Annotated in this window: 114 protein-coding genes (1 of these 114 cut by a window edge); 48 read left to right on the top strand and 66 right to left on the bottom strand. The window is 70.4% G+C overall.

Annotated features, from left to right (window positions below; genetic code table 11):
- Window positions 1–1589 carry the 5' portion of a bifunctional 3'-5' exonuclease/DNA polymerase gene (locus H7A69_RS00580; protein ID WP_182045289.1) on the bottom strand. Its footprint begins 97 nt before the window's first position, so 1589 of the gene's 1686 nt are visible here — the first part of the coding sequence; it begins with the start codon at window positions 1587–1589; the stop codon falls past the left edge of the window.
- A 43-nt stretch (window positions 1590–1632) separates the two neighbouring features.
- Window positions 1633–1914 carry a hypothetical protein gene (locus H7A69_RS00575; RefSeq protein WP_259346006.1) on the bottom strand — a complete coding sequence of 94 codons (282 nt, stop codon included), beginning with the start codon at window positions 1912–1914 and terminating at the stop codon, window positions 1633–1635.
- Between the two features lie 101 nt (window positions 1915–2015).
- Here H7A69_RS00575 and H7A69_RS00570 point away from each other — a divergent pair, with 101 nt between their 5' ends.
- Window positions 2016–2237 (top strand): hypothetical protein, encoded by a 222-nt coding sequence (locus H7A69_RS00570; protein WP_069713188.1) that lies wholly within the window; start codon window positions 2016–2018, stop codon window positions 2235–2237.
- Window positions 2238–2241: 4 nt separating this feature from the next.
- On the opposite strand, the gene H7A69_RS00565 is transcribed toward H7A69_RS00570, so the two are convergent.
- Window positions 2242–3615 carry an L-serine ammonia-lyase gene (locus H7A69_RS00565; RefSeq protein ID WP_182045288.1) on the bottom strand — a complete coding sequence of 458 codons (1374 nt, stop codon included), beginning with the start codon at window positions 3613–3615 and terminating at the stop codon, window positions 2242–2244.
- An 88-nt stretch (window positions 3616–3703) separates the two neighbouring features.
- Here H7A69_RS00565 and H7A69_RS00560 point away from each other — a divergent pair, with 88 nt between their 5' ends.
- On the top strand, window positions 3704–4522 hold the full coding sequence (locus tag H7A69_RS00560) for a shikimate 5-dehydrogenase (RefSeq protein ID WP_182045287.1): 819 nt from the start codon (window positions 3704–3706) through the stop codon (window positions 4520–4522).
- On the opposite strand, the gene H7A69_RS00555 is transcribed toward H7A69_RS00560, so the two are convergent.
- The 3 genes from H7A69_RS00555 to H7A69_RS00545 form a co-directional block, all read right to left on the bottom strand.
- Entirely contained in the window at window positions 4506–4958 is a 453-nt protein-coding gene (locus H7A69_RS00555; protein WP_182045286.1) for an SRPBCC family protein, read from the bottom strand. The two genes, H7A69_RS00560 and H7A69_RS00555, sit on opposite strands and share 17 nt — an antisense overlap.
- 3 nt (window positions 4959–4961) lie before the next feature.
- Window positions 4962–6407, bottom strand: coding sequence for a phytoene desaturase family protein (locus H7A69_RS00550; RefSeq protein WP_182045285.1), 1446 nt, complete (start codon window positions 6405–6407; stop codon window positions 4962–4964).
- A gap of 221 nt (window positions 6408–6628) precedes the next feature.
- Complete coding sequence (locus H7A69_RS00545; RefSeq protein ID WP_182045284.1) at window positions 6629–7315, bottom strand: hypothetical protein; 687 nt, start codon at window positions 7313–7315, stop codon at window positions 6629–6631.
- 100 nt (window positions 7316–7415) lie between these two features.
- Here H7A69_RS00545 and H7A69_RS00540 point away from each other — a divergent pair, with 100 nt between their 5' ends.
- A complete protein-coding gene (locus H7A69_RS00540) occupies window positions 7416–7691 on the top strand; it encodes a hypothetical protein (RefSeq protein WP_182045283.1) in 276 nt (91 codons plus the stop codon).
- 64 nt (window positions 7692–7755) lie between these two features.
- Here H7A69_RS00540 and H7A69_RS00535 read toward each other — a convergent pair whose 3' ends face one another.
- Window positions 7756–8283 (bottom strand): GNAT family N-acetyltransferase, encoded by a 528-nt coding sequence (locus H7A69_RS00535; protein ID WP_182045282.1) that lies wholly within the window; start codon window positions 8281–8283, stop codon window positions 7756–7758.
- Window positions 8284–8381: 98 nt separating this feature from the next.
- Here H7A69_RS00535 and H7A69_RS00530 point away from each other — a divergent pair, with 98 nt between their 5' ends.
- Window positions 8382–9017: a TetR/AcrR family transcriptional regulator gene (locus H7A69_RS00530; protein WP_083263980.1), complete on the top strand. Its 636-nt coding sequence runs from the start codon at window positions 8382–8384 to the stop codon at window positions 9015–9017.
- A 151-nt stretch (window positions 9018–9168) separates the two neighbouring features.
- Here H7A69_RS00530 and H7A69_RS00525 read toward each other — a convergent pair whose 3' ends face one another.
- The 8 genes from H7A69_RS00525 to H7A69_RS00490 form a co-directional block, all read right to left on the bottom strand.
- Window positions 9169–10287 (bottom strand): glycine betaine ABC transporter substrate-binding protein, encoded by a 1119-nt coding sequence (locus H7A69_RS00525; protein ID WP_182045281.1) that lies wholly within the window; start codon window positions 10285–10287, stop codon window positions 9169–9171.
- A complete protein-coding gene (locus tag H7A69_RS00520) occupies window positions 10284–11048 on the bottom strand; it encodes an ABC transporter permease (RefSeq protein ID WP_182045280.1) in 765 nt (254 codons plus the stop codon). The genes H7A69_RS00525 and H7A69_RS00520 overlap by 4 nt, the downstream gene beginning before the upstream one ends.
- Complete coding sequence (locus tag H7A69_RS00515; protein WP_182045279.1) at window positions 11045–12349, bottom strand: ABC transporter ATP-binding protein; 1305 nt, start codon at window positions 12347–12349, stop codon at window positions 11045–11047. The genes H7A69_RS00520 and H7A69_RS00515 overlap by 4 nt, the downstream gene beginning before the upstream one ends.
- Window positions 12336–12983: an ABC transporter permease gene (locus H7A69_RS00510; RefSeq protein ID WP_069713178.1), complete on the bottom strand. Its 648-nt coding sequence runs from the start codon at window positions 12981–12983 to the stop codon at window positions 12336–12338. Before H7A69_RS00510 ends, H7A69_RS00515 begins: the two co-directional genes overlap by 14 nt.
- Before the next feature lie 205 nt (window positions 12984–13188).
- A complete protein-coding gene (locus H7A69_RS00505; protein WP_259346005.1) occupies window positions 13189–13878 on the bottom strand; it encodes a DinB family protein in 690 nt (229 codons plus the stop codon).
- Entirely contained in the window at window positions 13875–14513 is a 639-nt protein-coding gene (locus H7A69_RS00500; protein WP_182045278.1) for a hypothetical protein, read from the bottom strand. Before H7A69_RS00500 ends, H7A69_RS00505 begins: the two co-directional genes overlap by 4 nt.
- Before the next feature lie 58 nt (window positions 14514–14571).
- Window positions 14572–15450 (bottom strand): aminoglycoside phosphotransferase family protein, encoded by an 879-nt coding sequence (locus H7A69_RS00495; protein WP_182045277.1) that lies wholly within the window; start codon window positions 15448–15450, stop codon window positions 14572–14574.
- 130 nt (window positions 15451–15580) lie between these two features.
- Window positions 15581–16243: a ScbR family autoregulator-binding transcription factor gene (locus H7A69_RS00490; protein WP_182045276.1), complete on the bottom strand. Its 663-nt coding sequence runs from the start codon at window positions 16241–16243 to the stop codon at window positions 15581–15583.
- A 116-nt stretch (window positions 16244–16359) separates the two neighbouring features.
- Between H7A69_RS00490 and H7A69_RS00485 the strand changes: the two genes are divergently transcribed.
- The gene (locus H7A69_RS00485) at window positions 16360–16791 is read left to right on the top strand and encodes a hypothetical protein (protein ID WP_141718994.1); all 432 of its coding nucleotides are present in this window, start codon (window positions 16360–16362) and stop codon (window positions 16789–16791) included.
- A 47-nt stretch (window positions 16792–16838) separates the two neighbouring features.
- On the opposite strand, the gene H7A69_RS00480 is transcribed toward H7A69_RS00485, so the two are convergent.
- Window positions 16839–17996, bottom strand: coding sequence for a PP2C family protein-serine/threonine phosphatase (locus tag H7A69_RS00480; protein WP_182045275.1), 1158 nt, complete (start codon window positions 17994–17996; stop codon window positions 16839–16841).
- Window positions 17993–18769: a ThuA domain-containing protein gene (locus H7A69_RS00475; protein ID WP_182045274.1), complete on the bottom strand. Its 777-nt coding sequence runs from the start codon at window positions 18767–18769 to the stop codon at window positions 17993–17995. Before H7A69_RS00475 ends, H7A69_RS00480 begins: the two co-directional genes overlap by 4 nt.
- A gap of 88 nt (window positions 18770–18857) precedes the next feature.
- On the opposite strand from H7A69_RS00475, the gene H7A69_RS00470 reads away from it, so the two are divergent.
- Window positions 18858–19310 (top strand): DUF3817 domain-containing protein, encoded by a 453-nt coding sequence (locus H7A69_RS00470; protein WP_182045273.1) that lies wholly within the window; start codon window positions 18858–18860, stop codon window positions 19308–19310.
- Window positions 19311–19533: 223 nt separating this feature from the next.
- On the opposite strand, the gene H7A69_RS00465 is transcribed toward H7A69_RS00470, so the two are convergent.
- Window positions 19534–21744 (bottom strand): NADP-dependent isocitrate dehydrogenase, encoded by a 2211-nt coding sequence (locus H7A69_RS00465; RefSeq protein ID WP_182045272.1) that lies wholly within the window; start codon window positions 21742–21744, stop codon window positions 19534–19536.
- Between the two features lie 175 nt (window positions 21745–21919).
- Entirely contained in the window at window positions 21920–22408 is a 489-nt protein-coding gene (locus H7A69_RS00460; protein ID WP_069713170.1) for a hypothetical protein, read from the bottom strand.
- A 162-nt stretch (window positions 22409–22570) separates the two neighbouring features.
- Here H7A69_RS00460 and H7A69_RS17585 point away from each other — a divergent pair, with 162 nt between their 5' ends.
- The 6 genes from H7A69_RS17585 to uraD all read left to right on the top strand — a co-directional run bounded on the left by H7A69_RS17585 (window position 22571) and on the right by uraD (window position 28407).
- A complete protein-coding gene (locus H7A69_RS17585) occupies window positions 22571–23680 on the top strand; it encodes a M23 family metallopeptidase (RefSeq protein WP_182045271.1) in 1110 nt (369 codons plus the stop codon).
- A 139-nt stretch (window positions 23681–23819) separates the two neighbouring features.
- Window positions 23820–25118 carry a hemolysin family protein gene (locus tag H7A69_RS00450; protein ID WP_182045270.1) on the top strand — a complete coding sequence of 433 codons (1299 nt, stop codon included), beginning with the start codon at window positions 23820–23822 and terminating at the stop codon, window positions 25116–25118.
- Window positions 25119–25266: 148 nt separating this feature from the next.
- Window positions 25267–26172 (top strand): helix-turn-helix transcriptional regulator, encoded by a 906-nt coding sequence (locus tag H7A69_RS00445; RefSeq protein WP_182045269.1) that lies wholly within the window; start codon window positions 25267–25269, stop codon window positions 26170–26172.
- A 40-nt stretch (window positions 26173–26212) separates the two neighbouring features.
- Window positions 26213–26860 (top strand): SAM-dependent methyltransferase, encoded by a 648-nt coding sequence (locus H7A69_RS00440; protein WP_182045268.1) that lies wholly within the window; start codon window positions 26213–26215, stop codon window positions 26858–26860.
- 214 nt (window positions 26861–27074) lie between these two features.
- Window positions 27075–27557, top strand: a complete 483-nt coding sequence (locus H7A69_RS00435) for an FBP domain-containing protein (protein ID WP_182045267.1) — start codon at window positions 27075–27077, stop codon at window positions 27555–27557.
- Window positions 27558–27609: 52 nt separating this feature from the next.
- A complete protein-coding gene (gene uraD, locus H7A69_RS17580; protein ID WP_310648873.1) occupies window positions 27610–28407 on the top strand; it encodes a 2-oxo-4-hydroxy-4-carboxy-5-ureidoimidazoline decarboxylase in 798 nt (265 codons plus the stop codon).
- A 166-nt stretch (window positions 28408–28573) separates the two neighbouring features.
- Here uraD and H7A69_RS00420 read toward each other — a convergent pair whose 3' ends face one another.
- A complete protein-coding gene (locus tag H7A69_RS00420; protein ID WP_182045266.1) occupies window positions 28574–29560 on the bottom strand; it encodes an aldo/keto reductase in 987 nt (328 codons plus the stop codon).
- Between the two features lie 95 nt (window positions 29561–29655).
- Between H7A69_RS00420 and H7A69_RS00415 the strand changes: the two genes are divergently transcribed.
- The 9 genes from H7A69_RS00415 (at window position 29656) to H7A69_RS00375 (ending at window position 38987) form a co-directional block, all read left to right on the top strand.
- Window positions 29656–29889: a hypothetical protein gene (locus tag H7A69_RS00415; protein ID WP_182045265.1), complete on the top strand. Its 234-nt coding sequence runs from the start codon at window positions 29656–29658 to the stop codon at window positions 29887–29889.
- Between the two features lie 110 nt (window positions 29890–29999).
- Window positions 30000–30545 carry an acyl-CoA thioesterase gene (locus tag H7A69_RS00410; protein ID WP_182045264.1) on the top strand — a complete coding sequence of 182 codons (546 nt, stop codon included), beginning with the start codon at window positions 30000–30002 and terminating at the stop codon, window positions 30543–30545.
- A 68-nt stretch (window positions 30546–30613) separates the two neighbouring features.
- Entirely contained in the window at window positions 30614–32224 is a 1611-nt protein-coding gene (locus H7A69_RS00405) for an FAD-binding oxidoreductase (protein WP_182045263.1), read from the top strand.
- Between the two features lie 27 nt (window positions 32225–32251).
- A complete protein-coding gene (locus H7A69_RS00400) occupies window positions 32252–32836 on the top strand; it encodes a YdeI/OmpD-associated family protein (RefSeq protein WP_182045262.1) in 585 nt (194 codons plus the stop codon).
- A gap of 85 nt (window positions 32837–32921) precedes the next feature.
- Entirely contained in the window at window positions 32922–33803 is an 882-nt protein-coding gene (locus H7A69_RS00395; RefSeq protein WP_182045261.1) for an aldo/keto reductase, read from the top strand.
- Window positions 33804–33957: 154 nt separating this feature from the next.
- On the top strand, window positions 33958–34527 hold the full coding sequence (locus tag H7A69_RS00390; protein ID WP_182045260.1) for a PadR family transcriptional regulator: 570 nt from the start codon (window positions 33958–33960) through the stop codon (window positions 34525–34527).
- Window positions 34524–35246 carry an ABC transporter ATP-binding protein gene (locus H7A69_RS00385; protein WP_182045259.1) on the top strand — a complete coding sequence of 241 codons (723 nt, stop codon included), beginning with the start codon at window positions 34524–34526 and terminating at the stop codon, window positions 35244–35246. The genes H7A69_RS00390 and H7A69_RS00385 overlap by 4 nt, the downstream gene beginning before the upstream one ends.
- Window positions 35247–35305: 59 nt before the next feature.
- Complete coding sequence (locus tag H7A69_RS00380) at window positions 35306–38125, top strand: hypothetical protein (protein ID WP_182045258.1); 2820 nt, start codon at window positions 35306–35308, stop codon at window positions 38123–38125.
- Between the two features lie 100 nt (window positions 38126–38225).
- Window positions 38226–38987, top strand: coding sequence for an SGNH/GDSL hydrolase family protein (locus H7A69_RS00375; RefSeq protein WP_182045257.1), 762 nt, complete (start codon window positions 38226–38228; stop codon window positions 38985–38987).
- Between the two features lie 64 nt (window positions 38988–39051).
- Here the strand turns inward: H7A69_RS00375 and H7A69_RS00370 are convergent, their stop codons facing one another.
- Window positions 39052–39717: an SDR family NAD(P)-dependent oxidoreductase gene (locus tag H7A69_RS00370; protein ID WP_182045256.1), complete on the bottom strand. Its 666-nt coding sequence runs from the start codon at window positions 39715–39717 to the stop codon at window positions 39052–39054.
- A 138-nt stretch (window positions 39718–39855) separates the two neighbouring features.
- On the opposite strand from H7A69_RS00370, the gene H7A69_RS00365 reads away from it, so the two are divergent.
- The 4 genes from H7A69_RS00365 to H7A69_RS00350 all read left to right on the top strand — a co-directional run bounded on the left by H7A69_RS00365 (window position 39856) and on the right by H7A69_RS00350 (window position 43408).
- Entirely contained in the window at window positions 39856–41016 is a 1161-nt protein-coding gene (locus tag H7A69_RS00365) for a PQQ-dependent sugar dehydrogenase (protein ID WP_259346004.1), read from the top strand.
- 69 nt (window positions 41017–41085) lie between these two features.
- A complete protein-coding gene (locus H7A69_RS00360) occupies window positions 41086–42003 on the top strand; it encodes a helix-turn-helix transcriptional regulator (protein ID WP_182045255.1) in 918 nt (305 codons plus the stop codon).
- Window positions 42000–42218 (top strand): hypothetical protein, encoded by a 219-nt coding sequence (locus H7A69_RS00355; protein WP_069713153.1) that lies wholly within the window; start codon window positions 42000–42002, stop codon window positions 42216–42218. Before H7A69_RS00360 ends, H7A69_RS00355 begins: the two co-directional genes overlap by 4 nt.
- Window positions 42215–43408, top strand: coding sequence for an MFS transporter (locus tag H7A69_RS00350; RefSeq protein WP_259346003.1), 1194 nt, complete (start codon window positions 42215–42217; stop codon window positions 43406–43408). The genes H7A69_RS00355 and H7A69_RS00350 overlap by 4 nt, the downstream gene beginning before the upstream one ends.
- Before the next feature lie 63 nt (window positions 43409–43471).
- Here the strand turns inward: H7A69_RS00350 and H7A69_RS00345 are convergent, their stop codons facing one another.
- Both H7A69_RS00345 and H7A69_RS00340 read right to left on the bottom strand, forming a co-directional pair.
- Complete coding sequence (locus tag H7A69_RS00345; RefSeq protein WP_182045254.1) at window positions 43472–44443, bottom strand: NAD-dependent epimerase/dehydratase family protein; 972 nt, start codon at window positions 44441–44443, stop codon at window positions 43472–43474.
- A gap of 117 nt (window positions 44444–44560) precedes the next feature.
- Window positions 44561–45046 carry a DUF4126 family protein gene (locus tag H7A69_RS00340; RefSeq protein WP_069713151.1) on the bottom strand — a complete coding sequence of 162 codons (486 nt, stop codon included), beginning with the start codon at window positions 45044–45046 and terminating at the stop codon, window positions 44561–44563.
- A 97-nt stretch (window positions 45047–45143) separates the two neighbouring features.
- Here H7A69_RS00340 and H7A69_RS00335 point away from each other — a divergent pair, with 97 nt between their 5' ends.
- Both H7A69_RS00335 and H7A69_RS00330 read left to right on the top strand, forming a co-directional pair.
- Window positions 45144–45785: an SDR family oxidoreductase gene (locus H7A69_RS00335; protein ID WP_182045253.1), complete on the top strand. Its 642-nt coding sequence runs from the start codon at window positions 45144–45146 to the stop codon at window positions 45783–45785.
- 114 nt (window positions 45786–45899) lie between these two features.
- Window positions 45900–46613 carry an alpha/beta fold hydrolase gene (locus H7A69_RS00330; RefSeq protein WP_182045252.1) on the top strand — a complete coding sequence of 238 codons (714 nt, stop codon included), beginning with the start codon at window positions 45900–45902 and terminating at the stop codon, window positions 46611–46613.
- Window positions 46614–46619: 6 nt separating this feature from the next.
- On the opposite strand, the gene H7A69_RS00325 is transcribed toward H7A69_RS00330, so the two are convergent.
- Entirely contained in the window at window positions 46620–47321 is a 702-nt protein-coding gene (locus H7A69_RS00325; protein WP_182045251.1) for an SDR family oxidoreductase, read from the bottom strand.
- A gap of 93 nt (window positions 47322–47414) precedes the next feature.
- Here H7A69_RS00325 and H7A69_RS00320 point away from each other — a divergent pair, with 93 nt between their 5' ends.
- From H7A69_RS00320 to H7A69_RS00310, 3 genes are all read left to right on the top strand, one after another.
- Window positions 47415–47804 (top strand): MerR family transcriptional regulator, encoded by a 390-nt coding sequence (locus tag H7A69_RS00320; RefSeq protein ID WP_182045250.1) that lies wholly within the window; start codon window positions 47415–47417, stop codon window positions 47802–47804.
- A gap of 51 nt (window positions 47805–47855) precedes the next feature.
- Window positions 47856–48656 (top strand): DNA-formamidopyrimidine glycosylase family protein, encoded by an 801-nt coding sequence (locus tag H7A69_RS00315; RefSeq protein WP_182045249.1) that lies wholly within the window; start codon window positions 47856–47858, stop codon window positions 48654–48656.
- A gap of 131 nt (window positions 48657–48787) precedes the next feature.
- Entirely contained in the window at window positions 48788–49189 is a 402-nt protein-coding gene (locus tag H7A69_RS00310) for an arsenate reductase ArsC (protein WP_069713236.1), read from the top strand.
- 16 nt (window positions 49190–49205) lie between these two features.
- Here the strand turns inward: H7A69_RS00310 and H7A69_RS00305 are convergent, their stop codons facing one another.
- The 7 genes from H7A69_RS00305 to H7A69_RS00275 form a co-directional block, all read right to left on the bottom strand.
- On the bottom strand, window positions 49206–49679 hold the full coding sequence (locus H7A69_RS00305) for a VanZ family protein (RefSeq protein WP_182045248.1): 474 nt from the start codon (window positions 49677–49679) through the stop codon (window positions 49206–49208).
- Window positions 49680–49705: 26 nt separating this feature from the next.
- Window positions 49706–50440: an NUDIX hydrolase gene (locus H7A69_RS00300; protein ID WP_411469341.1), complete on the bottom strand. Its 735-nt coding sequence runs from the start codon at window positions 50438–50440 to the stop codon at window positions 49706–49708.
- On the bottom strand, window positions 50437–51168 hold the full coding sequence (locus H7A69_RS00295) for a copper resistance protein CopC (RefSeq protein ID WP_182045247.1): 732 nt from the start codon (window positions 51166–51168) through the stop codon (window positions 50437–50439). The genes H7A69_RS00300 and H7A69_RS00295 overlap by 4 nt, the downstream gene beginning before the upstream one ends.
- 81 nt (window positions 51169–51249) lie before the next feature.
- Entirely contained in the window at window positions 51250–51687 is a 438-nt protein-coding gene (locus H7A69_RS00290) for an ester cyclase (protein ID WP_182045246.1), read from the bottom strand.
- A gap of 171 nt (window positions 51688–51858) precedes the next feature.
- Window positions 51859–52713: a LamG domain-containing protein gene (locus tag H7A69_RS00285; RefSeq protein ID WP_182045245.1), complete on the bottom strand. Its 855-nt coding sequence runs from the start codon at window positions 52711–52713 to the stop codon at window positions 51859–51861.
- Window positions 52710–53594, bottom strand: a complete 885-nt coding sequence (locus H7A69_RS00280; protein ID WP_182045244.1) for a S26 family signal peptidase — start codon at window positions 53592–53594, stop codon at window positions 52710–52712. Before H7A69_RS00280 ends, H7A69_RS00285 begins: the two co-directional genes overlap by 4 nt.
- 240 nt (window positions 53595–53834) lie before the next feature.
- On the bottom strand, window positions 53835–54488 hold the full coding sequence (locus tag H7A69_RS00275; RefSeq protein WP_182045243.1) for a hypothetical protein: 654 nt from the start codon (window positions 54486–54488) through the stop codon (window positions 53835–53837).
- 165 nt (window positions 54489–54653) lie between these two features.
- On the opposite strand from H7A69_RS00275, the gene H7A69_RS00270 reads away from it, so the two are divergent.
- The 3 genes from H7A69_RS00270 to H7A69_RS00260 all read left to right on the top strand — a co-directional run bounded on the left by H7A69_RS00270 (window position 54654) and on the right by H7A69_RS00260 (window position 57233).
- Complete coding sequence (locus tag H7A69_RS00270; protein WP_289458095.1) at window positions 54654–55100, top strand: MarR family winged helix-turn-helix transcriptional regulator; 447 nt, start codon at window positions 54654–54656, stop codon at window positions 55098–55100.
- 152 nt (window positions 55101–55252) lie between these two features.
- On the top strand, window positions 55253–56182 hold the full coding sequence (locus H7A69_RS00265; protein WP_182045242.1) for an NADP-dependent oxidoreductase: 930 nt from the start codon (window positions 55253–55255) through the stop codon (window positions 56180–56182).
- A 67-nt stretch (window positions 56183–56249) separates the two neighbouring features.
- Window positions 56250–57233 carry a TerC family protein gene (locus H7A69_RS00260; protein WP_069712603.1) on the top strand — a complete coding sequence of 328 codons (984 nt, stop codon included), beginning with the start codon at window positions 56250–56252 and terminating at the stop codon, window positions 57231–57233.
- Here H7A69_RS00260 and H7A69_RS00255 read toward each other — a convergent pair.
- Window positions 57220–57828 (bottom strand): TetR/AcrR family transcriptional regulator, encoded by a 609-nt coding sequence (locus H7A69_RS00255; RefSeq protein ID WP_182045241.1) that lies wholly within the window; start codon window positions 57826–57828, stop codon window positions 57220–57222. The two genes, H7A69_RS00260 and H7A69_RS00255, sit on opposite strands and share 14 nt — an antisense overlap.
- Window positions 57829–57889: 61 nt before the next feature.
- On the opposite strand from H7A69_RS00255, the gene H7A69_RS00250 reads away from it, so the two are divergent.
- Window positions 57890–58543, top strand: a complete 654-nt coding sequence (locus tag H7A69_RS00250) for an NAD(P)-dependent oxidoreductase (protein WP_182045240.1) — start codon at window positions 57890–57892, stop codon at window positions 58541–58543.
- A gap of 42 nt (window positions 58544–58585) precedes the next feature.
- Here H7A69_RS00250 and H7A69_RS00245 read toward each other — a convergent pair whose 3' ends face one another.
- Window positions 58586–58948, bottom strand: a complete 363-nt coding sequence (locus H7A69_RS00245; protein WP_069712607.1) for a hypothetical protein — start codon at window positions 58946–58948, stop codon at window positions 58586–58588.
- Window positions 58949–59049: 101 nt separating this feature from the next.
- On the bottom strand, window positions 59050–59751 hold the full coding sequence (locus tag H7A69_RS00240; protein WP_182045239.1) for a hypothetical protein: 702 nt from the start codon (window positions 59749–59751) through the stop codon (window positions 59050–59052).
- Between the two features lie 205 nt (window positions 59752–59956).
- Between H7A69_RS00240 and H7A69_RS00235 the strand changes: the two genes are divergently transcribed.
- Window positions 59957–60226, top strand: a complete 270-nt coding sequence (locus H7A69_RS00235) for a GlsB/YeaQ/YmgE family stress response membrane protein (RefSeq protein ID WP_069712609.1) — start codon at window positions 59957–59959, stop codon at window positions 60224–60226.
- Window positions 60227–60311: 85 nt separating this feature from the next.
- Here the strand turns inward: H7A69_RS00235 and H7A69_RS00230 are convergent, their stop codons facing one another.
- Window positions 60312–60662, bottom strand: coding sequence for a VOC family protein (locus tag H7A69_RS00230; RefSeq protein ID WP_182045238.1), 351 nt, complete (start codon window positions 60660–60662; stop codon window positions 60312–60314).
- Window positions 60663–60745: 83 nt separating this feature from the next.
- Here H7A69_RS00230 and H7A69_RS00225 point away from each other — a divergent pair, with 83 nt between their 5' ends.
- A complete protein-coding gene (locus tag H7A69_RS00225; RefSeq protein WP_182045237.1) occupies window positions 60746–61714 on the top strand; it encodes an AraC family transcriptional regulator in 969 nt (322 codons plus the stop codon).
- Window positions 61715–61821: 107 nt separating this feature from the next.
- Here H7A69_RS00225 and H7A69_RS00220 read toward each other — a convergent pair whose 3' ends face one another.
- Complete coding sequence (locus H7A69_RS00220; protein WP_182045236.1) at window positions 61822–62580, bottom strand: SDR family NAD(P)-dependent oxidoreductase; 759 nt, start codon at window positions 62578–62580, stop codon at window positions 61822–61824.
- A 26-nt stretch (window positions 62581–62606) separates the two neighbouring features.
- Entirely contained in the window at window positions 62607–63386 is a 780-nt protein-coding gene (locus tag H7A69_RS00215; protein ID WP_182045235.1) for an oxidoreductase, read from the bottom strand.
- Between the two features lie 55 nt (window positions 63387–63441).
- Between H7A69_RS00215 and H7A69_RS00210 the strand changes: the two genes are divergently transcribed.
- Window positions 63442–64014 (top strand): TetR/AcrR family transcriptional regulator, encoded by a 573-nt coding sequence (locus H7A69_RS00210; protein WP_182045234.1) that lies wholly within the window; start codon window positions 63442–63444, stop codon window positions 64012–64014.
- A gap of 202 nt (window positions 64015–64216) precedes the next feature.
- Here H7A69_RS00210 and H7A69_RS00205 read toward each other — a convergent pair whose 3' ends face one another.
- Window positions 64217–64591 (bottom strand): hypothetical protein, encoded by a 375-nt coding sequence (locus H7A69_RS00205; protein ID WP_182045233.1) that lies wholly within the window; start codon window positions 64589–64591, stop codon window positions 64217–64219.
- 79 nt (window positions 64592–64670) lie between these two features.
- On the opposite strand from H7A69_RS00205, the gene H7A69_RS00200 reads away from it, so the two are divergent.
- The gene (locus tag H7A69_RS00200) at window positions 64671–65837 is read left to right on the top strand and encodes an MFS transporter (RefSeq protein ID WP_182045232.1); all 1167 of its coding nucleotides are present in this window, start codon (window positions 64671–64673) and stop codon (window positions 65835–65837) included.
- A 568-nt stretch (window positions 65838–66405) separates the two neighbouring features.
- Here the strand turns inward: H7A69_RS00200 and H7A69_RS00195 are convergent.
- Window positions 66406–67545, bottom strand: coding sequence for a glutathione-independent formaldehyde dehydrogenase (locus tag H7A69_RS00195; protein ID WP_182045231.1), 1140 nt, complete (start codon window positions 67543–67545; stop codon window positions 66406–66408).
- A gap of 532 nt (window positions 67546–68077) precedes the next feature.
- On the opposite strand from H7A69_RS00195, the gene H7A69_RS00190 reads away from it, so the two are divergent.
- The 3 genes from H7A69_RS00190 (at window position 68078) to H7A69_RS00180 (ending at window position 71294) form a co-directional block, all read left to right on the top strand.
- The gene (locus tag H7A69_RS00190) at window positions 68078–69739 is read left to right on the top strand and encodes a putative Ig domain-containing protein (protein ID WP_182045230.1); all 1662 of its coding nucleotides are present in this window, start codon (window positions 68078–68080) and stop codon (window positions 69737–69739) included.
- Between the two features lie 296 nt (window positions 69740–70035).
- Window positions 70036–70380 carry a hypothetical protein gene (locus tag H7A69_RS17575; RefSeq protein WP_220456162.1) on the top strand — a complete coding sequence of 115 codons (345 nt, stop codon included), beginning with the start codon at window positions 70036–70038 and terminating at the stop codon, window positions 70378–70380.
- A 620-nt stretch (window positions 70381–71000) separates the two neighbouring features.
- Window positions 71001–71294, top strand: coding sequence for a hypothetical protein (locus tag H7A69_RS00180; protein ID WP_182045229.1), 294 nt, complete (start codon window positions 71001–71003; stop codon window positions 71292–71294).
- Window positions 71295–71533: 239 nt separating this feature from the next.
- Here the strand turns inward: H7A69_RS00180 and H7A69_RS00175 are convergent, their stop codons facing one another.
- Window positions 71534–71803: a hypothetical protein gene (locus tag H7A69_RS00175; RefSeq protein WP_182045228.1), complete on the bottom strand. Its 270-nt coding sequence runs from the start codon at window positions 71801–71803 to the stop codon at window positions 71534–71536.
- 115 nt (window positions 71804–71918) lie between these two features.
- Here H7A69_RS00175 and H7A69_RS00170 point away from each other — a divergent pair, with 115 nt between their 5' ends.
- Complete coding sequence (locus tag H7A69_RS00170) at window positions 71919–72245, top strand: hypothetical protein (RefSeq protein WP_182045227.1); 327 nt, start codon at window positions 71919–71921, stop codon at window positions 72243–72245.
- Between the two features lie 59 nt (window positions 72246–72304).
- On the opposite strand, the gene H7A69_RS00165 is transcribed toward H7A69_RS00170, so the two are convergent.
- The gene (locus H7A69_RS00165) at window positions 72305–72577 is read right to left on the bottom strand and encodes a hypothetical protein (protein WP_182045226.1); all 273 of its coding nucleotides are present in this window, start codon (window positions 72575–72577) and stop codon (window positions 72305–72307) included.
- Between the two features lie 102 nt (window positions 72578–72679).
- Between H7A69_RS00165 and H7A69_RS00160 the strand changes: the two genes are divergently transcribed.
- The 4 genes from H7A69_RS00160 to H7A69_RS00145 all read left to right on the top strand — a co-directional run bounded on the left by H7A69_RS00160 (window position 72680) and on the right by H7A69_RS00145 (window position 76340).
- Window positions 72680–73174, top strand: a complete 495-nt coding sequence (locus H7A69_RS00160; protein WP_182045225.1) for a GNAT family N-acetyltransferase — start codon at window positions 72680–72682, stop codon at window positions 73172–73174.
- A 988-nt stretch (window positions 73175–74162) separates the two neighbouring features.
- Entirely contained in the window at window positions 74163–75113 is a 951-nt protein-coding gene (locus H7A69_RS00155; protein ID WP_182045224.1) for an alpha/beta hydrolase, read from the top strand.
- Window positions 75110–75577 (top strand): MerR family transcriptional regulator, encoded by a 468-nt coding sequence (locus H7A69_RS00150; RefSeq protein WP_182045223.1) that lies wholly within the window; start codon window positions 75110–75112, stop codon window positions 75575–75577. The genes H7A69_RS00155 and H7A69_RS00150 overlap by 4 nt, the downstream gene beginning before the upstream one ends.
- 244 nt (window positions 75578–75821) lie before the next feature.
- Window positions 75822–76340 carry a DUF6578 domain-containing protein gene (locus H7A69_RS00145; RefSeq protein WP_310648874.1) on the top strand — a complete coding sequence of 173 codons (519 nt, stop codon included), beginning with the start codon at window positions 75822–75824 and terminating at the stop codon, window positions 76338–76340.
- A 140-nt stretch (window positions 76341–76480) separates the two neighbouring features.
- Here the strand turns inward: H7A69_RS00145 and H7A69_RS00140 are convergent, their stop codons facing one another.
- The 11 genes from H7A69_RS00140 to H7A69_RS00090 form a co-directional block, all read right to left on the bottom strand.
- Window positions 76481–76807, bottom strand: coding sequence for a hypothetical protein (locus H7A69_RS00140; protein ID WP_182045221.1), 327 nt, complete (start codon window positions 76805–76807; stop codon window positions 76481–76483).
- A gap of 80 nt (window positions 76808–76887) precedes the next feature.
- Entirely contained in the window at window positions 76888–77409 is a 522-nt protein-coding gene (locus tag H7A69_RS00135) for a hypothetical protein (RefSeq protein ID WP_182045220.1), read from the bottom strand.
- Window positions 77410–78218: 809 nt separating this feature from the next.
- On the bottom strand, window positions 78219–79586 hold the full coding sequence (locus tag H7A69_RS00130; protein ID WP_182045219.1) for an RNA-directed DNA polymerase: 1368 nt from the start codon (window positions 79584–79586) through the stop codon (window positions 78219–78221).
- Complete coding sequence (locus H7A69_RS17640) at window positions 79583–80218, bottom strand: SLATT domain-containing protein (protein ID WP_182045218.1); 636 nt, start codon at window positions 80216–80218, stop codon at window positions 79583–79585. Before H7A69_RS17640 ends, H7A69_RS00130 begins: the two co-directional genes overlap by 4 nt.
- Before the next feature lie 460 nt (window positions 80219–80678).
- Entirely contained in the window at window positions 80679–81863 is a 1185-nt protein-coding gene (locus tag H7A69_RS00120; protein WP_182045217.1) for a hypothetical protein, read from the bottom strand.
- Between the two features lie 4 nt (window positions 81864–81867).
- Complete coding sequence (locus H7A69_RS00115; RefSeq protein WP_182045216.1) at window positions 81868–82734, bottom strand: OST-HTH/LOTUS domain-containing protein; 867 nt, start codon at window positions 82732–82734, stop codon at window positions 81868–81870.
- Window positions 82735–83706: 972 nt separating this feature from the next.
- Window positions 83707–85824 carry a TniQ family protein gene (locus H7A69_RS00110; protein ID WP_182045215.1) on the bottom strand — a complete coding sequence of 706 codons (2118 nt, stop codon included), beginning with the start codon at window positions 85822–85824 and terminating at the stop codon, window positions 83707–83709.
- Window positions 85773–86930 (bottom strand): ATP-binding protein, encoded by a 1158-nt coding sequence (locus H7A69_RS00105; protein WP_182045214.1) that lies wholly within the window; start codon window positions 86928–86930, stop codon window positions 85773–85775. The genes H7A69_RS00110 and H7A69_RS00105 overlap by 52 nt, the downstream gene beginning before the upstream one ends.
- Window positions 86930–88936 (bottom strand): Mu transposase C-terminal domain-containing protein, encoded by a 2007-nt coding sequence (locus H7A69_RS00100; RefSeq protein ID WP_182045213.1) that lies wholly within the window; start codon window positions 88934–88936, stop codon window positions 86930–86932. The genes H7A69_RS00105 and H7A69_RS00100 overlap by 1 nt, the downstream gene beginning before the upstream one ends.
- 52 nt (window positions 88937–88988) lie before the next feature.
- Complete coding sequence (locus tag H7A69_RS00095; RefSeq protein ID WP_182045212.1) at window positions 88989–89900, bottom strand: hypothetical protein; 912 nt, start codon at window positions 89898–89900, stop codon at window positions 88989–88991.
- Between the two features lie 176 nt (window positions 89901–90076).
- The gene (locus tag H7A69_RS00090) at window positions 90077–90340 is read right to left on the bottom strand and encodes a hypothetical protein (protein ID WP_182045211.1); all 264 of its coding nucleotides are present in this window, start codon (window positions 90338–90340) and stop codon (window positions 90077–90079) included.
- Between the two features lie 290 nt (window positions 90341–90630).
- On the opposite strand from H7A69_RS00090, the gene H7A69_RS00085 reads away from it, so the two are divergent.
- Together H7A69_RS00085 and H7A69_RS00080 are read left to right on the top strand one after the other, a co-directional pair.
- Window positions 90631–91227, top strand: coding sequence for a hypothetical protein (locus tag H7A69_RS00085; RefSeq protein WP_182045210.1), 597 nt, complete (start codon window positions 90631–90633; stop codon window positions 91225–91227).
- A gap of 215 nt (window positions 91228–91442) precedes the next feature.
- A complete protein-coding gene (locus tag H7A69_RS00080) occupies window positions 91443–92087 on the top strand; it encodes a hypothetical protein (RefSeq protein WP_182045209.1) in 645 nt (214 codons plus the stop codon).
- 117 nt (window positions 92088–92204) lie between these two features.
- Here H7A69_RS00080 and H7A69_RS00075 read toward each other — a convergent pair whose 3' ends face one another.
- The 14 genes from H7A69_RS00075 to H7A69_RS00010 all read right to left on the bottom strand — a co-directional run bounded on the left by H7A69_RS00075 (window position 92205) and on the right by H7A69_RS00010 (window position 113311).
- Window positions 92205–92609 (bottom strand): hypothetical protein, encoded by a 405-nt coding sequence (locus H7A69_RS00075; RefSeq protein WP_182045208.1) that lies wholly within the window; start codon window positions 92607–92609, stop codon window positions 92205–92207.
- A 67-nt stretch (window positions 92610–92676) separates the two neighbouring features.
- Window positions 92677–95787, bottom strand: coding sequence for a type I restriction endonuclease subunit R (locus tag H7A69_RS00070; RefSeq protein WP_182045207.1), 3111 nt, complete (start codon window positions 95785–95787; stop codon window positions 92677–92679).
- Window positions 95784–96905 carry a hypothetical protein gene (locus H7A69_RS00065; protein ID WP_182045206.1) on the bottom strand — a complete coding sequence of 374 codons (1122 nt, stop codon included), beginning with the start codon at window positions 96903–96905 and terminating at the stop codon, window positions 95784–95786. Before H7A69_RS00065 ends, H7A69_RS00070 begins: the two co-directional genes overlap by 4 nt.
- Before the next feature lie 98 nt (window positions 96906–97003).
- Window positions 97004–98950 carry a class I SAM-dependent DNA methyltransferase gene (locus H7A69_RS00060; RefSeq protein WP_259346002.1) on the bottom strand — a complete coding sequence of 649 codons (1947 nt, stop codon included), beginning with the start codon at window positions 98948–98950 and terminating at the stop codon, window positions 97004–97006.
- Between the two features lie 1558 nt (window positions 98951–100508).
- Entirely contained in the window at window positions 100509–101873 is a 1365-nt protein-coding gene (gene dnaB / locus H7A69_RS00055; RefSeq protein WP_069712620.1) for a replicative DNA helicase, read from the bottom strand.
- A 474-nt stretch (window positions 101874–102347) separates the two neighbouring features.
- A complete protein-coding gene (locus tag H7A69_RS00050) occupies window positions 102348–106784 on the bottom strand; it encodes an FtsK/SpoIIIE domain-containing protein (RefSeq protein ID WP_182045204.1) in 4437 nt (1478 codons plus the stop codon).
- On the bottom strand, window positions 106784–107704 hold the full coding sequence (locus H7A69_RS00045; protein WP_182045203.1) for a hypothetical protein: 921 nt from the start codon (window positions 107702–107704) through the stop codon (window positions 106784–106786). Before H7A69_RS00045 ends, H7A69_RS00050 begins: the two co-directional genes overlap by 1 nt.
- On the bottom strand, window positions 107701–108429 hold the full coding sequence (locus H7A69_RS00040; protein WP_182045202.1) for a hypothetical protein: 729 nt from the start codon (window positions 108427–108429) through the stop codon (window positions 107701–107703). The genes H7A69_RS00045 and H7A69_RS00040 overlap by 4 nt, the downstream gene beginning before the upstream one ends.
- Window positions 108426–109013, bottom strand: a complete 588-nt coding sequence (locus H7A69_RS00035) for a hypothetical protein (RefSeq protein WP_182045201.1) — start codon at window positions 109011–109013, stop codon at window positions 108426–108428. Before H7A69_RS00035 ends, H7A69_RS00040 begins: the two co-directional genes overlap by 4 nt.
- An 18-nt stretch (window positions 109014–109031) precedes the next feature.
- Window positions 109032–110606: a hypothetical protein gene (locus tag H7A69_RS00030; RefSeq protein WP_182045200.1), complete on the bottom strand. Its 1575-nt coding sequence runs from the start codon at window positions 110604–110606 to the stop codon at window positions 109032–109034.
- Complete coding sequence (locus H7A69_RS00025) at window positions 110606–110899, bottom strand: hypothetical protein (RefSeq protein ID WP_069712626.1); 294 nt, start codon at window positions 110897–110899, stop codon at window positions 110606–110608. Before H7A69_RS00025 ends, H7A69_RS00030 begins: the two co-directional genes overlap by 1 nt.
- Window positions 110900–110986: 87 nt before the next feature.
- Window positions 110987–111280 carry a WXG100 family type VII secretion target gene (locus H7A69_RS00020; RefSeq protein ID WP_058748771.1) on the bottom strand — a complete coding sequence of 98 codons (294 nt, stop codon included), beginning with the start codon at window positions 111278–111280 and terminating at the stop codon, window positions 110987–110989.
- 280 nt (window positions 111281–111560) lie between these two features.
- Window positions 111561–113000, bottom strand: coding sequence for a WXG100 family type VII secretion target (locus tag H7A69_RS00015; protein WP_182045199.1), 1440 nt, complete (start codon window positions 112998–113000; stop codon window positions 111561–111563).
- The gene (locus tag H7A69_RS00010; RefSeq protein WP_182045198.1) at window positions 113000–113311 is read right to left on the bottom strand and encodes a hypothetical protein; all 312 of its coding nucleotides are present in this window, start codon (window positions 113309–113311) and stop codon (window positions 113000–113002) included. The genes H7A69_RS00015 and H7A69_RS00010 overlap by 1 nt, the downstream gene beginning before the upstream one ends.
- Window positions 113312–113605 lie beyond the last annotated feature (294 nt).

The following is a 113605-nucleotide window of genomic DNA, read 5'->3' as shown; positions in this document are numbered from 1 at the left end:
GCCGCCCGGACCTGCTCGGCGACGAACGCGGCGTGCTCGACCGGCGTGTGCACCACGATCTCGTCGTGCACGAAGAACACCAGGTGCGGCCCGGCCGTCACCGGGCCCGGGAACCGCGCCGCGAGCCGGGTCCGCAGCGACCCCATCCACGCGAGCGCCCACTCGGCCGCGGTCCCCTGCACCACGAAGTTCCGCGTGAACCGGCCCCAGCTCCGGGCACGGGACTCGACCGTCCGCTGCTGGGCGGTCGTCCCGTCCACCGACCACGCGCGGTTGCGGGCGGCGAACCAGGCCTCGTCCGGCACCGGCGAGGTCCGACCGAGCAGCGTCGTGACGGGCTCCCCGCGTTCCCCCGCCCGGGCGGCCCGGTCGACCAGGCCGAGCGCGGCCGGGAACGCGCGCGCGAGCCGGGGCACGAGTCGGCCGGCGTCGCCCTGGGTCGCGCCGTACATCGCGCCGAGCATCGCGCCCTTCGCCTGCTGCCGGGTCTCCACCGCGCCCGAGGCCACCACGCCGTCGTACAGGTCGCGCCCGTCGCCCGCCGTCGCCATCGCCCGGTCCCCCGCCATCGCGGCGAGCACCCGCGGCTCGAGCTGCGCGGCGTCCGCGACGACGAAGGCCCAGCCGTCGTCGGCCACCACGGCGCCGCGGACCGTCTTCGGCAGCTGCATCGCACCGCCACCGTCCGCCGCCCAGCGCCCGGTGACGACCCCGCCGACGACGTACTTCGGGTGGAAGCGGCCGTCCTGCACCCACTCGTCGAGCCAGGCCCAGCCGTTCGCCGTGAGCAGGCGCGACAGGCGCTTGTACTCGAGCAGCGGGGCGATCACCGGGTGCTCGAGCTCCTGCAGCTCCCACTTCCGCGTGCTCGCCACCATCAGCCCCGCGGCCCGGAGCGACCGGAGGACGTCGGTCGGCGAGTCCGGGTTGAGCCCCGGGTCGCCGAGGTGTCCGCGGATCACGACCGCGAGCTCCTCGAGCCGACGCGGGCGCACCCCGGCGGGCACCCGCGGCCCGAGTGCGTCCTCGAGCAGGCGCTCGTGCACGTCCGCCCGCCACGGCAGGCCCGCGTGCAGGATCTCGGCGGCGACGAGTGCGCCGGCGGACTCCGCGGTGGTGAGCAGGCGCAGCGCGCCGGGCGTGGTCGAGGTGGCGACCGCGTCGAGCTGGCGGCGGAGCTCGGCGACCGGGTCGGCCGCGTCGTCGGCGGGCGCGACGGTGAAGAGCGCGTCGTCGAAGAGCGACGCCTGCGTCGCCCGGGTGGGACGGGCCTCCTGGCCGGGGGCGTCCCACGTGTCGGACGGGAGCCGCGCGAGGGCCGTGTCCCGCGCGGCGAGCGCACCGCGCAGGATGCGGCGGCACAGCCGCAGGTCGGTGCAGCGGGCGACGCGGCCGCCGGCTGCGAGGACGGCCGGGTACCAGCGGGCCGTGTCGTCCCAGACCCAGCGGACGTCCGGTCCGTCGTGCGCGGCGACGAAGGCCGGGAGGCGCGGGTCGTCCAGTCGGGTCGGCTCGCCCGCCGACTCCCCCGCGTCGGTCAGGGGTGTCGCCGTGACGCCGCCGTCGACGCGGTGGAGGACGAGGTGCACCCGTCGATCTTCCCCCGGACCACCGTCCCCGCCGGACCGCGGGTCAGTCGGCGTGGTGCGGGTCCTGCGCCGCGTCCGTGCGGGGGTCGGTGCCGGCGGCGTCGCCCGGGCGGATCGCCGCGGTGTCGGCGACGTCGATGCGGACGTCGCCGTCCTCGGCGCGCGAGACCTCGACCCGCGGGTCCGCGTCGTGCTCGTCCGAGCCGGACATGCGCCGGAAGGTGTCCTGCCGCCGTTCCTCGAAGGACATGTCGACCCCGTCGTCGAGCTCGTCGTGGTCGGGCTGGTCGGGCTGGTCGGGGTGGTCGTGGCCGGTCGCGCTCATGGTGCCGACCGTACGCGCGCGCGACCCGGAGGACCGTCCGCAGGAGTCGAGGAGCACTCGTCGATTGTGTGCGTGATCTGGACAACCGGCAGGATGTCGGCATGCAGATCGACGCCACAGGAACGATGCCCTGGCGTCCGGTGACCCCGGACGACGTCCCGATGCACGCCGTGGTGCGCTACGAGGACCGCGGCCGGTCGGTCCTCGGCACCGCCGTCGACGTCCTCGACGCGCACGGCCGCCCCTCGCTCATCGTGCTCGACGACGACGGGCAGCGGCACGTGGCGCCGTGCGACGTCACGCTCGAGATGCGGGTCGACTGACCGCTCAGCAGAGCGGGACGTTCACCGCCAGACCGCCCATCGCGGTCTCCTTGTACTTCGTCGACATGTCGGCACCCGTCTGCCGCATCGTCTCGACCACCTGGTCGAGCGAGACGTGGTGCACCCCGTCGCCGCGCATCGCCATCCGCGCCGCGTTGATCGCCTTGTTCGCCGCGATCGCGTTCCGCTCGATGCACGGGATCTGCACGAGCCCGCCGATCGGGTCGCAGGTCAGGCCGAGGTTGTGCTCCATCGCGATCTCGGCGGCGTTCTCCACCTGCTCGGGACTGCCGCCGAGGACCTCGGCGAGCCCGGCGGCGGCCATCGACGCCGCGGACCCGACCTCGCCCTGGCAGCCGACCTCGGCGCCGGAGATCGACGCCCGCTCCTTGTAGATCGAACCGACCGCCCCCGCCGTGAGCAGGAACCGGACCACGGCGTCGTCGCGGTCCTCCGGTGCGATCTCGGAGACGTAGGTGAGCGCGTAGGACAGCACCGCCGGGATGATCCCCGCGGCACCGTTCGTCGGCGCGGTCACGACCCGGCCGCCCGTGGCGTTCTCCTCGTTGACCGCCATCGCCGTGAGGTTCACCCACTCCATCGCGAAGAGCGGGTCGTGGTGCGGGTCGTCCCGGGTGAGCTGCTCGTACCAGTTCGCGGCACGCCGACGCACGGCGAGGCCGCCCGGCAGGGTCCCGGTCCGGCGGATGCTCCGGTCGACGCTCTCGCGCATGACGTCGTGCACGTGCAGGAGCCACGCACGCACGTCCTCCGCGCCGCGGGTCACGGTCTCGTTCGCCAGTGCGATCCCGCTCACGGGCAGGCCCGTCGCTGCGCAGGCGGCGAGGAGCTCCGCGCCGCTCGAGAACGGGTACGGCACGGCGTCGTCGACGGGGATCGCGGCCTCGGCCACGGCTCCCTCGGTGTCGCTCGTGACGAAGCCGCCGCCGATCGAGTAGTAGGTCTCCTCGGCGAGCACGGAACCGGCGGCGTCGGTGGCGGTCAGCCGCATCGCGTTCGGGTGCCGCGGCAGCATGGTCAGGGGGTGCAGCACGATGTCGGCCTGGCGGAACGGCACCGTCGCGCCACCGGCCAGTCGCAGTGACCCGGTGCGCTCGAGGTCCTCGAGCGCCGCGACCATCTCGTCGGGGTCGACCGTCTCGGGAGCGGACCCCATCAAGCCGGCGAGCACCGCGCCGAGGGTGCCGTGCCCCTGCCCGGTCGAGGCGAGCGAGCCGTACAGGTGGACGTCGATCCCGGCGACCGGTGCGTCGACGACCGCGGCGGCGAAGGCGGCCCCGGCTCGCATCGGCCCGACGGTGTGGGAACTCGACGGGCCGATCCCGACGCTGAACAGATCGAACACGGAGACCGGCACCCCTGCACACTAACCCGTCCGGACGGGCGGCCTCCGAGTCGGTCGGGCATGGACCGCTCCATCGGCGGCCGCGTGGGACACTCCTTCCATGCCCATCCTCAACAAGGACATGCAGGTCTGCATCTCGCTCGCGGCCCGCCCGAGCAACATCGGCACGCGCTTCCACAACTTCCTCTACGACGAGCTCGGGCTGAACTTCGCCTACAAGGCCTTCACGACGACCGACCTGCCCGGCGCGGTCGCCGGCATCCGCGCGCTCGGCATCCGCGGTTGTTCGGTGTCGATGCCCTTCAAGGAGGCGGTCATCCCCCTCGTCGACGTGGTCGAGGACTCCGCCGAGGCGATCCGGTCGGTCAACACCGTGGTGAACGACGACGGCGTGCTCACCGCGTCGAACACCGACTACGAGGCCGTCGCCGCCCTGCTCCGCACGCACGAGGTCGACCCCGCCGCCCGCGTGGTCCTGCGGGGTTCCGGTGGCATGGCGAAGGCGGTCACCGCGGCGTTCCGCGGCGCGGGCTTCGACCACCTCACGGTCGTCGCGCGGAACACGACCGCCGGCCCCGCCCTCGCCGAGCAGTACGGCTTCGACTGGGTCCCCGTCGAGCAGCAGGCGCCGGAGGCCGACGTGCTCGTGAACGTCACGCCGCTCGGCATGCGCGGTGTCGACGAGGACGCGCTGGCCTTCGAGCAGGACCGCATCGACGCCGCGTCCACGGTCTTCGACGTCGTGGCCTTCCCCGCCGAGACCCCGCTGGTCCGCGCCGGACGCGCGTCCGGCGCCCGGGTCGTCACCGGCGCCGAGGTCATCGCGCTCCAGGCGGCGCGCCAGTTCGAGCGCTACACGGGCGTCGCCCTGACGGACGACCAGGTGCAGCGCGCGAGCGCGTTCAGCCGCGCGGAGTGACGGCGGCGCGGCCCTCCGCGATCCAGCGCAGCCTGCGGATGCCCTCGTGGTTGCGGATCCAGATGCCCGGCTGGGCGAGGAACCCGGGGACGAGCGACACCGCTCCGCGCACGAACTCCTCGCGCAGGGTCACCCGGCAGCCGCGCGGGTGGGATTCGACGTCGACCTCGACACGGGCCTCGCCGAACGGCCAGCCCCGTGCCTCGATGACCAGGCGCCGTGGTTCGTCCACCTCGAGCACCGTGGTGGTGTCGTCGATGACGAACGGCCAGATGCCGAACGAGTGGTGCAGCTCGCTGCCGACGGCGGGCCACGCAGGGTCCTGGCCGCGCATGCGCGAGGCGCCGACCACCCAGGTCGGGTAGAGCCAGCCGTCGCGGAGCACGTCGAAGACCTGCTCCGGGGTGCAGTGCATGATGCGGACGTTCTTGGCCACGGTTCAGTCCTCCGGTTCGAGGTCGACGTGCTCGGACAGCCCGAAGGTGTGCGTGAGGGCACTGCGGGCGGCGTGCCACCCCGCCATGCCGTGCACCCCCGGGCCGGGTGCTGACGCCTCCGAGCACAGGTACATGCCGCCGCCCATGCGCCAGGGATCGGACGACAGGACGGGCCGCTTGACGAGCTGCCAGAAGCTCGCAGCCCCGGCGGCGATGTCACCGCCGACGTAGTTGGGGTTGTACTCACCCATCTGCACGGCCGTGCGGCTGGCCGACTGCAGGATCGTGTCGCGGAAGCCCGGGGCGAACCGCTCGACCTGCCGGACGATCGCGTCCGTGGGGTCGACGTCGGAACCGGCCGGCACGTGCGCGTACGCCCAGAAGACGTGCTTGCCGCGCGGCGCGCGACCCGGGTCGACGACCGTCGGCTCCGACCCGAGCACGTACGGCCGCTCGGCGTGCTGCCCGTTCGCGACCGCACGCTCCGCCGCGGCGATCTCCGCCCGGGTGCCGCCGATGTGGACCGTCCCCGCCCGGCGCAGCTCCGTGTTCGTCCACGGCACCGGGTCGGACAGCGCGAAGTCGACCTTCGCCGCCGCGTTGCCGAACCGGAAGCGTCGGAGGGCGCCGCGCTTCGGGGTCGGGATCTGCTTCCCCGCGATGCCGAGCATCCCCGGCACGCTCGTGTCGAAGAGCACGGCCTTCGCCGGGGTGAGGTCGGCGAGCGACCGGACCTCGCGACCGGTCTCGATCGTGCCGCCGTGGGCGACGAGGTCCGCGGCGAGCGCATCGACGATCGCCTGGCTGCCGCCGATCGGCACCGGCCACCCGCGGCCGTGCGCGTACGAGCCGAGCGACAGCGCAGCGGCGGCCGTGGACAGCGACGGCATGTGCTGGATGGAGTGCGCCGCGACGCCGGACACCATCGCCGGTGCCACCTCGTCGCGGAAGCGCAGGTTCCACGCGGCGCTCCCCTGCTCCAGCGCGCGCAGGCCGAAGCGCGCCACGGTCAGCGGGTGCCGCGGCACGTGCAGGAGCGCGTCGGTGGCGAAGTCGGCGACCTGGTCGGCGTTGCCGGACAGCGGCGCCATGAGGTTGCGGAACGCGGGACCGTCGACGCCCAGCGCCTCGGCCGTGCGCTCGAGGTCCCGGTAGGCGATGCCGGCACGGCCGCCGTCGAGGGGGTGGCCGTACTGCACGTCGGGCAGCCGGAGCTCGATGCGGTCCTCCATCCGGAAGCGCCGGAAGAACTCGGACTGCAGCGCCATCGGGTGCACGGCCGAGCAGACGTCGTGGTGGAAGCCCGGCAGCGTGAGCTCCGCCGTGCGGGCGCCGCCACCGATCGTGTCGTTCCGTTCGACGACCTCGACCGACAGACCGGCCCGCGCGAGCGTCACCGCTGCCGCGAGCCCGTTCGGTCCGGCACCGACGACCACCGCATCAACCATGGCCCGAGCCTAGGGTCCCGTGCTTCCGTGCTCGGTCAGACGACCGTTCCGCCGCGGGACGCCCGACCGCGCTGGCTGCCCGTTCCTTCCCAGAACGCCTGTGATGGCTGGTGGAACCGGGCATGCCTGGTGGAACGGAAGGACCAGGTACGCCCGAGAGGACCAGGTACGCCCGGAACGACCAGGGCCACGCGCCGCTCCCGGGCGGGGGCCGGTGAGGGTCAGGGGCGCGCGCTGTCCGCGTCCGCGGGGTCGGTGCCGTCCTCGGCCCCGTCCCCCTCGTCCGGCTCGTCGGCGTCCGCCGGCGTGTTCGCGGGCGACCCCGCGCCGGTCGGGTGCTCGGCGAGCAGTGTCGCGAAGTCCTCGTCGAGCATCTGCTGCAGGCGCTCGTCGCGGCCGACCTCGTAGTCGTCGGCGGGACGCTGCGCCCACCCGAGCCGTCCGACCACCGTCGTGCCGATGTCGTCCCAGGCCCGTGCCCGGGCGTGCAGGACGATGCCGTCGACGAAGCCCTGGTCGTCGCGACGCCGGTCGAGCATGGTGGCGAGCTGCTCGTAGGTGGCCTCGCGCGTCCGGAGCTTCAGGTCGTCGCCCCGCTTGTAGTCGTGCTGGTGGCGCGAGCGGCCCTTCTGCTTGCTCGAGGTCGCACGGATCTCCCGCATGCGGGCGGCGTCGCCGCGCTGCTCCTCGGCCATCCGGTGCAGTTCCTCGCGGGTCGCCTCGGCGATGAGCGCGTGGTCGAAGTACCCCTGGTCGCGGAGTGCGTTCGTGATGATCCGGTTCGCCACCGCGACGGTCACGGCCGCCCGGGCGATGAGGAAGCCCTCGTCCACGGCCCGCTTGAGCTCGACCTGGCTCACGGGTCGGTCGCGGACATCGTGCTTGGTGCGTCGTCCGAACAGGGCCATGCTCCGACGATACCGGCGTGCGGCCGTCCGTCCGCAGGCTGACCCCGGATCCCGCCGCGGACGGACGCGGCTCGCTCGCCCGGCCCGTAGCGTCGAGTGCATGACCACCACGCAGACCCTCCCCCGTACCGGCCTCGGCACCGCGAGCCTCGTGCTCGGCATCTGCTCGCTGCTCGCCGGGTGGACCTTCTTCGCACCGGTCGTCGGCCTCTGCCTCGGCATCGCCTCACGGAGCCGCGAGCCGATGGCCCGCAGCCGTGCGGGCTGGGGCATCCTCCTCAACCTCGTCGCGCTGGCCGTGTGGATCCTCGCCCTCGTGCTGGTCGTCGCCTTCGGGGGCCTGGCGGTGTTCGCGAGCTTCGCCCAGACCCACTGAGCTGAGCAGACCCACTGCGCCGCTCAGACCCGCTGCGCCGAGCAGATCCGCTGCGCCGCGCCGGTCAGAGCACCAGGCCGTAGACCGCGACGTCGACCCGGCGGTCACCGAGCGGCAGCGCGCTGCGGAGCGTCCCCTCGTGCGCGAACCCGAGGCGCTCCGCGAGACGCCGGCTGCGCTCGTTGTCCACCCCGGTCCGGATCTCGACCCGGGCACTCCCCCGCTCGCGGGCGACCTCGACGAGCGCGGCGGCAGCCCGGTGCGCGATCCCCCGCCCCTCCGACCCGGCGTCGACCCAGTACCCGAGCGACGCCTGGCCGAGGTACGGGTCGAGCGCGAGCGAGGCGGACCCGACGATCCGTCCCGCGGAGCGGACGACGCACGGCACCGCCCGGTCCATCGCGTACCGGCCGAGCAGCTGCTCGGTGTGCAGCACCAGGGCCTCGCGGGTCACCGGTCCCCACGCCCACGGCTCGGCCGCGCGGAGCCGCTCGAGGTTCGCCGCGACGAGGTCGTGCACGGCGTCGACGGTGCTGAGGTCGCGCAGCGTGAGCGCGCACCCGTCGCCGAGGTCCCGTCCTGAAGCCGCCACGCTCCCGACACTAGGCACCGGCACGCCCGCACGTCCGGTGCACCCCTGCAAGCTTGCGCACCCTGCAGATCCGGGCCTCCGACGGCTACAGTGACGCCATGTCCGACACCGCGTCCGCACCGGCTCCCGCGCTGGGCCTGCGCGACCGCAAGCGCCTCGAGACGCGTCGCCGCATCGCCCGCGCCGCCCGGTCCCTCGTCCTCGAGCAGGACCTCGAGCGCACGACCATCGAGCAGATCGCCGCGCGCGCGGACGTCTCCCCGCGGACGTTCTTCAACTACTTCGCCAGCAAGGAGGACGCCGTCCTCGGGCACACCGAGGTCGACCTCTCGCCCGAGGCGCTCGACGCCCACCTCGCCGCGGTGTCCGGCCGGCCCGTCGTCGAGGCCGTGGTCGACCTGGCGTTCCTGGTGTTCGGCGAGTCCTTCGGCGACGAGCGCGAGCGCACGGACCGCAAGGAGGTCATCGTGCGCTTCCCGCAGCTCGTGCGCCGGCAGGTGGCCCGGATGACGACGGTGGCCGAGGCGATGACCGGCGCTGTCCGGACGATCCTGGCGCGCGATCCGGCGTGGGGGCCCGAGGCGGCGACGCCCGAGGCGGCCGAGATGCTCCTGGGCATGTGCATGACCGGGCTGCGCAGCGCGGCCCGCCACGAGGGCTCGGACCCCGTCGAGGTGCGCGCCCGACTCGTCGCGACCATCCGCGACACCGCCACCCGCCTCGACGCGGCCTGACGCGGACCGGCCCCGCGCAGACCGGCGCACCCGGCGACCGCGACGCGACCCCGTGGACGGCGGGAGGCGCGCCACCCACCGGCACCGCGCCTCCCGTCCGGACCTGCAGGAGGTCCCGACCACCCGACGATCCGACCACCCGACCACCCGGTCAGGGCGCCGTGATGAAGCCCTCGTCGACCATCCAGTCGAACGCGACGTCCGCCGGCTCACGCCCCTCGACGTCCACCTGCCGGTTGAGCTCCTGCAGCACCTCGTCGGTCAACGCGGGCGAGATCTGGTCGTACACGTCGCGGAGTTGCGGGTACTCCTCGAGCGTGGCCGAGTCGATCACCGGCGCGACGTTGTAGGCCGGGAAGAAGCCACGGTCGTCCTCGAGGACGGTGAGCCCGAGCGACTTGATGCGCCCGTCGGTGGTGAAGACCTCGCCGAAGTTGCACTTGCCGCGGTCCGTGGCCGTGTACACCGTCCCGGTGTCGAGGATGCTGACGTTGCTCGTCGGCACGCCGTCCTCCCCCGAGCCACCGAGCTCCAGGCCGTACTTCTCGAGCATCGGCTTGAAGCCGTCCGCACGCGAGTTGAACTCCGACTCGACGCAGAACGTGCGCTGGTCGACCGGGAGCTTCGTGATGTCCGACAGCGTCTGCACGTCGTCGAGCTCGGGGACGGCCTCGTCGCGCACGGCGAAGGCGTACGTGTTGTTCATCGGCGCGGGTTCGAGCCAGGTCAGACCGTTGCCGGCGTCCTCGTCCTTCACCGCCTGCCACTGCTCGGTCTTGTCCGGGATCCCCTGGTCGTGCGCCATGAACGTCAGCCAGGCGGTGCCCGTGTACTCGTACGTCACGTCGGCGCTGTGCGAGGTCATCAGCTCGCGGACGGCGACGGAGCCGGGCACGTTGGTCTCGTCGGTCACGTCGAACCCGGCGGCCTTCGCGGCGAGCACGGCGATCTTCCCGAGCACGAGCTGCTCGGTGAAGTTCTTCGACGTGACGGTCAGGTGGACGTCGTCCGGCAGGTCGTCGATCCGCTGGATCGAGCCGGGTGCGGCGCCCGGTACGAAGGACGCGGCCGGCTGCAGGCCGCAGCCGGTCAGGACGAGGGCGCTCGCCCCCGCCACGGCGGCTGCGGCGAGCGCGCGGCGACGGACGGACGGACGGGAGGCACGGCTCACGCCCGGCACGTCGGTGCGGCCCGCGGGGCGGTGCGGCCGAACGGCGTGCGGCTGGGCGTCGTGCGGCTGGACGGCGTGCGGCTGGTCGTCGTACGTCATCGGAGTCCCTTCGGTCGTGCGACGGTCTCGACCACGCGGCCGATCCAGTCGATGGTCAGGGCGAGGAGCGCGACGAGGAGCGCCCCGGAGACGAGCACCGCGGGCAGGAACAGGTTCACGCCCGTGGTGATGAGCAGCCCGAGGCCACCCGCACCGACGAAGGTCGCCAGGCTGGCGGTGCCGACGAGCAGGACCAGGGCGGTCCGGATGCCCGAGAGCATGACCGGCACGGCGAGCGGCAGCTCCACCTTGAGCAGGACGGCGAACGCGCTCATGCCCATGCCGCGACCGGCCTCGACGAGCCGGTCGTCGACGCTCTGCACGCCGAGCATGGTGTTCCGCAGCACCGGCAGGATCGCGTAGAGCACGAGGGCGACCACGGCCGACCAGCTGTTCAGCCCGAGCCAGGCGGCGAGCAGCACGATGAGCCCGACCGCCGGGGCGGCCTGCCCGAAGTTGGCGACCGCGATGACGGCGGTGCTCGCCCGGCGGAACGGCCCGCGGGTGAGCAGGATGCCGAGCGGGATGCCGATGACGAGCACGAGCACGGTCGCCTGCAGCGTGAGCACGAGGTGCTGCCCGGTCAGGTCGAGGATGCTCGACGGGTTGAGCGTGCTGCGCTCGGTGGCGGAGAGGTCGGCTGTGGCCAGCCACACCGCGAACCCGGCGAGGACGACGAGGATCGCGATCGGCTGGACGAGCAGGCCCTTCCAGGGGGTCCGCTCGCCCGTGGCGGGCCCGGCGACGGCGGCGGTGCTCACCGGTCGTCCTCGGCGGCACCGGTGCGGGCCGCGTGCTCGTCGTTCCGCTCCTCGATCGTGACGGGCGACGACGGCAGCGTCTCGATCGGGTTCGTGTTCGTGCCGACCGGGGCGTACGCCTGGTCGGACGCGGCGGCGGCCCGGGACCGGGTGATCGCGTCCATGACGGTCTCGACGGTGATGACGCCGCGGAACGCCTCACCGCGACCGGTGACCAGCGCGGCACCGGCACTCGAGACGAGCATGGTGTCGAGCGCGTCGTTGAGCGTCGCGGCCTCGCCGACCACGGGCAGGTCGGGCTCGACGCCCTCGGGCACCCGGGTCAGGCGCTCGAGCTGGCGGCGGCTCGGCCAGCCGACGGGGCGCTGGCGGCGGTCGACGACGACGGCGTGCTGGTGGCCGCCGGCCTCGTCCATGCGCTGCAGCACGGCGCGGGTCTCCTCGCCGGCCGAGCACGTGACGGCCGAGGCGAGCTCGACGTCACGCACGCGGTTGAGCGTCAGCTGCTTCAGCCCGGCGCCGGAGCCGATGAAGTTCTCGACGAACTCGTTCGCCGGCTCGGCCAGGATCCGCTCCGGGGTGTCGTACTGCACGATGTGCGCACCCTCGGTGAAGATCACGATCCAGTCGCCGAGCTTCACGGCCTCGTCGAAGTCGTGCGTGACGATGACGATGGTCTTGTGCAGCTCCTCCTGGATCCGGAGGAGCTCGTCCTGCAGGCGCTGCCGGGTGATCGGGTCGACGGCACCGAAGGGCTCGTCCATGAGCAGCACGGGCGGGTCGGCGGCGAGCGCGCGGGCCACGCCGACACGCTGCTGCTGACCGCCGGACAGCTCCCGCGGGAACCGGTCGCGGTAGGTGTCGGGGTCGAGGGACACCAGGTCGAGGAGCTCGTCGACGCGGGCGGCGATCTTCTCCTTCGACCAGCCGAGCATCTTCGGCACGATCGCGATGTTCGCCGCGACGGTCATGTGCGGGAAGAGCCCGCCCGCCTGGATGACGTAGCCCATGCGGCGACGGAGCTCGTCGCCGTCGATGCTCGTGACGTCCTCGTCGCCGACGACGATGCGGCCCTCGGTGGGCTCGATGAGCCGGTTGATCATCTTCAGCGTGGTGGTCTTGCCGCAGCCGGAGGGACCGACGAGCATGACGACCTTGCCGGCCGGGATCTCGAGCGTGATGCCGTCGACGGCGGGCTTCTGCTGCCCCGGGTAGCGCTTGGTGACCTCGTCGAGCAGGATGCTGCGACCGGTGACGTCGCCCTCGGGTGCGGTGGTGGTGGCGGGGTCAGTGCTGGACACGGATACCTCTCGGGGTGGTCAGGCGGCCGAGGCCGATGAGGAGCAGGTCGAGGACGAGGGCGAGCAGGACGACGCCGACCACGCCGATGACGACGGAGTTCAGGGCGTTCGCGCCGCCGAGCCGGGAGAGCCCGGAGAAGATGAAGCCGCCGAGGCCGGGGCCGAGCGCGTAGGCGGCGATCGCGGCGATGCCCATCACCATCTGCGCCGACACCCGGACGCCGCTGAGGATGATCGGCCACGCCATCGGCAGCTCGACCTGCAGCAGGGTGCGCATCCGGCTCATGCCGATCCCCCGCGCCGACTCGACGACGGTCGGCGGGATCTCGGCGAGGCCGACGACGGCGTTCCGCAGGATCGGCAGCGTCGCGAAGAACACGACCGTGACGACCGACGGCACGACGCCGAAGCCGAGCGGCACGATGAGCAGCCCGATGACCGCGAAGGACGGCAGCGTCAGCCCGATGGCCGACACCCCGTTCGCGATCGACGTGAGCTGCGGACTGCGGTAGACGAGCGTGGCGAGCACCACGGCGATGAGCGTGGCGAGCACGGTGCACTGGACGACCAGCGAGAAGTGCTGCCACGACGAGAACCAGATCTGGTCCCATCGCTCCACGACGTACTGGAGCACGGGTGGGCCCCTTCCTGGTGGGCTGGACGCCCCACAGGACGGGGCACGGACCCGACCGACCGTACGCAGGGCGACCCCCGCTTGTACAACGACAAGGACGCCGAAGCTGCGGATCCTGCGATTCCGCCCAGGAGGAAAGCCCAGGTCACGAGGGCAGCGCCCCGCACTGCCTGGGAGAACGGTAACGATGTCGAGCGGCGGTCGACTACCGGTCGTGCTCGGCCAGCCCCGCCCGCTCGGCGATGTCGACCAGGTGCGCGCGCCAGTCGGCCCACTCGGCGGCGGTCTTGTCGGCGAGGTTGCCGTCCCCGTCGCCGGCCAGACCGTCGAGCATCTCGCGCACGACGTCGGCGTGCCCCGCGTGCCGCGCGGTCTCGTACGCCAGGTGCACGAGGATCCGGTGCAGCGTCACGTCGCGACGGTCCTCGGGCCACCACGGGACGACCCCGCGGGCGTCGAGGTCGAGCGCCTCGATGGTCGCGTCGGCGTGCGCGGCGCTGCGGTGGTGGAACGCGACGACGTCCGCGGTGGTCTCTTCGAGCGAGGCGTACATGTCCTCGCCGTCCCACGACTCGAGCCACGCGGGCGGGTCGGGCAGCGGACGGTCGAACACGAGCCCGAGGTAGCCCGCCTGCACCCCGGCGACGTGCTTGACGAGCCCGAGCACGTTGGTGCCGGTCGGGGTGAGCGGCCACCGGGCCTGCCGCTCCGCCAGGCCGTCGAGCTTGGCGAGCAGCGCGGCCCGGTGCTTCCGCAGGTAGCGGTGCAGCGTGTCCTTCACCATCGCCGCGTCCGTCGTCGGGGCGGAGCCCTCGTCGGACAGCGCCGACAGGCCACTCGCCGCGATCGACGGCGACGGTGCGGCCGGGGTCACCTGCGGGACGGCGTCGGTCACGTCGTCGGGACCGCCGTCCGCCGCGCCTGGACGCGCGCGGCCTCGTGCACGGCGACGCGCTCCGCGGTGAGGAGCAGCGAGGCCACCTCGGTCGCGGTGCGGTCCGTGCCGTCGTTCCAGCTCGTCAGGTCGCGGACGCGGGCCATCCGGATGTCCGGCGCCGGGCACCAGGCGACTGCCTGCCCCTCGTCGGCCGCGAGGGCGTGCCAGACCAGGTCGAGCGCCCGCTGCACCTGCTGCGAGTGCACGACCTGCGGACCGCCGGCGGCCGAGACCACGGCGCCGACCAGGCACGCTGCCACGAGCGGACGGCCCTGGGCGTCCATCGTCGCGGCGCTCGCGGCCTTCCGCACGCGACCGTGCTCGTCGAGGTAGGCGAACCAGGAGTGCTGGATCCACCCGCGCTCGACCACGCCGCGCGCGTCGGTCAGGAGCCGCTGGAGGTCGTCGAGCTCGTGCAGGTGCGCGACCAGTCGACGGTCGCGGGCGACGGCCCGACGGGCGGCGAGGCGGTCGAGCAGGCCGCGGACGCCGGCACGCCCGGGAGCGTTCGGACCCCGGCGGTCGGACCGGGTGGACGGGGCGGGGGTGGCGTCGGTGTCGACGTCGTGCGGGGCGTGGAACTCGAGGGTCATCAGGCCCCTCCGATCTCCGGTGCACGGTCAGGTGAGGGAACGATAAGCCCCGGTGCCCTCAGTCGTCCAGCACCGCGTCGATCGCGGCGGCCGCGGTCGTCCGGAACGCGTCGTCGTCGGTGACGGCGAGCGCCGACGCGAGCGACACCGCCCAGCCGCGGGCGCGTGTCCAGGTGGCCGCGTCGGCGGGGACGAGCGCGGCGAACGCGCGCCGTCCCGCACGGTCGAAGGTCAGCCACCGCGTCGCGAGGTCGACCGCCGGGTCGCCCGAGGTCACGTCCCCGAAGTCGACCACGGCGGACAGGTGCTCGTCGCCGAGCGGCTGCCGCTGGACGAGCAGGTTGAAGGGGTGCAGGTCGCCGTGCACCCAGACGGGAGGCCCGGTGTGCGTCGGCTCGCCGGCCGCGGTCCGCCAGAGCGCCGCCAGCTCGGCCGCCCGGGGCACGTCGGCCGTCGCCAGTCGCGTCAGCACCGCGTCCGTGCGGGTCGCCAGCGGGACCGCGCGGACCGGGTTCACGGGGGCGTCGGCGGGGGCGGGCACGTGCAGCCGGTCGAGGAACGCCGCGAGCGTCCGCGCCACCGCCTTCCCCTGCGGGCGCTCCCCGGCGGGACGGCCCGGCAGCCAGGGCACGACGCTCCAGGTCCACGGGTACCCGAGCGCCGGTCGGCCGGTGCGGACCGGCTCGGGGACCGCCACCACCCCGCCGACCCGGGCGGCGATGTCCGGCAGCCAGCGCTGTTCGTGGGCGACGAGCCGTGCGGCCGCCGCGCGCCGGGGCAGCCGCACGGCCAGGTCGTCGCCGGCACGGACCACCACGTTGTCCCAGCCGCTCGCGACGACCCGCAGTGGTCGGTCGGCCAGGTCGGGGTGCTGGTCGCGGAGCAGGGCGGCGACGAGGGCCACGTCGATGCGGTGCTCGGCTGCCGGGGTCGCCACGGGCCCAGGGTAGCGGGGTCGCCGGTCCGGGCCGGGCGGTCCCGCGAACTGGGGCTGCTCGCGGAAACGTACTCCGCGGTATCCTCGTGGCACAGCGACGTGGGTGTCCCTGGGGGGACCCGCGTCGCCCTCAGTCGACCGGGTCCCCGGCACCGTCCGCACACGCGGCCGGTCCCGGTGGGTCCGGCGCGATGATCGCCACCAGCCGTGGCACCTCGGCCCGTGTCCGTTCCGTCCCGATCGCGCTGAGCAGGACCGTCCAGAGCTCCCGAAGGCGCTCGTACAGGTCGGCGCGGTCGTGCAGCACGTCCGAGATCATCTGGACGCCCGCGACCGCGGGGTTCACCACGCGTCCGACGAGCTCGGGGTCCCACGACGGGTCGACCTCACCCGCGTCCACTGCGCGGCGGACGAGGTCGGCGGTGTGCCCGACCCAGTGGTCGTACGGGTGCTCCCGCGGGATCGCCCGCGCGTTCGGGTCGGCGGTCAGGCGCAGACCGGCGCGCACGACGACCTCGCTGGTCATCTGCGCGGCGACGCCCTGCGACATCCACATGAGCGACTCGAGCGGCGACGCCACCCGGGCGGCGGCCGCCGCGGCGTACCGGCGCGAGACCTCGTCCTGCGCCGCGATCACCGCGCTCGCCGTGTCGGCCTTCGACCGGAAGTGGAAGTAGAGCGCGCCCTTGGTCATCCCGGCCCGCTCGGCGACCCCGTCCATCGACGCCCCGGCGTAGCCGCGCTCGTCGAACTCCGCGGCGGCGGCCTCGATGAGGGCCGCCCGCGTCGCCACCGCCCGATCCTGCCTGCCCCGGCCGTCCTGCGCCATGCCGTCGATGGTAACCAGCGGAGCCGGTCGGAAGGAGGCCCTCAGGGGACCCCCCGGCGCGCTGTCGTACCGTGACCGGCATGGACGGATGGCGGAACCCGCGACGCTGGGCCCGGACGGGACGGTGGCTGCTGCTGCCGATCGCGGTGCTCGACTGGGTGGCGCTCACCCCGCAGCCCGTGGTGGTCGTCGCCTTCCTGCTCGCGGTGCTCGGGTTCGCCGGGCTCGCCGCGGCCCTGGTCGTCCGGATGCTGCACGGCCCGCGCGGGGCGATGGCCGGGCTCGGCGTGGTGCTGCTGCTCGGCGGTCTCGTCGTGCTCGGGACCGACCCGTTCCCCGGCACGGTCCCGTTCCTCGACCCGTGGTGGCCGGCGGCGATCACGCAGCCGCAGGTGGTCGGCAGCGCGTACTGGAAGACCGCGGGGCTCGGCGTCGAGCTCGCCGGTGTGGCGCTCCTGGCGACCCTGCTCGTGGCGGCGGCCACCGGACGACCGGCACCGCGCGCCCGCTAGCCCGCTGCGTCCGTCAGTCCACAGCGTTCGTCAGTCCGCAGCGCCCGTCAGTCCGCAGCGGGCCGGGTGAGCACGACGACGGTGACGTCCGCGGTCGTCCGGTCGGTGGGGACCAGTGCCCGGACGTGGTCGACCAGGTCGTCGGGGTGCGCCGCGGCGACGGTCGCGAGGCCGTGCGCGTCCCCGACGCCGTCGAGCCCGAGGGTGCCGTCCGTGACGAACACGACGCGGTCGCCGGGCGCGAGGTCGAGGGAGGACACGCTCCGCTGGACCCCGCCGGACCGCAGGCCGAACGGCAGGTCCGTGGACCGCAGCGGGGTGACGGTGCCGCCGGACAGGTGCAGCGCCTCCCCGTGGCCGGCGTCCACCCACTCGGCGTGACCCGACGTCGGGTCGAACCGCAGGTGCAGGAGCGAGCCGACGGCGCCGGCGGTCGACAGGTCGGGGGTGAGCTGTGCCTCCAGGCCGGCGACCGCGTCGCGGAGCGGCAGGTCCGTCCGGGCGACCACGGCCGCGCGGACCGAGGCGGCGAGGAGCGCCGAGGCGCGACCGGCTGCGGTCACCGTGCCGACGGTGACGTGCACCGAGCCGTCGGCGGCGGTGCGCCAGTCGGCGAGGTCGCCGCCGTCCTCGTCCGCCACGACGAGCCCCGTGACCGACGCACCGGGGACGGTGACCGGGTCCGGCACGAGCCCGGCGAGCACCCGCTGGACGCGGCCGCGCTCGATCGAGTACCCGAGCTCCCGCTCCGCCCAGCGGGCGAGGTCGCCGAGGAGCGCGAGGTCCTCGTCGGAGAAGACCCGCGGCTCGGCGTCCATCACGCAGAGGGTGCCCACGCGCGTGCCGTCCGGCATGGTCAGCGGGGCGCCCGCGTAGAACCGGATGCCGTACTCGGTCACCGCTCGCGACTGCGCGAACCGCATGTCGAGCGCGGCGTCCGGGATCACCATCGGCTCGGGGCTCAGCACGGTCGTCGCGCAGAACTGCTCGCTCGCGGGGACGCTCGTGCCCTGCTGGAACCCGAACGTCGACTGCGTGGTGACGAGGTCGTGGTGGACGAGGTTGAGGAAGGTGAGCGGGACGCCGAAGGCCTCGTGGGTCATGCGGGTGATGCGGTCGAAGCGCTCCTCCGGGCCGGAGCCCAGGACCTCGAGCGCCTCGATCACCGCGGTGCGCCTGTCCGCACCGGCGAGATGGTTGGTCACGCCTCCTGTGTACCCGACCCACCGCTGAGGAACCAGTCCCGCGGGTGGGGGTCGGCCGTCAGCTGCCGGCGCTCGGACGTGGGAGCGGCCCAGGCTGCGGCGTTGGCGAGCACCCGCTGGACGTCCGCGTGGTGGTACACCGGGTACTCCTGGTCGCCGGGCGAGAAGTAGAACACCCGGCCGAGACCCCGGCGGTAGGCGACCCCGGAGCGGAAGACCTCGCCGCCGGCGAACGTCGACAGGAAGACCTCCTCGTCCGGGCGCGGGATGTCGAAGTACTCGCCGTACATCTCCTGACGGTCGATGACGATCGGGTGCGGGACGCCCGCGGCGATCGGGTGCTCGGGTGCGATCGTCCAGACGAGCTCCCGCTCGCCGTCGTTGCGCCACTTCAGGGAGCACGTGGTGCCCATCAGCCGGGTGAACGGCTTCGAGTAGTGCCCGGAGTGCAGGACGACGAGCCCCATGCCGGCGTGGACGGCCTCGACCACGCGGGTGACCACCTCGTCGGACACGTCCTGGTGCGCCACGTGGCCCCACCAGAACAGCACGTCGGTCGTGGCGAGCCGCTCGGCGGTCAGGCCGTGCTCGGGCTCCTGCAGCGTGGCCGTGGACACGGACGCCCCGGGGTGTTGCTCGCGGAGGGCGGCGGCGATCACGGTGTGCATGCCGTCGGGGTAGTGCCCGAGCACGGTCGCGTCGCCGCGGCTCTCGTGCACGTTCTCGTTCCAGACGACGATGTTCAGGGGACGGCTCTCGGTCGGCGCTGACATGACGACGACGCTACCCGGTGTCGGGTCGAATCGATACGACCGGCCGTGTGTCGGGAGTCTCCCCGGCAGGGTGCGCGACCATGTCGGCATGACTCCCCGATCCCTGTTCCGCGCCGCCGCCGTGGCCGAACTCGTGACCTGGACGCTGCTCATCGCCGGGATGGTGCTGAAGTACGCGCTCGACGCCGGCGACTGGGGCGTGCGCATCGGCGGGAGCATCCACGGCTTCGTGTTCCTGGCCTACCTCGTGGTGACGACGGTCGTCGCGGTGAACCAGCGCTGGTCCGTCGGGGCGCTCGTGCTCGGCTGGGCGAGTGCCGTCGTGCCGTACGCCACGGTGCCGTTCGAGGTCGCGGTCGCCCGGCGCGGCATGCTCGAGGGGCCCTGGCGACGGACCGCCGACGAGCGGTCCGGGGTCTGGGACCGCCTGCTCTTCTTCGTGGTGCGTCGGCCCGGGGTGTCGGCGGCGATCGGGGTCGTGGCGGTCGCGCTGGTGTTCTCGGCGCTGCTGGTCGTCGGTCCGCCGGTCCCGAAGGGCTGACCCGGCGGCCTCGCGCGCGCGGCGCGCGGCCTCCGACCGCCGAGGTTCACGACTTGCCGCTCAGGTTCGTCGAGGTTCCGCTCGAGCGCTGGATCTGCCTCGAGAGTGCAGAATTCGGGAACCTCGAGTGCGCGGCGGCGGCGGGGCAGGGCGGCGGCACGACGACGGACGGGAGGCGCGGTGCCAGCCGGCACCGCGCCTCCCGTCCGTCGTCGGTGCGCGTCTACAGGGTGGCGAGCGCCTCGTTGAACGTGGCGGACGGCCGCATCACGGCGTTCGTCTTGGCGCTGTCGGGGCGGTAGTAGCCGCCGATGTCGGCGGGCTTCCCCTGCACGGCGACGAGCTCCTGGACGATCGTCTCGCCCTGCTCGTCCAGCGTCGACGCCAGGCTGCGGAAGGCCGTTGCGAGCTCGGCGTCCTCGGTCTGTCGGGCGAGCTCGTCGGCCCAGTACTTCGCCAGCCAGAAGTGACTGCCGCGGTTGTCGATCGAGCCGAGCTTGCGACCCGGGGACTTGTCCTCGTCGAGGAACGTGCCCGTGGCGCGGTCGAGCGTGTCCGCGAGGACCTTCGCCCGGGCGTTCCCGGTCACGCCGGCGAGGTGCTCGAACGACACCGCGAGCGCGAGGAACTCACCGAGGGAGTCCCAGCGCAGGTAGTCCTGCTCGACGAGCTGCTGCACGTGCTTCGGGGCCGAACCGCCGGCACCGGTCTCGAACAGGCCGCCGCCGCCGAGGAGCGGGACGACGGAGAGCATCTTCGCCGAGGTGCCGAGCTCCATGATCGGGAACAGGTCGGTGAGGTAGTCGCGGAGCACGTTGCCCGTGACCGAGATGGTGTCCTCGCCGCGGCGGATGCGCTCGAGCGAGAAGCGCATGGCGTCCTCGGGCGCCATGACCTCGATCTGCAGGCCGTCGGTGTCGTGGTCGCCGAGGTACGTGCGGACGAGCCCGATGAGGTTCGCGTCGTGGGCACGGGTCTCGTCGAGCCAGAACACGGCGGGCGAGCCGGTGGCACGGGCACGGGTGACGGCGAGCTTCACCCAGTCGCGGATCGCGATGTCCTTGGTCTGGCAGGCGCGCCAGATGTCGCCCTGCTCGACGTCGTGCTCGATGACGGTCTCGCCCGAGCTCGTGACGACGCGGACCTTGCCGGCGGCCGGCAGCTCGAACGTCTTGTCGTGCGAGCCGTACTCCTCGGCCTTCTGCGCCATGAGTCCGACGTTGGGCACCGAGCCCATGGTCGACGGGTCGAAGGCGCCGTTGGCACGGCAGTCCTCGATGACGGCCTGGTAGATGCCGGCGTAGCTCGAGTCCGGGATGACCGCGAGGGTGTCGTGCTCCTCGCCGTCCGGGCCCCACATGTGGCCGGAGGTGCGGATCATCGCGGGCATCGAGGCGTCGACGATGACGTCGCTCGGCACGTGCAGGTTCGTGATGCCCTTGTCCGAGTCGACCATCGCGAGCTCGGGGCCGGCGTCGATGCCGTCGGCGAAGGCCTGCTTGATCTCCGCGCCGTTCGGCACGGCGTCGAGCCCGGCGAGGATCGAGCCGAGGCCGTCGTTCGGGTTCAGACCGGCGGCGGCGAGGTCGGCGCCGAAGCGCTCGAAGACGCTCGGGAAGAACGCGCGGATGACGTGGCCGAAGATGATCGGGTCGGAGACCTTCATCATCGTGGCCTTGAGGTGCACCGAGAACAGCACGCCCTGCTCCTGCGCGGCGGCGATCTGGTCGCGGAGGAACGCCTCGAGCGCGCGGACGTGCAGGACGGTGCCGTCGACGACCTCGCCCGCCAGGACGGGGATCGACTGCTTGAGCACGGTGGTCTCGCCGTCGGCCGCCACGAACTCGATCGTCAGGGTGTCGTCGGCGGGCGCGATCCACGACTGCTCGTTCGACCGGAAGTCGTCCTTGCCCATCGTCACGACGTTCGTCCCCGAGTCGTGGCTCCAGGCACCCATGCGGTGCGGGTGCTTCTTCGCGTAGTTCTTCACGGAGAGCGGTGCGCGGCGGTCCGAGTTGCCCTCGCGGAGCACCGGGTTCACGGCGCTGCCCTTGGTGCGGTCGTAGCGGGCGCGGACGTCGCGCTCCTCGTCCGTGGTGGGCTCGTCGGGGTAGGCGGGCAGGTCGTAGCCCTGCGCCTGGAGCTCCTTGATCGCGGCCTTGAGCTGCGGGATCGACGCCGAGATGTTCGGCAGCTTGATGATGTTCGCCTCGGGCTGCTTCGCGAGCTCGCCGAGTTCGGCCAGGGCGTCGTCCAGGCGCTGCTCGTCACTGAGCCGCTCCGGGAACTGCGCGATGATCCGGCCGGAGAGCGAGATGTCGCGGGTCTCGACGTCGACCCCCGCGGTGCGTGCGAACGCCTCGACGACCGGCAGGAACGAGTGGGTGGCGAGGAACGGTGCCTCGTCCGTGAGGGTGTAGATGATCTTGGCCATGCTGGCGGGTACTCCCTTGTTCGACCGTCGGTACGTCCACGCTACTCGCGGCGCGGGATGTCTCGACATCAAGATACATGGGCTCTCCGACGACGGCCAGGCTGCCGGCGACGCCTCAGACGGTGACGCGTCAGACGGTGACGCCTCAGACGGTGACGCGTCGAACGGCGGCGCGTCAGACGGTGATGCGGAAGACGCGCACGCCGGCGGCACGGAGTCCCGCCGTGCCGAGCCGCGTGCGCATGCTCCGGAACGGACGCTTGAACCCGGACGTGGCGGACGCGATCCCGATCTGGTGCAGGACCTCGGACGTGAGCGTGCGCTCGACCTTCGGCGCGAGGCGGGTCACACCGGACACGGTGACGACGATCCGGACGGCGTGCGGCGCGAGCAGCGGCGCGATGAGCTCGGCCGTCTCCTGCGCGCGGTGGAACGCCGGGTCCTCGCCCGGGCGACGGATGGCGATGACCGCGAGGTCCGCGTCCGCGTGGTCGGCGACCTCGTGCACGTCGTCGACCCCGACGACCCGCATCCGCGACGCGTCGACGCCGGCCCGCACGGCGGACGTCCGGAGCACCGGCAACAGGTCCTGCGTCCCGGCGAGCACGACCTCGGCGGTCGCGAGGTCGATGGGTTCGTGCCGTTCCCGCGGCGTTCGGGCCATGGCGCAGGTCCTTCCGGTCGCTGGACCCAGACACTACCGATCCGTCGCCCAGCGGGTCCGCAGGCGGGGTGACGCGTCAGCTGACTGTCAGCCGTTGTGTAACGAGGAGATCACGGAAAGGCCTGTACAAAGCGACAGACTCGTGCAGAATGGTCTGCGGCCATGACGACGACACACGACACCGACCAGCAGCAGCCGGAGACCCCGGTCGTGCACCTGTCCCGTCGCGCTGCCCTCGAGGCCGAGCGCGCAGCAGCCAGGAAGCCCGCCCGACGCGCCCGCGCTCCCCGCTCCCCGCGCAGCACAGCGGTCCTGCCCGCCACCGCCGCGGCGGCCGCTCCGGACACCGCGGCGACCACCGCAGCCGAGCCGGCACCGGCACCAGCCGAGGCAGCCGCAGCGCCGCAGGTGCTCCCCACGGAGAGCCGGCCCGGCCGACGAGCGACCACGGCGCGCGTGGCCACCGAGCACGTCGACGCCCGCATCACGAAGGTCGTCCGCCGCCGCCCCGCCGCGATCACGACCGCCACCACCGCCCGCGCGCCCCGCCCGTCCCGCTCGCACCGCGCGAGCCGCATCACCCTGACGAGCGCCGCCGCCGCCCTGGCCATGTTCGCCGCGTCCGCGATGCCCGCGCACGCCAGCGCCGGCACGTCGACCGCGACGTCCACCCTCGCGCCGCAGGTCCGCACCCAGGACTACGCCGTCACCCAGGCGGTCACGGCGAGCGCCCTCGACCGCGACGACTTCACCGTCAACGAGGCCCAGAAGGTCGTCGTCGCGGCCACCGGCGGCTCGGCCGACAGCGCTGCGGCCGACGGCTCCGTCTCCGCCGGCGGCGAGGTCCGCTCGCCGTTCCCGGGTCCGGTCCGGATGAGCTCCGGCTTCGGCTACCGCGCGGCCCCGTGCGGCGCGTGCTCCTCGCTCCACCAGGGACTCGACTTCAACCCCGGCATGGGCGCCCCCATCGGCGCCGTGGCGGCGGGGACCGTCCGGGTCTCGGGCACGTACTTCTCGTACGGCAACACGGTGATCATCGACCACGTGATCGACGGCCGCCGGGTCTCGACCCTGTACGGCCACATGATCCCCGGGTCGTCGCCCCTCCGGGCCGGCGACACCGTGGCGGCCGGGCAGTTCATCGGCAGCGTCGGCTCCTCGGGCGTCTCGACGGGTGCGCACCTGCACCTCGAGGTCCTGATGGACGGCGTGACGCCCATCGACCCCGAGGCGTGGCTCGAAGCGCGGATCGGCCGCTCGCTCACCACCTGACCCGGTCAGACGCTCGCCGGATGCCCAGCGCCCGCGCAGCGCCGACGCGGCTGGATCCCAGCTGACCTGTGCACAATCACAGCATGGACGATCACCACAGACCGCCCGCCCGTCGTCGACCCTCGGTGGTGTCCCGCTGATGGACGCCGACACCTGGATCGCCTTCGGGCTCGTCATCCTCTTCGTGCTCGTCGGTGGCGTGTTCGCCGCCGCCGAGATCGCCCTCGTGTCGCTCCGCGAGTCGCAGCTCCAGCAGCTCGAACGCCGTGGCAGTCGCGGGGCCCGGGTCGCCGCCCTCGGTCGTGACCCGAACCGCTTCCTGTCCGCCGTGCAGATCGGTGTGACGGTCGCCGGGTTCTTCTCCGCCGCCTACGGTGCGTCCTCGATCGCGCCGGACGTCGCGCCGCTGCTGTCCGGTCTCGGACTCGACCAGGGTGCCGCCGAGGCCGTGGCCCTCGTGCTCATGACCCTCGTCATCGCGTACCTGTCGCTCGTCTTCGGTGAACTCGTGCCGAAGCGCCTCGCGCTGCAGCGCGCCGAGGGCTTCTCGATGGCGGTCGCCCCGACGCTGGACCGCTTCGCGATCGTGATGCGCCCGGTGATCTGGGTGCTGTCGGCGACCACGAACGCCGTGGTCCGGCTGCTCGGCGGCGACCCGAACGCCCGCAGCGAGTCGATGAGCACCGAGGAGCTCCGCGGCCTGGTCGAGGACCACGACGCCATCGACGCGCAGGGCCGCCGCATCGCCCGGAGCGCGCTCGACGCCGGCGACCGGATCCTCCGCGAGTCGATGCGGCCCTGGTACGACGTGTCCACGATCGACGCGTCGGTGTCCATCGCCGAGGCCACGGACCACGCGATCGAGGAGGGGCACACCCGCTACCTCGTCACCGAGGGCTCGCGCGACGACGTCGCCGGCTTCGTGCACCTGCGGGACCTGCTCCGTCCGGCCGACCCGGCCGCGCCCGTGTCGACCCTCGTGCGCCCCGTCCTCGCGATGCCCGAGACGAAGTCCCTGTCGAGCGCGATCGCCGACATGCGGACCGACGGCCACCAGATCGCCCTCGTCGTCGACGAGTACGGCGGCAGCGCCGGCATGGTCACGCTCGAGGCCCTGCTCGAGGACCTGGTCGGCCGCATCCGGGACGAGTACGACCCGCCGGCCGCCGAGTCGGACGGGATCGACGGTGCCACCGTGCTCGAGGACCTGGCCGCGGACGGCGGCCCGCAGCTGCCGGACGGCGACTACGAGACCGTGGGTGGCCTCGTGCAGGTCCACCTCGACCGGGTTCCGGAGGTCGGCGACGTCGTCGACGTCGGCGAGCACCGGCTCGAGGTCACCGAGATGGACGGCCACCGCGTCGCGCGCGTCCGGGTGACGCCAGCCGCCTCGGGGGCTCCGGCCGGACCGGCGCGCGTGGCCCCGCCGGCCGCGTAGCCGGGTCACCGCCGGTCGGGAGGCGCGGTGCGGGCGGGCACCGTGCCTCCCGTCCACGTTCCGGTCACCTCCCACCGCGGCGGCCGCGCCGTCCACGGGTACCGCTGGTGCCTGTCGCCGCCCGGGTCGGGCCACGTACGCTCGTGCCATGGGTATCGACGTGCGCAACGAGATCCGTGACTTCCTGTCCTCGCGGCGGGCGCGGCTCACCCCGGACGAGGTCGGCATGCCGTCCTTCGGCGGAGGGGTGCGTCGCGTGCCGGGCCTGCGTCGGCACGAGGTCGCGATGCTCGCCGGCGTGAGCGTCGACTACTACACGCGACTCGAGCGCGGCTCGCTGAAGGGCGTCTCGGACAGCGTGCTCGAGGGCTTGGCCGGCGCCCTGCAGCTCGACGAGGACGAACGCGTGCACCTGTTCGACCTCGCCCGGCTGGCGAACGCCGGGGTCAAGGTCATGCACCGGAACGTCCCGACCCGGGTGCGTCCGGGCGTGCAGCGCCTGCTCGACGCGATCACCGGTGCCCCCGCGTGGGTGCGCAACGAGCGCGGCGACGTCGTCGCGACGAACGAGCTGGGCCGCGCGCTGTACGCGCCGATGTTCGCGGGCCCCGGCCGACCGGTGAACACCGCACGGTTCACCTTCCTCGACCCAGCGGCCCGCGACTTCTTCCCGGACTGGGCGGCCACGGCGCGGGAGGCCGTCGCCGTGCTGCGGGCCGCCGCGGTGGCGAACCCCTGCGAGCCGGGCCTGGTCACGCTCGTCGGCGAGCTGTCGACGCGGAGCGAGGAGTTCCGGTCCTGGTGGGCAGCGCACGACGTGCGGATGCACCGACGGGGCGGCAAGCGGATCGCACACCCGATAGTCGGCGAACTGCAGCTCGACTTCGAGGCGCTCGAGCTCGTCGCGGACCCCGGTCTGACGATGTTCACGTACTCGGCGGAGCCGGGCAGCGAGTCCGAGCGGTCGCTGGCGCTGCTGGGGACCTGGGCCGCGACGGAACGGTCCGAGCGGCTCGCCGCCGTGCGCGCGGGCGACGCCGAGCAGGCCGACTGAGCGTCGGGACCCGCGCAGGCAGCGTTCGTAGGGTGAGCGCGTGACGAGCACCGCGGACACCGACGCCGAGGCGGCCGCGCTGCGCCGGCACCGCCGACCGGAGCCGACGTTCGTCCGCGCGGTCGCGAAGGCCCTCGGTGACGCCCGCACCGTGCGCGAGGTCCGAGGGGGCCCGGTCTCGTACGTGCCCGTGGACCGCGAGCTCGTCGCCGACAGGGGTGCCGATGCCACGCTGCTGACCTTCCCGGCCGACGACACGCTCGCCGCACTCGCGCTGCTCACCGGTGGTCGTGTCGTGGTGCTCGCGCGCGACCCGGACCGCCTCCGTGCCGGGTGGCTCGCCGAGTACGCGCCCGACGTGGTCGCCGCCGAGGCCGCCACGCTGCCGACGATCGACCGGCTGGTGACGCTCGTCGGGCCGTCCGTCGACGTCGTGCGCCTGCCGGTGCCGTTCACGTGCGTGGACGGCTTCGGTGAGGGCTACTACGCGCGGCCGGAACGGCTCCTCGACGCCGACGTCCGGGCCGCCGACCCCGCGTGGAGCCTGGTCGACGACCTGACCGCTCGCCGATCGATCGCCGCCCTGCGGAACGCGCTCACGTCGGGCGAGTGGGACGCGCGCCACGGTGCGCTCCGTCGGCAGCCCGCGCTCGACGGGTCGGTCGTCCTGCTGCGGCCTGGCGCTTGACCGGGCTGCCGGCGCGACACGCCCGGCTTGACACGTCGTCGTAGGCTGGACACGTGAGTCAGCAGGAGGTGGTCGGCGCCCGGAGCGCCGGCATCAGGGCGTGACGCCCCCGGCTGTGCCGTCCGGCACGGCCGCCGTCGTCGAACCCTGACCACCCACCCCCTCGTCCCGCGCGGCGCACTCGCGCCCGGGCCCCGTCGAGAGCGACCACACTGTGCTGCCCATCAGCGAGAAGACCATCCGTTCCTCCTTCGTCAACGCCTCCCGCAAGGAGGTCACCGACCTCACCCTGCCCGCCGACCTCGACTCCCTCGACTGGGAGGCGCTCGACTTCCTCGGCTGGCGCGACCCGAAGACCCCCCGGCGTTCGTACGCGGTCGTGCCCACGCTCGAGGGCGACCTCGTCGGCGTGCTGTTCCGGCAGGCCGAGGCGTCGCCGCGGTCACGGGCGCAGTGCTCGTGGTGCCAGGACGTCACGCTGCCGAACGACGTCGTGTTCTCCGCCGCGAAGCGCTCGGGCAAGGCCGGTCGGAACGGGAACACCGTCGGGACACTGGTCTGCCAGGACTTCGAGTGCTCCCGGAACGTCCGGCGCCCGGTGCCGCCGGCGTACGAGGGGTTCGACGTCGAGGCCGCCCGCCTGCGCCGGATCGAGGACCTGCAGCTGCGCGCGGCGTCCTTCGTCACCGAGCTCTGACGCCCGGGCACCCGAAACGCCCGCGTAACGCGGTCTGCCTAGGGTGAGGCGCGTGGACCTCAGCGACTTCGACTCCGCCCCCGCCGCCGACGCCCGGACGACCGCCCTGGGGTGGGCAGCGGTCCCCGCGTGGGCCGACGCCCTCGTGGCCGGACGCCCGTACCGGTCGGTCCCGACGCTCGTCGCGGCGGCGACCGAGGCGGCGGCAGCGTGGACCGCGACGGACCTCGACACCGCGCTCGCCGAGCACCCCCGCATCGGCGAGCGCACCACCGAGCCGACGTCCGCCCGTGAGCAGGGGGCGATGGCCACGGCGCAGGACGACGTCGCGGCGGCGATCGCCCGCGGGAACGCCGCGTACGAGGAGCGGTTCGGCCGGGTCTTCCTCGTGCGTGCTGCCGGTCGGACGCCGGAGGAGCTCCTCGCCGAACTCGAACGGCGGCTCGCCGGGGACCCGGAACCCGAGGTCGCCGAGGCCACCGCCGCCCTCGCCGACATCGCCGTGCACCGCATCCGGGCGACCTTCGGCGTCCCGCACCTCACCACGCACGTGCTCGACGCCCGGACCGGCACCCCGGCCGCAGGTGTCGCGCTGACGCTGCGGACGGCCGAGGGCGAGGTCCTGGCGACCGGCGAGACCGACGCGGACGGCCGCGCCGGGCTCGGTCCGGACGTGCTGCCGCAGGGCGAACTGGAACTCCGGTTCGACACGGGCGCCCACCACCGTGCGACCGGTGTCCCGTCGTTCCACCCGTACGTCGTCGTGGCGTTCACGGTGTCCGGGACCGACCACCTGCACGTCCCCCTGCTGCTCAGCCCCTTCGCCTACAGCACCTACCGCGGCAGCTGACCAGGCGGTCGGCCGGCGGCCGAGCCTCGCCCAGGCGGACACGTTCGCGGTCCAGGTGCCGCGAACGTGTCCGCGGAGCCGAGTCTCGCGGGAGCGGCCGGCGGCGGGACGGACGGGAGGCCCGTGGCGGGGTCGCCACGGGCCTCCAGTCCGCCTCCTGGTCGCGTCAGCGACCGATGGACGACATGTCGGGGTAGCGGTCGCCGGTCGGGACGGGCAGCGCCGACAGGCGCGCGAGCTGGTCGGCGGAGAGCGAGACGTCGGCTGCGCCGACGTTCTCCTCGAGCCGCGAGACCCGCTTCGTCCCGGGGATCGGGACGACGTCGTCGCCCTGCGCGAGCAGCCAGGCGAGCGCGACCTGCCCCGGCTTCGCGCCGACCTCGTCCGCGATCTCCTTGACCTCGTCGACGATCCGCATGTTCTCCGCGAAGGCCTCCTGCTGGAAGCGGGGGTTCTGCTTCCGGAAGTCGTCGTCGTCCAGGTCGGACGGCTTCGTGATGGCCCCGGTGAGGAAGCCGCGGCCGAGCGGGGAGTAGGGCACCAGGCCGATCCCGAGCTCGCGGAGGGTGTCGAGCACGTCGCCCTCGGGGTCGCGCGTCCACAGCGAGTACTCGCTCTGCAGCGCGGTGATGGGGTGCACGGCGTGGGCCTTGCGGATGGTGGCCGCCGACGCCTCGGACAGGCCGATGTGCCGGATCTTGCCCTCCTGCACGAAGCCGGCGAGCTGGCCGACGACGTCCTCGATCGGGACGTCCGGGTCGACGCGGTGCTGGTAGTAGAGGTCGATGTGGTCCGTGCCGAGGCGGCGGAGCGATCCCTCGAGGGCCTCGCGGACGGACTCCGGGGCGCTCGAGATGCCGCGCTGCTGGGTCGGCGTCTCCTCGCCGGCCTCGTGCCGGTAGAGGCCGAACTTCGTGGCGATGACGACCTGGTCGCGGCGGTCGCCCAGGGCACGGCGGAGGAGGTCCTCGTTCGTGTACGGGCCGTAGGCCTCGGCGGTGTCGAAGAGGGTGACGCCGAGGTCGATCGCGCGGTGGATCGTGCGGATCGACTCGTCGTCGTCGGAGCCGGCGCCCGAGTAGAAGGCGCTCATGCCCATGGTGCCGAGGCCGATCGGACCGACCTCGAGGTCTGCGAGCTTGCGTGTCTGCATGGTGCCGGTCTACTCCCGGCGACTCCTCGCCAGGGGGGTACCACCACGGCTACGCTGTCAGGACGGACAGGGGGTCCGTGCGGAAGGGGAACGCCGTGATCGTCTTCGTGATCGTCATCGCCGTCGTGGTGGTCATCGCCGCCCTGCTCGTGGTGCTCGAGGTGCAGAACGTCCGACGCCGCCGGGCGCTGTCGCACCTGGAGCCCGTCGACCCGCGCGTCGGCGAGCGCGCGATGACCGAGGCATCGGCCGCCCACGCGGTCACCGAGGGGACGGCCAAGGCCGCACACCCGGGGATCACCGGCGGCGCCGGCGGACCGCTGGGCTGACCGCGGCCGGTTGGAGGGTCGGGTGCACCGTGTTGCACTCGGCACCGTGACGCTCGTCCGCTTCCTCCAACGGGCTCGACGGCGGGGCCGGCTCCTGGTGGGATCGGCACGTGAACCTGTACCTCCGGCTGTTCCTGCTCGCCGTGCGTGTCCGACTGGCCGGCGCGCGACCAGGACGGCGACCCTCGCTGTGGGGCGAGGCGCGCACGCCGTTCCGCGTCGTTCCGACGGACCTCGACACCCTGCGCCACGTCAACAACGGCAAGTACCTGGCGATGCTCGACCTGGGGCGGTACGACCTGCTCTTCCGGTCCGGCTTCTGGCAGGAGGCAGCGCGACGGGGCTGGTACGCGGTCGTCGCCGCGCAGACCATCACGTACAAGCGGTCCCTGACGCTCGGTCAGCGGTTCACGCTGCACACGCGGGTGCTCGGCGTCGACGAGCGTGCGGTGTACATGAAGCAGACGTTCGTGCGCCACGGCGCCGTCGTCGCCCGGGCGGTCGTGCAGGCGCGGTTCCTCCGCCGGACCGGCGGCGCGGTCACGCCGGACGAGCTCGTCGCCGCGACGGGCGACACCACGCGGGACCTCACCCTGCCCGCGTGGGTGCACGCATGGGCCGACGCCGTGCGGATCAGCAGCAGCGAGGTGCGCTGACCGGTCGGCCACGCCGTGTCCTCCGCGCGGACGATGGCCGGCGCGCGGCGGAGGCGTAGACAGGTCGCGTGCAGCAGGAGCGACCACGCGACGACCGACCGCGCGACGACGACCGCGACGACCGGAGCCGGCGGGCCACGCGCCGGACGGTGCTCGCCGGCGGGATCGGCCTCGGCGTCGCCGGGGTGCTCGCCGCGTGTTCCCGGCCCGATCCCGCTCCGTCCGGCAGCCCGAGGCCGTCCGGGCCCGGATCGGCCGCACCCTCCACCGGCACCGGTACCCCGTCGTCCTCGCCGACCCCAGGCGGCCCGGACTCCTGGGACGCCCTCGCCGCCGTCGTCACCGGCACCCTGCTCCGGTCGGGGTCGTCCGGCTGGGACGCCGCCCGCGTGCTGCAGAACCCCCGCTACGACGACGCCGACCCGCAGGCCGTGCTGCGCGTCGCGGGCGTCGGTGACGTGCAGGCAGCCCTGGCGTTCGCCCGGAACACCCGTACACCGGTCGCGCTGCGCTCCGGCGGGCACTCCTACACCGGGTGGTCGGCGGGCGGCGCACCGGGCACCGACGTCCCCCGGTCGCTGGTGATCAGCACGCAGGACCTCGACGACGTCCGAGTCGACGGCGACACCGCGACGATCGGCCCCGGTGCCCGACTGGCGGACGTCTACGCGACCCTGGCCCGTGCCGGACGGGCGATCGGCTCCGGCTCGTGCCCGACGGTCGGCATCGGCGGACTCACGCTCGGCGGCGGTGTCGGCGTGCTCGTCCGGTCCTCCGGCCTCACCTGCGACCAGCTGACCGGTGTCACGCTCGTCACCCCGGACGGCCGGGTGCACGAGGTGTCGGCGACGGCGGAGCCCGACCTGTTCTGGGCCTGCCGCGGCGGCGGTGGCGGGACGGTCGGCGTCGTCACCTCGATGACCTTCCGGACGCAGTCCGCGCCACCGGTGCTGCTGTTCAGCATCGTGTTCCCGTGGTCCGCCGCGGCCGCGGTGGTGCGGGCCTGGCAGGACTGGGCGCCGGTCGCGGACCGCCGGCTCTGGTCGACCCTGAAACTGCTGAACGGGACGCGGCACAGCGCACCGACGGTCACCGTCACCGGCGTCTGGACGGGGCCGGAGCGCGGCGCCGACGCATCCGTCGACGCGTTCGTCGCAGCGACCGGTGCGACGCCGACGTCCCACACCGCCGACGAGCTGACGTACGGCGCTGCCGTGGTCCGCCTCGCCGGGACGCCCCAGCGGGTGTCCGAGGCGGCCACCTCGTCGATCGGGACGCGGAAGCTCACCGGGGCGGAGATCGCGGTCCTCGTCCGCCAGGCGGCCGCCGCGGGGGACGTCGCGGGCAACCGGGAGGGCGGCGTCGCCCTCGACGCCCTCGGCGGTGCCGTCGCCGACGTCGGACGCACCGACTCGGCCTTCCCCTGGCGGGACGCGCTGATGACCGTGCAGTACACCGCGGTGTTCGCCGACGGCGCGGACCCCGCCCCCTTCGACGCCTACGTCCGCGGGTTCCGGCAGGCCATGGAGCCGGCCTGGGGGACCGGTGCCTACGCCAACTACTGCGACGCGGCGATCACCGACCCGTCGGCGTACTTCGACGTGAACACCTCGCGCCTGCACCGCATCGCCGAGCAGGCGGATCCCGACGGACTGCTCGACCAGCCCCACTGGGTCTGAGCCGGACCGCCGTCCTACGATGACCGCATGGACGACGAGGACCTCGTGCTGCCGGACGCCGCCGCGTGGCGCACGTGGCTCGACGCGCACGAGGACGACCCGGACGGCGTCTGGCTCGTCCTCGCGAAGAAGGGCACCACGGAGCCGACGACGCTGACGTACGACCAGGCCCTCGACGAGGCACTGTGCTCCGGGTGGATCGACGGCCAGAAGCGCGGTCGCGACACGGCGACGTTCCGCCAGCGGTTCACCCCGCGCCGCCGGGCGTCGCTCTGGTCCGAGCGGAACGTCGGCCTCGTCGCGGCACTCGAGGACGCCGGGCGCATGCGGGACCGCGGCCGTGCCGAGGTCGACCGCGCGCGGGCCGACGGTCGGTGGGACCGCGCCTACGCCGGTGCCGCGTCCGTCGCCGTGCCCGACGACCTCCGGGCCGCCCTCGACGCGTCGCCGGCCGCCGCCGCCCTGTTCGCCGACCTCGACGGCACGAACCGCTACGCCGTGCTGCACCGGGTGGTGACCGCTCCGAGCGACACCGCCCGGGCAAACCGGATCGCGAAGCTCGTCGCCGGCCTCGCCGTCGGCGACGCCCCGTACCCCCGCCCGACGCGGTAGGGCCGTCGCCGGTTGCCGCTGGTCGGCGGTGACCAGGGGGACACCGACCCAGGAACGGGTCACGGCACGGGCGTAGACCGGATCCATGACCACTGGTACCGACACCACGAACCGTCCTGCCGCCGCATCGGGCACGTTCCGCATCGGCGGCGACCTCGAGGTCCACCGCCTCGGCTACGGCACCATGCAGCTCACCGGCCCGGGCGTCTGGGGGCCGCCGAAGGACCACGACGAGGCCGTCCGCGTGCTCAAGCGCGCCGTCGAGCTCGGCGTCGACTTCTTCGACACCGCCGACTCCTACGGCCCGTACGTCGCCGAGGAACTCCTCCGCGAGGCGCTGCACCCCTACGGCGACGACATCGTCATCGCCACCAAGGCCGGCCTCACCCGCACCGGCCCGAACGAGTGGCCGCCGGTCGGCCGCCCGGAGTACCTCCGCCAGGAGGCCGAGATGAGCCTCCGCCGCCTCGGGCTCGAGCGCATCGACCTGTTCCAGCTGCACCGCATCGACCCGAAGGTCCCGCTCGAGGACCAGATCGGCGAGCTGAAGAAGCTGCAGGACGAGGGCAAGATCCGCCACATCGGTCTGTCCGAGGTGTCCGTCGACGACGTCAAGGCCGCGCAGGAGCACGCCGAGATCGTCACCGTCCAGAACCTCTACAACCTGACCGACCGTTCGGCCGAGGAGCTCCTCGACTGGTCCGAGGAGCAGGGCATCGGCTTCATCCCGTGGTTCCCCCTCGCCACGGGTGGGCTGACCGGCACGGACTCGCCGCTCACCGAGCTCGCGGAGGAGAAGGACGCCACGCCGGCGCAGGTCGCGCTCGCGTGGCTGCTCAAGCGCTCGCCGGTGATGCTGCCGATCCCGGGGACCTCGAGCGTCGACCACCTCGAGGACAACCTGCAGGGCGCGACCATCGAACTGACGGACGCGGAGTTCGAGGAGCTGTCGAAGCTGGGCGAGTAGTCCCCACCAATCGACGGACGGGAGGCGCGGTGCCGGCTGGCACCGCGCCTCCCGTCCGTTCGTGGCCGATTCGTGACTTGCCTGCTGCCGGTCTGCTTGTGCATACTCGGTATGGGCATACGGAGTATGCCTCCGACGGTACGAGGGGGAAGTCATGAGCGTACGGATGGGCGTGCTCGCGCTGCTGGTGGGAGGACCCGGGTACGGGTACCAGCTCCGGGGGGAGTTCGAGCAACGGACCGGGGGGAGCTGGCCGCTCAACATCGGCCAGGTCTACACGACGCTCGACCGTCTGGAGCGCGACGGTCTCGTGGCCCGCGGCGACGCTGACGACGACGGACACGTCGTCTACACGGCGACCGACGCGGGTCGCGAGGCGGTCGCCCGCTGGTTCAGCGAGCCGGTGCCGGCGAAGCGCGGGCGCGACGAGCTCGCGATCAAGTTCGCCCTCGCGGTGACCGTGCCCGGTGTCGACGTCCCGCGGCTGGTGCAGGTGCAGCGTTCCGCCGCCCTCGGCACCCTGCAGGACCTGACGCGGCTCAAGCGCTCCGCCGACCCCGCGACCGACCTCGCGTGGTCGCTCGTCCTCGAGTCGATGGTGTTCCAGGCGGAGGCCGAGGTGCGCTGGCTGGACCACGTCGAGTCGGCCGTCACCCGGCACATGCCGCCACCCGCCTCCGTCACGGACGTCGCATCGGTGCGCACCGCGGAGCAAGCACGATGACCGCCCCGCTCCTCGAGCTCGACGCCGTCAGCGTCCAGTACGGCGGCGGCGCCAACGCGGTGACCGCCCTGGCAGGTGTCGACCTGCGCGTCGCGCGCGGTGAGATGGTCGCGGTCATGGGCACGTCGGGCTCCGGCAAGTCCACGCTCCTCGCCTGTGCCGGGACCCTGCTCCCGCCCACCTCCGGCGAGGTCAGGATCGACGGTGAGTGGGTCTCCGACCGCCCGTCCCGCGAGCTGTCCGCGCTCCGTCGCCGGATGATCGGGTTCGTCTTCCAGGACTTCAACCTGATCCCCTCGCTGACCGCCGTCGAGAACGTGGCGCTCCCGCTCGAGCTCGACGGCTGGAAGGCCAGCAAGGCTCGTCGCGCCGCGGAGCTCGCGCTCGAGAACGTCGAGCTGTCCCACCGTGCCACCGCCTTCCCCGACGACCTGTCCGGCGGCCAGCAGCAGCGCGTCGCGATCGCCCGCGGGGTGGTCGGCGAGCGTCGACTCGTGCTGGCGGACGAACCGACCGGTGCGCTCGACTCGCAGACCGGCGAGGTCGTCCTGCGGATGCTCCGCCGGCACGTCGACAACGGCGCCGGAGCCCTGCTCGTCACGCACGACGCGCGGCACGCGGCATGGGCGGACCGGATCGTGTTCCTGCGGGACGGCCGGGTCGTCGACGAGACGGTGTACGCCGGCGTCGAGACGCTCGTCGGTCGAGCGGCGTCGTGAGCGGCCGTCGGCGCAGCGCTGGCGACGACCGGGAACGGGTCGAACGACGCGGTCCCCGGGTGTCCCGGACGGTCGTCCGGAGCCGCACGCGCACGCCCGTCGCACTCGGCCCCGCCCTCCGACTCGGTCGTCGACTGGCCTTCGCGAAGGCCGGCCGCGCGGTGCTGATCATGTCGCTGATCGGCATCCCCACCGCGGGCTTCGCGGCAGCGGCCGTGGTCGTCCAGTCGACGCTGCCCACCGTGCAGGAGCAGCTCCGGTACGACCTCGGCCACGCGGCGGCCCAGATGCGGCTGTCGGGCCCGGACCTGCCCGGGATGCGGCAGGACCCCGTGCAGTGGCAGCTGACCGACTCCGCACGGGACAGCCCGGTGACGACCGCCGACGAGGACTCGCCCTGGGCCGAACTGCTCGACCACGTGCCCGCGGGGGCCGAGGCGATCCCGGTCCGGACCACGCAGGTGGTCGTCGCCGGCCCGGAGGTCCCCGTCGCCGTCTCCGCGGACGAGGGAGCGACGTGGTCGCCCGCCCTCGACGGGCACTGGCACGTGCTCTCCGGCCGTGCACCGACCGCGCCGGACCAGGCGATGGTGACCCCCGCGACGCTCGAGCGCCTCCACCTGACCGTCGGCGACACCCTGACCGTGACCGATCCGGTCCGCCAGCGGTTCACCGTCACGGGCACCATGCGCGACGCCGCCTCCGGCCCGGACGCCGAGGGGGTGTTCCTGCCGTCGGGGTCCCTGCCGGCCGAGCTCCCGCACTCCGTGCAGCGCGGTGGGTCGGACACGACCGTGTACCTGCCCGAGGTCGCCCCGACGTGGTCGGAGATCCGCGCGTTGAACGCCCACGGCATCGTCGTCGAGTCCCGTCCGGTCGTGCTCGACCCGCCAGCGGACCGGCTCGAGGGCGTCCCGACCGGGACGACCGTGGACGCGTACCTCGGTGCCATGGCACTGGTCGGGGTGTTCGCCGCCTTCGAGGTCGCACTGCTCGCGGGTGCGGCGTTCCTGGTCGGCACCCGGGCGGACACCCGCACCTACGCGATCGTCACGAGTGTCGGCGGTGGGCGGGGCTTCGTCCGTGCGGTCGTCGCCGGTTCCGGGCTGGTGCTCGGTGCGGCGGGTGCGCTGCTCGGCACCGCGCTCGGTACGGGGCTCGGCGTGCTCGCCTTCCACCTGCTCGACGACGGCAACGTCGGGACCTGGCCGGGGCTGCACGTGCCGACACTCGCCCTCGTGACGATCGCGGCGGTCGCCGTCGCCGCCGGACTCGTGGCGGCCCTGGTCGCGGCCCGTTCGGCGACGCGGGTCGACGTCCTCGCGGCCCTCCGCGGTTCCCTGCGCCCCGCGGCGGCCCGTCCCCGGACGGAACGTCGGCGGCGGGTCTGGGTCCCCGTCCTGGTCGTCACCGGGACGGTGATGACCCTGGCGTGCGGTGCCGGCGTGCTCCTGCTCAACGACCGACCCGTGCAGCAGGACCGTTGGGCGGTGCTCGCCGGCGTCGGGGTCGCGCTCGGGCCGTGCCTGGTGCAGCTCGGCGTCGCCCTGGCGTCGCCGTGGGTCCTGGCCGGCGTCGCACGGCTCTCGGCGCGCCTCGGCCTGTCCGCCCGGATCGCCGCGCGGGACGCCCGGCGCAACCCGGTCCGCACGGTCCCGGTGCTCGCGAGCGTGATGAGCGTCGTGTTCGTCGCCTCGGTCGTGATCACGTGGAGCGCCTCGGAGCACGCCCGGTTCGTCCGGGGGTACGAGTACACGACCGCCGTCGGGGTCGCGACCGCGACCGTCTCGCTGACCGACCCCGACGGGTACGGCGACGGGTACGACGCCGCCGTCACCGACCGGGCCGCGCGCGTACTCTCCGGAGCGTTGGACGGCGTCCGGCTGCACGTGCTCGCCGTGAACCGCGAGGACGCCGGCAAGGAGCCGACCACGATCACCACGCCGCACGACTTCGTTCGGCGGGACTGCCCGACCTCCGACACGACCGGCTGCGCGACCTTCCTGCAGAGCGTCGGGAGCGGTGAGCCGCACATCGCGGCGGGGACGCTCGACGACTACGCCCTGCTCACCGGGCACCGCCCGTCCGCCGAGGTCCGACGGGCGCTCGCGGACGGCGAGGCCGTGTCGCTCTGGCCCGAGTACGTCCACGACGGGGCGGTCCGGATCGACACCTTCCGGGACCGCACGATCGACGACACCGCACTGCTCGAGGACACCCGCCCCGACGCCTCGACGACGATCCCGGCCGTGGTCGACGTGCAGACGCCACGGATCAAGGTCGGGGTCTTCATGACCCGGGCGACGGCAGCGGCACACGGGGTCCCCCTGGTCGACGGCCTGCTCGCGATGCACCTGCCGCAGGACCTGACCCCGTCCCAGTACGACGAGCTGTCGTCCGCGTGGCAGAGCAACGGCGGCGCAGACCGGGAACGATGGGGTGGTCCGGGCTTCGCCTACGAGCGCGGACCGGTGGACGAGCAGGCGACGGTGCAGGCCCTCGTGCTCGCCCTCGCCGCGGCGGTGACGATCGGCGCCACGGCCGTCGCCGTCGGGCTCGCCCGGTCCGACGGTCGCCGCGACGACGAGGTCCTCGACGCGATCGGGGCCGCCCCGGTCCTGCGCCGACGGGTGTCCGCCTGGCAGGCAGCGATCCTCACCACGGTCGGCGCGGTCGTCGGCACGCTGCTCGGGTTGCTACCGATCCGGGCGCTCACCCTGCGGTTCGACGGCGGCCCGACGGGGACCACGCACCTGCCGTTCGTCGCGGACTGGCCGGTGCTGGCCCTGCTCGCCCTGGGGCTGCCGCTGCTCGTGACGGCGGGCACCTGGCTGACCGCCGGCCGGGGCCGTCGACCGGTGGTGCGCCGTGCGCACTGACCGCGAACCTGTGAGCAGCCGCGAGGACCCTCAGCCACGCCGCCGGTTCCCCAGGTCGGGGGACTGGTCCGCGCGGGTGATCCGCGGGATACCTGTACCTGTGACCCGCACCACCCGCCTCGCCCTCGTCGCGAGCATCGTCTCCGCCTCCTGCATCGTCGGCGCCGGCGTCTTCGTCCTCTCGTCGACCCACACCGCCAGCGCCGACGACCGCCCGGTCGCCGCGGCGGTGGGCACGCGGGTCGAGCGGAGCGCCGAACTCCCCCGGCCGAGCACGCCGGACCAGGTCGTCACGGGGGCCCTCGACACCCCCGCACTGTCCGACGCCGTGCCGTTCGCGTACGCCGGGGACTCGATCACCGCCCGACCCGACTCGTGGCTGCACCAGCTCGAGGCGGACGACCGGCTGCACGCGGTCGGCGGCTACGCCCACAGCGGGTACCGCGCCGACCAGGTGCTCGCCGAGATCGGTCCGGTGCCGCAGGCCCGCGTCCTCGTGGTCGAGGTCGGCACGAACGACGTCAACCAGGCGGTCCCGACGGAGCGGACGATCGCGGGCGTCGACGCCATCGTGCGCAAGGTCGGGGCCGAGCGCGTGCTCGTCGTCGCCGGGCCGCCCGCCGACTGGACGTGGAGCCGCTGGGGAGCCGACCGACGCACCGGGCAGCTCGTCCTGACCGACGCGCTGCACGCCGACGCCGACCGGCACGGGTGGGCCTTCGTCGACCCCTTCCAAGCGATCCGCGCCGCGGACGGCGCCTACGTGCCGGGCACCTCGCCCGACGGCATCCACCCGACTGCCGAGGCGAACCGCGGCGTCGCCGCGGCGATGGCCGACGCGATCGAGCGCACCGCGCGCTGACCGCGACCACCGACGGACGGAAGGCCCGTGGCGACCCCGCCACGGGCCTTCCGGCCGTCCCGGGTCACTCGGGCAGCGGCTCGGCGTACGTCCGGAAGTCCCCGCGCTCGGTGTGGATGGTCCAGAGGCGCTCGGCGATGGCCGCACCGGAGTGGTCGTCCTGGCCGTCGTCGATGCCGAACGGGATGATCAACTGGCCGACGTGCACCTGCTCCTCGGCGACGGCGTCGTGCAGGAGCTGCGCGTAGGCGCTCTCCCCGGCGAAGGCGACCGAGGTCCCGGTCACCCGCGCGCCCGGACGGACCGCGCTGCCGCCGTTGACGAACAGGATCGTGCCCTTGCCGATGGCCCGCATGCCGGGCAGCACCTGGCGCACGGCGTTCACGGAGCCGTAGACCGAGAACTCGATCGGGCCGACGAGGTCCTCCGCCGTGGTCTCGAGGACCGGACGCATGTACTCCTTGGCCGGCAGCGGGCTGTACTGCAGCACCTCGATCGGGCCGAGCTGCTCGGTGGCGGCCTCGAGGGCGGCGCGGAGCGAGTCCCCGTCCCGTACGTTCGCGGCGAAGCCCTGGGCGCGGTGGCCGGAGTCGCGGAGCTCGGCGGCCAGCGAGTCCAGCCGGTCCTGGTTGCGGGAGATCAGCGCGATGTCGAAGCCCTCGCGGCCGAAGCGGTCTGCGACGGCGAGCCCGAGGCCCTTGCCGGCGCCGACGATGGCGATGGTGGTCATGGATGGTCCTCTCCGACCGGGAACGATGTGCTGCCGACGGTAGGCCGGTGCGCGCAGCGGTGAGGGGTTGTGCCGGGAACCCCCAGGGCTTTCCCGACCGCAGCGTGTGGACTCGCACCACGACCCGGGAGGAACACCGTGGACAGCACCCGCACGACCCGCAGCACGCTCCGCAGCCGCCGCACCTGGTCCGCCGTCGGGCTGGCCGCCGTGACCGCCCTCGCCCTGGCCGGTTGCTCGGACGACCGGAGCGCGACCGACTCGGGCGACGCCGCGCAGAGCAGCACCGCCAGCCCGCCGCCCGACCTCGCGGCCGGTCAGGTCGCTCCGGACGGTGCCACCTCCGACGTCGTCAGCGGGCTCGAGGCCCCGTGGTCGGTCGTCCCGGTGGGCGACGACGGCGACGCGTTCGTCAGCGAGCGGGACTCCGCCCGCGTGCTCGAACTGCGCGCGGACGGCTCGACGCGCGAGGTCGGCACGGTCGCCGGCGTCCGGCACGGCGGCGAGGGCGGACTGCTCGGCCTCGCCCTGCACGACGACGACCTGTTCGTGTACTCGACCGCCGAGGACGGCAACCGGATCCAGCGCTACGAGCTCACCGGGGACACGGGCTCGTGGCGGCTCGGTGACGCCACGACCGTGATCGACGGCCTGCCCGCGAACACCTTCCACGACGGCGGCCGGATCGCGTTCGGTCCCGACGGCATGCTCTACGCGAGCGTCGGGGACGCCGGCAACCGGTCCGAGGCGCAGGACCGCGACTCGCTCGCGGGCAAGATCCTCCGGATGACGCCCGACGGCGCGGTACCCGACGACAACCCGTTCGACGGCTCCCCGGTGTGGTCGCTCGGCCACCGGAACGTGCAGGGCATGGGCTGGGCGGCGGACGGCACGATGTTCGCCGCGGAGTTCGGCGAGAACCGCTGGGACGAGCTCAACGTCGTCGAGCCGGGGAAGGACTACGGCTGGCCCGAGGTCGAGGGCACCGGTGGCGAGGACCGCGGCTTCGTCGACCCCGTGCAGCAGTGGTCCACCGACGAGGCGTCGCCGAGCGGGCTGACCGTGATCGGTGACACCGTCTTCGTCGCGAACCTCAAGGGCGAGTCCGTGCGGGGTGTGCCGGTGTCCGACCCGTCGACCGCGACCGAGTACTTCGCCGGGGACTTCGGCCGCATCCGGACGGTGCTGCCCGGGCCGGACGACACGCTCTGGTTCGTGACGAACAACACCGACGGCCGCGGCGACCCCCGCGACGGTGACGACCGGATCGTCTCGGTCCCCCTGACGACCGGCAGCTGACGACCGGCAGCTGACGGGGGTTCCGGCAGCACCTCGTTGCCGTGGCCGTGCCGTCGTAGCGTGGAGCGCATGGACCACCGTGACGAAGCCCGAGACTTCCTGTCGAGCCGTCGCGCCCGGATCACCCCGGAGCAGGCCGGCATCCGGACCTCCGGGACGCGGCGACGCGTCACCGGCCTCCGGCGCGAGGAGGTCTCGGGCCTGGCAGGGGTGAGCATCGACTACTACACCCGGCTCGAGCGCGGGAACCTGCAGGGCGTCTCCGACAGCGTGCTCGACGCCGTCGCCACCGCGCTGCAGCTCGACGCGGCCGAGCACGAGCACCTGCGCGACCTCGCACGACACCAGAACGAGCCGCCGCGCCGGGCCGTTCGGAACGTCCGGGTCGCCGCCGTGCGACCGGAGCTGCAGTACCTGCTCGACGTCGTGACCGAGGCCCCCGCGATGATCGTGAACAACCGCCAGGACATCGTCGCCGCGAACGCCCTCGGGTGGGCCCTGCACGCCGCGCTCGTCACCGGGGACCGCCCGATGAACTTCTCGCGCTTCATCTTCCTCGACACCCGGGCGCGGGACTTCTACCAGGACTGGGACCGCGCGGCGCACACGAACGTCGCGATCCTCCGGCGCGAGGCCGGCCGGAGTCCGCGCGACCGGGACCTCGCGGCGCTCGTCGGCGAACTGTCCGTGCGCAGCGAGGACTTCCGCCGGCTGTGGGCCGCGCACGACGTCCGACGGCACTACGCGGGCGTCAAGGCGTTCGACCACCCGGTGGTCGGCCCGATCGAGCTGCACTTCCAGTCGCTCGAGCTGGCGGAGGACCCCGGCCTGAGCCTCACCGTCTACCCCGCGACGCCGGGCAGCCCCACCGCCGACGCGCTCCGGGTCCTCGCCTCGTGGGCGGCGACCGAACGGATCGCCGACCGCGCGACCGGGCGAATCGCCGACCGCGCGAGCGGGCGGACCACCGAACGGGAGGACGCGTGAGCGACACCTCGTCGGTCGAGACCGCACGGGCGCTGCCGGCGTCGTCGCGCTGGGACCGTCTCCGCTTCCGCTGGCACGCCGAGCAGGAGATCCACGACCTGACCCGCGACCGGGAGCACGAGGAACGCGTCGTCGCCGAGGCGACCGTCCGCCTGCAGCCCGGGCCGTGGAACATCGCGCTGCTGTTCCGTCGGGACGCCGGGTCCCGCCGGTGAGCGCCGCGATGACGACCGGTCGCACGGTCCTGTTCGCCGTCGCGGGCGGAGCGGCCGTCGGCAACCTGTACTGGGCGCAGCCCCTGCTCGACGACGTCGCCGCCGACCTCGGGACGTCCTCGGCGCTGGCCGGGCTGCTCGTCACCCTGACCCAGGTCGGCTACGCGCTCGGCATCCTGCTCGTGGTCCCGCTCGGCGACGTGCTCGACCGGCGTCGGCTCGTGCCGGGCGTGCTGCTCGCCTCGGCCGTCGCACTGGTCGGCGCGGCCGTCGCCCCGGGGTTCGCCACCCTGCTCGTCGCGCTCGCCCTGGTCGGCACGACGACGGTCGCCGGGCAGCTGCTCATCCCGCTCGCGGGCGACCTCGCCGACCCTGCGGCGCGGGGCCGGGTGGTCGGGACCATCGCCTCCGGGGTGCTGACCGGCATCCTGCTCAGCCGGACGGTGAGCGGCGTGATCGCCGGGTTCGCCGGGTGGCGCACGGTGTACGTCGTCGCCGCGGTCGCCGCGGTCGTGCTCGCCGTCCTGCTGCGGCGGGCGATCCCCGAGCTGCCCCCGCGCGAGCGGGTGGCGTACCCCCGGCTCATCGGCTCGGTGTTCCGCGCCGTCGGTGCGCACCGTGCGGTCCGCGTCACGCTCGTGATCAGCGCCGCCGTGTTCGCGGTCTTCACGATGTTCTGGACCTCGCTGACGTTCCTGCTCAGCGCCCCGCCGTACGGTTGGTCGACGACCGCGATCGGTGCCGTCGGACTCGTCGGGCTGGCCGGTGCGGTGGCCGCGCAGCGGGTGGGACGGTTGCACGACCGCGGGTGGTCGGTGCCGGTCACCGGCGGTGCGCTGGTCCTGGTCCTCGTGTCGCTCGTGGTCGCCGGGCTCGGTGCCGGATCGGTCCCGGTGGTGCTCGTCGCCGTCCTGCTGCTCGACGTGGGCGTGCAGGCGACGAACGTGCTCAACCAGACGCGCCTGTTCGCGATCGACCCCGCCGCGCGGAGCCGGCTGAACACGGCCTTCGTCACGAGCAACTTCGTCGGCGGTGCGATCGGCTCGGCCGTGGCCGGGGTGCTCTGGAACGCCGGCGGGTGGACCGCGGTGACGATCGGCGGTTCGGTGCTCGTCGGCTTCGCGACGACCGTCTGGGCCGTCCACCGGCGCCGTGCGCTCGTGGTGCCGGAGCGCACGGCGTCCGCCTGACGCGACCGCGACGACCGCGACCACCGCGCAGCCCAGAGCAGCCCCCGGCCGGACCCGGTGCCGTCAGGGACGGAAGGACGCGTCGACCGCGAGGTCGCCGTGCTCGGCCTGCCACCGCAGGGCATCGCGGACCGTCTCGGACGCGGTGTACGCCGGTGCGTACCCGAGCAGCCGCTGCGGCTTCTCGGTGCTGAACACCTGACTGCGCGACAGGTGCTCCCAGCTCGCGTCGGCGTGCTCGGTGGCCGTGGTCTCGCGGAACCGGTCCCAGCTGACGGACTCGAGCCGTGCCTCCCGGCCGGACCACGACGCGACCAGCGCGGCGTACCCGCGCACGGTGAGCGCCGTCGGGGCGGTGGCGAAGAAGTCCTCACCGGCGGCGGCGTCCCGCTGCTCGACGGCCAGCTGGAAGAGCTGGGCGACGTCGTCGGCGTGCACGTGCGCCATCGACTCGGCGCCGAGCCCGGGGACCTCCACGACCTCGCCCGCGGACAGCCGGGTGACGACCGTCGGGTCGAGGTTCCCCAGCGGGCCGATCGGCAGCCACCCCGGACCGCTGATGTGCCCCGGGTGGATCGAGGTCGTGACGACACCCCCACCGGCGATTTCCTGCTTGAGCATCCGGGCGATGGCGTCCTTCTGGGTGCCGTACTCACCGAAGGGCGGTGTTGCCGTCTCCTCCGTGATCGGCAGGACGTGCGAGACGCCCGCGCGCCAGATCGACCCGCAGTGCACGAGGTGCGTGCCGCTCCCCCGGAGCGCACGGACGAGCTGCTCGGCGGACTCGAGCGTGAAGCAGACGAGGTCGACGACGGCGTCCGCGGCGAGCGCCGCGATGCGGTCGCCGAACGTGCCGTCGCGGTCCTCCTGCTCCCGGTCAGCGGTGACGCGCTCGATGCGCTCCCACTCCGGGGCGTCGGCGTACGGGGTGCTGGTGCCGCGCGAGACGGCCACGACGTCGTGGCCGGCGCGGACGAGACGGGGGACGAGGAACGTGCCGATGTGGCCGGTGGCTCCGATGACGACGATGCGCATGGCGCTCACGCTAGGCGCGCGTCCCCGGGAGCGGCAGGCCCTGGTGGTGCCCCCGACGTCACGAACGGGAGGCGCGGGTCGTGGCCGACCCGCGCCTCCCGTCACGTCGTGGTCGGGTCAGACCGTGCGGACCGCCTGCACCGACCCGGCGATGACCGCCGCGTCCTCGGCGACGGCACCGACGGCGTCCGGGAGCCCGGCGCTGCTGAGGAGCTTGCGCGCGGCCCAGCCCGCGAAGCTGCCGACGATCGCGCCGACGCCGCCGAGGATCGCACCCTCGAGGCGGAGGTCGCGGCTGCCGGTCGTGCCGAGCGCCGCACCGGCGAGCGCACCGGCGCCGATGCGGCCGATCAGCCCGACGGGCGAGATGCGCGCGGGCGCCTTCTTCGACTTGTCACCGATGAGCTCGCCGACCGCCGACGCGACGAGCAGCCCGCGGCCGAGCGGCGTGCTGAAGGCCTTCCACTGCTGCCAGTCGCCCTTGAGGGCCTTGTTGTCGTGGTTCAGGGCGAGGACGGCCAGCGGGGTGCCGCTCCGTCCGCCGCTGAGGACCCCGAGAGCCAGGGTGCGGACCAGGGTGTGCTGTTCGTGCTGCTTGCTCATGGTTCTCCCGTCGTGTCAGGTCGGACGGTACTCGCGCACCGCTCGGGGGACGCAGCGGTCCGCGTCGTTCGGAGCCGCCCCGCGTACCGTCCCGGCCATGAGCAACGTCATCCTGTTCGGCGGCCACGGCAAGGTCGCACTCCTGGCCACCCGCATCCTCACCGAGCGGGGGCACCGCGTCACGTCGGTGATCCGGAACCCCGACCAGCAGGACGAGGTCCGCGCGCACGGCGGGGACCCGAAGGTCGCGAACGTGCAGGAGCAGTCGCTCACCGACTTCGCCGACCTGGTCCGCGGGCACGACGCCGTCGTCTGGTCGGCCGGTGCCGGTGGCGGTTCGGCCGACCGCACGTGGGCGATCGACCGCGACGCCGCGGTGCTCTCGGTGCAGGGCGCGGCGCAGGCCGGGGTGGACCGGTTCGTCATGGTCTCGTGGGCCGGGTCGCAGCTCGACCACGGTGTGCCGCAGGACCAGGACTTCTTCGCGTACGCGCAGTCCAAGATGATCGCCGACGCGGTGCTCCGCGACTCCGACCTGCAGTGGACCGTCGTCGCACCGAGCACCCTGACCGACGACGAGCCGACCGGGTCGGTCGACTGGGACGGTTCGGCGTCGCAGGTGCCGCGCGGGGACGTGGCGCACGTGGTGGCCGACGTGCTCGAGGACCCCTCCACCGCGGGGCGCACCATCCGCTTCAACGAGGGGTCGACCCCGATCGCGGACTTCCTGCGGGCGTAGTCACTGCGCTCGGGCTGTCGCGCGACGCGCGTTGCGCGACGCTCGTCGCGCGACGAGCGTCGCTGTGAGCGAACCGGGCGGACGAGGGTCGGGCTGGGTGCCTAGGTTCGGTCCATGACCGCAACCGGCACCGCCCCGACCCTCGTCTTCGTGCACGGCGCCCTCGTCCGTGACGGCTCCTGGTGGTGGCGCCCCACCGCTGACCTGCTCCTGGAACGCACCGGGGTCGCGAGCGTCGCCGTCGCCCTGCCGTCGTGCGGCGAGACCGACGCCGACGGGGGCGACCTGCGGGACGACGCGGCCGCACTCCGGGCGGTGCTCGACGCCTACGACGACGTCGTGCTCGTCGGCCACTCGTACGGCGGCACGGTCATCGCCGAGGCCGGCGCGCACCCGTCCGTCCGGCACGTCGTGCTCGTGTCGAGCTACACGCCGCCGGTCGGGGCCTCCCAGGGTTCGATCATGAGCGGCGAGCCCGACCCGGTCACCGTCCGGGTCGACGACGGTCGGATCCTGCTCGACGGGTACGACGAGGCGTCCTTCGGGGCCCGCTTCCTGCAGGACGCCGACGAGCCCCTGCAGCGCGACGCGTTCGCCCGGACGACGTCGCAGGACGCGGCGGCCTTCGGCGCGACGACGACCCGGACCGGGTGGGCCGACGTCGACTCCACCGCCGTGGTGTGCACCGAGGACCGCAGCACCACGGTCGCGCTGCAGCGGTCGCACGCGGCCCGGGCGACCGCCACCGTGGAGCTCCCGACCGGGCACCACCCGTTCATCAGCCGTCCGGACCTCGTCGTCGACCTGCTCGAGCCGCTGCTCGCCTGATCCGGCTCAGGCGAACTGGGCGTAGAACGCCTCCGGCGCCCCCTGCAGCGATGCCTTCACCCCGCGGCTCCACTCGTCGACGAGGACCTCGGCCGCACCGGCCTCGACCCCGTCGAGCGACGCACGGGCGACGTCCGCCGGGTCGACCATCGAGCCCTCGTACCCGGCCATGATGTCGGTGTCCGCCGCTCCGAGGTGGAGCCCCTGCACGGTGATCCCGGCGGACGCGAGCTCGAGCCGCACGGCGTTCGTCAGGTTCCACTCGGCGGCCTTCGCGGCCGCGTACCCGCCCGACCGCGGGTACACGAACCACGACAGGGCGGACAGCACGTTGACGACCGCGCCGCCGCCGTTCCGCTCGATGACCGGCGCGAAGGCCCGCAGCACCGACAGCGTGCCCCAGTAGTGCGTGTCCATCTCGCGGCGGGCGTCGGTCAGGTCCCCGCGCAGGAGCGACCCCGTCGTGGCGATGCCGGCGTTGTTGACGAGCAGCGTGACGTCCTGCGCGGCCGCGGCTGCGGCGGCGACCGAGGCCTCGTCGGTGATGTCGAGCGGCAGCACCTCGACGCCCTCGACGTCGACGAGCTCGGGGCGACGTGCGGTCGCGTAGACCTTGCTGGCGCCCCGCTCGAGCAGCTGCGTGACGAACCGGCGGCCGATGCCCCGGTTCGAGCCCGTGACGAGTGCGACGGATCCGGCGATGTCCATGGTGTCCTCCTGCCGAGCGGGCGTCTCCCGCACCGGCTCGGCTACGGTAGGACCTGACATCAGTGTCAGGTGCAAGCACGGATCGGAGCAGGCATGCGCATCGGGGACCTCGCGGCGGCGACGGGGGCGAGCGTCCGGTCGCTGCGGTACTACGAGCAGCAGGGACTGCTCACGGCGACCAGGACGTCCGGCGGCCAGCGCTCGTACGCCGGGACCTCCGTCGAGCGGGTGCAGCTCGTGCAGCAGTTGTTCGCGGCCGGTCTGCCGAGCCGGACCATCGTGCAGCTCCTGCCCTGCGTCGACGCCGGCGTGGCCACGGCGGAGTCGTTCGCGCTGCTCGTGGCCGAACGCGACCGGATCACCGCACAGCTCGCCGACCTCGAGGCCGCCCGAGCCCGCCTCGACGAGGTCATCGCGATCTCCGAGCACCCGACGCCGGAGCACTGCCCGGCCCTGCGCGAGCCGACGACCGCCGCGGCCTGAGCCCGCGTCGGGCCCGACAGGGCTGTCGGTGGCCGGCCGTACCGTGACGGCATGCCCGAGGGTGACTCCGTCCACCGCCTGGCTGCCCGGCTCCGCAGCACGGACGGTGCCCTGGTCGCGCGGGGTGAGCTCCGCGGCGGCCCCGATGCCGGTGCGACCGTGGCCGGTCGACGCATCGTCGCCCACGCCACGCACGGCAAGCACCTGCTGACCCGCTTCGACGACGGCTCGACCCTGCACACCCACATGCGGATGACCGGCTCGTGGACCGTCACCGCCGCCGGACGCCGACTCCCCGTGCACGCCGCGCGCGAGGCCCGAGTCCGGATGGCCCTCGACGACGGCCGGACGGTGTGGGGCATCGCGCTGCCCGTGGTCGAACTGCTCCCGACCCGCGACGAGCACCGCGCCGTCGGACACCTCGGCCCCGACCTGCTGCACGACGACCCGGACCTCGACGAGGCGGTCCGGCGCTGCACCGCCGACCCGGACCTTCCGGTGCGGACGGTCCTGCTCGACCAACGCCGGGTCGCCGGCCTCGGGAACCTCTGGGCCAACGAGCTCGGCTTCATCCGCGGGCTCCACCCCGACCGGCCGATCGGCTCCGTCGACGTGCCGCCCCTGCTCGAGACCGCGCGTCGGATGCTCCGGCACTCGGCGACGACGCCCGACGCGTACCAGGTGACGACGGGCGTCCTCCGCCGCGGCGAGCGCCACTGGGTCGTCGGCCGCGCCGGCCGTCCCTGCCTGCGCTGCGGCACGCGTGTCCGGGCCCGCGACGACGTCGAGGTGGTCGGCTCCCCGCCCCGCCGGGTCTGGTGGTGCCCGCGCTGTCAGCCGGCGGCCGTCTGACGGACCACGCGCCGGACGGGAGGCTCCCCCACCGGCCCGCCCCGCGCCTCCCGTCCGGCGCACCGGCCGTTCACCGCGGTGCGGCAGGATGGCCGGGTCCCCCCACCCCGACGACCCTCCCGGAGCAGACCGTGTCCGACCAGAAGCCCGCCGTCCTGTTCGTCTGCGTCCACAACGCCGGCCGGTCCCAGATGGCCGCCGGGTGGCTCCGGCACCTGGCGGGCGACCGCGTGGACGTGTTCTCCGCGGGGTCCGAGCCCGCGGACCGGATCAACGCGGTCGCGGTCGCGGCGATGGCCGAGGAGGGCATCGACATCGCCGGCGAGCAGCCCGCCGTCCTGACCACCGACGCCGTGCGACAGGCCGACGTCGTCGTGACGATGGGGTGCGGGGACGCCTGCCCGGTCTTCCCGGGCAAGCGGTACGAGGACTGGGCGCTCACCGACCCCGCCGGTCTGCCGATCGAGCAGGTCCGACCGGTGCGCGACGAGGTCCGTCGCCGGGTGGAGACCCTGCTCGGCGAGCTGCTCTAGCGACCGCCGGCCCGGGTCAGCGTCGGCGTGCGGCCCGACGACGCACCAGCGCCAGCGCCAGCGCCGCAGCGGCGAGCAGGCCGCCGATCACCGCGCCGATGGCGTTCGTGACCAGGTCGCTCGTGTCACAGGCCCGCCCGATGCCGAGGACGAACGCCTGCGCCGCCTCGATCAGGGCGGACAGGCCGATGCCGGCGGCGGTCATCAGCACCGGTCGACCGGAGCGGAGTCCGGCCAGGAACACGACCGGGACGAACAGGAGCACGTTCGCGATCGACTCGACCGCGGTCGGCGCGAGGTACGGCGGGCCCGCCGAGCACACGACGGCGTCCGAGGCGGAGCCCTCCGGGTACAGGGTGAGCCCGAGCACGGCGAGGAGCGCCAGCACCGCGAGCACGAGGGTCAGCCGGGGCGCCCGGGCCAGCAGCACCCCGAGGAACGGGGCGACGACGACGACCACGACGAGGACGCCGAAGGCGAGCCAGGGCACCTGGACGAGCAGGGTGGAGAGCAGGGTCAGGTCCTCCGGGGAGCGGGGAGGGGCAGCTCCCGCGCCTCGTCCCACGGCTCCGACCAGCCGAGCCGGTCGAAGAGCGCGTCGAGGAGCATCGCCGTGAACCCCCAGAGCGTGTGGTCGCCCTGGTCCGACCGTACCGTGAACGCCGGCCCCCGCCACTCCTGGCCACCGCGCCGCAGCACGGTCACACCGCGGTTCGCCGGGTCGAGGAGGTCGGCGACGGGGGTCCGGAACACGGCGGCGGACTCCCGTTCGTCGACGACCCGCACGGGGGTGGGCTCCCGCCACCAGCCGAGCACGGGCTGCACCAGGTGGTTCGAGTGGGCGAGCGGTACGGCCGGCAGGGTCCCGAGGACCTCGACGCCGGACGGGTCGAGACCGGTCTCCTCCCGGGCCTCGCGGAGGGCGGCGGACACGGTGTCCGGGTCGCCCGGGTCGACGCGTCCGCCGGGGAAGGCGACCTCACCGGGGTGCGAGCGGAGGGTCGACGCGCGGGCGAGCAGCAGCACGTCGAGGTCGCGGTGCACGGCCGGTGCCGCGGCGGGGCGCTCGCTGGGCGTGCGGTCGAGGACGCCGAACAGCATGAGGACCGCGGCCGCACGTGGATCGGGCGTGGCCGGCATCGCGGGGACGAGGGGCGCGGCCCCGGGAGCGGCGACGGCGGCGAGCGCTGCACGTGCGGCACGTGCGGTGCCTCCCGCGTCAGCCGGTCCGGCGCCGTCGGCCGGCGTCACCGGTCGGTGCCGTGCTCGGCCGTGTCGGTGCCGTCCGCGCTGTCGTCGGCTGGCGCAGAGTCGGCCGGCGCAGAGTCGGCCGGCGCAGAGTCGGCGGGCACGGCGGTCCGACGGGTGCGCAGGGCGCGGATGCCGACGACGGCGGCGAAGGCGACGACGGCCAGTGCGACGAGCAACAGCAGGACGGTGTGGTGCTGGTGTCCGCCGACCGGGGCGGCTGCCTGCGTCGCGGCGATCTCGTCGGTGGTCCCCGTCACGGCGTCCGCGGTCGCCGTCGCGGTCGCGGTCGGCTCGGAGGCCGCCGTCGTGGGACCGGCGGTCGGCGTCGCCGCGGTCGCACCCGTCGACGTGAAGCCGTACTCGCCGGAGATCGGGTGCCCGTCGACCGAGACGCTGCGCCACTGCACGCGGTACGCACCGGCGGCGGTGAGGTCGACGTCCTTCGCGATGGTCGTGCCCTCGATCCGGACGTCGCCGACGGTCCGTTCGGCTCCCCCGCCGTCGGTGACGCTGATGACGATCCCGGTCTGCAGCCCGGACAGCGGCGGCTCGGACAGGGTCAGCGTGACGCGGTCGAGGTCACCGGAGACGCTCGAACCGGCCGCCGGGTCCGAGCCGACGAGGGCGTCGTGCGCGGATGCCGGACCGGCGACGAGGACGATCGGTGCGATCGCTGCGACGACGACGCTTGCGACGACGACGCTGGCGAGGAGGGCTCGGAGACGCACGGGTGCCTTTCATCGGCTGACGACCCGGCAGGGACCGGACGTCCCGAGCGTACCCGGGCTCCTCCTCGCGGAGCCGCGGTGTCAGGCCTTGCTGACGAACTGCACGTCGGACGAGCCCAGCTGCAGCTGCTCCTCGATGCCCTTCTGGTCCGTCGACCCCCAGCGCTCGGCGATCTTGCCGTCGACGAACTTCGACACCTGGATGCCGCGCACGGTGAACTCGCGACCGGTCGGCTGGTGGCCCTGGAACGGGCCGGTGTGGGTGCCGTGGATGGTGAAGACGGCGGTGATGAAGTCGTCGGTGACGACGAGCGGGTCGGCCTCGAGCGTGAGGTCCGGGAAGGCCGTCGTGAACTCGGTCCAGAAGTCGACGATGCCGGCGAGACCGGGCGCCTGTCCGGGCGCCGGGTCGTGGTCGACGACGTCCTCGTGCCAGGCCTCGTGCATGCGGGTCCAGTCGCGGGCCTCGAGGATCCCCCCGAGCTGCTCCTGTGTGGCGGCGTTCGCGTCCTTGCTCATCTTTGTTCCTCCCGTGGTCGGACGGTGAGCGTCCTGACTACGCCCGCTCCCCGTGTACGACCGGGGCGTCCGCGGGACGGCTGTCCGGTCGGCGAACGCGGGACGCGACGGACGGGAGGCGCGTGGCGACCCCGCCACGCGCCTCCCGTCCGGCAGTCCGTCCGGCCGCGGTCAGCGACCGGCGGCGAAGTGGTTCGCGACCTGGGTCGCGGTGAGCTCCGTCGTGTACACCGCCGCGAAGCGCATGGTGCCCGTGAAGTAGTAGTTCGCCGGAGCGCCCGGCCACCCGCTGATCGTGTCGTACCCGACGCGGAAGTACCCGGTGTAGTTCTCCGGTGCCGTGAACGCCGTGTTCGAGGCGACGAGGGTACCGTCCAGGTACAGCCGCATGCCGTTCGCGGGCGACATCGTCGACACGACGTGGTGCCACGCACCGTCGGTCACGGCCCGCGGCGAGGTGATCACCTGCGTGGTGCCGTTGTACGAGCCGAACACGAGCTGCCCGGCGGTGTTGACGTAGATCTGCCGGTCGTGCTGGCCCGAGGTGGCGACCTGGTTGCTGCCGAAGCCGATGAGCAGCCCGCCGGCGACCGTGGTGCGGAACCAGACCTCCTCGCTGAAGGTCGTCGGGTTCACGACCGACCTCGGCGTCGACACGAAGCTGTTCGAGCCGTTGAGCTGGTACGACGAGCCGGTGTCACGGACGCAGGCGTTCGGGCTCGGCGTCGTCGCGGTCATCGTGCCCTGGTAGGTGCCGTTCGCCGCCTTGCCCGATGCGTCGACGGCGGTGGTCGAACCGGACGCCTCGCCGAGTCGGTACGCGAAGAGGGCACCGGAGGCGTCGGACGCGACGGCGGCCGAGCACGTGAAGTACGGCGCGGTCGCCGCCGAGTTGCCGCTGTTCGTGACCCGCGCGCTGTAGGCGGAGCGGGTCGGCGCGAACTGGTTGAGCATGACGACCACGGCGAGGGCGAGGACGAGGAGGGCGGCGACGACGCGGCCGTCGCGCAGGGAGCGGGCGATCACGAGGCGCGCACGGGTTCGATGCGGCCGACCGACAGGCAGAGCACGAGCGGCACGAGGCAGACGGCGATGAGCGCGGCCCAGCCGACCGGGTCGAGGTCGATGTTCGACGTCAGGTGGTAGTACCCGTTCCGGCTGATCTCGTCGATGACGACCCGGCCGACCTGGCCGTCGACGAGGTGGACGGTGTTGCCGCCGTGCGCCTCGACGCGGACCGGGAAGATGCCGGACGACACGATCGTCGCCTGGACGCCGTCGGGGCTCGAGGTGTTCGTGATCGTGGTCACGTTGACGAAGGGCTTCAGCACGAAGGCGGCGTACGAGGTGGTCAGGGCACCGCCGGCGATGCGGAGGCAGGTGCGGGTGACCCGGTCGGTGAACGCGCTCGTGAGGGTCCAGATGAGCAGGGTGCCGACGAGCAGGATCGGTGCGGCGCGGAACAGCCAGCCGAGGTGCGGCACGAGCAGCGCCGGCGTGCCGATGACGTCGGCCTGCGTGAGCGTCCACGGGTCGGTGGCGCCGTTGATGTCGCCGCGGGTGTGGATCCCGCCGTCGGCGTCGACGGCGATGATGCGGTGCGTGTAGACCACGCCGGGGTTCGCGTCCGTCGAGAAGGTCACGACGTCCCCGACGCGCAGCGTTGCGACGTCGACCGGCATGTCGAGCACGAGGGTGCCGACCGGGGCGGCCTGGCCCATGGACGGCGTCTCGACGACGAACCAGCGGCCGCCGGCGGAGAGGAACAGGACCGCGGCGGTGAGCAGCACGGCGGCGATCGCGGCGACGGCCCAGGCGAGGGCGGTCTCGGTGCGGCTGGTGGCCCGCCCGCGCAGGATCGGCAGGTCGAGCGTGCCGCTGAGCGGGATCGCTGCGGTCTGGCTCATGTGCTGCTCCGGTGGGGGTCGGCCGCTCGGGGCGGCTGCAGGTGCGTGGTGCTGTGTGTGGGGGGGGGAGGCGGCGCTCGACCGATGGGGGGCGGGGCGAGCGCCGCCGGGGTGGGCGTCACCCGGCCGGAAGGGGGGAGGCCGGTCGGGGGGCGTCGGTCCTGGGGGGTGGGGTGGGGGTGGTGCTCGCGCACCGGCGGATCGGGATCAGGGGCGACCCACCGGTGCGCCGTCCGGTGATCAGGCCGTGAAGGTCCAGGTCATCGGGACCGAGGCCGCGAGGCCCTGGTAGGTGTTGCCGGCGGACGGGTCGAGGGTCACCGCGAAGTTGAACGGGACGGTCGCACCGGCGGCCGGGGCCGCGGGCATCGTGAAGGCCGAGGCCGCCGCGCCCTTGAAGCTGGCGAGGGTGCCGCTGAAGACGGTGGTCGAGCCCGAGGTGATGACGAGGTTCATCTTGGCGCAGAGGTCGGTCGCGGTGCCGTTCTGGGCGCCGTTGTTCGACTGCGTGCAGGTGGCACCCGGGGTGAGCGTGAAGGTCGCGGCGTTCGCGGTGCCCGTGTTCTTGATCGAGATCGCGGTGTTGACGGTGTTGCCCGGCGTCATCGTCGTGCTGCCGCCGAACTTGTTGATCGTCGAGCAGGTCGCGGCGTTGGTCGAGACCGAGCCGCCGTCGGTGCTGAGGCAGGTGACGGTCGCGCCGGCGTTCTGCTCCTGCATGACGAGGGTGCCGGTGGCGGCCGAGTTGGCGTTGTTCGTGATGCTCGCGGCGAACCCCGACAGCGTGCCGGTGAGGGAGAGCGAGAGCAGGACGGCCGCGAAGATGCCGGCGAGGAGCGCCACGGGGGCGAAACGGATCCGCTTCAGCGCGGAGGTGCGGAGCTTGGTGGACACGGTGTACCTCATCGTTCGGTGGTTTGTCGGGAGCGTGGGGAGCAAGTCGTTCGGGCCGACTTGCTTCAATGATCAAGATAGTCACTCGTTCACCAAGTTGACCACTCGTATACTCACCCCAGAGCGGGGGACGCCCCGTGCCCCCCCTCCGACGGAAGCAGACCAGTGACCCAGATCGACGACGCCGACCTGATGACCGCGTTCGCCGCCGTGGTGCGGGCGAACGCGAGCCTGGTCGGGCAGTTGAGCGCGCGTGCCGGCATCCACGAGAACGCCCTCCGCGCCCTCGTGCTGATCAGCGACACGGGGTACTCGACCCCCACCGAGGTCGCCGGGTACCTCGGGCTCACGTCGGGCGCGGTGACGAACATGGTCGACCGCATCAGCACCGCCGGCCTGGTCGAACGGGCACCCAACCCCGACGATCGCCGCGGCTCCCTGCTGCGCCTCCTGCCCGCGGGCGAGGCCGTGGTCGAGGACTACCGGACCCGGTACGGCGCCATGCTCCGCGCCGTCGACGGCTCACACGACGGTGCGTTGCACGAGGTCCTCAACGCGCTGGCGACGAGCCTCTACGAACAGGCGGCCGACGCGCTCGGCGAGCGCGGGTAGACGGCGACCAGCAGGACGACCTGGAGGCGCGTGGCGGAGTCCGCCACGCGCCTCCAGGCCGTTCTGCACTTCCCTGTTGCTTCGAACTCGAAGCAGGTGTAGCGTCTCCCCCAGATGCTTCGAACTCGAAGCACACGACGGAGGAGCACATCATGAAGGCAGTCCGGTTCCACGAGGTCGGCGGACCCGAGGTCCTGCGCACCGAGGACGTCGAGCGTCCCGAGCCCGGCGCGGGCGAGGTCCGGGTGCGGGTCGCCGCATCGGCGTACAACGCGGCCGACGGCGGCATGCGCGGCGGCTTCCTGCCGATCCCCGTCGTCCTCCCCCACGTCCCCGGCTACGACGTCTCCGGCACGGTCGACGCGGTCGGCGAGGGCGTCACGGACCTCGCGGTGGGCGACCCGGTCGTCGGGTTCCTGCCGATGGAGCACGACGGTGGCGCGGCCGAGTACGTCGTCGCCCCGTCCGACGCACTCGTCGCCGCCCCGACGAGCATCCCGCTCGTCGACGCCGCCGCGCTGCCCTCGGTGGCCCTCACGGCGTGGCAGGCCCTGGTCGACGACGGCCACCTGACCGCCGGGCAGCGTCTGCTCGTGGTCGGCGCCGGCGGCGTCGTCGGGAAGTACGCGGTCCAGCTCGCGAAGCGGCTCGGCGTGCACGTCGTCGCGACCGCGAGCCCGCGCAGCGCCGAGGCGGTGCGGGCGGCCGGGGCGGACCAGGTCGTCGACCACACCACCACCGACCTGCACGACGTCGTCGACGAGCGGGTCGACGTGCTCCTCAACCTCGCGCCGATCGACCCCGAGGCGTTCCGTGCCCTCGTGTCGCTCGTCCGCGACGGCGGCGCGGTCGTCAGCACGACGGCCTTCATGGCGACGCCCGGCGACGAGGACCGTGCCGTCCGTGCGGCCACCGTCTTCGTGCGACCGGACCGCGAACGCCTCACGGAGCTCGTGTCCCTGGTCGACGCCGGCGCGCTGCGGGTCGAGGTCACGCGGCGCATCACGCTCGACGAGCTGCCGGCACTGCACGCCGAGGCCGAGGCGGGACGCATCTCGGGGAAGGTCGTCGTGACGGTCTGACCGCGCGTCGCGGCCGACGGGGTCCAGCGGTGCACCGCTGGATCCCCGCATGCCCCAGACTGGAACGATGCCCCAGCTCCCCGTCGTCTTCGAGGTCGGCTCCATCATCGCGCTGGTCGCGATCCTGCTCGTCGACCTGCTCATCGTCGCCCGGCGGCCGCACGTGCCGTCGCTGCGGGAGTCCGGGGCGTGGGTCGGCGTCTACGTCGGACTGGCGCTCGTGTTCGCCGTCCTCATGCTCGTGTTCGCGGGCGGGGACGCCGCCGGGCAGTTCGTCGCCGGCTGGCTGACCGAGTACAGCCTGAGCATCGACAACCTGTTCGTCTTCGTCATCATCATGGCGCGCTTCTCGGTGCCGAAGCAGATCCAGCAGGAGGTGCTGATGCTCGGCATCATCATCGCGCTGGTCCTGCGGGGCATCTTCATCCTGGTGGGCGCCCAGCTCATCGAGGACTTCTCCTGGATCTTCTACCTGTTCGGCGCCTGGCTCATCTGGACCGCGATCCAGCAGCTGCGCGAGGACGACGACGCGGAGCAGCAGGACAGCGCGCTCGTGCGACTGCTCCGCCGGCGAGTGCGGATCACGGACGACTTCGACGGCATGAAGTTCCGGGTGACGCACGACGGGGCGAAGCACTTCACGCCGCTGCTCATCGTGCTCATCGCGATCGGCACGACCGACCTGCTGTTCGCCCTCGACTCGATCCCGGCGATCTTCGGCATCACCGAGAGCGCGTTCATCGTCTTCACCGCGAACGTCTTCGCCCTGATGGGGCTCCGGCAGCTGTACTTCCTGCTCGGCGGGCTGCTCGAGCGCCTGGTCTACCTCAAGTACGGGATCGCGCTCATCCTGGCGTTCATCGGCGTGAAGCTCGTGCTGCACGCCCTGCACGAGAACGAGCTGCCGTTCCTGAACGGCGGCGAGGGCTTCGCCTGGGCGCCGGAGATCCCGACGTGGGTGTCCCTCGTGGTGATCCTCGTCGCGATGGCGGGTGCGACCGGGGCCAGCCTGGTGCGGATGCGGCGCGACGGGGAGCTCAGCCGGCGCTGATCGCGCGGGCGGCGAGCGCGGAGCCGAGCATCATCTCCATCGCCTCGCCGACCAGGCGGTCGCCGTCGCCGCGGGCGATGCGCCGCGAGGACACCAGCGACGCGATCCCCTGCACGGTGGCCGCGAACAGCATCTTGAACGCATCTCGGGCACCTTCATCGAGGTCGTCCGAGCGCGGGCCCATCGCACTGTCGACCACCGTGAACAGCTCGGCCGCCGCCTCGGCGACCCGGGGCGGACCGCCGCCCGCCTGCGCCTTGGCCTGGAACATCAGGTCCATGAGGGCCGCGTCGTCGATGGCGAAGTCGACGTAGGCCCCGGCCACGCGGAGGAAGCGTGCGCGCACGTCGCCACCCGGCTCCCCGAGCGCCGCGCGCACGTCGGCCGTGAGCCGCTGGAAGCCGGCCTCGGCCAGGGCGTCGAGCAGCGCCTGCCGGTCGACGAAGTGGCTCCGAGGTGCGCCATGGCTGACCCCGGCGCGCCGCGCGAGGTCACGCAGGGAGAGTCCGTCGACGCCGGACTCGCGCAGCACCGCCGTCGCCTCGTCGAGCAGCACCGTGCGGAGGTTCCCGTGGTGGAACGGTCGCTCGGCCATGCGATCATCCTACTGACATCTAGCCATTGACTACATTCTTGTCAGTGTCTAGATTGAATGCATGACCACGACACAGACCCTGCTGGTGTTCGGCGCGACCGGCCAGACCGGCCAGCACTTCACCCGACTCGCGCTCGAGGCCGGCCACCGCGTGCGCGCCGTCGCCCGGACGCCCGCCAAGCTCACGGCCCGGCACGACGCCCTCGAGGTCGTCCAGGGGAGCATCGACGCGGACCTCGACCTCGACGCACTGCTCGACGGCGTCGACGGCGTCGCGCTCATGATCGGCGACCGGGTGGCGCAGCAGGAGCGGCTCGTGAACACCGAGTTCGTCCGCCGACTCGTCCCCGCCATGCGCCGTTCCGGCACGCGCCGGCTGCTCTACCAGGCCGGTGGCCTCAGCGCAGCGCCGGGCAAGCGGCTCATGCCGGTGCTCCGTCTCGTCCGCTCGACGATCGCGCGGTCCTTCGACGGGCAGCACCGGGACAACGAGGCCGTGATGCGGTACCTCGACACCGAGGCCCGTGACCTCGCATGGGTGGCGCACCGCGCGGGCATCGGGTCGGACGGACCCTCGAAGGGTGTGCTCCGGCGGTCGGCGACGTGGATCAGCATCGGGACGTTCGTCGACTGCGCAGCGTACAACCTGCGGCTGCTGTTCGACGACGATGCGGTGCACTCGTGCGACGGGAGCGCCTACCGACGGGGCCGGTGAGCCACGGGGGCTCACCCGTCCACCGCTCCCCGGTCCGTCCGGTCAGCGGGGCTCGTCCACCAGGGCGACGAACCGGCTGCCGACGCCGTAGACCGCACGGCGCTCGGTGCCCGCGGCCGGGCGGGGTGCCTCGTCGAGGTCGTGGTGGTCGCAGACCAGGACCGTCCAGTCCGGCCACCACTTCTTCGGCCGCTCGGCCTCGGAGAACCCGCAGACCGCGCACTCGAGGTCGGCCCACACCCGCTTCGCGCCCGTCCGGTTCGCCCGCGACTGCACGAGCCACGCGGGCGGGTCCTGCTCGATCCGCTCGAGCTCGGCCTCGCTGACGTGCGACGGGATCCCGTGGCGGGCCGCCATCTCGAGGGGGATGTCGAGCCGTACGGCGGCGTCACGTCGGGAGAGCATCCGCCCAGGGTAGGTCGTCGCGCACGCCCGTGCCGACCACGACGGCGGGCCAGGCGGGTGGATCAGGCGGGTGGATCAGGCCGGCGGATCGGACCGGCGGATCAGGCCGGCGGTGCGGGCCGGTCCCCCGGCAGCTCCACGGCGGAGCCGCCCGCCGCACGCCGACGCTGCGGAGTCGACGGCCGGGGTACCTCCGGCATCGCGAGGGCACGGCGACGCGCGGCCTCCGCCCGTCCGGCGCCCGTCACCGCCGCGATGAACGTCGCCGACTGCAGCACGGCGAACACCGGCGGGACCAGCAGCAGCGTCACCCGGTCGGTGGTCGCGGCTCCGGCGACGAGGAGTCCCAGCCACCCGAGCACCCACGCGACGGGCAGCCAGACGAACCGCTCGGCGAGGACCGTCGACGGACCGATCGACCGATCCGCGCGGGCGATGACCTCGTCCCGGTCCTCGGGCGACATCTCGGGCGGCCGAGCCGCGAACTGGCGGTCGATGCGCTCCTGCCGGCGCCAGTCCCCCGTCAGCCCCTCGGGCGGCACGGGACCCCTCGCGGCCACCCGCACGAACGGCGCGACGAGGCACCCCGCGGCGCCGGCGAGGAGGACCACGGCGAGCACGTCACGGACACCGGACCCGCTCGACAACGACCCCCAGACGTCCGCGACCACGAGGAACGCACCGACGACCACGGCCGTCGCGCCGCACACCACCGTCCGCCGTCGCAGCCTCCCCGCGTCGACGAACTCCGCACGCCGCGAGCGCACCACGCGCCATCCGACCACGAAGCCACCGTCACGCATGGACCGATCTTGTCCCCCGACCCCGAACATGCGCACGGCCCGAGTGGTACAAGTAGTTAGTCGAACTAGTCAGCGGTCGAGACGAGGACGCCGATCCGGCGTCACTCCCGACTGCGGCTCCCGGGCAACACCGGCGGGCTGCGTCCCCCACACGGCACTCCGGTGCCCGACCGTCCACACCGACCAACACTGCAAAGGACTTCCCATGAGCTTCCTCGGCTTCATCCTCCTCGGCCTCATCGCCGGCGCCATCGCCAAGCTGATCCTCCCCGGCCGTCAGGGCGGCGGCTGGCTCGCCACCCTCGTGCTCGGCGTGATCGGCGCCCTCATCGGCGGCTGGATCGGCGGCGCGGTCTTCAACGTCGGCTACGACGGCTTCTTCAGCATCCAGTCCTGGATCATCGCGATCCTCGGCGCCCTCGTCGTCCTCGTCATCTGGGGCTTCATCACCGGTCGTCGCGGCAGCCGCGCCTGACGCGACAGCACGACGGACGGGAGGCGCGGTGCCAGCTGGCACCGCGCCTCCCGTCCGTTCTGTGGTGACCAGGAACGGGACGCCGTCAGGACGGCGCCTCCCAGAGTTCGATCGGCAGCCCCTCCGGGTCGTGGACACGCACGAAGCGTCCGTACTCGGTGTCCCACTCCGCGCGCCGCTCCACCGGCACACCGGCCGCCTCCAGGCGCGCGACGAGCGCATCGAGCTCGGTGACCCGGAGGTTGAGCATGACGGCCTGGTCGCCGGCGAAGGAATCGGTGTCCGCGGGGAAGGGTGCGAAGACGGTCGCGCCCGCCTCCTGGTGCCAGGCCCGGTCGCTCCCGGCGTCCACGCCGAGGTGCTGCCGGTACCAGGCGGCACGCGCCTCCGGATTCCGACTCCGGAAGAAGAACCCGCCGATGCCCGTCACGGTCATGGCGGCACGCTACCCCCGGGAACGGCGTGCCGGCGAGCGCACTCGCAGGTCCGTCCGGAGCAGGACGTGGGAGCATCGGTCACGTGAGTCCCGTGCAGACCGACGTCCGTCAGGTCGTCGAGTCGTCCGGGAACGACCTCGACGCGGCGCGCGCACTGTTCGAGTCCGCCTACGACGCCTCCGGGTTCCTGCCCGAACGCTCCGACCGGACGTTCGGCTACCGGTTCCGCTCGGTCGGCGACGCCTCGCTGACACTCGACGCCAAGCGGTTCGACGCCCGCATGGTCGGCGAGGTCGACGCGACCAGCCACTACTTCGTCAGCTGGGTGAGTGACGGCGGCGGGGTCATGGACACCGGACGTGACGAGGTCGCCCTCGTCCCCGGTCGCCCGGTGGTGTTCCCGAGCACCCGCCCGTTCGGCTTCGACCTGGCCGACGTCCGGCAGAACGTGGTGCAGTTCGACCGCCGGCTGCTCGAGCGGGTGGCGGCGGAGATGTACGGGACCGAACCGGCACCGCTCCTCTTCGACCACGCCGCCGTCCCACGGCCGGCGGCGGTCCGAGCCTGGAACGCCGAGCTCCGGGCGACCGCGCAGGTCGTGCTCGGTCCGGTGCCGCTGACGCCGCTCGCCATGGCCGAGGCGACGCGGCAGACCGCGGCGGTGATGCTCCGCACGTTCCCGCACGTCACGGTCGTCCCGGCCGTGCCGGACGTGCCCGGCGCACGCGGCCGGGTGCAGGAGGCCATCGAGTACATGCACGCGAACGCGGAGTCGCCGATCACCACCACCGACGTCGCGCAGCACGTGGGGCTCAGCATCCGCGGCCTGCAGCAGGGGTTCCAGCGGCAGGTGCAGGCGTCGCCGAACTCGGTGCTCCGCGGGATCCGCTTCGACCGGGTGCGCGCCGAGCTCCGGTACCACGCGGTCGGCGAGGCCACCGTGTCCGAGGTCGCCCGGCGCTGGGGCTTCGCCCACGCTGGGCGCTTCTCGGCGGCGTACGCGAAGCGGTTCGGGGAGCTGCCGAGCGAGACGCTGCGGCGGCGGGGGTAGTCGGCCGGCGGGGCTGGTCGGTCGTCGCGCCGGGGGTCCGCTGCGCCGTCGGCGCGACCCGGTGGGACGCTTGGTGGCCGAGCAACGCGCCCGGCCACCGCGCGTCGTCAGGCGGAGACGCCGCCGTCGATGTTGATGACGCTCCCCGTCATGTACGACGACTCCGCGGAGGCGAGCCACACGACGAGGTTCGCGATCTCGTCGGGCGTGCCGTACCGGCCGAGTGCCGTGATCGCGGTCATCGCCGGCGCGAAGTCCGTCGTCGCCGGGTTGCCGTGGGTGTCGACGGGTCCGGGCTGGACGACGTTGACGGTGACCTTGCTGCCGGTGGCACCGAGGTCGCGTGCGAGGCCTCGTCCGAGGGCGGTCAGTGCTGCCTTGCTCATGCCGTAGACGGTCTGTCCGGGGAACGGTGCCCGCTCGGCGCTGAGCGAGCTGATGAGGATGATGCGGCCCTCCCCGCTGATGTGTCGGAGCGCTTCCTGCACCGTGTAGGCCGGTCCGCGGAGGTTGAGGTCGAGGGTCTGCTCGATGTGTTCGGCGCTTGCGTCGGCGAAGGGCTCGAACCATGCCTGCGCGGCGTTCGGGACGAGGACGTCGAGGCCGCCGAGGAGCTCGACGGCGCGCTGCACCGTGGCAGCCGCCTCGGTCGGGTCGCTCGCATCGGCGCGGATTGCCTCCGCTCGACCGCCGGCGGCACGGACCTCCTGTTCGAGCTCGTGGGCAGCGTCCTCGGAGGACCAGTAGGTGAAGGCGACGTGGGCGCCAGCGGCGGCGAGGCCGCGGACGATGCCGGCGCCGATGCCGCGGGAGCCGCCGGTGACGAGCGCGCGTCGGCCGGTCAGGAGCGAGGGAGTCGTGGTCATGGTGGTGTGCCTTTCGAGAGCGGTCGTCAGAAGGTCGGGAGTTCGCCGCCGTCGACCGTGAGGGTCGTGCCGGTCACCCACTGGGCGCGGTCGGAGGCGAGGTAGGCGACCGCCTCGGCGATGTCGCGCGGGTCACCGGGACGGCCGAGCGGGACGGCCGCGGTCGTCGCGGCGAGGTCGACGCCCATCGCATCGGCGAAGTCCTGGCGGATCGCGTCGGCGCCGGGAGTGAGGACGTTGCCGGGCATGACCGTCGTGACGCGGATGCCCGCGGGCGCGAGTTCGGACGCCAGGGCCTTGCCGTAGGCGTTCAGCGCAGCCTTCGCGGCGCCGTAGTGGGCGAGGGGGCCAGCGGGGAGGACCGCCGAGCCCGAGGAGATGTTGATGATGACGCTGCCGGCTCCGGCCTCGCGGACCGCCGGCAGGAGCGCGTTGTTGAGCCGGACCGCGGACAGGTAGTTGAGGTCGAGCGCGTCGGTCCACTCGTCGTCGGGGATCGTGCCGATGCCGCCGAGGTGCGTCCGTGCGGCGCCCGCGTTGTTGACGACGACGTCGACGCCGCCGAGGTGCTGCAGCGCGGCGGATGCGAACGCGTGCACGCCGTCGGCGCTGCTGAGGTCGCCGGGGATGAAGGCCGCACCGGCGGGCGTCGTGTCGGTGGCCGTGCGGGCCGTGGTGACGACGGTCGCGCCGCCGTCGAGGAAGCGCTGGACGACGGCGGCACCGATGCCACGGGATCCGCCGGTGACGACGACCCGCTTCCCGGCGAACTCGGAGGGGTCAGGGGTCGGAAGGGTTCTGAACATACGGTCCACAATAGGGGTTCTGGACCGCACGTCCACAACTCGGTACGATCAGGGCATGGCGCGACCGCGGAAGTTCCAGGAGCACGACGTCCTCGACGCAGCCCGACAGCAGTTCACCGAGGGCGGGTTCCACGGGACGTCCGTCGACGACCTCTCGCGTGCGACCGGTCTGAGCAAGGGCAGTCTCTACGGGGCGTTCGGCGACAAGCAGACGCTCTTCCACCGGGTCTTCGGCGACTACTGCGACGGTTCGGACGCCATGGCCGCCGCGCGCGTGGACGGACCCGAGGACGAAGCCCTGCTCCGCCTCCGGGCATGGCTGCACTCGCCCGAGGACACCGACCCCTACGGGTGCCTGCTCGCGCGCGGTACCGCCGAGCTCGCCGCCGAGGACGACGCGGTCGCCGCCCGCGCCCTGGCGGCGTACGACACCCTGCTCGACAGCTGCCGCGAGCTGGTCGAACAGGCGCAGCGCGCTGGGCTCGTCGATCCCGGGGCTGACGCGGCCGCACTCGGGGGTCTCGTCGTGACCACCCATCGAGGGCTCGAGGCACTCGCCAAGGCAGGGGTCGACCCGGCGACGCGGAACCGGATCGCGGAAGCGGCGATCGGGAGCATCGCGAGCTGACGCCGAGATCCGGCGCGGTCCGCTGCTGAGCAGGCGGGTCCCGTCGTCGCTCCGGCCAGGAGACGGACGGGAGGCACCTTCCGCGACCCCGCCCCGCGCCTCCCGTCTGTGACGGGGTCGCTGTGGAGACGGCGCTGCGGGTCTCGAGGACGACGGTCGGCGCCTGCCCCCGAGCCACGCGGGGGCAGGCACCTTTGTCGTCCTAGGCCGCGAGTTCGTAGTGCGAGACCTCGACGTCCGCGACGTCGCTGCCCATTCCCGCGAACATGCGCACGTGGTCCTCGCCGAGGTAGACGTCGCGCTTTGCCTCGTAGAAGGAGCGGTCGTACCACGCGACGCCGAAGCGGACCTGCCCGCCTGCAATACCGTCACGACGGGTGACGATCGCGACCTTCCAGTCGTAGTTCGCCGCACTCGCAGCGAGACGCTCGTCCGACTCTGCCAGCTGATCGAGGCACCGCTGCACCGCGTCCTCGGAGTCGAGCGTGATGGTGACGTCGCTGTGCGCCACCGCTCGGCGGCCTCGGACGCGCTCGGGAACGTCTCCGGCGAGCGACACCAGTTCCGACCTGTTCATGTGTTCCTCATTCCCCCGCGGACGCCCCGCGGTCGAGCCAGCATACTGATACTCCAGTATGAGGAACAGGGGTTCGGATTTGAACAAGCTGCACGCGCTCACCGCTGCGCAGGGGGTCTCCGCCGCCGGGGACGCGATCACGACCGTCACGCTGCTGTTGGCCCTCCAGGAACGGGGCGCATCGGCGTTCGTCGTCTCGGCGCTCGTCCTCGCCGAGTTGCTGCCCTCGGTCGTCCTGGGGCCCGTCCTCGCTCCGCTGCTGGACCGGATGGACGTCTCACGGATCGTCTCGGCAGCACTCGCGCTGCGAGCACTCATCGCCATCGGGATCGCCTTCGTCCCGTCGGAGGGAGGACTGCTCCTGCTGGTCGTTGCGGCGGCGGCGGTCTCGGCGGTCGACTCCCCCGCGATGGCACTCCTGGTCCCGACCGCGGTCCCCGCAGGTCGTGCAGTCGCCGTCGGGTACGCCCGATCCGACACCTGTCGCACGATCGGGGCGCTCGTCGGACCGGCCGTCGCCGGGTTCCTGGTCGCGGCCGTCGGCACGCACACAACCCTCCTCGTCGACGCCGGCACGTTCCTGCTCCTCCTGACGATCGTCCTGGCGCTGCGGCTCCGTCGACCCCCGGAGCGCACCCCGGTGACTCGGACGCCTTGGCTCCGGCAGGTGACCGCCGGACCACGGATCCTGTTCGGCGACCGTGTCATGGCCGCGTCGGTCCTCGCACTCGCGACCGCGATCGTGTTCACGGCCATGATCACGGTCGCGGAGGTGTTCTTCATCCGGCAGGAGCTCGGACAACCCGCTGCTGTCTACGGGGCCCTCGTCACCACGGGCGCGCTCGGGCGACTGACCGCCGCGGCGCTCGTCGCTCCGCGGATCCCGCCACATCGCCAGCAGGCGGCACTCTGGAGCGGTGGGGTGCTGATGGGCGCGGGACTGCTCGTGATGGCGTGGGTGCCGTCCGTGGCCCTGACGGCGGGAGGACTGTTCCTCGTCGGTGCCGCGAACGCGGTCCAGAGCCTCGCGATCCGGTCGATCGTGCACGCACGAGCCCCGCGGGACGTGCAGGGCCGCGCCTTCGCAGCGATGATCGGCACCAACAACGCCGCGACGATGGCCGGCACTGCGGTCGGCGGTCCGGCGGTCGCCCTCCTGGGCGGTGGCGGGACGCTCCTGCTCGGCGGCGTCGGGACGCTGCTCGCGACGCTCGTCGGGAGCAGGTGGCTCCTCCGTCGCCGGTGACGTGAGTGGCTGAAGATCGGTCGGGCACGTCGCGAACGGATGCTTCTCGTCGGCACAGGAGGTCGTCAAGCCGCAAGGCCGCTGTTACCTTCTGCTCATGAACATCGGGCACGGCGACGCACCGCTCCGCGTCACCCCGGCTGTTCGGATCGCAGCGGTGCTCGCCGCCGGGTACGGCTTCGCACTCGTCGCCCTGGCAGTCGTGCTCGCCACGGACTGGGCTCTCCGGCGGGGGAACGTCGGCCACCTGCACAGCCTCGCTGCGTACCGCGGTGTCGCGTACTCCATCGTGGCGTGTGCCGCCGGAGCTGCTCTGCTGATGACCGGCAGCGTCCGAGCATGGCGCGGCTCGAGGGGGCTTGCTGCGCTCATCCCCCTCGGACTCATCGTCGCCATCGGTTGTGTCGGCGAGCTCATCGACATCTCGACCGGTCAGAGCGTGAACTCGAACGTCACCGGTGCGGCGATCATCTGCGCAGCTGCCCTCCCGGCGGTGCTGTTGACCCTGCCCCGAAACGGACGGGAGGGCCAGCAGCGGCCCGACCCGCCGACCCTCCCGTCCCGGTGGTCACGGGTGGAGCACGACCTTCGTCCAGCCGTCGTCACGCGCATCGAAGTGGCGGTAGGCGTCCGGGGCCTCGTCGAGCGAGAGGTCGTGGCTCACGATGAAGGACGGAGATGCCTTCCCGGCAGCGATCAGGTCGCGGAGCTGGCGGTTGTACCGCTTCACGGGTGCCTGACCGGTGCCCATGTGCTGGCCCTTGAAGAAGAACGTGCCGTAGTCCAGCGCGATCTGCCCCTTCTTTGCCAGTTCGTCGGAAGCGCCGGGGTCCTCAGGTAGGTACACGCCGACGACGCCGATCCCGCCCGTGAACCGGACTGAGGCGATGAGACGGTTCAGCACGAGATTGGGCTGCTCGTTGCCCTGCCCGTCGTGGGCCTGGTACCCGACGGCCTCGATGCCGCGGTCGGCTCCGAGGCCGAGGGTCGCGTCGAGGACCGTCTGCACGGGATCGACCTTCGAGTCGTCGACCGCGATCGCACCGATCGACTCGGCGAGACGGAGCCGGTCCGCCTGCCGGTCGACGACGAAGATCCGCGATGCGCCCTTGATCGAGGCGGACAGCGCGGCCATGAGGCCGACGGGTCCGGCGCCGTACACGACCACCGTGTCGCCCGGCTGCACCCCGGCGAGCTCGGCTCCGTGCCAGCCGGTCGGGAAGATGTCCGACAGCATGGCGTAGTCGTTCTCCTTCTCGACCGAGTCCTCACCGAGACGGAGCGCGTTGTAGTCACCGAACGGGACGCGCAGCAACTCGGCCTGGCCGCCGCGGTAGGGGCCCATGTCCGCGTAGCCGTACGCGGCTCCGGCAGCGGCCTCGTTCGGCTGCATGGTCAGGCAGAAGCTCGACCAACCCCGCTCACAGTTCTTGCAGAACCCGCACGCCACGTTGAACGGCAGCACGACCCGGTCCCCGACCCGCACCTTCTGGACGCCGTCACCGACCTCGATCACGGTGCCGAGGTTCTCGTGCCCGAACACACTGCCGGTCTCGATGTCGGTGCGGCCCTCGTACATGTGCAGGTCTGACCCGCAGATGTTCGTCGCGGTGATCTTGACCAGGATGTCGGTCGGCTGTTCGACCTCGGCATCCGGGACATCCTCGACGCTCACGTCGTGGGGGCCGTTGTAGACGACTGCTCGCATGGTTGCTCCGTTCGGGTCGTCGGCGCCGTCGTCGGCGCCGACCCAGCGGACGGTACGCGCGCGGTACGAACGCTTCCTGCGGAGTACGCAGAGGGGACGATCCGATGTGCACGCGTTGGAGTGACCGGGACGAACAATCATGGGTCCCGATCTCGTTGAGGGCCCGCGCTGGTGCTGCCACCAGCAGCGAGCCGAGACGAGAAAGAGCACGAGCACGAGCACGAGCACCGCGGGTCGCAGCAACGATGCTGCGCGTCCTTCCAGACCCTGAACCCGTTGGCGCCGATTGCACGCAAGGGATCACGCTCGCGTGCGACTCGCTCGTCGTCGCCAACCTCGGCCGACCGGCCACCGCCGTCATCCTGCCGACTGACATTGGTTGAACGATCGTTCAGCCCAAGGTGGAACGACCGGTCCTGACCTGGGGTTTCCCCGATGCCCCCCGACCGAGGGAGCAGCGCCGTTCCCAGCGTCCTCTTAACCTGCGCGGACCGACAGTTTCCCGGACTGTCGCCTGACCCAGGGGGAACCCGTGCGCCGTAGCAACTCCACCGTCCGACGTGCCTGCGCCGTCGGCACGACCATCGCCCTCGTCGGCCTGTCGACCGGTCTCGGCATCATGACCGCGACGTCGGCCTCCGCCGTCGAGCCGACGTCCAGCACCACCGTCGCGGACAGCGGGACCACCGCTGTCGACACCACGCCGAGCCCGTCCGCCGAGGCACCGTCAGCCGACGCCCCGGCGACCGACCCGTCCTCGACGGCCACCCCGCCCGCCGACTCCCCCACGGAGCCTGCAGCACCGGCGACCGAGGCTCCCGCCGCCCCGGAACCGACCGTCCCGACCACCGACGCCCCGAGCACCGCTCCGGAGTCGACCCCGCGCATCGCCGCAGCCGCCGGGACGGTCACGATCGACGGCGACGCCTCGGTCGGCTCGAAGCTCACGGCCGAACCGTCCGGCTTCACCGCCCCGACCACCCTGAGCTACGCCTGGACCGCGGACGGCACCCCCGTGAGCCAGGCCCAGACGTACGTCGTCAAGGCGGCCGATGCGGGCAAGGTCCTCACCGTCACGGTGACGAACACGCAGAACGGCGTCCCGGTCGAGTCGGAGTCGGCGCAGACCGCCCCCGTCACACAGGCGCCCGTCTTCGTCGACGAGGCCGGCACCCCGATCACCGCGGGCACCACCGAGGAGGACGACCTCACCGTCTCCGCCACCGCGGGTGAGCGGTTCTCGTACACGTTCCGCGCGACCGGCTCCCCGAAGCCCGTGCTGAGCCTCGACTACTACTACACCGGCGACGAGGACGACCACGAGGGCGAGACCCCGGCCGACCAGCTGCCGGAGGGCGTCTCGTTCGACCCGGCGACCGGGGTGCTGAGCGGCTCGACCGAGGACGCATCGGCCTACGACTTCGCGGTCACGGCCACGAGCGGCACCCAGACCGTCACCCAGACCGTCGAGCTCGACGTCGTGGCAGCTGCGCCCGTCGGCCTCGAGGCCTACGCCCTCGACCGCGCGACGTACCTCGAGTTCGTGAAGAGCGGTCTGCCGACCGAATGGTTCGACGAGGAAGCGCAGCAGCACTCGGGCTCGTTCCGCTCCTGGGTCATCAAGGCCGACGGCTCCGTCGTCACCGAGAAGACCGACTGGGAGACGGACGGCTCGTTCGGCTCCGGCTTCACGACCACCGACACGGAGGGCGGTACCCCGACCGTCCCGCAGGGCGGCACGCTGCTCCTCTCCGGCGACCTGGTCGACCAGTACGGCAACCCCGTCGTCGACGAGGAGACCGGCGAGGGCGCCGACATCAGCGTCCGCTCGAACGTCGCCTCGGACGTCATCGCTGCGGACCCGGTCGCCGACGGCTCGTTCCTCGGCGGCTCGGGCTTCGTCGGCGTCACCTTCCCGCACGCTTCGGTCCACCGCCTGACCGTCAGCGCCGCGGACTTCAGCACCGCGTTCGACGTGCAGGTCACCCCGACCGCAGCGGTCACCGTCCCGAAGGCGTCGACCCCGATCGGCACCGTCCAGCACGGCACCAAGGCACCCGCGCAGGCGAAGGGTCGGCTCGCGTACACGGGTGCCGACGAGACCTCGCCGCTCGCGTGGGCCCTCGGTCTGCTCGTCGCCGGCGCCGGCCTGATCGGCGCCCGTACGGTGCGTCGCCGGCGCGCCCAGCGCTGATCCCTCGTCTCCCGTCCGCCTCGTACTCGCGCGTCGGACGGGAGGCTCCTCCCGCGGCCCCGCCACGTCCCTCCCGGACGTGGCGGGGCCGTTGGCATCGGCTCTGGTCCCGACCAGGTGCCGTGCGCCCGTCCTCGCGGCACGGGGGCTCCCCACATCGGGTACGCCCGCGTCTCGACCTCCGAACGAGTCCTCACCGCTCACCGCGTCACGCTCGCTTCAAGCCGTGCCGGGACACGCTGGGGATCGCGAAGCTGGATCAGTCGGCCAGGAGCCTCCGCGACGCGAAGGACATCGTGAACGAACTCACCGCGAAGAACGTGAAGATCAACATCGGTGTTCCTGTCCACGATCCGGACGACCCGGTGGGACGGCTGCTCTCCATCGCCGTCGCCCTCGCGGACGTCGCTACGGTCGGTGGTGTGGAGCGTACGGACGGGACGATCAAGCACTTCTCGCAGAGCAACCCAGCAGGCGATGGGCAAGGCGATGTTGCTGCCTTGCTGCGACGGGTTGCGCAGACCATCGATGACCTCGGCGACGTGTCGATCGAGGACGTGACGTTCACGAGCAGCGTGACTGAAGGAGAGGACGACCTGACGATGACCGTCTACTACTACCCGGAGCCACGCCGCCGCTGACCAGGTCGTGGTGTCGTCCGCGCGTCCCGCTTGTCCCATCGCTCTGTGAGGTAGTTCGATCAGGAACCGAACCGGCCGAGTCCTGCCGAGATGGCTACCCCGAGACCACGACCATCCCCACCGTGCTCCCGACGATCACGGTTCGAGCGGTACGGCGCCTCTGCCCGTACGGCGCACGTGGATCGAGCGCGGGCGAATGCTTGGCTGAGTCAGCAGTCGTACTGGGCGCAAGGACGTTCGCGCGACCATCGGACTTCGATCGGTCGCGCTTCCCAGTCGGCGGTCACGCGGGGTGACCGAAGACGGACAGAAGTGTCCAGCCGAGGCCTATCACTGCCAGACCTACAGCGAGCACACGGATGAGTCCCGGGGTCATCGCACCTTGCGGACCGCGGCTGCCCTGTTGAGCGTCGATGAAGTACCGCGCAATCGGCTCCGGACGAACGATCGCGGTGACCGCTACCGCAACCATCGCCGGCCCAGCGACGAGTCCGGGGATCCACATGGGCCTACCCAACCAGGTCGACGCGATGACGGTGAGGCGTAGCTGCCTGCTTCCCGCTGTCCATCAGCCGATCGGGTTCCGGACGCGATTGCCGTAGGCATGCGATGCTTTCCGCGTGCGCTACGGCCTGATGAACGAGTATGGCGTCGATTGGCCATTCTGGAGCGAGGACGGGCCCTGTAATCAGGGTGTCCCGTCGCTACCGCCGCGGCTCATCGACGAAGTACTGGCGTGGACAAATGACTTCAATACCAACTACTCGGTCGAAGCCGGCTGGCCGACCGAGGTCGCCGCGCGCTCCCACGAGCGCCAAGGCCGTCGCCTCCTCCAGTTGGTTCGACGTGAGCTGGAACCTGAGGACGAAGTAGTGTTCGACTACTGGGAGACGAACAGGCGCAAAGGCCTGTAGCCGCCCCCGCATAGCGCCCCGGCAACCTCATCGAACCTTGCCCGGGGGCCAAAGCCCTCGGAGACCGCTTGTTTCGATAGCCGATCGTCTACTGAGACAGCTGGCGTCCCGCTCGCGGCCTGGTGAACCTGGGGCGGTGCGGCGACAGCGTCAGAACGGATACGCCGCTGTCGTGATCATGCGAACCCTTGTCTGCTAGTACCGATGAGTCCGGTCAGCACTCCAGCGGCGCATAGCGCTCAACCGGTGATGATGATCGGGAACCACGGGAGCTTCTTGCGATAGAGCTTGCCAGTCCGCTTGTAGTCGATGAAGTAGTAGACGATGCCGCTCGCGAACGGTACTGCGCCGATGATGAAGAGCTTGATGGCGATCGCGCGCATCATCGTCGCCGTTTCGCTCGGACGATCATCATGATGATGATCGCGATCCCGATCACCGCAACGATCGTGGTAGGGATGGGCTCGAATCCCACGCCAGTGAACATCAGGTCCTCTTCCTGCGCGCAAACCAGAAGCGTTCGCGCCTGTCCGAATGGACAGTACTCACGGACCCGGGAACCGTCCCGTAAGCCGATCGGGTTCCGGCCGCCGAAGCGCTCCTCGCCATCTCTAGGATCGCGACATGGAGTATTACCGGATCAGTCAAGACACCCTGGCGCAACTGTCGCTTCACGACGCGATGGTCCGGTCATCAGTGGCTCATAGGCGGCACTGGGCTCCGCTGGATGTACGAGCGGCGTTTCCTGGGGTGCCGGACCACGAATTCGAGACGGCGCAACAGCGACTTGACGAGCTGGAGTCGGACGCGGCTCGGTGGGCTTGGTCGCTACGCGAAGCGGGAGGCTTGACCGAGACCGAGGTACGCGACGCGCATCGCGGCCTCTATCCCGAATTCTCGGACGTTGCGGTCGGAGACCTGATCGGGCTCGCCATGGACACGCAACGCTGATCGCAACTCCTATCGGCATTATCAAGCCGCGCTCGGTAGCGGATCCGCCAGCGAGACGATCAGCGCCCGAACCTGCCGGTGGTTTGCTTGGACTCCCATCGATCGAGCTGATGTAGCTCATTCCGAGAGTGCCCCACCGCGGCCATAGCCTCTTTCATGCGTGCGAGCGACAGGTCTGCAGCGGCCGCCTGAGCCAACAGCCGCGGCATCATCTCGTCGCTCTGCCCATTGCGATCCCACCCGTTGTTGCCGATGGAGTGCAGCGTCTCGAGGATTTCGTGTTGTTCCTTGGTGAATCCGATCCAAGAGAGATCGGCAGGAGGGGGAGCCATGACTTGATTCTGCTGGTTGAGTCTCCTGTTCGGTTGCCGATCGGCTTACGGGACACCCGGGCTGCTATCGACGAGTGCCGGCGTCATTGCTACGGTCGAGGGATGGACGGCCACAATCTTCGCTCGATCGTCATTCGGCCGGCAGAGGTTGTCGACGTCGAAGGCATTGCTGCCGTCCACGCCACCTCATGGCGAGAGACGTACGGGCGGTTCGTGGTGAATCCCGATATTGATCCTTGGTTCGACGTCGATCGGCGCATCGACATGTGGAGAACGAACCTGCAGCAAGACGCCGTCGCGACCTTTGTCGCCGAGGACGAGTCGGGCGTCATCGGGTTCGCCGCGACGCAGGAGACACCCTTGTCTGACGCGGTCCGTCCAGAGGAACTCACGATGCTGTACGTGCTCTCGCGCGCTCATGGCGGAGGCGCCGGGCAGGCGCTCTTGAACGCAGCGCTCGGCCCGCGCCCAGCATCTCTTTGGGTTGCTGCCGACAACCCTCGCGCGCACTCGTTCTACCGGCGGAACGGATTCGCCGCCGACGGAACCACGTCGAGCTTCGGGCCCATCGAGACCACAGTCCGATTGGTCCGCTGAGGGATCGGCTAGCGAGACGGACCCTCAAGCGACTACTGGCCCGAACCAGAGCAACACGGGTCCTAGGGCAAGCAGGGCCGCACTCGCGGCCGTGACCGCCTCGCTGCGCTTAGCCCCTGCTTCCTTTCGGGACCGTGCCGCTAGCGCGAGGGCGGTCCAGGTTCCGCCCCACGGTCCTACGGCCAGTAAGAGAACAATCGGGTAGAGGAAGAGGGTGCCCTCGCTGCCGGTCAGGAGCACGGGAAGCCACATGACCGCCCAAAGGATCGCGAAGCCCGCCGCAGAGCAGATCAGCAGCGCCAGCGCTGCGCTGTAACGCCCGTTGGTCGGCGGCTCAGGCTGAACAGGCGTCCACATAGCGTGATGCTATCCAGACTGTCGCTGCCGCATCGGCTATCAGACGCAGGGGAGACGGGGCACAGTAGTGCCATGTCTTGGCTCGCGGCGCAGATCTTCCAGCGATACCAAGACCGTCGCGCGCGTCAGCACGCAGCTCACAGGCCGGCTGCACCCCCGACGCTTCACCCGATTCTGGGAGTTGAAGGCCGCTCGATTGAACTCTCGATCGCCTCGGACGTCCCTCCCGACCCTGGCGCGTTCGAACTTGCGGCCGAGCACATACACGCTCGCGTGATGCAGCAAGACACTGAACCTGGCGACCTCTTACAGGCGGCGCGGTGGCTTCGTGGTCTCTGGCCTCTCGAGGCCCCCGCGTCAATCCTCGCTCGACTCGACGACGACCTCGAGGAGCTTGGCCGCCGTCAGACGAAGGGGTATCAGTAGCCGATCGACTATCGGACACGTCAGCGACGACGCTGGAGGATGCCGACCACTCCGATGATGGCGATGACAACAATGGCCGCAACGACGAGCCATACAGCTTGCCACTGGCAGGTGTGCCGGAGGCGGATCGCCCTGCGGACCGATGCCGCTTGACCTCCAGTGCGCCTGAGGTCGTATCGTGCCGACGACGTGAAGGAGGAGCATCATGGAGCACCAGACCGAGGCGATCGCGTTCAAGACGCAGGGGCACACGATCCGGGGTGATCTCCGCCTCCCGGCGGACGGCGGTACGTCCAAGTCGGGAGCTGCGGTGGTGCTCGTCACCCCTGGGAGCAGCCGGAAGGGGCAGGTCGGCCGCAACTACGCGCGCCGACTCGCGAACTCCGGATTCATCACGCTCACGTTCGATCCCTCGTTCCAAGGACGGAGCGACGGAGAGCCGCGTGACCTCGAGGACCCGTCCGCGCGGGTGGAGGACGTCCGTTCCGCGGTGGACTTCCTCGCCGTGCGCCCCGAGGTCGACATGGACCGACTCGGGGTCCTCGGTGTCTGCGCGGGCGGGGGCTTCGCCGTCGCCACCGCGAAGATCGAACACCGCTTCGCCGCGATCGGCGTCGTCGTCCCGGTGAACCAAGGCCGACAGCGACGACAAGGCGGCGGCCGTGACCCCGAGGGTGCCGTGCGAGCACTCCGAGCTGTCGGTGCGCAACGCACAGCAGAGGCACGCGGGGATGCGATCCGCCGCGACCCCTGGATCCCGGATACGCCGGCCGATGCCGTTGCCGTCGGGGTCGCGGATCCGGCGACCTTACAGGCGGTGGACTACTACGGCACACCCCGCGGCTACGACCCGGACCGCAGCAACCGGATGGTGTTCACGAGCACCGCCCTGCAGATCGGGTTCGACGCCTTCCATCTCGTCGAGGAGCTGCTCGTGCAACCGCTGCTCGTCGTCGTCGGTGGGCGACGCGGCTCCACCGGGCAGTACGACGACGGGCTGCTGCTCTGGGAGCGCGCCCGCACGAAGGAGCCTCTCGTGGTGATCGAGGGTGCGGGGCACTACGACCTCTACGACAAGCCTGAGTACGTCGATCCGGCCGTCGGCCACCTCGCTGACTTCTACACGAGGCGACTCGTGCCCACGCCGTCCTCATGACGCACACGATCGGACAGGTGAGTGCGGCGACTGGCTTCACCCCTTCCGCACTCCGCTACTACGAGGACGAAGGACTGTTCATCCGCCCGGTCGGGCGCGACGGCGCAGGACGGCGGATCTACTCCGACTCAGACATCGCGTGGCTTCGCACCTGCATTGCGCTCCGGAACACCGGTATGGACATCGATGATTTGCGCCGCTACGTCACGCTCGCGCGACGAGGCCCGGACACTGTCACAGAGCGCGTCGACTTCCTCCGCGCACACGCCGACCGGGTTCGCACACGAATCCGGTCCCTCACCGAGAGTCTCACCCTCATCGAGGAGAAGGTCGACGCGTACGCACGCCGGGTTGCCACCGAAACTCCCGCGCACGCCGATGCTTCCTGGAAGACCGAGCAGACACATCACCGCACGGCGGCTCGTACGGGTGAAACCAAAGAACCACCGGCGCCGCATCCGTAGCCGGTACTAAATCAGGACAGGGCGCCGGGGACACACAGCGTTGGAGGGTCCAGAGCCGCGGCGCGGTGCCGGAGCGCTGCGACCGTCATGTCGAGCTCGAATGTGTGTCCGACAGCCGATCGGTCAGCGGCATCTTGCCTCCATCGATTCTTGGACGAGGGTTCCGGCGCAGCACTACTCGCGCGTCTACGCTGACGGAATGTTCCCGAGTGAGCGAACCGATCGTCCATCGGGACATCGTGTGATGCTGCAGCAGTTCCTGCGGGAGCGACTCTTCGGATGGCCTTCCGACGTATCGTCGAAGCCGGGCAGCGTGTCACCCATTCCGCGGATTCCAACGCCGACGGTCGCACCCGAAGATCCGGTTCCTGCGTTGGCCGACGGGGAGACAGACGTCTGGTTGACCGAGTGGCAAGTTGAGGAAGACGGCTTCGACGTCGCGGTCGGTGATCACGTCACATGGAGCCTGTACGCATCGGATCAGCCCTGGATCGACCTGATCCTCGCGGTCCCGAGGGCGGTCCCGCTGCAGCGCGACACGTACGAGCACGAGCGCAGCGAGGAGGAGCTATCGAGCCGACGCGACCTGCGCGGTGTCGTGATTCGCATCGACCAGGTCTCCGTGCGCTTCGTGAGCTCGGGGCGCCGCGGCTTTTCCGCGCCGGAAGTACACGGCGGGCAGCAGCACACTGTGTCATCCCTGTCCAACCGTCGCCCGCACCGCGGGAGCATCACGGGATGGATCATCCGCGTCCGCTCCTGAACAGGCCTGGGCGACGTCGGGGCCCGTGCAAGCCCCTGGTGTGGCGGGGTGTCCGACCGCCACACTGGCCGATCGACGGTCAACGATCGCCCACCGAGACGACACTCGTTGGCAGAAAGCGCGATCGAGGTCCTGGTGGATCAAGGACTCAGGATCTTGAGGACGCCGAGCACCGCGAGGACGACACCCGCGACGGAGATGGTGACCCCAACCATCGTCACCACCTGCGCGAACGTGTGGGCTGCGCCATGCACGCGGAAGTGATCGATGGCGGTTGCAGCCAGCAGCGTCGCTGCCAACGCCACGGGGACGGTTGCCGTCCAGATCAGGGCGAGGGTCTGCCTCGCTGAGCTGGCATCGGCCGGACGAGCATGCAAGACACCGCGGAGGCGATCAGGGTCAGCCTCCCACGCGGTCTCAATCGGAGCCAGGTGAAGGTCGGCTATGACGCAGGCGATGATCTGCATTACGAGGAGGACGAGGGCCGCGCTCGGCAGGATCCACGTCAACCTTGCGACTCCGCTCTGGCTCGAGCTCCGCGACACCATCACTTGTCGAGGAAGCGGCCGAGGTAGACGTACGAGCCGCCCGGGCAGTCGCCGCCGAGCTGGAGCCACTGATCAGCCCCGAGGTCCGCATCCCGGTGCACTTCGAAATTTGTGGGCTGCTTGTCGGACCAATCGTGCCGTTCGGGGTAGTCGGAGGGTGCGCGCGGGGCGAAGCCGTCTGCCTCGGCCTCGTCGAAGAAACGCTCCGCTTCCGGTACGCAGGTCACCGCCCATGCCTCGGACGCTTTGAAGAGGTCCCGGCTTCCGGAGGAGACGAACTGGGCACCTTCCGGGAGCGCAATACCGACCATCTGTTCGATAGCAGATCGCGAGAGCCGGCTGCACTCACCTCCGAGCGGACTGCAGGTGCTGCCGTTCGAGGTTCGCGAGGGACCGAGCGCGGTCTGGGCCGCAGCGCCGACGACGGCGATCACGCCGACGACGAGCGCGCCCACCAGGACCAGCAAGGCCGCGAGGGTGGCGAGCAGCCGCGTCAGGCTCGGACTGCGTACCTCTTCCACTCCGCCACCGTAGGGGTTGAACCATCGCCGAGCAGTCACCGCCCGTCAGCATGTGTCCCGAGCAACACAGCCGAAGGTCAACCCGCACCCATGGCCAGAGGTGGCTAGCGGGGCGTCGGGCTGCTCGGGTCTGCGCGTCTCGTTGCTCGATCACCTAATGGTCGCGCCGCGGCCCCGCGGTGGAAAGGGAGATCCGCTGTGATGCTGAAGCCGCGGAGGATTTGAGGGTTGTCAAAGCAGAGGGGCCGCAGACGCCCACAGACTGACCGCTTCGCGGTGGCTGAACGACCTCGGCGTCGCCGACAACGTGGACCCACATGCAGAACGCAAGATCGCTGCGTCGCTGCGGCATCTGCTGTCGCTGGCCGTTGAGAGCTCTTGTCTCAGATAGGTAGTCCGCGATCGTTCTCATTGAGGGTGCCTCATGCGGACGCTTCGCGGACGCTCTCAGGTCTTGGGGGTGAGCAACAATCCTTCGCCCCACCTCGTACGGCGAAGGGTTGCGTGCGAAGGAGACAGGTCACATGCGCGGCGACCTGTCGGCGGAGGCCGTAGATGGACTGTCTCGAGGGCGTCAGCAACGATCCGCCACCAAGCTGTCCGCCTTATCCGCCAAGTAGACCGTCCGGAGCGCGTCCGCCCCACGCCCGTTGGCCAAACCGCTACTCCTCGAGCGTCCTGGAGGGATCCATCAAGCGCAAGAGTGCGAATCCCTGCACCTCGTGGGTCGCGGGAGTAGCCCCGTGCTCACGTCAACCCTGTCCGCGCAGCACAGCGCCAAGTACGATTTCCAGGCGCGCTGAGCGACTTCAAGATAGCGCCCAGACGTCGTGTTCCAGGTCTTTGACCGCCCCGGCAATGAGCCGATCGAATGCCGACCGAAGCTCCGCGCCGGCCAACGAAGATCCATGCTGGCCACTCCGACGCAAAGCATCGCGCATGGCTTCCTCGGACCAGACTTGATCGAAATCTGGGATGTAACCAGCTATGTCACGACTCGGCGTCCGCAAGAGGGTCCACGCTTTAACGAAACTCTTCGGAGCAAACCGGTGCTCGGGTGGCAGACGACGTAAGAGACTTCGAACAACGCCATCCAGTTCGTGGAGAACCTGCAAATCGTCGATCTGCGAGTAATAGGCCAGCCAGCCCCGACGGGACTGCTTCGAGTAACAACCGGTGATTCTTAGCGACAGCCACCACTCGCACTTCTGCCGAAGAGCCACTGGGTCAGCGCTACCATCCGCTAGTCCGCGCTGTAGCGCTGTCACGTACCGAGCCAAATGATCAGTCAGCCTAGTACGACGATCCCTCGAGACAGAGACAGAACTCGGATCGAACGTATACCCCAGGTATTCAAAAGAAGTCTGACTCAACTTGCCAGACGCACTTTTACCGAGGGACTTCTTAGGGTGAGCCTTGAGACCCATTGCACTCAGCTTGTCAACGATGAGGTCCCTCGATCGTCCTCGTTCGCCATGTTTGGTGAGGACGAGGATGTCGTCCACGTACCGGAAGTACGCCCAGCTCTCCTGAGCTCGCGCGATCGCGTCGACCTCGCCCAGCGCTATCTCACCAAGCACATTCGCCAAGGAAGTCCCGACCGGAACACCCGAGTCGAAGTCGGTCGCATCATCCGGCTTCTCACCTCCCGCGAGCGTCGGAGTTTTGATCGCCCGCATTACAGCCTCAACGACGATTGGTGGCAATCCGGACTCTTCGATGCGCGGAAGCAGAGAACTATGCGAAATACTACCGTAGAAGTTTTCGACGTCCAGCCGGACAAAATCGGTATAAGAGCCCCCATGCAGAGCTTCGCGGACGCGTATGACGAGAGGCTGGGGCCGGGGACTATCGATCCAAGCGAACCACTGGCGAAGGTACCTCGACAGACCAAGGAGGATCAGCCTGTCCTCAACACCGGGAATCGATAACACACGGGGGATCTTCCGCGCCCCTTTTGAACGAAGGATCTGCCGATAGGGCCGGAACACGTAGTCACCTGCCAAAAAGCGCTCACTCGAACTCTCGACAAGATTATCCACCCTGTCCGGGGAGATCCTCGGAGCAGAAAGGCCGTCGCGACCGCGAGTCCGACTCGTCGCAATCTTGGCATCCCAAAGCTGCCGCAGGACCTGCGGCGAAAAGGCCTCCTCTAGCTTAGGCTGCAGCGAGTTCATGCTATCACCGAAAACAGAGCGCTGAGTCCAGTGAAAAGCGCCACGGCCACAAGCCCGGAAGGGAGTAGAAACGGAACTGTCCGCGCCAGCGCTAGTCGCAGACCGAACTTCGGAGACCTATCGTGCCGTCCGTCCGCTGAATCTGATTGGCCACCACGCTTACCGCTCGCCCTCTGATCTTTCGACTCGAAGACAGCCCAATCCAGGCTTGTATGATTCTCGGAATTATCCAACAGAAGATCATACTCAGAATGCATACGATGCACAAATCTCTTCGTAATGAAGAGCTGCGACTTTCTCGCGCTTTCTACTCGAACCGAAAGCGCTTGGATAGCTCTATAATTTCGGAACATCTCGCGTGCTCGACCCGTGTAGTCGAGCGCCCCCACAGTGACTGAAACCGCCAGCGCTAGAACAGAAAGCGAGATAAGATAAACCAGCATGAGGGTGCTCTGGCGTTCAGGATAGGCAAGGTAAAGAACTGACACCGCGATGAGACCGACCGCCAAAGCGGTCTGCGCAGCACTCCAAAATAGCCCGACCCGTCGCAATCGACGCTCGGACTCGATGCGCGCTCGATAGCTTCGATACGAGCGCCGCTCAAGGTCGGCCAGAGTGTCCCGATTGTTCACTTTCGAGCCTCTCAACGAATTTTATGAATGCCAGCCGTCATAGAGTTGAACTCTTGATTTGAAATGATGAACGCCGACCCGAAGGTCGACTGGTGTTCCTGGTGTGGTTACTGCCGCTTAATCGCTCGACTGGCACTCGTTTGCAATATACCATGTGGCCGCAGGTCCGCAAGCTAGACACGTCTCCGCATCCAACTCCCGATACGCGTGCGAAAGCCAGTGGATTGGATTGCGAAGCGCTCACTGGGCGCCTCTCAATTGAGACAGGAGCATCAGAGGTCCGTGAACTTGTTTGATCGCCTGCTCCGTCAGTTTCACCTGTGCAGGTTTGCGAATCGCGATTAGCGATCATTCGGGGAGACAGCTTCCGCCATCCGTACGATCAACCCCTGGATCGGCTGTCGTCTCGGATTCGACACCGTGTGTACACGATTTGGATCGCCGGGGCAAACTACACCTCTTACATGTTCTTAGCGCCGTCGCGATGCCCTACCTCAGGGTCCGCTCGCGCCCCGGGAACGAAGACGGCGTAAACCCCACATCCGCCTTTACTGCAATGGTACAGCCATGATTCGTCGAAGTTGGTGTAGCGCCGCTCAAAGCCCTTAGTAGCCTGAATGGCCTTGTGATATCTCTTGAACCCCTTCTGGTGGGAACATGGATTGCGCGAACCCTCGTTGAAATTGTCGTACCCACCACGAGAGTTACCGACTTTTCGGTGGTACACATGCTCCCCGGGTTTCAGCTCACGCGGCGCAAAGGGGTCGCCGACGATGTCAGGTTCGTGTTGCTTCAGGGACACCGCTATCGCGCTGAATACCTCAGCAAAACCGTTATTGCGTCCGTCGATTTCCACGAGAGGGAGTTCGTTGTCCTCGTCACCGCTCGAAGGTACGCTGCCGCTATACGGGTCTAGAACGAACAGCCTCATCAACCGGTTCGGGACTCCTTCCGGAACCATCGGTCCTTTACCGAAGATCACCTTGGCGTCAAACGCCTCGGCAAGGTACTCAATCTCCTCTTGCCAGTCATCAGGTAATCCGGCCGTTGCCATGCCACCGAGATCCCCCAGCACAACGACAGTATGTCCTAGATTACGCCGCGCACGTTGGGGTCCGATGTCCTTCACCACTTGCACGTAGTGACGAAGGAGGCCTCCGAGCTCGTCCTCGTCGTCCATGTCGAAGAGCGCGTAGCTCACGGAGTGCTCGACGACCTCTGGAGGTACCACCACTTGGCCCCCTTGAGGGACGTGCCTGTGGCGTATCTGCACTCGCACTGTTATGAGCATCTCGAAGGGGATGCCCGCCTGCTCATTACGACGGATCAGCACGGAGTGGGCGGAGTGAGTGTGGTCGGACCGATTGACCGCCACCGCCATCGACGGGTCGGAGAGCGCTGCCGCCACCGCGCCCAGCGCCAACGTCGCTGAGAGTCCATCAAACGCGATTGCGTTGCCGAGCTCGGTAACGACGTCCTCGATGAACGCGAAGTTGGACCTGGCCTGCAAAGCCAAACGCATCTCATGCGTGGGCCGGCGCTCGTTCACCCATCCATCAAGCACATCTTGGGGCTCGGCTGGAAGCTCCTTGGGGGTGATGAGACGAGACGCGCCGAGTAGGGGCTGCGCCGTGTAGGCGGCCATAGGGTTACCGCTCGAGCAGATATGCGGCCGGCACCTGAAGCTGAGCGAGTTCGGACAACGTCATCCGGTCGACGATCTGATGCACACGGGCGCGAAGTCTCGCCGCTTCGTCGGTAGTAGACGGGGACTCGAAAGCTTCGCCCTCCTCAGGCTCCTGCCGCGATGCAGATTTCGGGCTGCTACGAGAGGCGGGATCGAGGATCGAAGCCGGAGAGAGGTGGGCGCGCGCAGCCCATTCCGAGGCGTGCTCTGTGACCCGTTGACGCAAGCGAGTACGCCACGCTGCTGCCAGCCCCAAGTCGTTCAAGCTCACCTTGAAGGCACCCGGCGTAGGATTCTTCAACGCCTCGAGCAGACGCACCTGCACTCTTTCAGTCTGGTCGTTGGCGAAATCGACCATCCACTCGAGCTGCGTCTGCATCGGCACTGCGTCAATCTTGACGTACTTGTTCGGAAAGACCTGCCACTCGGGCGTGCCGTCTTCGGTTGTGGGAACAAACACAGCCCGGCGGTTCCGCCGGTCCCAGTAACGCTCGCCATGGTCCCACGTCACCAAGCTTGTCCACAAGTCGGCCCGAAGTCGTCCCTGCTCGACAGGCCGTTTCCTCGGCGCCGCTAGTGCTGGAATCACGTGCGGGTGACCGTCGACGGTCACAAGTTCAAATCGACCCGCGTCGTGGCCCGCGCGCAACAAGTCAATCAACTTCTTGTAGCCGAGCGCCCGCAAATCCAGACCGGGGTACCTCGTCTGCAGAGCCTTCTTGGCCTGCGGGCCATAGAGTACTCGGCCAGAAGCAGCGGCAGATCGCGCCGATTCTTGCAGAACGTCGAAGACGTCCGACAGCGATGGCACGGCATTTGAATCAGGCATCAGCGTCCAGGGTGATATACAAAGAAATAGCCTCCTACCAAAAGGCGAGGAGGCTATTTCAAAGAATTGAGAAATCGTCTACGAATAACGCTTTAACCCCACTCCCGTCGCATGCTCCGGAGAGTACCCATAGGTTCGCGGCGCACAGGTTACTAGTCCCTATGCAAACCGGCACGTGGTTGTCGGCTGGGATTCGTTTCCAACCGGACGACGCGCCTGGGGTAGACCAAACCCTTTCGGGCTGACGATATTGTGTTTTGTCCTTCGGCAGAGAGCCATGTGTCCGCCGCAACCTAGGCTACCGTCCACCTCGGGGCATCGTCAAGCAGGAGACACGCACGTACTGAACGGGGCGCCAACACGGAGTCCAACTTGCAGCCGCCGCGCCTCGCGCTGTCCGGTCGTCCGCTCCAAGCGTCCTGATCTGAGGGATCGGCGAGCCCGACTTGCCGGTCGCCGCCATACGCGTCTGTCACAGCCGCCACCAGCTTCCGAGCGGCGGACGAGCAGGAGAGCCTCGTCCACAGCCAGCCCCTGAAGCGCCGTGCTCGCCTTCCGGCTTCGGCGACGCCTCAGCCCGTAGGCATGTGTCATGCGTCAATCCGAGCAACATCGAGATGCGGGCTCAGCGTCGCTCCTGACGCTCGTTCTTGGTGGTAGCCTCAACGCTGCCCTCCGGGTTGATGGCGTCGGACACGCCCGCTTACAAGCCGACGCTGGTGAGGCGAAAAGTAGCTGCGGGCGCTGCCTCCCTCGGTCGCGAAGTCCTCAACCACGGCTCAGATCAAGCAGAGTCGAAGCAGTACCTCGATCCGGGCAGCCTCAAGCGTGAGGCGCAACACGAGGAACCGCAGTGCGGCCATGATCGAAGCCCGTTCGTCAGGCCGATTTCTGGCTAGTCGCACGCTCGCGTCCATTGCGAAACCTCCACGGGTGAAGAGACTGCTTCTTCATCTTGTGTCCGGACTCGCGTCACGGCAATCGAACCACGGGTGGCTCTGCCGGAAAGCATTGCCGCCAATCAATCGGCGCGCAGCGAGTCCCTGTAGATGGAGGGAACTTAACGATGGCCCACCGCACGTGCCGCACCGGCCTACCCAATTCGATCGCGAGAGCCTTCATTGATGGTTCTTTCGAACCGAGACGATCGTGGAGCATTTCGAGGTCGATGTCGCGCAGTTCATGGCCGCGGCTGGCACCGGGATGCGCGAAGCGTGGAGGACTCCAGGTGACAAGCGGCGAGTTAGCCGGCATCGACGGGTGGGGTGGTGCAGTGACGGTGAGCCAGGCGCTGAGGTACGTGTCGATCGCGGCTTTGAGCTCCGCGGTCATCTGCAGAAGGAACTCGGTGTAGTTCGCCGCGTCGGCGACGTCTCCTCGGAACCGTAGTCGCGCGGGCAATGCCGATGGCCCTGTGGCGGTGATCCGCATGTACGCGTATCGCTGTGCGTTGAGGTGGCGGCGGGATCGGCCTGGGTCGTGGCCCACGGATGCGCAGATGAGCTGCCAATGGGTTGTTTCCAGGAGCCGTGACGTGTCGAGCTGCCGTCGCTGGAGGTAGTCGATGGGTCCGGGTGCAGCTCTGAGGCGGAGGGCGAGTTCGGTGAGTTGGCGCAGTATCGAGGTGGTCTGCTGGGGTGTACCGAACATGGTCGGCCGCAGCTTCCGCCCGATGCCGGCTACCGCCCCGTAGTCCGGGAGAGCGCCGGTCCCGGCGACGCGAAGCGCATCAGCAAGCGCGCGTTGCAGCGTGATGCCATCTGTTCTGGGGTCAATGCCGAGTGGTGCCGCCCATGATGGCCACAGCAGCGGCGGTATGGCGGACGCGGCCCAGGTGACGCTGGTGGGTGAGTCGGCGGCATTCATCAGGGCGCTCAACGATTTCGGGTGCGCGTCGGGCGCTTCCCATCCCGCTCGGCGGATGAGTTCGAAGCCTTCCCAAGCGGCTGCTGAGGCTGCGGAACCGTGTACGAGGCGCTGAATCGGGCTGAGGTCGTTGTCGAGACTGCGGATCACTCGGCCGCGCATCAGCGAGTCGATGCCTGGCCAGGCGTCGAGGAAGTTGCGGGCGCTCCACGGGGCGGGCGCTTCTTTGTCGGTGCGAGCCGAGCGGTCGTAGGTGAGCTGCCGGATTATCGGGGCGCCCGTCAACTCGTCGTCCACGATGAGTCGGTACGCTGCTCCAAGGAGCGCGCCCATCGCGAGGGGTTCCTTGGGCGGGGACGTGCCGATGCGGACGCTGTAATCGAACAGCCCCCGGAGTTCAGATTCGTCGATGCCGGACAGGTTGGAGATGGTGTCGTGGCGGCCCGCCGAGAGGAGTGCGATCGCGGCGCCTCGGAACGTCGCGGCGGGGATGTCGGGGCTGTCGTAGGTCCCGGGACGCCAGTGGCGTGAGATCGCTCGTTGCGCGAGGAGCATGGGGGAGTCTGCCGTCAGCGGTTCTTCGCGCCATGTCTGTGCGAGCGGATGGCGGCAGTAGTCACTCTCACTCAAGAGGGCCCAGCACAGGGATGGGTCGCGACACTCGGTCTCGCGAGGGGAGGCTTCGACGATCGGTTGATGGCAGGCGGGGCACGAGTCGTGGAGGACGGCGTTGTGTCGTTCGCAAACGAAGCACCACCACAGCCGCCACTCGGTGTAGAACACACCGGGACGTTCGAGCAGGCATCTTGGGCAGTAGCGGGTGCCGCCGCCACGCGTCCAGTTCTTCGATTGCGCGAAGGTGCCGTTGACACGGAACGCTTCGAGCTCTTCGGGGAGGTGGCTCATCACCATCGTCGACAGCGTGTCTGCGTCAACGCCGAGGCCGATCTGGATCGCGCTAGCGATTTCATCAGTGAGGAGATTCCCGATCCTCTGTCGATCTCCCGCCGGGGCGGCGCTGAGACCACACCAGGTGACGATGTCCGCGGCGGACGAGTCGAGGGCGTGCCCGACCCGTCGGAACATGGATGGCAACCACTCGCGGCGGGTGAACTCGATACTTGCGCCGATGCGACGAACAGTGCTCAGGTCGATGTATTCGAGGCGCCTGCTCATGCTGGGGTCAGGGCGTTTGTGGACCAGCGAAAGCGTCCTGCGCGCCATCCTTCGAGCCTGGAGATGCGTCCTCGAGCGACGCGCTCGTTGAGCCGAATAGCGTCGATGATCTCGGACGTGATCCGCTGGCCAGGGGTGCGGGTGGCGGCAAGGCAAGCCCCGGTGACAAGTGCAGCGACTGCGTTGACGTAGCCGAGTGTTGAAACCCAAAGGTGCTCTTCGAACTGGTCGCTGAAGACGGGCTCGCCAGGTTCATGCCCCGCGAGCCGGACGTGTGTTTCAAGTCCTCGCAGGAGCGCGCGCCACTCGGTGATGTCTGCCTTCGTCTCGTGGCCGTAGCGCTCGAGATCCTGGAAGGCCCACCTGGCTATGGACTGCGTCTGTGTGGCGTTCTGTGCGACGGTTTTTCGGTCCACGAGCAGGTGGCGCACGTTGTGGCCGGCGAGGACGACTCGGAGGTTCATGTTCTGCAGCGCCTTGAGTGCGTTGTGTAGGTACATGCCGTACTGGCCGTCGAAGTTGATCATCTGGACCTCGTCGATGAAGACGTACTGCACGCCGTGCCGGAGGGCCGCTTTCTGGAAGGCCACCTGCGGATCCTTGGTGGCCGGCACGGAGAGTTCGTCACAGAGGTGCGAGAAGAAGGTCTTGACGTGTGGGTTCCCGTCCGTGGAGTGGAAGATCACGGGCCGCCAGTCCGGGCGCACCAGTTCGTCGCACGCGGTCTCTGCGGTTCCGCGGAGGCGGCGGTCCCAGGCTGCGGTGCAGAGTGCGCGAACGGCGGCCCGTTTCATGAGCGTGGTCTTCCCCGTGCCGGGTGGGCCGGTGATCACGGGGACGTCGAGGAGATCGTCGTCCTCGTCGGGTTGCGGCTCCGGGAGCTGCGCGAGGTGGTCTTCGACGGCCTGCACCTGCTTGGTTCGGACGTACGGCCACGCCTTGTACCAGTCTTCGAGAGCGCGTAGCCGGCGCCGCCGGTCGTCGCCTCCGAGCTTCCGGAGCGCGTCGTAGGACAGCACGCCAGGATCGTCGCCGCCTGCGAGCGCGATTCGACTGATCCATCGCTGATCGACCGGGTGCAACTGCATCCAGCTTGATGACGGGTGTTCGTCGGATCCGAAGTAGGTGCGGATCCGTCCATCGAGTCCGCCCATCAGCCGAACCGGTCGAACAGGTCGACGTCAACCGCGTCGACGTTGGGCAAGAGCTCAAGGCCAGCATCGTCAAGAACGAGCTCTTCTTCACCAGCGAGTACGTCGTCGACGAACTCCGCGCCGAGGAACTGCTCAGCGCCGACAATCGTGCCGACGTCGCCCCGCTGGATAGCGGTCAGCTGACCGACGAGGATCTCTTCCGCGTTCTTCTTGCCGTGCAGGTTGGCGAGGAGGATCTTGTCTTCTGCTTGCCATTGCGTGATCATGTCGATGCGCAGCGCCTGCGCCTGCTTCTTGGAGTACGTGCCACCTTCAAGCCGCGCGTTCGCCCAATCAAGATCGAAATCCCCGAAAGCGGTCGTGTCCTCGGTGCGGTGCACCCACGGGACCACGTAGGCGTTGCCCTCTGGGTCGAAGCAGTACACCTGTCGAAGGTCCGCCGGGTTCCAGAAGATACGAACCCTGCCGCTCGGAGCGGCCCCGTCGACCTCGATGAGGAACCGGATGATGGGTGCGTTGTACACGAGGTTGCGGCGGGTGACCCCGTACCGGGTAAGGCGAAGCACCATGTTCGGCAGGAACCGGATCCACTCATTGCGCCATGCCGGCATCTCGGTTGTGCCGTGTTCCTCGGCGAGTTCGATCCACCGCTTCGTTGGGCTGAGCCGGCGGTGCGTGTCGGCGTACAGACCCTTGTGCTCCTCGACGTTGTGTAGATCGGTCCACTGCTGGTCACGGTCATCGAGTTCCCGCCAGGTGAGGACCAGGTCCTTCGTTGAGTCGCGGCCGCGCTCACTGACTGCCGATCCGATGTAGTTTCGCTGCTGCTGCTCGTAGCCGGTCTTCTGGGAGCCGAAGTGGCGCTCCATGCGCCCCTTCCCACGGCCGTCCTTCACGCGTGCTGGTTCAACGTCGATGCCGAGGCGGTGGAGGGTGAACATGCCGTGCTTGTTGAGGAATTCACGGCCGTTGTCCATGAGGAGGCGACGCGGCGGGATCGGCCACCGTGAGATCGCACGGGGCAACCCGACGAACGGGCGCGGATGGGTGCGGCCTTCGAACACGACAGCGTCGTGCTCGTCAGTCATCCGGTGGAACGCGTCAGCGATTGCGAGCCCGGCAGCGTATCCGTTGACCTCCTCGGCGATAGATCTACCGACGACGTACCGAGAGCAGGTCTCCATGATTTTCGTGTAATCCAGGCGGACTTCGCGTTGTTTGCTGACGTCGGCGTAGGGGTCGCGGATCATGACGTTCGAGGGTGTTGCGTCGATGAGCCAGAGCTCGCCGATCCGCTCGGGTTGACGACGTTGCAGGGATACCTTCGGCCCCTCGGCCGTCGACGCTCTGCTCTTCGCGTTCCGACGCAGGTAGGGGTAGCGGGCGTAGACGATCGTGAGGGCGCGCTCGAAAGTCCGCTGCGTTGGGACGATCTCGTCCGACTCTCGTCGCGCCCAACCGCAGTACGCCTCGAACATCGCCTGATCTGTCACCGTTGCCTGGTAGGCGGCGTCCTTCAGAAACGTTCGCACGGACGACTCGATGCGCTGCGGGAGCGTGCCGAGATCATCCGTCAGCATTCGCGGATCGTAGAGCCCTGCTTCGCCGGTAGTGGCCTTCTCGAGCATCGTGCGGATGTACTTCTTTGCGCTCTCGACCTGCGTTCCGCGCCGCTTGGCGAGCACCAGCGCCATCGCATTGATGCGGGGGATGCGCCCCGTGATGCGCGCGGGGTCGTGCCTCGGATCTGGCGGGTCGTCGTCGGCCTGCTCTGGGCGGAGGCCGGTCTCGAACCAGCGGAGAATTGCTTTTCGTTCAGCCACCTTCGCTGACTGCGCCGGCGATGCACGCTGCTCCATTGAGTTGAGCTTGTCGCTCAGCGGTGGCGGGGCGTCGGCCCGAGCGATGAGTTTTGCGAGCCGGCGAATGGGCAGCGTCGTGACGCGACCCGTCGCGTCGCGCAGGTTGACCCAGGCCTCGGTGACAGTGTCGATGATGTAGGACACTCCGTCGATGGTGACGGGCACGTTCGGCGCGATTTCTTGCCGCCAGGCGTTGCTAGGCATCGTTCGGCCACACGATCGAGTTCCGGCCGTACGGGGAGAACATGTCCGTGAGGAGCGCTTGCCGCCAGAGCATTCTCCGGATGAGCGTCAAGGACCAGAGCCGCTGGTAGCCGCTGGCATCCAAGCGGTCTGCGAGCTCCGTTGCGGGCATCGCTTCGTCACAAAGGTCGAGCGCCACCTGCGACCAGCGGTCGTAGCTGATGGCGGGCACGAACGCCTCGGTCAGGTTCTCAAGGTTCCGCCGGAATGGGCGAGACATGCCGGTCCAGATGGCATACCCCAGCCCGATGAGGCGCAGGGCCTCGGTGATGGCGGGGACCTTCCGCATCCACGTCTGGTCCGCCGCCTCCTCAGGCGTGCGTACGTCGACGATCATCGGCGCGTTCGATGGCCCCATCACCATCACGTCAGGAGTGTGCGTCTTCAACGGTGCTCCAGCCGGCCAGAGCATGGTGAACGGCTGGCCCGACATGAAATGCACCGCTGGATGGAAGTCCGCGATCGTCATGAGCGACCGCTCGTGATGTGATTCAGCGCCAACGTGGTGACCGACCGTGTGCAGCCAGGTCGCAACAGGCTTGTTGTCCTGCTTCAGGCGCCTGGCGAACTCCCGCATCGACAGCAACTGGGGCAGGATTGCAAGGTCGAAGTGCTCGAGCCTGCTTACCGAGGTCGTCTGGCCGTCGACGGTGTAGGCAATTCGAACGTGATCGGCGAATCGGCGCGTGTCGATCGCTAATCGACGCGGACCCGACGAGGGTCGGAAGACCCGCACGCGCCGCGGATGAAAGTGCGCGGACGAGGGCTCAAAAACGGGCTTCAAGCGTCGGTCGCCAGGTCCGAACCAGTCGGTGAAGAGACCGAGCGGGTCCACGTTGCGCGTCGCGGGGTCGTCGATCCCCACGCGATCCTGCTGCGCAGTCAACTCGACCAGCTCCGAGCCGCGATCGCCGGCCCAAAGGGGTGGTGACAGGACCGGGAGGACACGGGGAGGCGCGAACGCCTCGACGGCGTCGAACGGAGTACTAGGACCGTGCACAGCGGCACGGTATCGTTAACCGCCAGTTATGTACAAGGGTTCTACCGATCGGAGGTATCGTGGCTTCTCGCAGCGCGCACCCACCGCGAGACCGCCATGGCGCTCGCACCGACGGCATTTCCGATCTTCGTTGTGGTCAGACCGATGTCGGAGGCTTCGACCATGAGTTGAAGGCGTCGCTCGGTGGTCTCGCGAATCAACAGTTCTGCATCGCGCAGTTCCTGGAGCAGTTCCGCGGCTCGGGCTTCGTCCGACACGACCTTTCGCGGCGAGCTCTTGCGACGGGAGGGGAGGGGCGTGGTCATCGTGCAGTTCCGGTTCTCTCGGCGAGCATCGGACCGGCGCTTGCGCACCCCGCGGGCACGTGGAAGGATCCGAGGCGAATCTCGCTCGGATCGGACGTAGCACTCTCGGTTTCTGTGGGCACTTCACGTGACTGGCAGGTCGCGTGCCAAGGGGTCAATGACGGCCCCTCCGACTTGTGCCTAAAAGCCATCGTAGCTCCCGGTTCCCGTTGCCTTCCTGTCCCGACTTCCCGCCAGGCCAGCCCCACCATTCTCCCTCGTTTACGAGTCAAATCGACGAATCGACGGGCGTGACTGACATGAACGAACCAGACCCGGCCTTCGCCTCGCTTGCTGGCGTCGTCGCACATGGGCGCGACTTCGGTAGAACCGAAGAGCCGTCAGCCAGGGAACGAGGACGACAAGTAACGCCCGAGGAGGAGGACTTCCTCATCCGCTCCGGCAGCATGACTCGCGCTCAGTATGAGGAGTCGGAGGCAGCGGTCGCCCGCGGTGAGCTCGACGCGATTGAGCGCCGCACAGAACTGGAGGGGCTGGTCGCCTCGCTGACAGCCGAGGAAGCCGCAGATTGGTTGGGCATCAGCGACGCTGAGTTGGATGCGCTCCTCGCCGCGGGCGCAGTGACTGCCTTCGTCTGCAACGGAGAGCTGCGGTACCCGGCGTGGCAGTTCACCGAAGACCCGGCGATGCCGGTCCTTTCCGGCCTCACACGACTCACGCCGGCGTGGGGTGATCAGAAGCACCCGTCTACGATCCTCGGGTTCATGTACAACGCGGACCTCGAGATCGAGGGGACCGATGAGTCCTTCACGCCCGTCGAGTGGTTGACGATCGGCGGTGACGTCCAGGTCGTCCTCGACTACCTCGAAGCCGAGAGCTGGCGGTAGGAGCACCTCGATGGCACTCGACTACACCGTTTCGAGTCATGCCATCACCTGTAATCACCCATCCCTGCAGGAGGCATCGAGACGGCCCCAGAAGTCGACCGAGAAGGGACCACCTGATGACTACACGGCTACAAATCGCACGCGCACGCGCCCGTGTCGCTCTCGCCTTCCGAACCGGCGAAGACCTGCCGGACAACGTTCGGGAGGTTGCCGCGATGGACTTCGCGGACGCTGACGACGCGGTCGCGGTCGCACGGGACCGCGAGCTCGACCCGCCCCGGCTGATTGGCGCCTTCAGACGACTTGTCGGCGTCCACGCCGACGGTCACGACTTCGGGCCGCGCCACAACCTGCCGAGACCTCGGACCGGGCGAGATCTCACTCTTGACGAGGAGGAGGCTCTTATCGAGGCCGCGTTCGGCACGCGGGAGCGGTACGAAGCGGCGAAGGCTGCTGTCGCGCGGGGAGAGCTCGACGCGATCGAACGGCGGTCCTGGCAGCGCGGACTGAGCGCCTCCCTCACCTTGGAAGAGGCAGCCGACTGGCTGGACACCGGAACCGGGCGGGTCTTGACGCACCTCGCGTTTGGTGATCTGTTCGCGTTCGTGTGCGACGACGAGCTTCGGTTTCCGGCATGGCAGTTCACCGACGACCCGGACAACCCGGTACTGGACTACCTGTCGAGGCTGGTTAGGGCCTTCGATGACGACATGCATCCGACGTCGATCCTCGGGTTCATGACGACGCCGCACTCGTACACGCAGATCGACGGAGAGCCTGCGACCCCCGTTGTATGGCTTACCGCAGGCCGGGACGTGCAGCCATTGCTGGAACTGCTCGAGACTCGGCGCCTAAGGTAAGCCCTGCACCGAAGAGCCGCTCAACTCCCTCGCACCTCCCAAGAAGCGGCACGTCCACCGCGACGCGCTCTTGAGGTCGTACCCCGAGCCAAGGGCAGGACCTCGCGTAGGTCAAGGTCAAAACTGGAGGTATCCGTTCCAGTTCTGCTCCGCCTTTGACCCGTCCTCGTCGAAGATGTCAGGGTCGACCGGGAAGTGCTCATTCCGGAAGTGATCGATCACCGACCGTGCCCGGTCCCGCAGCGCCGACGTTTCCTCGTCCGGATGCAAGCGGGCGAGCATTGCGCTCCGCCGCTCCACGACGGCCTCCCACAGCTGCCGACGGCCCACCTCCGCCATCAGCTGCGCGGCGACCAGCATCGAGTGGAACTCGAGCGATCCCGCGAACCGGTCCATCAACGTAATCAGGTCCCGGTCCTTCACTTCCGTGAACACCTTTGGCTGCTGGTTCTGCTGCTCCGCCATCCAGCGCACCTGAGCGCGCGCGTCCTCAAACGCCTTCCGCTCCTGATCGTCCGCCATCGCCCTCACCCTTTCGCTCACCTGAAATTGACGTGTTAGTGGAACAGCGGCCTTCGATGTCCTGCGCTCATTCGGCCTTGCCTGGCCTCTTCAAGTACTCGTACAGCATTGCCGGGAGCGCCCTCCCGAGCTCGCCGAACAGGCTGCTGTCGGTGAAGAGGTCGTCGATGAACGCTGGGGTCTCGTCACGCACCCCGAGCAGTGCCTTCGTGAACGCCTTCGGCAGGGCCGGGGATTCCGCGAACTGCTGTGCGGTGTTCACCGAGGCTTGGCTCTTGAGGTCCTCATCCAGGGCGAGCTTGCCGACGATGTGGTTCATCTGGAGGTCGATGACGCCGACGCCGTACTTGTCACCGAGGCGTTCATTTAGTTTCTGGATAATCTCCTCGAGGGCGCTGCGGTGCTTCTCGTGGATCGCGCCCGACCCGATCGCGGTGATCGGATCCAACCCTGGTCCCTGCTCGAGATTCAGCTTCACCGCGTCGCCGGCGCTGATCTTGTAACCCACGAGGGACACATCCGAGATGTCGACTGGTTCGAGGATCGTCGCGGTCGAGAGTTGCGGAAGGATCCGGCGGAAGAAGTAGTGCCGGCGGGGCAGGTCGGTGTCTTCGAGGTTGCGGGCTTGGGAGATGAAGTCGTAGAACTTCACGAAGTTCCCCACGTCCGCCTTGAAGAGCCGTAGTTCGTCCTGTTCGTCCTTGTCGTCATCGAGTACCGCCGTGACCCACCGCTTCTGAAACCGGTCCACTGCCGGAGCGGTCGCAGCCGACACCTTCGAGTTCACGTTCAGCCCGCCAGTGAGCGCGGCGTCGAACGCCTGCTCCACCTCGGTCATGTCGTAGATCCCGGCCGAGTCGAGCTTCGCCACGAGGTCGTAGATCAGGTTCGCATCGGTCGTCGCGGTGAGGGTCGCCTTCCGGTAGTACGGCAAAAACGCGTCCAGCACCTCCTGTGGGTCGTTGACGAAGTCAAGAACGAACGTCTTGTCCTTGCCTGGATGGGTACGGTTCAGCCGGGACAGGGTCTGCACCGCCTGCACCCCTCCAAGCTTCTTATCGACGTACATCGCGACCAGGCGAGGCTGATCGAACCCGGTTTGGAACTTCTCCGCCACGATCATCACGTTGAACGTGGCCGATTTGAACGCCTCCGCGAGATCCGACTGCACCCCAGGGTTCTGGGTCCGCTCCGTCAACCCCTCACCGACATCGCCGGGGTCCTCGACCGTGCCGGAGAACGCCACCAGCGACCGCACCCCCAGCACGCCCGCATCGGTGATGTAGCTGTCGAGGTACTTCTTCCACCGCACGGCCTCGACCCGCGATCCGGTGACGACCATCGCCTTCGCCTTGCCGTCCAGGAGCGGCTGCACGAAGGCGCGGAAGTGGTCGACGACGATCTTGGCCTTCTGACTGATGTTCGTCGGGTGCAGTCGTACATAGCGAACGAGCGCCTTCACCGCGGTCGACTCGTCGACCTCGCCGGCACCGTCGTAGTCGGCGTCGGGGTGTTGCAGCTTCCACGCCACCTTGTACGGGGTGTAGTTCTGCAACACGTCAAGGATGAAGCCCTCCTCGATCGCCTGCTGCATCGAGTACAGGTCAAACGGTTCCGGGGTCGCGTCGGGCCCGGCACCCTCCGGCGGCCGCCCAAAGAGCTCCAGGGTTTTCGCTTTCGGGGTGGCGGTGAACGCGAAGTAGGAGATGTTCGGCGCGGACGCGGTGACCTCCATCGCCCACTGCAGGTACGCGTCCGAATCGATCGGCGCACCCTCAGCGACGGCGGCCTGCTCGTCCGGAGACAGCACCTTCGTCAACGCTCCCGCCGTCGACCCGGTCTGCGACGAGTGGGCCTCGTCAGCGATGACTGCGAACCGGTGCCCCTTCAGCTCAGGCAGGGTTTGGATCGCGGTGATCAGCGCCTCGAACGACTGGATCGTCACGATCACGATGTTCTTACCACCCGTGAGCGCCGCCGCGAGCTGCATCGACTTCGACTCGCCACCATCCTTCGTGATGGACTGCACCACGCCGGCCTGCTTCTCGAACTGCGCAATCGCGTCCTGCAGCTGCTTGTCCAGCACCGTCCGATCTGTGACGACGACGACGGTGTCGAACACTCGCTGGTTCTCGTCGTCGTGCAGCTGGGCGAGGCGGTGGGCGAGCCACGAGATCGAGTTCGTCTTCCCCGACCCCGCCGAATGCTGGACCAGGTACCGGTTCCCCGCACCCTCGGTTCGCGCCGCCTCAATGAGCCGAGTCACGGCCCTCCACTGGTGGTAGCGGGGGAACAGCACCTTCTGCGTTCTTGTCTTCTTGCCTGTGTCTGGGTCGACATCCGTCTCGACCTGCAGGTGCACGAACGATCCCAACAGTTGCAGCCAGGTGTCGCGTTGCAGGATCTCCTCCCAGAAGTACGAGGAGGCCGACCCGTCCGGGTTCGCCGGGTTCCCCGCGCCATCGTCCGCGCCCTTGTTGAAAGGCAGGAACCGAGTCGAGGCGCCCGCGAGCTTGGTCGTCATCCGCACCTCGGAGTTCGACACCACAAAGTGCACGAGCGAGCGCTTGGCGAACCCGAACAGGGGCTCACCCGCCGGCGATCGGTCGAACCGGTACTGATCCACGGCGTTCTCAATCGCCTGCGTAAAGTCTGTCTTCAACTCGATCGTCGCGATCGGGATGCCGTTCACGAACAGCACCAGATCCAACGCCTTGTTCGGATGCTTCACCGAGTAATGCACCTGCCGCACGACACGCACGCGCATTTTCGCGTACGCCTCGAGCGTGTCCGGGTTCTGGGTGGTCGCTGGCCGGAACTGCGCCAACCGGAACTTCACTGCACCCCCGTGCAGCGGCACCATCGAGAAGCCCTCGTGCAGGAGTCGGATCGTCCCACCGTTCTTCAACGGATCTAGATCCAGTGACTTCGCCAGTCGTCTCAGGATGCCGCGGGCCGCCGCGTCACGCTGAGCGTCCGTGTCGGCTGGCCGTACGACCTTGCCGAACTCCGTCGGCTGTGAATCCTCCAGCCAAGCGAGCACGTCATCCGGGAACAGTGCGAGCTCCCGGTCGTACCCGACATCGGTCGGCGAATAGAACCACCCATTCGCCGCGAGATGTTCGGCGATCTCATCCTCGAGCACGGACTCCAGATGGGCTCCCGCAACCCCAATCACGACTTCACCCCTACGTCGATCTTCCCTGTCACCGCTGCCGCTATGAGCGCAGCTCGACGCTCCCGTGCCAGGTCGCTGCCTCGCCGCGCAGCATCTATCGCGCGATCGATCTCCCCGGTGACCTCATTCAGGCGCGCTACGAGTTCGGCTTGTTCACGCCTCGGAGGAACCGAGATTCTCACCGACAAGAAATCTCCATAGCTAAGATTCTGCATGCTCAAGCTCGCGCCGACGCTCAACCCTCGGAGTTGAGAACGATACGCGTCCGTTTTTGTCCAGTAGTGCATGTAAGCGGCGTTGGCCGACTCAAACGTCAGCTGCCACAGCTTGTCTGAAAGGTACAACGTGGGACGGCTCTCGACGACGAGAGCGGCACTACCGACGAGCTCAGGCGTGTTCGCGCGGTTCACGATTAGCGACCCACCGCGGACAGGGGCCGTCACGCGACCCAGGTCTTCCGCGACGACCCGCTTGTTCTCGGCCGGGTCAAAGAAGCCCTTGGACACCGCCCCGGTCTTCAGGACTCCAATCTCGTCGCCCTCCGCGGGGACCGAAAACCCGTTGACGCTGACACCCGACTCACTCTTTGGACCGAGCCGACGGATCTGAACCGAGTCCCACGTCGCCGGTAACTCTCGCGGCGCCAGCGCAAGCTCTATCTCCGCAGCGCGGCGTTCGGTGAGGAGGGTGATGAGTTCCTCGTTCTTCGCGATGAACGCGTCGATTTGCGCCGTCTCCCGATCCAGATAGTCCGCAATCGCCCGCTGTCGACAAATCGTCGGTAACTTTATTTCTATTTGCCTCACAGCCTGCGGTCGCGCGCGCTGGAGGCTTCCGCTCAAACCATCGACCGTCGCCATGAACCGGGCATGGAAGCGCGTATCTAGCAACGCGTACCGCAAATAGTCGGGTACCGCCACGTCAGCACGGAGCACAATCCACTCTGATGAGGCGATTTGCCGCCGATCCCCTCCCGGCGGTACAACCCATACGCGCTGAATATGAGGCACGATCTTGCTGACTAGGACGTCGGAAGGTGATACCTGTAACTTGGTGGATCCGATCTGGGAGCCGATGACAGTCTCGGGCGAGCCTTCGTCGAACGCCGGGATGCTCAATAAATCGAACACTTCATCCGGGTGCTTCCTCGGGTCTATGGCCTGTCGCGCGGATAGTAATTGGCCTATCCGCACCGATGGAGCCTCTCGACTGACGCTCACCGTTCGACCTCGACGAGCATTGCCCGAAGTTCGTTCATAACAGCATCGAGGTCGCGGTCGATCTCTTCGAGTGGGCGGGGCGGGACGTACTGGTAGAAGTGGCGGGTGAAGGGGATCTCGGCGCCTTCCTTGGTCTTGGCATGGTCGATCCATGCGTCGGGGGCGTACGGAAGGACTTCGCGGGCGAAGTAGGCGTCGACGTGTTCGTCCCACGGCACGTTCTCAGTGTCGCGGAGCGCGGCATCCGGTTCCGGGTTTCCCTTGGTGTCGGTGCAGATGTCGGCGCTGTCGTCCTGCTCGCCGAGCTCGGTGGTCACGGACTTGAGCAGCGGTGCGGGGAGGGTGAGGCCTTCGGCTTTCGCGGCGTCCTTCAGCGCCTTGTGGAATGCCGTGCGGTTCTTCCACACCGTGTCGGTGCCCAGCCGGTCGAGCGCGGCACGCAGCGCTGCCGCATCCGACTCGCTCAGCTTCTGAACAGCCTTCGCTCGGAGGACGGCGTCGATGCTTTCGGGAGTGGCGCGCCAGTTGAGCTTTAGAGGGCGCTCGACGGTGATAGTGCGGTAGAGGAAGTCCTCGTTGCGGAAGATCTTCGAGTCCCCGCCATCCTCGAATCCGGCGTAGAGGCCGACGATCGACTCAATGTTCTGCGGCGAGAGCTCATTGCGCTTGGACCCGAGGCCTTTGCGGAGCTTGGTGAACATGTCGCGGCCGTCGATGAGCTGCACCAGGCCCTTGCGGTGAGCGTCCTTGCGGTTGGTGAGGACCCAGATGTAGGTGGAGATGCCGGTGTTGTAGAACATGTCTTTCGGCAGCCCGATGATTGCTTCGACGAGGTCGTTGTCGAGTAGCCACTTGCGGATGTTCGACTCTCCGCCGCCTGCGCCGCCGGAGAACAGCGGGGATCCGTTGAGGACGATCGCCATGCGGGAGCCGCCGTCTTCGGGCTTGCGCATCTTCGACACCAGGTGCAGGAGGAACAGCATGGCCCCGTCGCTGACAGCGGGGGTGCCGGGGCCGAATCGTCCGTTAAAGCCGAGCTTGGTGTGCTCGTCGTCAACGGCGGCGCGCTGGTCTTTCCAGTCGACGCCGAACGGCGGGTTGGACAGGCCGTAGTCGAACTTCTTGTCGTCGAAAGCGTCCTCAGTGAGGGTGTCGCCGAGGGCGATGTTGTCGACGTCCTGGCCCTTGATGACCATGTCGGCCTTGCAGATTGCGTAGGAGGCGTCGTTGTAGTCCTGCCCGTACAGGCTGAGCTGGATGCCCGGGTTCATTCTGCGCAGGTACTCGTCTGCGACGGACAACATCCCTCCAGTGCCGGCGGTCGGGTCGTAGATGGACCGAACCACCCCCGACTTGGAGAGGGCGTCGTCGTCGAGCGCGAACAGCAGCTGCACCATCAGCGCGATCACCTCACGGGGCGTGTAGTGGTCGCCGGCGGTCTCGTTCGACTTCTCGTTGGCGAACCGGATGAGCTCCTCGAACACGAGTCCCATCTGAATGTTGCTGACCGTGCGGGGGTGGAAGTCGGCCTGCGCGAACTTCTCCGTGACCGCGAACAGCTTGTTCTTCTCGGCCAACTTGTTCAGTGTCTTGTCGAACTCGAACCGGTCGAAGATGTCCCGCACGTTCGGAGAGAATCCGGCCAGATACGAGGCGAGGTTCGCTCGGAGGTCCTGCGGGTCGGCGACGAGCTTCCCGAGGTCGAAGGGGGACGTGTTGTAGAACTCGTGACCTGATGCTTCGGTGAGCGTGACGGTCTGCAGCATCTCGGGGAGCGATTCGATTGCCTTGGCCGTTTGAAGGACGGCGGGCTTTGTGTCGGCCAGTACGGCGTCGAGTCGGCGGAGCACCGTGAACGGGAGAACGACCGACCCGTACTCGGAGGGCTTGAACGGGCCGCGAAGAGACTCGGCGATGTTCCAGATGAAGGCGACGTGATTCACCAAAGGTGGGCACTCCTGATGTGGGGCAACTGACGAGCGGCACCAGTGCCGCGAACGCTCCCATCTTCGTCCATAGGAGCCGACAGGCAAGCATTGCCCGGCTCCCGCGATCGATGGCGCGTTGCCTCGGCGACGACAGGGTCGATCGTGAGGCGTAGGCCTCAGTGACGCTCCGTCAGTAGCTGAGCCAAGTGGTGGGCATCGGCGCAGGATCGCGAGCGGTGGTCCTGCGCGGCCCCTACTAACGCTCGTTCAGGAGGGACGGCCCAGAACCCTTTCGCTCAAATGACCAGGGTGGTCCAACCCATTTGGAGCCCGTCAGCCGACCCCGCTGCCAAACAACGTGTCCACGTGCGTATTTCAGACACGTTGCATGGCAGTTGGACAAGTTAGCTGGCGGACGACAGCTCGCGGCTCGCGGCTCGCGGCTCGCGGCTCGCGGCTCGCGGCTCGCGGCTCGCGAGTTCATCCCACAAATCATCACCGTGATGGTGCTGCGGTCTTGTGCGACGACAGACTGGTCCCGGGTTGTCACAAAGACGAGACAATGTCAGCTGTCAGTAGCTCATCACGAAGACCGTCTAGGTCGCCCCGGCTCTGACCGGCCCGGTGCAGCACCTCGTCGAGGACCGTCGCAACTTCCTGGACCGTGAGAGCTTCCATGTGACGCGTGCCGGACCGACGAAACAAGGGGGACTTCTCTAGCCCGGCCGGCGACGAGATGGCGGCAACTAAGCAGACATGACCGTACTGCCCTGCATTCGCCACCGGCTCTTTCCGGGGCGTAAGGTGGGCGCACCACCTGAGGAAAGCACATGCGGGGCACAATTCGGGCTGCCGGATCACCGGGATCCAAATAGTGTCAGCGGAGGAAGTCGAAACTCGAAGGCCGTCCCCGGGGTCTGTAAGGACATCGCCGACACGCAAAGCCTCCAGGCTCGCGTATGTCAATCCTCCGACTGCTCCGATGAGGAGTAACGCTCGGGCGCGGTCCCTATCTGCTCCCTCGAGAGAGACCTCGATAGCCTCCAGCACAACTTCGAGCGCGCGCACTGCCGGGAAGGACTGACGCTTCGCCTTGCGATCTCGGTAACGGATGATGCTGGAGAGAACGGCAGGCACCGGCGGAGCGGACCTGACCCGCGGAAGGTCTGCTTCCACGTGGATTGCATCGATGACATCGATCCAACTCTTGAGCCGGCCAGCCGAATGAGCGAGTGCGCCTGAGTCATCGACTTCCCGGGACCGATCGAGTAGATAACTTGCAACAACCGGGCCCGAGGCGGGCAAAGAGCTGATCCCGCGCCGTGCACACCACGCTTCAAAATCCGCCCAGGGGTCCGGGGTACGTCGACGTCGAGGCTCGGGGTCGAGGGCGAAGCTCCTGGGTGCTCCAGTGAACGGGACAGACGCCGGCGCGGGTCGGTAGGGGGGGAACCTCATGACGTCAATCCGATCGTCGGGTCATCGTTCGCCTTGCAGATGGTCCGTCTCACTGGAAGAGACCGTCTCCTAGGCGGAGAGACCATCTAGTTGGGACACCGACACGACCAGTCGCCTACTGCGGCATGTCCACGAACCTCGAGAACATCCCGTGGAACGCCACCGTGATCGTGTCCGTCGGCCCGTTGCGGTGCTTCGCCACGATCAGGTCCGCCTCACCCTGCCGCGGGTTGTCCTTCTCGTACGCCGACTCACGGTGCAGCAGGATGACCATGTCGGCGTCCTGCTCGATCGACCCCGACTCACGCAGGTCCGAGATCATCGGCTTCTTGTCCGCACGCTGCTCGGGACCACGGTTCAGCTGCGACAGCGCGATGACCGGCACGCCGAGCTCCTTCGCCATGAGCTTGAGGGCACGCGAGAACTCCGAGACCTCCTGCTGGCGGCTCTCGACCTTCTTGCCCGACGTCATCAGCTGCAGGTAGTCGATGACGACGAGCTTCAGGTTGTGCTGCTGCTTGAGTCGGCGGCACTTCGCCCGGATCTCGACGAGCGTCATGTTGGGGGAGTCGTCGATGAAGAAGGGAGCGTCGTTGATCCGACCGCGGGTCTGCGCGATCGTCGTCCAGTCGCGGGAGTCGACGGTGCCCTTGCGCATGTTCTGCAGCGGCACGCTCGACTCGGCGGACAGCAGGCGCATGGCGATCTCGGCGCGCCCCATCTCGAGCGAGAAGAACGCGGCGGTCTGGTCGTGCTTGAGCGCGGCGGCGCGGCACAGGTCGAGCGCGAGCGTCGACTTGCCGAGTGCGGGTCGAGCGGCGACGATGATGAGCTGCCCGGGGTGGAAGCCGTTCGTCAGGGCGTCGAGGCCGCTGAACCCGGTCGGCACGCCGGTCATCTGCCCGTCGCGGCCCTTCGCGGCCTCGATCTCGTCGATGGCCGCGCCGATGGCGTCGGTCAGGGGGACGTAGTCCTCGGTCTGCACGCCGCCGGCGACGTTGTAGACCTCTGCCTGGGCGCTGTTGACGAGGTCGGTGACCTCACCCTCCGACGCGTAGCCCATCTGCACGATGCGGGTGCCGGCGTCGACCAGGCGGCGGAGCACCGCCTTCTCGGCGACGATGGCCGCGTAGTAGCCGGCGTTCGCGGCGGTCGGCACCATGCTCGTGACGCTGTGCAGGTACTCGGCGCCGCCGGCGCGGGACAGCAGGCCGGTCTTGGTGAGCTCGTCGGTCACGGCGATGACGTCGGTCGGCTCGCCGTGCGAGTAGAGCGACAGGATCGCGTCGAAGATGACCTCGTGCTTGGGGATGTAGAAGTCCACGCCGCGCGCGGTCTCGATCACGTCGGCGACGGCGTCCTTCGACAGCAGCATCCCGCCGATCGTCGACTGCTCCGCCAGCAGGTCGTGCGGCGGGGTCCGGTCCACCCCGCGGTCGGCCAGGTCCTGCGGGGACGGATCGAGATGCGCGATCGACACACGGACTCCCTCTTGTCGGTACTGGCACGGACCGCGGTCCGCACCGGCTGTTCTACCCCGGACGACCGACACCCCTGCTGTCGCCGAGTCGCTGGGCCAAGCTACGGGGACAGAGTTATCCCCAGCAAACGCACCTGTGGATAACTCTGTGGACTGTCTGCGGAACACGCCGGACCGGCGTGTGGACAACTGTGGACGAACATGTGGACAACCACCCGTGGGAACACATGTTCGACCGCTTGACCTGGGGTTTCCTGTTCCACACGATGTGTGGAAAACCGGGCTTCAAGTGCACCTTGAACCTTGGTGGATCGGCCCCGAGAACTGTGCAGAACCGCTTGACAACAGCGATGGTTGTCCTGGGCGTTCTCGGGCTGCTCCCAGGATCAGCGGACCGCCGCGACCGGTAACCCGCCAGGTCAGACGAGCGACCCGGAGCAGCAGCCCGCCGCCCGGACGAGCGAACCGACGAGGTCAGACGAGCGCGCCCGACTCGGACCCCGCCCGCGTGCCGGCCGGCACCATCGGCACCTGCAGGGTCGACGCCAGCCCCGTACCGAGGTGCACGAACGCCGCTCCCGGCACGATCCGCGACGAGATCGACGACCGCGCGATCCGCACGCCGATCAGGTCCCCGGCCAGGGTGTCCTGCGGCGAGAGCAGGGCACCGCGGCGGTTCTTCTTCGCGTCGACCTGCCACCCGCCGAACCCGGCCGCCAGCCCGGTCGTGTTGCCGCCGAGCAGCATGCCCTGCCGGTTGTCCACGGCCGCCCGACCCCAGTCGCGGAGCCACCGTGCCGCCGAGCAGTCGATCAGGAGCTCCCCGTCGTCGACGACGAGCACCAGGGGCGTCCCGTCCGCCGCCAGGACCGGCTCGAGCTGCTCCTGCGTCACGTCGTCCCCGCTGAACACCGCTCGGACGCCCGGCAGCCCCTCGAGGTCCCGCACCGGCCCCGGCCGCGGCGCGAGCACGACGAGCGACGTCCCACCCACGAGCAGCGACCGCGCCATGGCGGCGAGCATCGTCGACCGTCCGGAGCGCGAGGGCCCCGCGACGACGAACGTGCCGCCACCGGTGGACAGGTCGACGGTCTGCAGCTCCATGTCGTCGCCGCCCACTCCGGTCACGGCGACCATCGGCTGCGACTCCGGCGCGGACGACAGCGCGAGTGCGGCGTCCAGGTCCAGGTCCTTCGGCATCGCGTCGACCCGGAAGGGGCGCGGCGACGGCGGCACTGGCGACGCCGCGCGCAGCTCCTCCGCCAGGTTCCGGACAGCGGTCGTCTGTCCCTGCCCGGAGACGTCGGTGCCGAGGGTCGCGAAGTGCACCTCGGTGCCGGACTCGGCTCGGAACCCTCGACCGGGCGGGATCGACGCGGGCAGCTTCCGGTGGTTGATGCCGGCGAGCGAGTAGTCGAGCCGGTCGGTCAGACGGAGCACGACCTTGTCGTCGGTCAGCGTCGACATCCGCGACGCCAGCAGTGACCGGTCGCCGGACACCACGACGTGGATGCCGGCGGCCGCGCCGTCGCGGAGCATCGACTGCACCGCGTCAGTCAGGGCGCCGCCGTCGACCTCGCCGAGCGAGGTCGTGAAGTTCTCCCACCGGTCGATGAGCACGAGCACGTGCGGCAGGCGTTCGCCCTCGGGCGCGAGCAGCCGCTGCTCGGTGATGTCCGCGGCCGACGCCGCAGCGATGAGGTCGTGCCGACGCGCGGTCTCGCGCGTCAGCCGGTCGATCAGCCGCGTGGCGCGCTCGACCTGCGTGCGCTGGACGACGGCGCCGCAGTGGGGGAGTTGCTGCAGCGACGCGAGCGCCCCGTTCCCGCAGTCGATCGCGTAGAGGTGCAGGTCGGACGACGGGACGGCCCGCGCTGCGGACGCCGCCAGGCTGCGGAGGGCCGACGACCGCCCGGAACCGGGGGCGCCGACGACGAACTGGTGGGTGAAGCGGCTGAGGTCGACCTCCGCGGCGCGCTGCTCCTGCGTGTCCGGCAGGTCCTCGAGACCGACCGCGAAGCGCAGCCCATCCTCGGAGGACGCCACCGCACGACGCGTCCCGACGGCGGCCGACGCCACCTCGGCGAGCGGCAGCAGCTCGGGCAGCGGCGGCAGCCACGGACTGTGCACCCGCCCGATGCCGAGGCGGTCGCGGGCGTCGCCCATCGCCTGCACCAGCACCGACAGGTCGGTCGCGGCGGTCGCGCTGTCGCTGCGCGACGGGCGGGCGGGCGGTGCGGTGGCGAAGTCGCGCCAGTCGAGCACGCGGACGAACGGGAGGCCCGTGGCCGGGTCCTCCTCACCGGCCCACCGACCGCCGACGCGCGCCGACTGGAACGGCACGACCGACGAGTGCCCCAGGCGCGCGTACGCGCGCCCCGGCACGCTCTTCGGGATGCGCGCGGCGTCCGCGACGTCGATGACGTCGGTGCTCTCGCCCGAGTCGGTCATGCGCAGCGCGACGCGCAGGTTCGTGTTCGCGCGGATGTCCGGTCCGACGACCCCGCCGGGCCGCTGGGTCGCCAGGATCAGGTGCACGCCGAGCGACCGGCCCCGCTGGGCGATGCCGATGAGGCCCGTGACGAAGTCCGGCAGCTCGGTGACCATCGCCGCGAACTCGTCGATGACGAGCACGAGCCGCGGCATCTGCTCGCCGGCACCGCCCCGGGCGAGGTGCGCCTCGTGGTCCTCGATGTCCTTCGCGCCGGACGCCGCCAGGATGTGCTCGCGGCGGGTGAGCTCCGCGCGGAGCGACCGCAGCGCCCGCTCGACCAGGTGCTGGTCGAGGTCGGTGACGAGCCCGACGGTGTGCGGCAGGTCCGACGCGACGCTGAAGGCCGCACCGCCCTTGTAGTCGACGAGCACGAACGTCATCCGGTCCGGGCGGTTCCGGAGCGCGAGCGACGCCACGAGGGTCTGCAGGAACTCGGACTTGCCCGAGCCCGTGGTGCCGGCGACGAGCCCGTGCGGACCGTCCTTCACCAGGTCGAGCTCGAACGCGCCGTCGATCCCGACGCCCACGACCGCGGCCGTGCTCGTGCCGGACCCGGCCCACCGCTCGGCGACCGCCGCGCCGTCCGGCTGCGGCAGGTCCACGACGTCGAGCAGCCGCGCTGCGTCGGGCACCAGTCCGTCGCCGTCCGATCCGCTGGTGTCGCGCAGCGGCGAGGTCCCGCGCGCCACGTCGTCGAACCAGTCGTCCCCGACCCGGTCCGCGAGCACGAGCTCGACCGGGGCGGCGAGCTGCCGGCGGAGCACGAGCTGCGTCGGGCTCCGGTGCGCCACGGTCGCGACGCACTCCTCGGGGAGCTGCCACTCCTCCTCGTCGATGCACACGAGGCGGATGCCGCACGCGGGCCCGTCGCGGAGCAGCCCGACGACGCCGGGCATCGCGCGGAGCCGACGTGCGCCGTCGAGCACGACGACGATCTCGGGGGAGAACCGCGACCGGTTCATGCCGTTCTTCTGCCGCTCGGCCCGGCGCTCGGCGAGCACCTGGGTCAGCTCGGCCAGGCGGCGACCGATCGTCTCGCCGTCGGCACCGATGAGCGCGAGCGCCTCCTGCCCACCGGTCGGCCGGAGGTGGGGGAGCCAGAGCGTCCACGCCCACGCCGGCACGTGCTGCTGCGCCGTGAGCACGACGAACTGCACCTCGCGCGGGCTCTGCGTCACCGCGAGCTGCCCGAGCACCCACCGCCCGAGCTCCCGTGGGGACTCCCCGGCCCCGGCGATGCCGAGCACACCGACCTCGGCGAGGGGCACCGTGACGGGCACCCCGCGGGTCGTGCGCGGTTCGTGCGCCAGTCCGTCCAGGTCGCGGTCGTCGACGACCGTCACGCTCGACGGCAGGTCGCCGGTGCCGATCCGCACGTGCAGGTGGTCGCCGTCCGAGGGCCGACGCTCCCACAGCCGTCGCCCGGGGGTCGTCGCGACGACCCGCAGCGACGCGGCGTCGAGCGACGAGGTCCGCCGCTGGTCCCGCTCGTCGAGCACGGCCTGCTCGATCGCCGCCTCGAGCGCCGCGACCCGTTCCCGGTGCTCGGCGAGCTGCTTGCGGTGGCTCTTCTTGCCGGTGCGTCGCGAGCTGATGGTCTGTCCGATGACCATCATCGGCGTCATCGCCGCGAAGAGCAGGTAGAACGGCGAGTGGAAGACCGTCGCCATCACGATGCCGAACATCGCCGGCACGAACACCATGATCCACGGGATGGCCGAGCGCTGCGGGGCGACCGGCGGCTTCGGGATCCGGAAGTCGGTCTTCAGGAACGGCGGGAGCAGCCGCGGCGGCCGGTTGAAGTCGAGCTGCCCGGAGTCCGGCGGCCGGAGCAGCATCCGGTCGACCACCTCGACCGGGCGCACGCTGAGCACCGTGTCGCCGAACCGCACCAAAGCCCCGGGCGGCCAGGCGGTCCACGCGTCGGTGACGGGCTCGTCCTCGAGTGCCGGCACCGGCTCGTCCGCCGGACGCGCACCGTCGTCCTCGGCCGGGGCGAGGCGGACCGTCACCGACCCGTCGAACGCGGTGCGTGCCTCCAGGCCGGGTCGTCCGTCGGCGTCGGCGTCGGCTCCGACCGCGGCCGCGCCGTCGTCCGCCAGCGCGATCCGGACCGTGCCCGGCGACAGCCGGCGCACGCGGCCGGCGTCGACCCCGCCCACCACGAGCAGGTGCACGACACCGTGCTCGGGCTCCGGGCGCACCGCGCCGCCCACGTGCAGGACCGCGCCGTCGACCAGTCCGCTGCGCTCGAACGGGACGTCCCCGTCCGGCGCGTCGGCGGGCATCGGCGCACCGCCGGTCCGGCGGACGAGCGCGTCGACCACCGTCCGCATCGGCGTCCGCCCCGCGGCGTCGACGAGGACGTCCGAGGTGTCACCCGTGCCGTCGTCGACGACGGTGACGACGACCCGCATCAGGCCTCCGCCGGCACGTCGTCGCGCTGCGTCGTGTCGGCTCCCGCGGCCGGGTCGACCGGGACCGACCGGCCGAGGCCGGCCCACTGCAGCGTGCCGAGGACGTCGGAGACGTGCGTGCCGTCGCGTCGCGCCTCGATCGTCCAGCGGGCGAGCGGGTGCGGAGCCACCGCGATGCAGGCCCACCGGCCGCCCGGCCGTTCGAGCAGTCGGGCGAGTTCCCGGCCGTCCTCGCCGGAGGGCACCCGCGACACGACCAGGAGGCCCGGGGTCGCGTCCGCCGTGACCGCCGCGATCGCGTCGCGCACCGACACCGCCGTGCCCGCCCGGGTGCCCGTGCCGACGCCGAGCACGGTGGTGCCGACCGCCCAGGGGGCGGTCTGCACCTGCTCGACCAGGCGCACCAGCAGGGCCTCGCGGGCGGCCGGTTCGCCGCGGAGGGCGAGGATCCCGCCCACGCGGCGCAGGTCGACCAGCACGGTGTCGTCCCGGTCCGTGCCGAACGACACGACCGTCGCGAACTCGACCGGCGCGCCACCCGCGAGCGGCACCGCCTGGAGCGCCCACGTCGGGGCGGACCACGTGCGGCCGTCGGGCGTCGCCGTCCACGGCGCGGGCGGGGCGATCGTCGGCGAGGCGACGTCGATGCGGACGGTGGTCCCGATCGTGATGCGCACCGCGCCCGGGAACAGCACGTTCGCGGCGGCGCACGAGGCGTCCACCGCGCGCAGGACCCGGTCGACCGCCCACGCGGCCGCGGGGTCGCGACGCACCTGGTCGGCCCAGGCCAGGGCGTCCGTCGAGGTCCGGCGGCGGAGCGCGACGATCGTCGGGACCACGAGGGCCAGGGTGGCGAGGAGCACCACGACCGACATGGTCACCAGCAGGTGCGACTCCGGCGTCAGGAAGGACCAGGTCATGCGCGCGCCTCGGCGATCTCGGTGATCCGGCGCTCGAGCGGGGTCGGCTCGGCACCGGGGACGTCGGTCCAGCGGAAGGTGGTCATCACGGCGTCGAACAGCATCACCAGGGCATCGGTGAGCCGGTCGGCTGCCTCCGGGTCCTCCGGGTCCGTCCGGCTGATCGCCGAGAAGGACATGAGCACCCAGCGTCCGGGACGGTGGGGGACCGGGATCGTGTAGGTCACCTGGCGGTCGTCGACGACGGGCAGGTCGTCACCGATGCCGGGCAGCTCGGTCGCGACGTCGGCACGGCGGACGGTCTGCTCGGTGCGGGCCGCGATCCCGCCGTCGACCTCGCGCAGGCCCGTGTCGTCGGGGTCGCGCCGGGTCGGCAGGGCGTCGGCGAGCAGCTGGGCGATGACCTGCTCGGGCGCCTCCTCGCTCTCGTCGTCGACCTCGCACTCGATGATCGACACCGGCGGGGTGTACCCGTCGACCGGCTGGACCGGCATGTAGACGGCGGTCGCGCCGCTGTCGCCGGCCTCGACGACCGCGGACGTCAGGCGCTTGCGCATCTCCTGCCGGAGCGGCTCGGCCCGGTCGCGCGGCAGGTCGTCCGGCAGGGCGCGGGCGATCACAGCCCGGACGGTCTCGCCGAGCTCGGCGCGCTGGTCCTCGCCGGCCGGCAGGCGTGCCCACCCAGGCGGGACGACGACCAGGAACGATGCGGTGGGTCCGGTCATGCGTGCACCTCGTTCTCGACGGCTGCCAGGAGTTCGACGACGACCGGTGCGAACACCGGGACGAGCGCCAGGTCGGTCGTCCGCCACCGCACGTGGGTGTCGACCCCGTCCGCGCGGCGCACGGCGGTGACCGTGGCCCAGATCGCCCCGGCGTCGTCGAGGTCGTAGCGGATCACGACGGGGCCCTCGCCGCCGACGTGCTCCGGTAGCTCGTCCACCGACGGGGGCTCGACCGGCAGGCCGCCGGTCGCCCCGGCCAGGTCGAGCAGCTCGGCGGTGCCGCCCTCGGACGGTCCGACGGTCACGACGACCGGCAGCGGCCAGTTGCCGGGCACCACGAGCGAGGCGACCAGGCGCTGCGCCGGGCCGAGTGCCGCGCGGTGCTCCAGCAGCGTCGCGAGGGCACCCGGCCCGTCGAGCTCCGCGGCGGACGGCCGTCCGTCCTCGCGGTCCAGCCGTGCCACGGCGTCGAAGAGCTCGAGCGTCTCGGCCCGCCAGGCCGGGTCGGCCTCGTCCGGGTGCGGGACGAGGAGCCAGGTGGCGCCGTCGGTGGTGATGCTCGACGAGACGGTGGCGGTCGTCATGGTGGTCCTCCGGTCGGTTCAGCGCTGCGCGGCGGGCACGGTCGGCAGGTCGGTCACCGGGTGCTTGTGCTCGGCCACCCAGTCCGACCACGGGCGGGACTGGTCCGCACCGATGCCGATCGGACCGATCACCAGGCCGGCGATCGCGTTGCCCTTGCCCCAGGCGCTCATGAAGCCGTTCGCGCCGGCGTGGTACCACGGTGCCGCGGTGACACCCGACCGGAGCCGGTTCAGCTTCTCGAAGTCATGCAAGCGGTCGCGGGTGAACTGGAAGTCGACACCACCCAAACGCTCGCCCCAGTCCTTGAGACCACCACGGGTACCGACCTCGGTCCAGAACTGCTTCTTCACGAGCTTCGCGTCGTTCGCGATCACCTTGTGGATCTTCGTGACGTTCCACCAGTTCGGGTTGTCGGCGAACTTCGCCGCGAACGACGCCTCGGTCCCGATCCACTCCACGTCGACGGCGTCACGACGACCTCGGGCCCGTTCCAGTGCCCGCGTCGCCTTGCTGATCTGTGCCTGCAGCCCGTCGAGCTGCTTCGTGATCGTCTGCGTCTGCGCCGACGACATCGGCCGGGCCAGCCGCCGGTCGAGACTCGCGCGGTCCCGCTTCAGCGCCTGCAGCTGGTCCTTCCGGACGCCGACGGCCTCGTGCGCCTTCTTGCTCGCCCCGGCGAACTTCGAGGTCATCGCACCCTTGGTGGCCTTGATCCCGTTGCTCACCGCGGTCGAGGTGACCTTCGTGATCGCGGTCCCGAGCCCGAGCGTCAGGACGCCGACGACGGCCATCACGAGGTCGAAGACGTTGCCCTCGCCCATCGCGAACGTGGCCGCCTGCGCGATCAGGGTCATCCCCGCGGAGATCGCCCCGAGGATCGCCCCGATGCCGAGGCCCGGGATGAGGAACGCGAACACCGCCAGGACGATGCCGATGATCGTCAGGATCTTGATGAGCATGTGGATGAACTTGTACCAACCGGAGTCGTGCAGCCCGTCGCCCCACGCACCGCGCATGGTGCTCGCGGCCCGCTGACCCGCCGAGGTCAGCTGGTCGCGGGCGTCCTGCAGCTTCCGCTTCGCCGCCGCGACCGCGCCCTCGGCACCGGAGATCCGCTCGGCGCGCTTCTGACTGTCCGAGGTGTCCTCGGGGGTCGGCTCCGTGCCGGCCTGCTTGGCCGCGGCGACCGGGTCGGCCAGCCCCTGCGCCGAACCGAGGTCGCCCTTCGCGGCGATCGCGTCCTGCAGTGCCTGCCAGGAGGTGCCCATCACGGTGCCCGCCGACCGGTCGGCTTCGTCACCGACCGCGTTCGCGAACCCCTGCAGCGCCTCGCCGGCGGCCCGGTAGCGTCCGGTCATCTGCTTGAGGGAGCCCGACACGTCCTTCGCCCGCTTGCGGATGCCGTCGACGGACTCGCCCTTGCCGACGCCCTCGTCGCCGCTGCCGACCTTGTCGAGCGTGGCGGCCGTGGTCTCCATCTGCTCCGCCATGTCGCGGTAGAAGGCCGCGAGCTCGAGCACCTTCGCGGGCTGCGTCGCGATCGGGTCGCCGGCCTCGTCGAGCGCGGCCCAGTCGCCTGCGCGGCCCGCCATCAGGCCGTCTCCTCGTGCGACTGCAGACCGTCCTTCAGCTGCTGCTGCAGGTCGGTCCAGGTCTCGATCGAGTTCTGCAGGTTCTTGTCGAGCTTGTCGACGTTCTTGCGGATCTTCTCGCGGTGGAGCTTCCAGTCGCCGCTGAAGTCCGAGAAGGCGTCCTGCAGGTGGGACTCGCCGAAGACGCCGTGGTACTGGCCGTCGTCGGACTTCTGGTGTTCGAGCTCGTCGTTGATGGCGTGCACCTTCGCAGCGCTGTCACTGAGCTCCTGGCTGATCACGAGGTCAGGCACGGGTACCTCCGGGGGAGACGGGGATCGGGAACGGGAACGCCCCGGTCGACGTCGCTGACGGGAGCGTCGACCGGGGCGCAGGACGCGCTACTTGATGGCGTTCGCGAGTTCCTGGTCGGTCTGCTGCAGCGCCTCGGCTGCCTTGTTCAGGTACATCGACATGCCCTCGAGCCCCTCGATGGTCTTCGTCGCACCGTCGTTGAACTCCTGGTACGAGCTGCCGAACGCCACCGAGGACTGGTCGGTCACGTACCCACCGGAGATGAGCGAGTCCACCAGGGCCTTCAGCTCACGCAGCTTCGAGGTGATGTCCTGCTCACCGTTCACGAGGCGGGTCGCGGCGTCCTGCATCTCGCCGTAGGTCACGTTCAAGTTGGGCATGGCCTGCTCCTGTCGTTCGTCGCGCCCCCCGGTCGAGGGACACCGGGAACGTTATTCCAGAGCGGAACGATCTCGGGGGGTACATTTCTCGACGCGGTCCAGTCCGACGTCTGCACAGTGATGTGCACATTCCAGAACATCGGCGTCGTGGCACGGCCGATCCCGAGCGGTATTCACATGCCACCGCGCGGTGGAGACCGACGGGTATCGGCGTGTCGCGGTGCGGGAATCGGCCCGGTGTCCCCCGGAAGACGGACCGGTTCCCGGACGCACACGGCGCTCACGGCGTGGTGAGCGCTCCCGTCGCGTCCTTGTAGCCCGGCACGCGCTCCTGGTCCGTGCCCCACCCGGTCGGCTTGATGCCCTGCCCGTAGGCGAAGGTGTTCGCCCAGCTGGCGATGACGCGCCCGCCGGACGCCCAGGAGTGCCACGTCGGCGACGCGGCGATCGCGACGCCGTACTTCGACCACATCTCCTTCTGCATCTTCGTCATCTCGATCTGCCGGTCGACGCTGAGCAGCCGTTCCCACTGCCATCCCTTGCCGCCCTTGCCGAAGACGTCGGCGATCTTCGCCTTGTCCTCGTTCCACAGGGCCTTGCCCGGGTGCCACCAGTTCGGCTTCTCCTTGAAGCCGTCGACCACGTTCTTCGTCCTGGCCAGGTCGAGCTTGCCCTCGGCCGCGGTGATGTCCTTCCTGATCGTCGCCAGGCTCTCGCGCGCGTTCTTGAAGGCCGAGAAGTCCTTCGCGCCGAGCGCCTCGTCGATCTTCAGGTCGCGAGCACGCTGCAGCCCCTGGAGCTTGGACAGGGTGTCCTTCTGCAGACCGACCGTGCCCTTCGCCAGGCCGGCCGTCTTGAGCGTCGACACCGCCTTCGTCAGGGCCCCGCCGACCCCGACCAGCACGAGCCCCACCGCCGAGGTGATGACGTCGAGCCACGAGCCCTCGCCCATGGCCGCGAGCGTGATGTTCGCGACGAGGGTCACCGACGCCGCGACGGCCGCCATGAAGGTCAGGATCCCGACCCCCGGGATGAGGATCGCGAGCGCCGCGAGGGCGATGCCGATGTAGGTGAAGATCTTGACGAGGATCTTCAGCAGCTTCGAGAAGAACGCCTTGATCTTGTCGCCGAGGGTGTCGTGCAGGCCGTCGTCCCAGGCCGCACGGATGGTCGATGCCGCCTGGCGTCCGGCACCGTTCAGGGTGTCGACGGCCCGTCGGAGCTTCGCGGTCGCGGCGTCGGCTCCCGCGCGGGCGTCGTCCGTCGCGCGGTGCTTCGCGTCGACGGCCCCCTGCTCGTCGGCGGTCAACGGCGGGGCGTCCTGCGCCCGACCCTGCGACGGGTCCGCCATGCTCGCGGCGCGCGATCCCGCTGCCGATGCGTCCTCCGCCTCGCGCAGCGCCGCCGCGGACTCGTCGAGTGCGGTCTCGAGCGACGGCAGGTACCCGGTCAGGGCGTCACGGATGGCGTCGTAGCGGCCGGACATCTTCTGCAGCGACGACGCGACCTCGCCGCTCTTCTTCCGGACCGCGTCGGCGGACTCGCCCTTGAACTGCGACTGGTCGCCCTCGCCGATGCGCTTCAGCACGTCGGCCTCGCTCCGGATCTCGTCCGCGATGGAGCGGTAGTAGTCGACGAGCTCGTGCACGACCTGCGTGTCGGCGACGATCGGGTCCGAGGCCTCGCCGACGAGCGCCCAGTTCCCTCCGCGGGCGGGCATCAGGCGGCCGCCCCGTCGGTCGGGTGCGACTCGGTCGTGAGCTTGTCGTGCAGGTCCTGCTCGAGGGCCGACCAGTGCTCGACGGACTTCTGCATCTTGTCGTGCAGGTCCTTCACGGCGCCCTTCATCTTGTTGCGGTGGATCTTCCAGTCGCCGGAGAAGTCGTGCATCGCCTTCTGCACGTCGTGCTGCCCGTAGACCTCGGTCAGGGCGCGGTCGTCCGACTTCTGGTGCTCGAGCTCGTCCGAGATGTGCTGCAACTTGGTGGCCGAGTCCTCGAGGACGGCCTTGGTGATGATGAGGTCTGCCATGGGTGCTCCCGATCGCTGCCCGTCCGGTGGTCCGGTGGAAGGTGGGACGGGCGGCCCGCGAGGGGGCCGCCCGTCGTCCGGAGCGGTCGGGGACCGACCGCCCAGTGTCCCGCGCTACTTGATGGCGTTCGCGAGTTCCTGGTCGGTCTGCTGCAGCGCCTCGGCCGCCTTGTTGAGGTACATCGACATGCCCTCGAGACCCTCGATGGTCTTCGTCGCGCCGTCGTTGAACTCCTGGTACGAGCTGCCGAACGCGCAGATCGGAAAGGCGTCGTGTAGGGAAAGAGGGGTCAG

The sequence above is a fragment of the Curtobacterium sp. ME26 genome, assembly GCF_903970945.1.
Taxonomy (GTDB): Bacteria; Actinomycetota; Actinomycetes; order Actinomycetales; family Microbacteriaceae; genus Curtobacterium; species Curtobacterium citri.
This window is presented reverse-complemented; position numbering and strand designations above follow the sequence as displayed.

Excerpts from the sequence above, each read along its gene's own strand:
- H7A69_RS00445 (WP_182045269.1), top strand. The coding sequence starts at position 25,267 with ATGGGTATCGACGTGCGCAACGAGATCCGTGACTTCCTGTCCTCGCGG.
- H7A69_RS00230 (WP_182045238.1), bottom strand. The coding sequence starts at position 60,662 with ATGACCGTGACGGGCATCGGCGGGTTCTTCTTCCGGAGTCGGAATCCG.
- H7A69_RS00540 (WP_182045283.1), top strand. The coding sequence starts at position 7,416 with ATGACCACCACGCAGACCCTCCCCCGTACCGGCCTCGGCACCGCGAGC.
- H7A69_RS00035 (WP_182045201.1), bottom strand. The coding sequence starts at position 109,013 with ATGACGACCGCCACCGTCTCGTCGAGCATCACCACCGACGGCGCCACC.
- H7A69_RS00110 (WP_182045215.1), bottom strand. The coding sequence starts at position 85,824 with ATGGCGCGCAGGACGCTTTCGCTGGTCCACAAACGCCCTGACCCCAGC.
- H7A69_RS00235 (WP_069712609.1), top strand. The coding sequence starts at position 59,957 with ATGAGCTTCCTCGGCTTCATCCTCCTCGGCCTCATCGCCGGCGCCATC.
- H7A69_RS00050 (WP_182045204.1), bottom strand. The coding sequence starts at position 106,784 with ATGCGGGTCGTCGTCACCGTCGTCGACGACGGCACGGGTGACACCTCG.
- H7A69_RS00145 (WP_310648874.1), top strand. The coding sequence starts at position 75,822 with ATGCTGCAGCAGTTCCTGCGGGAGCGACTCTTCGGATGGCCTTCCGAC.
- H7A69_RS00575 (WP_259346006.1), bottom strand. The coding sequence starts at position 1,914 with ATGAGCGCGACCGGCCACGACCACCCCGACCAGCCCGACCAGCCCGAC.
- H7A69_RS00220 (WP_182045236.1), bottom strand. The coding sequence starts at position 62,580 with ATGACCACGACTCCCTCGCTCCTGACCGGCCGACGCGCGCTCGTCACC.
- H7A69_RS00045 (WP_182045203.1), bottom strand. The coding sequence starts at position 107,704 with ATGACCTGGTCCTTCCTGACGCCGGAGTCGCACCTGCTGGTGACCATG.
- H7A69_RS00170 (WP_182045227.1), top strand. The coding sequence starts at position 71,919 with ATGGAGTATTACCGGATCAGTCAAGACACCCTGGCGCAACTGTCGCTT.
- H7A69_RS00040 (WP_182045202.1), bottom strand. The coding sequence starts at position 108,429 with ATGACCGGACCCACCGCATCGTTCCTGGTCGTCGTCCCGCCTGGGTGG.
- H7A69_RS00345 (WP_182045254.1), bottom strand. The coding sequence starts at position 44,443 with ATGCGCATCGTCGTCATCGGAGCCACCGGCCACATCGGCACGTTCCTC.
- H7A69_RS00400 (WP_182045262.1), top strand. The coding sequence starts at position 32,252 with ATGGACGACGAGGACCTCGTGCTGCCGGACGCCGCCGCGTGGCGCACG.
- H7A69_RS00155 (WP_182045224.1), top strand. The coding sequence starts at position 74,163 with ATGGAGCACCAGACCGAGGCGATCGCGTTCAAGACGCAGGGGCACACG.
- H7A69_RS00030 (WP_182045200.1), bottom strand. The coding sequence starts at position 110,606 with ATGGCGGGCCGCGCAGGCGACTGGGCCGCGCTCGACGAGGCCGGCGAC.
- H7A69_RS00385 (WP_182045259.1), top strand. The coding sequence starts at position 34,524 with ATGACCGCCCCGCTCCTCGAGCTCGACGCCGTCAGCGTCCAGTACGGC.
- H7A69_RS00560 (WP_182045287.1), top strand. The coding sequence starts at position 3,704 with ATGCCCATCCTCAACAAGGACATGCAGGTCTGCATCTCGCTCGCGGCC.
- H7A69_RS00195 (WP_182045231.1), bottom strand. The coding sequence starts at position 67,545 with ATGCGAGCAGTCGTCTACAACGGCCCCCACGACGTGAGCGTCGAGGAT.
- H7A69_RS00205 (WP_182045233.1), bottom strand. The coding sequence starts at position 64,591 with ATGAACAGGTCGGAACTGGTGTCGCTCGCCGGAGACGTTCCCGAGCGC.
- H7A69_RS00120 (WP_182045217.1), bottom strand. The coding sequence starts at position 81,863 with ATGGCCGCCTACACGGCGCAGCCCCTACTCGGCGCGTCTCGTCTCATC.
- H7A69_RS00335 (WP_182045253.1), top strand. The coding sequence starts at position 45,144 with ATGAGCAACGTCATCCTGTTCGGCGGCCACGGCAAGGTCGCACTCCTG.
- H7A69_RS00115 (WP_182045216.1), bottom strand. The coding sequence starts at position 82,734 with ATGCCTGATTCAAATGCCGTGCCATCGCTGTCGGACGTCTTCGACGTT.
- H7A69_RS00130 (WP_182045219.1), bottom strand. The coding sequence starts at position 79,586 with ATGAACTCGCTGCAGCCTAAGCTAGAGGAGGCCTTTTCGCCGCAGGTC.
- H7A69_RS00265 (WP_182045242.1), top strand. The coding sequence starts at position 55,253 with ATGAAGGCAGTCCGGTTCCACGAGGTCGGCGGACCCGAGGTCCTGCGC.
- H7A69_RS00260 (WP_069712603.1), top strand. The coding sequence starts at position 56,250 with ATGCCCCAGCTCCCCGTCGTCTTCGAGGTCGGCTCCATCATCGCGCTG.
- H7A69_RS00330 (WP_182045252.1), top strand. The coding sequence starts at position 45,900 with ATGACCGCAACCGGCACCGCCCCGACCCTCGTCTTCGTGCACGGCGCC.
- H7A69_RS17585 (WP_182045271.1), top strand. The coding sequence starts at position 22,571 with ATGACGACGACACACGACACCGACCAGCAGCAGCCGGAGACCCCGGTC.
- H7A69_RS00370 (WP_182045256.1), bottom strand. The coding sequence starts at position 39,717 with ATGACCACCATCGCCATCGTCGGCGCCGGCAAGGGCCTCGGGCTCGCC.
- H7A69_RS00340 (WP_069713151.1), bottom strand. The coding sequence starts at position 45,046 with ATGAGCAAGCAGCACGAACAGCACACCCTGGTCCGCACCCTGGCTCTC.
- H7A69_RS00470 (WP_182045273.1), top strand. The coding sequence starts at position 18,858 with ATGACTCCCCGATCCCTGTTCCGCGCCGCCGCCGTGGCCGAACTCGTG.
- H7A69_RS00390 (WP_182045260.1), top strand. The coding sequence starts at position 33,958 with ATGAGCGTACGGATGGGCGTGCTCGCGCTGCTGGTGGGAGGACCCGGG.
- H7A69_RS00570 (WP_069713188.1), top strand. The coding sequence starts at position 2,016 with ATGCAGATCGACGCCACAGGAACGATGCCCTGGCGTCCGGTGACCCCG.
- H7A69_RS00250 (WP_182045240.1), top strand. The coding sequence starts at position 57,890 with ATGACCACGACACAGACCCTGCTGGTGTTCGGCGCGACCGGCCAGACC.
- H7A69_RS00450 (WP_182045270.1), top strand. The coding sequence starts at position 23,820 with ATGGACGCCGACACCTGGATCGCCTTCGGGCTCGTCATCCTCTTCGTG.
- H7A69_RS00140 (WP_182045221.1), bottom strand. The coding sequence starts at position 76,807 with ATGCAGATCATCGCCTGCGTCATAGCCGACCTTCACCTGGCTCCGATT.
- H7A69_RS00010 (WP_182045198.1), bottom strand. The coding sequence starts at position 113,311 with ATGGCAGACCTCATCATCACCAAGGCCGTCCTCGAGGACTCGGCCACC.
- H7A69_RS00245 (WP_069712607.1), bottom strand. The coding sequence starts at position 58,948 with ATGCTCTCCCGACGTGACGCCGCCGTACGGCTCGACATCCCCCTCGAG.
- H7A69_RS00325 (WP_182045251.1), bottom strand. The coding sequence starts at position 47,321 with ATGGACATCGCCGGATCCGTCGCACTCGTCACGGGCTCGAACCGGGGC.
- H7A69_RS00550 (WP_182045285.1), bottom strand. The coding sequence starts at position 6,407 with ATGGTTGATGCGGTGGTCGTCGGTGCCGGACCGAACGGGCTCGCGGCA.
- H7A69_RS00320 (WP_182045250.1), top strand. The coding sequence starts at position 47,415 with ATGCGCATCGGGGACCTCGCGGCGGCGACGGGGGCGAGCGTCCGGTCG.
- H7A69_RS00395 (WP_182045261.1), top strand. The coding sequence starts at position 32,922 with ATGACCACTGGTACCGACACCACGAACCGTCCTGCCGCCGCATCGGGC.
- H7A69_RS00105 (WP_182045214.1), bottom strand. The coding sequence starts at position 86,930 with ATGGGCGGACTCGATGGACGGATCCGCACCTACTTCGGATCCGACGAA.
- H7A69_RS00090 (WP_182045211.1), bottom strand. The coding sequence starts at position 90,340 with ATGACCACGCCCCTCCCCTCCCGTCGCAAGAGCTCGCCGCGAAAGGTC.
- H7A69_RS00545 (WP_182045284.1), bottom strand. The coding sequence starts at position 7,315 with ATGGCCCTGTTCGGACGACGCACCAAGCACGATGTCCGCGACCGACCC.
- H7A69_RS00280 (WP_182045244.1), bottom strand. The coding sequence starts at position 53,594 with ATGAGCCAGACCGCAGCGATCCCGCTCAGCGGCACGCTCGACCTGCCG.
- H7A69_RS00360 (WP_182045255.1), top strand. The coding sequence starts at position 41,086 with ATGGACCACCGTGACGAAGCCCGAGACTTCCTGTCGAGCCGTCGCGCC.
- H7A69_RS00500 (WP_182045278.1), bottom strand. The coding sequence starts at position 14,513 with ATGACCCTCGAGTTCCACGCCCCGCACGACGTCGACACCGACGCCACC.
- H7A69_RS00160 (WP_182045225.1), top strand. The coding sequence starts at position 72,680 with ATGGACGGCCACAATCTTCGCTCGATCGTCATTCGGCCGGCAGAGGTT.
- H7A69_RS00255 (WP_182045241.1), bottom strand. The coding sequence starts at position 57,828 with ATGGCCGAGCGACCGTTCCACCACGGGAACCTCCGCACGGTGCTGCTC.
- H7A69_RS00165 (WP_182045226.1), bottom strand. The coding sequence starts at position 72,577 with ATGGCTCCCCCTCCTGCCGATCTCTCTTGGATCGGATTCACCAAGGAA.
- H7A69_RS00465 (WP_182045272.1), bottom strand. The coding sequence starts at position 21,744 with ATGGCCAAGATCATCTACACCCTCACGGACGAGGCACCGTTCCTCGCC.
- H7A69_RS00215 (WP_182045235.1), bottom strand. The coding sequence starts at position 63,386 with ATGTTCAGAACCCTTCCGACCCCTGACCCCTCCGAGTTCGCCGGGAAG.
- H7A69_RS00525 (WP_182045281.1), bottom strand. The coding sequence starts at position 10,287 with ATGACGTACGACGACCAGCCGCACGCCGTCCAGCCGCACGACGCCCAG.
- H7A69_RS00475 (WP_182045274.1), bottom strand. The coding sequence starts at position 18,769 with ATGTCAGCGCCGACCGAGAGCCGTCCCCTGAACATCGTCGTCTGGAAC.
- H7A69_RS00420 (WP_182045266.1), bottom strand. The coding sequence starts at position 29,560 with ATGCAGACACGCAAGCTCGCAGACCTCGAGGTCGGTCCGATCGGCCTC.
- H7A69_RS00290 (WP_182045246.1), bottom strand. The coding sequence starts at position 51,687 with ATGAGCAAGGACGCGAACGCCGCCACACAGGAGCAGCTCGGGGGGATC.
- H7A69_RS00150 (WP_182045223.1), top strand. The coding sequence starts at position 75,110 with ATGACGCACACGATCGGACAGGTGAGTGCGGCGACTGGCTTCACCCCT.
- H7A69_RS00315 (WP_182045249.1), top strand. The coding sequence starts at position 47,856 with ATGCCCGAGGGTGACTCCGTCCACCGCCTGGCTGCCCGGCTCCGCAGC.
- H7A69_RS00485 (WP_141718994.1), top strand. The coding sequence starts at position 16,360 with ATGGACGGATGGCGGAACCCGCGACGCTGGGCCCGGACGGGACGGTGG.
- H7A69_RS00075 (WP_182045208.1), bottom strand. The coding sequence starts at position 92,609 with ATGGCGGACGATCAGGAGCGGAAGGCGTTTGAGGACGCGCGCGCTCAG.
- H7A69_RS00460 (WP_069713170.1), bottom strand. The coding sequence starts at position 22,408 with ATGGCCCGAACGCCGCGGGAACGGCACGAACCCATCGACCTCGCGACC.
- H7A69_RS00240 (WP_182045239.1), bottom strand. The coding sequence starts at position 59,751 with ATGCGTGACGGTGGCTTCGTGGTCGGATGGCGCGTGGTGCGCTCGCGG.
- H7A69_RS00530 (WP_083263980.1), top strand. The coding sequence starts at position 8,382 with ATGTCCGACACCGCGTCCGCACCGGCTCCCGCGCTGGGCCTGCGCGAC.
- H7A69_RS00210 (WP_182045234.1), top strand. The coding sequence starts at position 63,442 with ATGGCGCGACCGCGGAAGTTCCAGGAGCACGACGTCCTCGACGCAGCC.
- H7A69_RS00080 (WP_182045209.1), top strand. The coding sequence starts at position 91,443 with ATGGACTTCGCGGACGCTGACGACGCGGTCGCGGTCGCACGGGACCGC.
- H7A69_RS00020 (WP_058748771.1), bottom strand. The coding sequence starts at position 111,280 with ATGCCCAACTTGAACGTGACCTACGGCGAGATGCAGGACGCCGCGACC.
- H7A69_RS00015 (WP_182045199.1), bottom strand. The coding sequence starts at position 113,000 with ATGCCCGCCCGCGGAGGGAACTGGGCGCTCGTCGGCGAGGCCTCGGAC.